The 115,343-nt window shown below is 41.5% G+C and carries 107 protein-coding genes, 15 tRNA genes, 1 rRNA gene, 1 pseudogene and 1 riboswitch (1 of these 125 running past the window's edge); of the genes and pseudogenes, 97 read left to right on the forward strand and 27 right to left on the reverse strand.

Going from position 1 to position 115,343, the window contains the following annotated elements; translation table 11 throughout:
* From H8Z82_RS01480 to iadA, 9 genes are all read left to right on the forward strand, one after another.
* Window positions 1-222 (forward strand): 23S ribosomal RNA (locus tag H8Z82_RS01480); the annotation flags it as partial.
* 67 nt (window positions 223-289) lie between these two features.
* A tRNA-Asn gene (locus tag H8Z82_RS01485) sits at window positions 290-362 on the forward strand.
* 4 nt (window positions 363-366) lie between these two features.
* Window positions 367-438: transfer RNA gene (locus H8Z82_RS01490), tRNA-Glu, on the forward strand.
* Window positions 439-489: 51 nt separating this feature from the next.
* A tRNA-Thr gene (locus tag H8Z82_RS01495) sits at window positions 490-562 on the forward strand.
* A gap of 4 nt (window positions 563-566) precedes the next feature.
* A tRNA-Ile gene (locus H8Z82_RS01500) sits at window positions 567-640 on the forward strand.
* 14 nt (window positions 641-654) lie between these two features.
* Window positions 655-728, forward strand: a tRNA-Asp gene (locus H8Z82_RS01505).
* Between the two features lie 37 nt (window positions 729-765).
* A tRNA-Val gene (locus H8Z82_RS01510) sits at window positions 766-838 on the forward strand.
* Window positions 839-841: 3 nt separating this feature from the next.
* Window positions 842-927, forward strand: a tRNA-Leu gene (locus tag H8Z82_RS01515).
* 270 nt (window positions 928-1,197) lie between these two features.
* Complete coding sequence (iadA, locus tag H8Z82_RS01520) at window positions 1,198-2,337, forward strand: beta-aspartyl-peptidase (protein WP_019160588.1); 1,140 nt, start codon at window positions 1,198-1,200, stop codon at window positions 2,335-2,337.
* 46 nt (window positions 2,338-2,383) lie between these two features.
* On the opposite strand, the gene H8Z82_RS01525 is transcribed toward iadA, so the two are convergent.
* Complete coding sequence (locus tag H8Z82_RS01525) at window positions 2,384-3,226, reverse strand: MurR/RpiR family transcriptional regulator (protein ID WP_186994039.1); 843 nt, start codon at window positions 3,224-3,226, stop codon at window positions 2,384-2,386.
* A 212-nt stretch (window positions 3,227-3,438) separates the two neighbouring features.
* Between H8Z82_RS01525 and H8Z82_RS01530 the strand changes: the two genes are divergently transcribed.
* From H8Z82_RS01530 to bsh, 4 genes are all read left to right on the forward strand, one after another.
* Window positions 3,439-3,687, forward strand: coding sequence for a hypothetical protein (locus H8Z82_RS01530; protein WP_019160590.1), 249 nt, complete (start codon window positions 3,439-3,441; stop codon window positions 3,685-3,687).
* Window positions 3,688-5,166, forward strand: a complete 1,479-nt coding sequence (locus H8Z82_RS01535; RefSeq protein WP_019160591.1) for a sodium/pantothenate symporter — start codon at window positions 3,688-3,690, stop codon at window positions 5,164-5,166.
* A 21-nt stretch (window positions 5,167-5,187) separates the two neighbouring features.
* Window positions 5,188-5,949 carry a creatininase family protein gene (locus tag H8Z82_RS01540; RefSeq protein WP_019160592.1) on the forward strand — a complete coding sequence of 254 codons (762 nt, stop codon included), beginning with the start codon at window positions 5,188-5,190 and terminating at the stop codon, window positions 5,947-5,949.
* A gap of 255 nt (window positions 5,950-6,204) precedes the next feature.
* On the forward strand, window positions 6,205-7,182 hold the full coding sequence (gene bsh / locus H8Z82_RS01545) for a choloylglycine hydrolase (protein WP_186994040.1): 978 nt from the start codon (window positions 6,205-6,207) through the stop codon (window positions 7,180-7,182).
* Between the two features lie 61 nt (window positions 7,183-7,243).
* Here the strand turns inward: bsh and H8Z82_RS01550 are convergent, their stop codons facing one another.
* From H8Z82_RS01550 to H8Z82_RS01565, 4 genes are all read right to left on the reverse strand, one after another.
* Window positions 7,244-7,576 (reverse strand): acyltransferase family protein, encoded by a 333-nt coding sequence (locus tag H8Z82_RS01550; RefSeq protein ID WP_243176365.1) that lies wholly within the window; start codon window positions 7,574-7,576, stop codon window positions 7,244-7,246.
* 67 nt (window positions 7,577-7,643) lie between these two features.
* The gene (locus tag H8Z82_RS01555) at window positions 7,644-8,381 is read right to left on the reverse strand and encodes a class I SAM-dependent methyltransferase (RefSeq protein ID WP_186994041.1); all 738 of its coding nucleotides are present in this window, start codon (window positions 8,379-8,381) and stop codon (window positions 7,644-7,646) included.
* Window positions 8,382-8,428: 47 nt separating this feature from the next.
* Window positions 8,429-9,130 (reverse strand): FadR/GntR family transcriptional regulator, encoded by a 702-nt coding sequence (locus tag H8Z82_RS01560; protein ID WP_019160605.1) that lies wholly within the window; start codon window positions 9,128-9,130, stop codon window positions 8,429-8,431.
* 407 nt (window positions 9,131-9,537) lie between these two features.
* On the reverse strand, window positions 9,538-10,668 hold the full coding sequence (locus H8Z82_RS01565; protein ID WP_186994042.1) for a DUF6076 domain-containing protein: 1,131 nt from the start codon (window positions 10,666-10,668) through the stop codon (window positions 9,538-9,540).
* Between the two features lie 162 nt (window positions 10,669-10,830).
* Between H8Z82_RS01565 and H8Z82_RS01570 the strand changes: the two genes are divergently transcribed.
* The 14 genes from H8Z82_RS01570 to H8Z82_RS01635 all read left to right on the forward strand — a co-directional run bounded on the left by H8Z82_RS01570 (window position 10,831) and on the right by H8Z82_RS01635 (window position 23,006).
* Window positions 10,831-11,022, forward strand: a complete 192-nt coding sequence (locus tag H8Z82_RS01570) for a DUF6462 family protein (protein WP_118031099.1) — start codon at window positions 10,831-10,833, stop codon at window positions 11,020-11,022.
* A 20-nt stretch (window positions 11,023-11,042) separates the two neighbouring features.
* On the forward strand, window positions 11,043-11,345 hold the full coding sequence (locus H8Z82_RS01575) for a hypothetical protein (protein ID WP_186994043.1): 303 nt from the start codon (window positions 11,043-11,045) through the stop codon (window positions 11,343-11,345).
* Window positions 11,346-11,533: 188 nt separating this feature from the next.
* Window positions 11,534-13,546 carry a virulence-associated E family protein gene (locus H8Z82_RS01580; RefSeq protein ID WP_186994044.1) on the forward strand — a complete coding sequence of 671 codons (2,013 nt, stop codon included), beginning with the start codon at window positions 11,534-11,536 and terminating at the stop codon, window positions 13,544-13,546.
* 251 nt (window positions 13,547-13,797) lie between these two features.
* Complete coding sequence (locus H8Z82_RS01585; protein ID WP_186994045.1) at window positions 13,798-14,001, forward strand: hypothetical protein; 204 nt, start codon at window positions 13,798-13,800, stop codon at window positions 13,999-14,001.
* Window positions 14,002-14,118: 117 nt separating this feature from the next.
* Window positions 14,119-14,310: a hypothetical protein gene (locus H8Z82_RS01590; protein ID WP_243176366.1), complete on the forward strand. Its 192-nt coding sequence runs from the start codon at window positions 14,119-14,121 to the stop codon at window positions 14,308-14,310.
* 3 nt (window positions 14,311-14,313) lie between these two features.
* A complete protein-coding gene (locus tag H8Z82_RS01595) occupies window positions 14,314-14,547 on the forward strand; it encodes a hypothetical protein (RefSeq protein ID WP_186994047.1) in 234 nt (77 codons plus the stop codon).
* Between the two features lie 79 nt (window positions 14,548-14,626).
* Complete coding sequence (locus tag H8Z82_RS01600) at window positions 14,627-14,923, forward strand: hypothetical protein (protein WP_186994048.1); 297 nt, start codon at window positions 14,627-14,629, stop codon at window positions 14,921-14,923.
* 766 nt (window positions 14,924-15,689) lie between these two features.
* A complete protein-coding gene (locus H8Z82_RS01605; RefSeq protein ID WP_022380608.1) occupies window positions 15,690-15,974 on the forward strand; it encodes a hypothetical protein in 285 nt (94 codons plus the stop codon).
* Between the two features lie 614 nt (window positions 15,975-16,588).
* The gene (locus H8Z82_RS01610) at window positions 16,589-16,840 is read left to right on the forward strand and encodes a hypothetical protein (RefSeq protein WP_186994049.1); all 252 of its coding nucleotides are present in this window, start codon (window positions 16,589-16,591) and stop codon (window positions 16,838-16,840) included.
* A complete protein-coding gene (locus H8Z82_RS01615) occupies window positions 16,840-17,271 on the forward strand; it encodes a hypothetical protein (protein ID WP_186994050.1) in 432 nt (143 codons plus the stop codon). Before H8Z82_RS01610 ends, H8Z82_RS01615 begins: the two co-directional genes overlap by 1 nt.
* A gap of 103 nt (window positions 17,272-17,374) precedes the next feature.
* On the forward strand, window positions 17,375-21,292 hold the full coding sequence (locus H8Z82_RS01620) for a coiled-coil domain-containing protein (protein WP_186994051.1): 3,918 nt from the start codon (window positions 17,375-17,377) through the stop codon (window positions 21,290-21,292).
* Between the two features lie 53 nt (window positions 21,293-21,345).
* Window positions 21,346-21,654, forward strand: coding sequence for a hypothetical protein (locus tag H8Z82_RS01625; RefSeq protein ID WP_022380613.1), 309 nt, complete (start codon window positions 21,346-21,348; stop codon window positions 21,652-21,654).
* 241 nt (window positions 21,655-21,895) lie between these two features.
* Window positions 21,896-22,627 (forward strand): Rha family transcriptional regulator, encoded by a 732-nt coding sequence (locus H8Z82_RS01630; RefSeq protein WP_243176367.1) that lies wholly within the window; start codon window positions 21,896-21,898, stop codon window positions 22,625-22,627.
* 16 nt (window positions 22,628-22,643) lie between these two features.
* Window positions 22,644-23,006 (forward strand): hypothetical protein, encoded by a 363-nt coding sequence (locus tag H8Z82_RS01635; protein ID WP_118587296.1) that lies wholly within the window; start codon window positions 22,644-22,646, stop codon window positions 23,004-23,006.
* Window positions 23,007-23,327: 321 nt separating this feature from the next.
* On the opposite strand, the gene H8Z82_RS01640 is transcribed toward H8Z82_RS01635, so the two are convergent.
* From H8Z82_RS01640 to H8Z82_RS01650, 3 genes are read right to left on the reverse strand one after another with little or no spacing between them, the layout of a single operon-like run.
* Window positions 23,328-24,041, reverse strand: a complete 714-nt coding sequence (locus tag H8Z82_RS01640) for a hypothetical protein (protein WP_118587298.1) — start codon at window positions 24,039-24,041, stop codon at window positions 23,328-23,330.
* A 44-nt stretch (window positions 24,042-24,085) separates the two neighbouring features.
* Entirely contained in the window at window positions 24,086-24,271 is a 186-nt protein-coding gene (locus H8Z82_RS01645) for a hypothetical protein (protein WP_022380616.1), read from the reverse strand.
* A 30-nt stretch (window positions 24,272-24,301) separates the two neighbouring features.
* Window positions 24,302-24,490: a hypothetical protein gene (locus tag H8Z82_RS01650; protein ID WP_022380617.1), complete on the reverse strand. Its 189-nt coding sequence runs from the start codon at window positions 24,488-24,490 to the stop codon at window positions 24,302-24,304.
* A gap of 348 nt (window positions 24,491-24,838) precedes the next feature.
* Between H8Z82_RS01650 and H8Z82_RS01655 the strand changes: the two are divergent.
* The 4 genes and pseudogenes from H8Z82_RS01655 (at window position 24,839) to H8Z82_RS01670 (ending at window position 27,752) form a co-directional block, all read left to right on the forward strand.
* Window positions 24,839-25,161: pseudogene (locus tag H8Z82_RS01655) on the forward strand (hypothetical protein).
* Between the two features lie 228 nt (window positions 25,162-25,389).
* Entirely contained in the window at window positions 25,390-25,740 is a 351-nt protein-coding gene (locus tag H8Z82_RS01660; RefSeq protein WP_186994052.1) for a hypothetical protein, read from the forward strand.
* Window positions 25,727-25,981 carry a hypothetical protein gene (locus tag H8Z82_RS01665; protein WP_022380621.1) on the forward strand — a complete coding sequence of 85 codons (255 nt, stop codon included), beginning with the start codon at window positions 25,727-25,729 and terminating at the stop codon, window positions 25,979-25,981. Before H8Z82_RS01660 ends, H8Z82_RS01665 begins: the two co-directional genes overlap by 14 nt.
* A 622-nt stretch (window positions 25,982-26,603) precedes the next feature.
* Window positions 26,604-27,752, forward strand: a complete 1,149-nt coding sequence (locus H8Z82_RS01670) for a tyrosine-type recombinase/integrase (RefSeq protein ID WP_173744150.1) — start codon at window positions 26,604-26,606, stop codon at window positions 27,750-27,752.
* Between the two features lie 317 nt (window positions 27,753-28,069).
* On the opposite strand, the gene H8Z82_RS01675 is transcribed toward H8Z82_RS01670, so the two are convergent.
* Window positions 28,070-29,749, reverse strand: coding sequence for an ABC-ATPase domain-containing protein (locus H8Z82_RS01675; RefSeq protein ID WP_186994053.1), 1,680 nt, complete (start codon window positions 29,747-29,749; stop codon window positions 28,070-28,072).
* Window positions 29,750-30,169: 420 nt separating this feature from the next.
* Here H8Z82_RS01675 and H8Z82_RS01680 point away from each other — a divergent pair, with 420 nt between their 5' ends.
* From H8Z82_RS01680 to H8Z82_RS01700, 5 genes are all read left to right on the forward strand, one after another.
* Window positions 30,170-31,561 carry an aminopeptidase gene (locus H8Z82_RS01680; RefSeq protein ID WP_186994054.1) on the forward strand — a complete coding sequence of 464 codons (1,392 nt, stop codon included), beginning with the start codon at window positions 30,170-30,172 and terminating at the stop codon, window positions 31,559-31,561.
* Between the two features lie 129 nt (window positions 31,562-31,690).
* Entirely contained in the window at window positions 31,691-32,422 is a 732-nt protein-coding gene (locus H8Z82_RS01685) for an ABC transporter ATP-binding protein (RefSeq protein ID WP_186994055.1), read from the forward strand.
* 25 nt (window positions 32,423-32,447) lie between these two features.
* Window positions 32,448-34,268 (forward strand): efflux RND transporter periplasmic adaptor subunit, encoded by a 1,821-nt coding sequence (locus tag H8Z82_RS01690; RefSeq protein ID WP_186994056.1) that lies wholly within the window; start codon window positions 32,448-32,450, stop codon window positions 34,266-34,268.
* On the forward strand, window positions 34,261-35,493 hold the full coding sequence (locus H8Z82_RS01695; RefSeq protein WP_186994057.1) for an ABC transporter permease: 1,233 nt from the start codon (window positions 34,261-34,263) through the stop codon (window positions 35,491-35,493). Before H8Z82_RS01690 ends, H8Z82_RS01695 begins: the two co-directional genes overlap by 8 nt.
* A 191-nt stretch (window positions 35,494-35,684) precedes the next feature.
* Window positions 35,685-35,758, forward strand: a tRNA-Arg gene (locus tag H8Z82_RS01700).
* Between the two features lie 181 nt (window positions 35,759-35,939).
* On the opposite strand, the gene H8Z82_RS01705 is transcribed toward H8Z82_RS01700, so the two are convergent.
* From H8Z82_RS01705 to H8Z82_RS01720, 4 genes are read right to left on the reverse strand one after another with little or no spacing between them, the layout of a single operon-like run.
* A complete protein-coding gene (locus H8Z82_RS01705; RefSeq protein ID WP_019160611.1) occupies window positions 35,940-36,485 on the reverse strand; it encodes a nucleoside-triphosphatase in 546 nt (181 codons plus the stop codon).
* Entirely contained in the window at window positions 36,482-37,366 is an 885-nt protein-coding gene (locus H8Z82_RS01710) for a class I SAM-dependent methyltransferase (RefSeq protein WP_186994058.1), read from the reverse strand. Before H8Z82_RS01710 ends, H8Z82_RS01705 begins: the two co-directional genes overlap by 4 nt.
* Window positions 37,367-37,378: 12 nt before the next feature.
* On the reverse strand, window positions 37,379-38,176 hold the full coding sequence (locus tag H8Z82_RS01715; RefSeq protein WP_118137691.1) for an ABC transporter ATP-binding protein: 798 nt from the start codon (window positions 38,174-38,176) through the stop codon (window positions 37,379-37,381).
* A 4-nt stretch (window positions 38,177-38,180) separates the two neighbouring features.
* A complete protein-coding gene (locus H8Z82_RS01720; protein ID WP_019160614.1) occupies window positions 38,181-39,224 on the reverse strand; it encodes a FecCD family ABC transporter permease in 1,044 nt (347 codons plus the stop codon).
* 169 nt (window positions 39,225-39,393) lie between these two features.
* On the opposite strand from H8Z82_RS01720, the gene H8Z82_RS01725 reads away from it, so the two are divergent.
* On the forward strand, window positions 39,394-40,518 hold the full coding sequence (locus H8Z82_RS01725; protein ID WP_019160615.1) for an ABC transporter substrate-binding protein: 1,125 nt from the start codon (window positions 39,394-39,396) through the stop codon (window positions 40,516-40,518).
* A 90-nt stretch (window positions 40,519-40,608) separates the two neighbouring features.
* Here H8Z82_RS01725 and H8Z82_RS01730 read toward each other — a convergent pair whose 3' ends face one another.
* The 4 genes from H8Z82_RS01730 to H8Z82_RS01745 form a co-directional block, all read right to left on the reverse strand.
* On the reverse strand, window positions 40,609-41,412 hold the full coding sequence (locus H8Z82_RS01730) for a TylF/MycF/NovP-related O-methyltransferase (protein WP_243176369.1): 804 nt from the start codon (window positions 41,410-41,412) through the stop codon (window positions 40,609-40,611).
* 53 nt (window positions 41,413-41,465) lie between these two features.
* The gene (locus tag H8Z82_RS01735; protein WP_019160617.1) at window positions 41,466-42,491 is read right to left on the reverse strand and encodes an XdhC family protein; all 1,026 of its coding nucleotides are present in this window, start codon (window positions 42,489-42,491) and stop codon (window positions 41,466-41,468) included.
* A 65-nt stretch (window positions 42,492-42,556) separates the two neighbouring features.
* Window positions 42,557-43,630 (reverse strand): histidine phosphatase family protein, encoded by a 1,074-nt coding sequence (locus H8Z82_RS01740; RefSeq protein WP_019160618.1) that lies wholly within the window; start codon window positions 43,628-43,630, stop codon window positions 42,557-42,559.
* Window positions 43,623-44,552 carry an NTP transferase domain-containing protein gene (locus tag H8Z82_RS01745; RefSeq protein WP_019160619.1) on the reverse strand — a complete coding sequence of 310 codons (930 nt, stop codon included), beginning with the start codon at window positions 44,550-44,552 and terminating at the stop codon, window positions 43,623-43,625. The genes H8Z82_RS01740 and H8Z82_RS01745 overlap by 8 nt, the downstream gene beginning before the upstream one ends.
* 210 nt (window positions 44,553-44,762) lie before the next feature.
* Between H8Z82_RS01745 and H8Z82_RS01750 the strand changes: the two genes are divergently transcribed.
* The 8 genes from H8Z82_RS01750 to H8Z82_RS01785 all read left to right on the forward strand — a co-directional run bounded on the left by H8Z82_RS01750 (window position 44,763) and on the right by H8Z82_RS01785 (window position 53,952).
* A complete protein-coding gene (locus tag H8Z82_RS01750) occupies window positions 44,763-45,023 on the forward strand; it encodes a hypothetical protein (protein WP_055199670.1) in 261 nt (86 codons plus the stop codon).
* 83 nt (window positions 45,024-45,106) lie between these two features.
* Window positions 45,107-47,869 carry a molybdopterin-dependent aldehyde oxidoreductase gene (locus H8Z82_RS01755; protein WP_186994060.1) on the forward strand — a complete coding sequence of 921 codons (2,763 nt, stop codon included), beginning with the start codon at window positions 45,107-45,109 and terminating at the stop codon, window positions 47,867-47,869.
* A gap of 83 nt (window positions 47,870-47,952) precedes the next feature.
* Window positions 47,953-50,247, forward strand: a complete 2,295-nt coding sequence (locus H8Z82_RS01760) for a pyridine nucleotide-disulfide oxidoreductase/dicluster-binding protein (protein WP_186994061.1) — start codon at window positions 47,953-47,955, stop codon at window positions 50,245-50,247.
* Window positions 50,247-50,468: a DVU_1557 family redox protein gene (locus H8Z82_RS01765; protein WP_019160623.1), complete on the forward strand. Its 222-nt coding sequence runs from the start codon at window positions 50,247-50,249 to the stop codon at window positions 50,466-50,468. Before H8Z82_RS01760 ends, H8Z82_RS01765 begins: the two co-directional genes overlap by 1 nt.
* Window positions 50,469-51,002 carry a class I SAM-dependent methyltransferase gene (locus H8Z82_RS01770; RefSeq protein ID WP_186994062.1) on the forward strand — a complete coding sequence of 178 codons (534 nt, stop codon included), beginning with the start codon at window positions 50,469-50,471 and terminating at the stop codon, window positions 51,000-51,002.
* Window positions 51,003-51,005: 3 nt separating this feature from the next.
* Complete coding sequence (locus tag H8Z82_RS01775) at window positions 51,006-51,437, forward strand: DVU_1555 family C-GCAxxG-C-C protein (RefSeq protein WP_019160625.1); 432 nt, start codon at window positions 51,006-51,008, stop codon at window positions 51,435-51,437.
* Window positions 51,434-52,759: a radical SAM (seleno)protein TrsS gene (gene trsS / locus H8Z82_RS01780; protein WP_186994063.1), complete on the forward strand. Its 1,326-nt coding sequence runs from the start codon at window positions 51,434-51,436 to the stop codon at window positions 52,757-52,759. The genes H8Z82_RS01775 and trsS overlap by 4 nt, the downstream gene beginning before the upstream one ends.
* Window positions 52,756-53,952, forward strand: a complete 1,197-nt coding sequence (locus tag H8Z82_RS01785) for a DVU_1553 family AMP-dependent CoA ligase (RefSeq protein WP_330607797.1) — start codon at window positions 52,756-52,758, stop codon at window positions 53,950-53,952. Before trsS ends, H8Z82_RS01785 begins: the two co-directional genes overlap by 4 nt.
* A 98-nt stretch (window positions 53,953-54,050) precedes the next feature.
* On the opposite strand, the gene H8Z82_RS01790 is transcribed toward H8Z82_RS01785, so the two are convergent.
* Window positions 54,051-55,082: a 3-deoxy-7-phosphoheptulonate synthase gene (locus H8Z82_RS01790; RefSeq protein WP_186994064.1), complete on the reverse strand. Its 1,032-nt coding sequence runs from the start codon at window positions 55,080-55,082 to the stop codon at window positions 54,051-54,053.
* 377 nt (window positions 55,083-55,459) lie between these two features.
* Here H8Z82_RS01790 and H8Z82_RS01795 point away from each other — a divergent pair, with 377 nt between their 5' ends.
* From H8Z82_RS01795 to xylB, 10 genes are all read left to right on the forward strand, one after another.
* Window positions 55,460-55,978 (forward strand): GNAT family N-acetyltransferase, encoded by a 519-nt coding sequence (locus H8Z82_RS01795; RefSeq protein ID WP_186994065.1) that lies wholly within the window; start codon window positions 55,460-55,462, stop codon window positions 55,976-55,978.
* A 31-nt stretch (window positions 55,979-56,009) separates the two neighbouring features.
* Window positions 56,010-56,708 (forward strand): metallophosphoesterase, encoded by a 699-nt coding sequence (locus tag H8Z82_RS01800; protein WP_186994066.1) that lies wholly within the window; start codon window positions 56,010-56,012, stop codon window positions 56,706-56,708.
* Between the two features lie 96 nt (window positions 56,709-56,804).
* Window positions 56,805-57,806, forward strand: a complete 1,002-nt coding sequence (locus H8Z82_RS01805; protein ID WP_186994067.1) for a leucine-rich repeat protein — start codon at window positions 56,805-56,807, stop codon at window positions 57,804-57,806.
* Window positions 57,807-57,827: 21 nt separating this feature from the next.
* Window positions 57,828-59,195, forward strand: coding sequence for a vWA domain-containing protein (locus tag H8Z82_RS01810; protein ID WP_186994068.1), 1,368 nt, complete (start codon window positions 57,828-57,830; stop codon window positions 59,193-59,195).
* A 55-nt stretch (window positions 59,196-59,250) separates the two neighbouring features.
* Entirely contained in the window at window positions 59,251-60,738 is a 1,488-nt protein-coding gene (locus tag H8Z82_RS01815) for an ATP-binding protein (RefSeq protein WP_186994069.1), read from the forward strand.
* Between the two features lie 126 nt (window positions 60,739-60,864).
* Window positions 60,865-61,302, forward strand: coding sequence for a GatB/YqeY domain-containing protein (locus H8Z82_RS01820; RefSeq protein WP_008708123.1), 438 nt, complete (start codon window positions 60,865-60,867; stop codon window positions 61,300-61,302).
* Window positions 61,303-61,422: 120 nt separating this feature from the next.
* A complete protein-coding gene (locus tag H8Z82_RS01825) occupies window positions 61,423-62,271 on the forward strand; it encodes an AraC family transcriptional regulator (RefSeq protein ID WP_019160638.1) in 849 nt (282 codons plus the stop codon).
* A 95-nt stretch (window positions 62,272-62,366) separates the two neighbouring features.
* Entirely contained in the window at window positions 62,367-62,984 is a 618-nt protein-coding gene (locus H8Z82_RS01830) for a DUF4867 family protein (RefSeq protein WP_186994070.1), read from the forward strand.
* A gap of 95 nt (window positions 62,985-63,079) precedes the next feature.
* Window positions 63,080-64,561, forward strand: a complete 1,482-nt coding sequence (locus H8Z82_RS01835) for an L-fucose/L-arabinose isomerase family protein (protein WP_186994071.1) — start codon at window positions 63,080-63,082, stop codon at window positions 64,559-64,561.
* Window positions 64,562-64,771: 210 nt separating this feature from the next.
* Complete coding sequence (gene xylB, locus H8Z82_RS01840) at window positions 64,772-66,229, forward strand: xylulokinase (RefSeq protein ID WP_020435915.1); 1,458 nt, start codon at window positions 64,772-64,774, stop codon at window positions 66,227-66,229.
* 111 nt (window positions 66,230-66,340) lie between these two features.
* On the opposite strand, the gene H8Z82_RS01845 is transcribed toward xylB, so the two are convergent.
* A complete protein-coding gene (locus tag H8Z82_RS01845) occupies window positions 66,341-67,276 on the reverse strand; it encodes a LysR family transcriptional regulator (RefSeq protein ID WP_186994072.1) in 936 nt (311 codons plus the stop codon).
* A 265-nt stretch (window positions 67,277-67,541) separates the two neighbouring features.
* Between H8Z82_RS01845 and H8Z82_RS01850 the strand changes: the two genes are divergently transcribed.
* Window positions 67,542-68,966: an aspartate ammonia-lyase gene (locus H8Z82_RS01850; RefSeq protein ID WP_186994073.1), complete on the forward strand. Its 1,425-nt coding sequence runs from the start codon at window positions 67,542-67,544 to the stop codon at window positions 68,964-68,966.
* Window positions 68,967-69,064: 98 nt separating this feature from the next.
* Here the strand turns inward: H8Z82_RS01850 and H8Z82_RS01855 are convergent, their stop codons facing one another.
* A complete protein-coding gene (locus H8Z82_RS01855; RefSeq protein WP_055199687.1) occupies window positions 69,065-70,750 on the reverse strand; it encodes a formate--tetrahydrofolate ligase in 1,686 nt (561 codons plus the stop codon).
* Between the two features lie 178 nt (window positions 70,751-70,928).
* A riboswitch (ZMP/ZTP riboswitch) is annotated at window positions 70,929-71,014 on the reverse strand.
* A gap of 368 nt (window positions 71,015-71,382) precedes the next feature.
* Between H8Z82_RS01855 and H8Z82_RS01860 the strand changes: the two genes are divergently transcribed.
* From H8Z82_RS01860 to H8Z82_RS01890, 7 genes are all read left to right on the forward strand, one after another.
* Window positions 71,383-71,856 carry a DUF1700 domain-containing protein gene (locus tag H8Z82_RS01860; RefSeq protein ID WP_243176370.1) on the forward strand — a complete coding sequence of 158 codons (474 nt, stop codon included), beginning with the start codon at window positions 71,383-71,385 and terminating at the stop codon, window positions 71,854-71,856.
* Window positions 71,857-72,117: 261 nt separating this feature from the next.
* Complete coding sequence (locus H8Z82_RS01865; RefSeq protein ID WP_243176371.1) at window positions 72,118-76,806, forward strand: isopeptide-forming domain-containing fimbrial protein; 4,689 nt, start codon at window positions 72,118-72,120, stop codon at window positions 76,804-76,806.
* The gene (srtB, locus tag H8Z82_RS01870) at window positions 76,803-77,645 is read left to right on the forward strand and encodes a class B sortase (protein WP_186994075.1); all 843 of its coding nucleotides are present in this window, start codon (window positions 76,803-76,805) and stop codon (window positions 77,643-77,645) included. Before H8Z82_RS01865 ends, srtB begins: the two co-directional genes overlap by 4 nt.
* A 110-nt stretch (window positions 77,646-77,755) precedes the next feature.
* A complete protein-coding gene (locus tag H8Z82_RS01875; protein ID WP_186994076.1) occupies window positions 77,756-78,847 on the forward strand; it encodes a GntR family transcriptional regulator in 1,092 nt (363 codons plus the stop codon).
* A gap of 95 nt (window positions 78,848-78,942) precedes the next feature.
* Complete coding sequence (gene araA, locus H8Z82_RS01880) at window positions 78,943-80,442, forward strand: L-arabinose isomerase (protein WP_186994077.1); 1,500 nt, start codon at window positions 78,943-78,945, stop codon at window positions 80,440-80,442.
* Between the two features lie 147 nt (window positions 80,443-80,589).
* Window positions 80,590-82,194, forward strand: a complete 1,605-nt coding sequence (locus H8Z82_RS01885) for a xylulokinase (protein ID WP_186994078.1) — start codon at window positions 80,590-80,592, stop codon at window positions 82,192-82,194.
* A 246-nt stretch (window positions 82,195-82,440) separates the two neighbouring features.
* Entirely contained in the window at window positions 82,441-84,417 is a 1,977-nt protein-coding gene (locus H8Z82_RS01890; RefSeq protein ID WP_186994079.1) for a diguanylate cyclase, read from the forward strand.
* A 55-nt stretch (window positions 84,418-84,472) separates the two neighbouring features.
* Here H8Z82_RS01890 and H8Z82_RS01895 read toward each other — a convergent pair whose 3' ends face one another.
* Window positions 84,473-84,676, reverse strand: a complete 204-nt coding sequence (locus H8Z82_RS01895) for a hypothetical protein (protein ID WP_019160650.1) — start codon at window positions 84,674-84,676, stop codon at window positions 84,473-84,475.
* A 319-nt stretch (window positions 84,677-84,995) separates the two neighbouring features.
* On the opposite strand from H8Z82_RS01895, the gene H8Z82_RS01900 reads away from it, so the two are divergent.
* The 14 genes from H8Z82_RS01900 (at window position 84,996) to H8Z82_RS17055 (ending at window position 90,295) form a co-directional block, all read left to right on the forward strand.
* A complete protein-coding gene (locus tag H8Z82_RS01900) occupies window positions 84,996-85,307 on the forward strand; it encodes a rhodanese-like domain-containing protein (RefSeq protein WP_019160651.1) in 312 nt (103 codons plus the stop codon).
* Window positions 85,308-85,393: 86 nt separating this feature from the next.
* Complete coding sequence (gene yfcE, locus H8Z82_RS01905) at window positions 85,394-85,936, forward strand: phosphodiesterase (RefSeq protein WP_019160652.1); 543 nt, start codon at window positions 85,394-85,396, stop codon at window positions 85,934-85,936.
* Between the two features lie 38 nt (window positions 85,937-85,974).
* On the forward strand, window positions 85,975-87,123 hold the full coding sequence (locus H8Z82_RS01910; protein WP_019160653.1) for a THUMP domain-containing class I SAM-dependent RNA methyltransferase: 1,149 nt from the start codon (window positions 85,975-85,977) through the stop codon (window positions 87,121-87,123).
* Between the two features lie 33 nt (window positions 87,124-87,156).
* Window positions 87,157-87,741, forward strand: coding sequence for an XTP/dITP diphosphatase (locus H8Z82_RS01915; protein WP_019160654.1), 585 nt, complete (start codon window positions 87,157-87,159; stop codon window positions 87,739-87,741).
* A gap of 28 nt (window positions 87,742-87,769) precedes the next feature.
* Window positions 87,770-88,249 carry a metallophosphoesterase family protein gene (locus tag H8Z82_RS01920; protein WP_019160655.1) on the forward strand — a complete coding sequence of 160 codons (480 nt, stop codon included), beginning with the start codon at window positions 87,770-87,772 and terminating at the stop codon, window positions 88,247-88,249.
* 306 nt (window positions 88,250-88,555) lie between these two features.
* Window positions 88,556-88,630 (forward strand) — tRNA-Pro (locus tag H8Z82_RS01925).
* A 36-nt stretch (window positions 88,631-88,666) separates the two neighbouring features.
* Window positions 88,667-88,737: transfer RNA gene (locus H8Z82_RS01930), tRNA-Gly, on the forward strand.
* A gap of 22 nt (window positions 88,738-88,759) precedes the next feature.
* Window positions 88,760-88,833 (forward strand) — tRNA-Arg (locus H8Z82_RS01935).
* A 5-nt stretch (window positions 88,834-88,838) separates the two neighbouring features.
* Window positions 88,839-88,912 (forward strand) — tRNA-His (locus H8Z82_RS01940).
* A 9-nt stretch (window positions 88,913-88,921) separates the two neighbouring features.
* Window positions 88,922-88,993 (forward strand) — tRNA-Gln (locus H8Z82_RS01945).
* 10 nt (window positions 88,994-89,003) lie between these two features.
* Window positions 89,004-89,076 (forward strand) — tRNA-Lys (locus H8Z82_RS01950).
* Between the two features lie 48 nt (window positions 89,077-89,124).
* A tRNA-Leu gene (locus H8Z82_RS01955) sits at window positions 89,125-89,205 on the forward strand.
* A 244-nt stretch (window positions 89,206-89,449) separates the two neighbouring features.
* Window positions 89,450-90,055, forward strand: a complete 606-nt coding sequence (locus H8Z82_RS01960; RefSeq protein ID WP_019160656.1) for an NUDIX hydrolase — start codon at window positions 89,450-89,452, stop codon at window positions 90,053-90,055.
* 30 nt (window positions 90,056-90,085) lie between these two features.
* Entirely contained in the window at window positions 90,086-90,295 is a 210-nt protein-coding gene (locus H8Z82_RS17055) for a hypothetical protein (protein ID WP_207724595.1), read from the forward strand.
* Window positions 90,296-90,511: 216 nt separating this feature from the next.
* Here the strand turns inward: H8Z82_RS17055 and H8Z82_RS01965 are convergent, their stop codons facing one another.
* Window positions 90,512-91,852: an MATE family efflux transporter gene (locus H8Z82_RS01965; protein WP_186994080.1), complete on the reverse strand. Its 1,341-nt coding sequence runs from the start codon at window positions 91,850-91,852 to the stop codon at window positions 90,512-90,514.
* Between the two features lie 456 nt (window positions 91,853-92,308).
* On the opposite strand from H8Z82_RS01965, the gene H8Z82_RS01970 reads away from it, so the two are divergent.
* From H8Z82_RS01970 to H8Z82_RS01985, 4 genes are all read left to right on the forward strand, one after another.
* Complete coding sequence (locus tag H8Z82_RS01970) at window positions 92,309-93,421, forward strand: ROK family transcriptional regulator (protein ID WP_186994081.1); 1,113 nt, start codon at window positions 92,309-92,311, stop codon at window positions 93,419-93,421.
* A 322-nt stretch (window positions 93,422-93,743) separates the two neighbouring features.
* A complete protein-coding gene (locus H8Z82_RS01975) occupies window positions 93,744-94,772 on the forward strand; it encodes a zinc-dependent alcohol dehydrogenase (protein WP_008706353.1) in 1,029 nt (342 codons plus the stop codon).
* A 113-nt stretch (window positions 94,773-94,885) separates the two neighbouring features.
* Window positions 94,886-96,250, forward strand: coding sequence for a glycoside-pentoside-hexuronide (GPH):cation symporter (locus tag H8Z82_RS01980; protein WP_186994184.1), 1,365 nt, complete (start codon window positions 94,886-94,888; stop codon window positions 96,248-96,250).
* Window positions 96,251-96,439: 189 nt separating this feature from the next.
* Window positions 96,440-97,741, forward strand: coding sequence for an MATE family efflux transporter (locus H8Z82_RS01985; RefSeq protein ID WP_186994082.1), 1,302 nt, complete (start codon window positions 96,440-96,442; stop codon window positions 97,739-97,741).
* Window position 97,742: 1 nt separating this feature from the next.
* Here the strand turns inward: H8Z82_RS01985 and H8Z82_RS01990 are convergent, their stop codons facing one another.
* On the reverse strand, window positions 97,743-98,258 hold the full coding sequence (locus H8Z82_RS01990) for a methylated-DNA--[protein]-cysteine S-methyltransferase (protein WP_186994083.1): 516 nt from the start codon (window positions 98,256-98,258) through the stop codon (window positions 97,743-97,745).
* Between the two features lie 257 nt (window positions 98,259-98,515).
* Between H8Z82_RS01990 and H8Z82_RS01995 the strand changes: the two genes are divergently transcribed.
* The 8 genes from H8Z82_RS01995 to H8Z82_RS02030 all read left to right on the forward strand — a co-directional run bounded on the left by H8Z82_RS01995 (window position 98,516) and on the right by H8Z82_RS02030 (window position 104,058).
* Window positions 98,516-99,334, forward strand: a complete 819-nt coding sequence (locus tag H8Z82_RS01995; RefSeq protein ID WP_186994084.1) for a TrmH family RNA methyltransferase — start codon at window positions 98,516-98,518, stop codon at window positions 99,332-99,334.
* Window positions 99,335-99,653: 319 nt separating this feature from the next.
* Window positions 99,654-99,989 (forward strand): nucleotidyltransferase domain-containing protein, encoded by a 336-nt coding sequence (locus H8Z82_RS02000; protein WP_019160665.1) that lies wholly within the window; start codon window positions 99,654-99,656, stop codon window positions 99,987-99,989.
* Window positions 99,982-100,386 (forward strand): HEPN domain-containing protein, encoded by a 405-nt coding sequence (locus H8Z82_RS02005; protein ID WP_019160666.1) that lies wholly within the window; start codon window positions 99,982-99,984, stop codon window positions 100,384-100,386. The genes H8Z82_RS02000 and H8Z82_RS02005 overlap by 8 nt, the downstream gene beginning before the upstream one ends.
* A gap of 214 nt (window positions 100,387-100,600) precedes the next feature.
* Window positions 100,601-101,140, forward strand: a complete 540-nt coding sequence (locus H8Z82_RS02010; protein WP_186994085.1) for an RNA polymerase sigma factor — start codon at window positions 100,601-100,603, stop codon at window positions 101,138-101,140.
* Window positions 101,137-101,931, forward strand: coding sequence for a hypothetical protein (locus H8Z82_RS02015; RefSeq protein WP_019160668.1), 795 nt, complete (start codon window positions 101,137-101,139; stop codon window positions 101,929-101,931). The genes H8Z82_RS02010 and H8Z82_RS02015 overlap by 4 nt, the downstream gene beginning before the upstream one ends.
* 242 nt (window positions 101,932-102,173) lie before the next feature.
* Window positions 102,174-102,758: a biotin transporter BioY gene (locus H8Z82_RS02020; protein WP_022381192.1), complete on the forward strand. Its 585-nt coding sequence runs from the start codon at window positions 102,174-102,176 to the stop codon at window positions 102,756-102,758.
* Entirely contained in the window at window positions 102,742-103,140 is a 399-nt protein-coding gene (locus tag H8Z82_RS02025) for a CHY zinc finger protein (protein WP_019160678.1), read from the forward strand. Before H8Z82_RS02020 ends, H8Z82_RS02025 begins: the two co-directional genes overlap by 17 nt.
* Before the next feature lie 135 nt (window positions 103,141-103,275).
* Window positions 103,276-104,058 (forward strand): ZIP family metal transporter, encoded by a 783-nt coding sequence (locus H8Z82_RS02030; protein ID WP_186994086.1) that lies wholly within the window; start codon window positions 103,276-103,278, stop codon window positions 104,056-104,058.
* 19 nt (window positions 104,059-104,077) lie between these two features.
* Here the strand turns inward: H8Z82_RS02030 and H8Z82_RS02035 are convergent, their stop codons facing one another.
* Window positions 104,078-104,401 (reverse strand): hypothetical protein, encoded by a 324-nt coding sequence (locus H8Z82_RS02035; RefSeq protein ID WP_019160680.1) that lies wholly within the window; start codon window positions 104,399-104,401, stop codon window positions 104,078-104,080.
* A 194-nt stretch (window positions 104,402-104,595) separates the two neighbouring features.
* On the opposite strand from H8Z82_RS02035, the gene H8Z82_RS02040 reads away from it, so the two are divergent.
* Window positions 104,596-105,354, forward strand: coding sequence for an RNA polymerase sigma factor RpoD (locus H8Z82_RS02040; protein WP_186994087.1), 759 nt, complete (start codon window positions 104,596-104,598; stop codon window positions 105,352-105,354).
* Window positions 105,355-105,356: 2 nt separating this feature from the next.
* Complete coding sequence (locus tag H8Z82_RS02045; protein ID WP_186994088.1) at window positions 105,357-105,956, forward strand: NAD(P)H-dependent oxidoreductase; 600 nt, start codon at window positions 105,357-105,359, stop codon at window positions 105,954-105,956.
* A gap of 97 nt (window positions 105,957-106,053) precedes the next feature.
* Here H8Z82_RS02045 and H8Z82_RS02050 read toward each other — a convergent pair whose 3' ends face one another.
* A complete protein-coding gene (locus H8Z82_RS02050; protein WP_186994089.1) occupies window positions 106,054-106,494 on the reverse strand; it encodes a DMT family transporter in 441 nt (146 codons plus the stop codon).
* 13 nt (window positions 106,495-106,507) lie between these two features.
* Window positions 106,508-106,930: a DMT family transporter gene (locus H8Z82_RS02055; RefSeq protein ID WP_173744113.1), complete on the reverse strand. Its 423-nt coding sequence runs from the start codon at window positions 106,928-106,930 to the stop codon at window positions 106,508-106,510.
* 281 nt (window positions 106,931-107,211) lie between these two features.
* On the opposite strand from H8Z82_RS02055, the gene H8Z82_RS02060 reads away from it, so the two are divergent.
* The 5 genes from H8Z82_RS02060 to H8Z82_RS02080 all read left to right on the forward strand — a co-directional run bounded on the left by H8Z82_RS02060 (window position 107,212) and on the right by H8Z82_RS02080 (window position 113,446).
* A complete protein-coding gene (locus H8Z82_RS02060) occupies window positions 107,212-108,624 on the forward strand; it encodes an ADP-ribosylglycohydrolase family protein (protein ID WP_243176372.1) in 1,413 nt (470 codons plus the stop codon).
* Window positions 108,625-108,644: 20 nt separating this feature from the next.
* Complete coding sequence (locus tag H8Z82_RS02065) at window positions 108,645-109,775, forward strand: BMP family lipoprotein (RefSeq protein WP_019160686.1); 1,131 nt, start codon at window positions 108,645-108,647, stop codon at window positions 109,773-109,775.
* A 137-nt stretch (window positions 109,776-109,912) separates the two neighbouring features.
* Window positions 109,913-111,466 carry an ABC transporter ATP-binding protein gene (locus tag H8Z82_RS02070; RefSeq protein ID WP_019160687.1) on the forward strand — a complete coding sequence of 518 codons (1,554 nt, stop codon included), beginning with the start codon at window positions 109,913-109,915 and terminating at the stop codon, window positions 111,464-111,466.
* Window positions 111,459-112,523: an ABC transporter permease gene (locus H8Z82_RS02075; RefSeq protein WP_019160688.1), complete on the forward strand. Its 1,065-nt coding sequence runs from the start codon at window positions 111,459-111,461 to the stop codon at window positions 112,521-112,523. The genes H8Z82_RS02070 and H8Z82_RS02075 overlap by 8 nt, the downstream gene beginning before the upstream one ends.
* 2 nt (window positions 112,524-112,525) lie before the next feature.
* Window positions 112,526-113,446 (forward strand): ABC transporter permease, encoded by a 921-nt coding sequence (locus tag H8Z82_RS02080; RefSeq protein ID WP_186994090.1) that lies wholly within the window; start codon window positions 112,526-112,528, stop codon window positions 113,444-113,446.
* A gap of 96 nt (window positions 113,447-113,542) precedes the next feature.
* Here H8Z82_RS02080 and H8Z82_RS02085 read toward each other — a convergent pair whose 3' ends face one another.
* Entirely contained in the window at window positions 113,543-114,442 is a 900-nt protein-coding gene (locus H8Z82_RS02085; RefSeq protein WP_186994091.1) for a PfkB family carbohydrate kinase, read from the reverse strand.
* A 108-nt stretch (window positions 114,443-114,550) separates the two neighbouring features.
* On the opposite strand from H8Z82_RS02085, the gene H8Z82_RS02090 reads away from it, so the two are divergent.
* Window positions 114,551-115,343, forward strand: partial view of an amidohydrolase family protein gene (locus H8Z82_RS02090; protein WP_019160691.1) — the 5' portion only. 512 nt of this gene lie beyond the right edge of the window; 793 of the gene's 1,305 nt are visible here — the first part of the coding sequence; its start codon is at window positions 114,551-114,553; its stop codon lies off the right edge, out of view.

Below are 115,343 nucleotides of genomic sequence, written 5' to 3' on the forward strand. Positions count from 1 at the left end.
CGGGCCGCTGGTGCATCGGTTAGACTGCCAAGTCTACGGCCGAGTAGCCAAGCCCGGAAGGGATAAACGCTGAAGGCATCTAAGCGTGAAGCCCCCCTTAAGATGAGATATCCCATTCGAAAGAAGTAAACCCCCTTGAAGACGACGAGGTAGATAGGGCAGAGGTGGAAGTGTGGCAACACATGGAGCTGACTGTTACTAATCGGGTGAGGGCTTGACCAAAACGCAGGAAGTTAATTCTCAAGGAAATGTCAACATGTATGTAGTTTTGAAGGTGCAAAACCTTTATTCCTCCTTAGCTCAGTCGGTAGAGCATGCGGCTGTTAACCGCAGTGTCGTTGGTTCGAGTCCAACAGGGGGAGTTTTGGCTCCATGGTCAAGCGGTTAAGACACCGCCCTTTCACGGCGGTAACAGGGGTTCAAATCCCCTTGGAGTCATTTAAATAATGTAGATGTGATTTTCTGAGGCTTGATTCTGACAAGTGATATGCCGATGTGGCTCAATTGGCAGAGCAGCTGATTTGTAATCAGCAGGTTATCGGTTCGAGTCCGATCATCGGCTTTTTGGACCTTTAGCTCAGTTGGTTAGAGCAACCGGCTCATAACCGGTCGGTCCTGGGTTCGAGTCCCCGAAGGTCCATTTGTTATTATTTTGGCCCAGTGGCTCAGTTGGTTAGAGCGTCGCCCTGTCACGGCGAAGGTCGAGAGTTCGAGTCTCTTCTGGGTCGTTAGCATTTGCTGACGAGGTAATTGCATAAGGAATATGGAATCTTAGCTCAGCTGGGAGAGCATCTGCCTTACAAGCAGAGGGTCATAGGTTCGAGCCCTATAGGTTCCATATGCCGCAGTGGCGGAACTGGCAGACGCCCGGGACTTAAAATCCCGTGGGTAGTGATACCCGTACCGGTTCGATTCCGGTCTGCGGCATGATTATAAAATGGGAGAAACGTTAGTTTTACAGCGTTTCTCTTATTTTTTGCTTATAGGTTTTGAACACACTTCTCTTGATTTTTCATTACTCTTGCCAACTGGAAGTTAAAAATACATTTAAGTATTTTATAACAATAACTTGCATAGACAAAACAGGTTCCATCGTATATACTTGGAGTAGAAACCAAATAAAAAAGGAAAAGTAACTGTTCAGAACCGCTTAAAGCACTTGTGTAATGAACAGCTACGGGAAAAAGAGGAACAGTTATGTTATTGGTAAAGAATGCAGAGGTTTACGCACCGGAATATCTCGGAAAAAAAGATCTTTTGATTTGCGGAGGAAAGATTGAATGTATACAGGATTCCATCGGAGAACTGCCTGTGGAATGTGAGATACTGGATGCAGAGGGAAAAATTCTTACACCCGGATTTTTAGATCAGCATGTACATATTACTGGAGGTGGCGGAGAGGGAAGCTTTCATACACGGACACCGGAATTACAGATGTCAGAGCTGGTAGAGAACGGTATCACAACAGTGGTGGGACTTCTGGGAACAGATGGAATCACCAGGAGTGTGGACAATCTTTACGCGAAGACCAGGGTACTCTGTGAAGAGGGCGTGAGTGCTTATATGCTTACAGGTGCTTACGGATATCCTAGCCCGACGCTCACAGGCGAGATAGATCGAGATATTGTATTTGTGAAGGAGATTCTGGGTGTGAAGCTGGCAATCTCTGATCACAGGGCACCTAATGTGACGGAGGATCAGCTGATTCAGATTGCAAGCAAAGCCCGTGTGGCGGGAATGCTCAGTGGAAAACCAGGCATTGTGGTGCTTCATATGGGAGATGACGAGGCTGGTCTGGCTCCGGTATTCCGGGCACTGGAGGAGAGTTCTGTTCCCGTACGGATTTTCCGACCCACGCACGTGAATCGGAATGAAAAGCTGTTAGAGGATGGATACGAATTTATAGGTCGAGGAGGCTATATTGATCTGACCTGCGGTATGCATACTTCACCGGGAGAATGTGTTCTGGAGGCGAAAAAGCGGGGATTGCCCACAGAGCATATTACCATGAGCTCTGACGGACATGGAAGCTGGTCTAATTATGCGGAGGATGGCAGCCTTTTAGAGATAGGTGTGTCTGGTGTGGATGCGCTTTATAAAGAGTTGAAATATATGGTGCAGGCACTTGGAATGAATCTGGAGGAAGCATTGCCTTATATGACCTGTCAGGTGGCGGAGAGCCTGGATTTACAGGGAATCAAGGGAATTGTGGCAGAAGGGGCCGATGCAGATATGTTGCTGTTTGATCAGAACCTGACGCTGGATACCTATGTGGCAAGGGGAGAGATCTTTATGAAGCATGGAGAGGTACTCCGAAAAGGAACTTACGAGAAATAAAAGATAAAAAAGAATCCTGCTTGCAGGATTCTTTTTTGTCTGGAAATCAGGATGGCAAGGTATCAATAAAGATCTGACGTTCTGCTGGCGATACACTGTCGATAACAAGACAGGAAGCCAGAATATTGAGCATGGCCATAGGCACGGTCATGGAGTTGTAAAACAGCTTCGTAGAGGTAGGGCAAAGCAGCAAAAGTGTGCTGTGTGCTGCCGCCGGAGAAGTATTACTGTCGGTGATTGTCAGAATCGGTACACCGGATTTTGCCGCTTTTTTAGCAATATTTCCAATAGGGAAATAGTAGCGGGGAAAAGAGAAAAAGATTACCAGATCACCATCCGTCAGTTTTTGGATAGTCTTCTGGGTTAAATCCAGATCTGATAAATCAATCAACACAGCATTAAGGTACAGGATTTCCAGACGACTCTGCAGAAATTTACCGGGTACCAGGGAAATATCATGGGCAAAAATGTAGATACGGCTGCTTTTTCGGATTTCATCAGAAGCCTTTGTCACAGATTCCAGATTAATGTTAGCAATAAAATCAGAGAAAACAGTAGCCTCTGTATTGCAGATTTCATGAAGGATCCGTTCTCGTTCGGAGGCTTCGCCTGAGATGCGCTCCGGCAGAAAAAAGGAAGAAGAGGAGGCTTGCTTTATCATTTTCTGGGTATAGTCCCGGAACTGCTCCTTTAAGTCCAGAAAGCTGGAACAGCCCAGCTTTTTACAAAAACGGAGCAAAGTCAGCTCTGAGGTACCGGTCTGATGGCTCAGCTGTGCCAGTGTAATGTAACTGATTTCCTCCAGATTGGCGATCAGATAATCTGCAATGGTTTTCTGCTTTTTCGTCAGGGTAGGATAAAGTTTTTGGAGATGCTCTAAAATATCCATATATATTACACAATGTCCTTTCTCTGCATGGTTCATGCAAAATTTTAGATTTTTTTCATAAAAATTTTAGTAAAAACTTTACAAAATCATTATAACATGTATAATAGAAAATATAAAGTAAAGTATATACTTAACAAAAAAATCGAAAGAATCTTTAATATTATAGTATATATTATATGATTTTCTTTCGAAAAAAAAGGAGGAAAAAGGCTATGAAGAAACTTTTTGAGAAACACTTCGAACGGACATGGTTGATTATTTTTCTGATTATGTTTGTATTCATTATGATTCCGTTCCCGTTTTTCTACAGCGAGACGTATATTCCCGCATTTGGTGGTGTTCCGCTTTATATATTCGGATGGTTTGTTCACACTGCCATTACATTTGCGCTGATTATTATCTATTACCGCATGTGTATGAAGAGAAAAGAATATCACACTTATGATGAGGAGGACAAATAAATGAATGGAGCAGCAGTAATTCAGCCATCACCAATTCCTTTCTATACAGTGTTAGTACTTTATCTTGGAATTATGGCATTTATTGGTTGGTATGCAGGACGTAAGACGAATAGCATTGGCGATTTCTTTGTATTGAGCGGAAAGGCTGGCGTGGTAGTAAGTGGTATTGCATATTTCTCAACCCAGTTTTCCATGGGAACTTTCCTTGGTACACCGGGAACCATTTACGGCGTAGGCTATGCAGGAATGGCCATCTCTGTACCTGGAGCTGTGTTCTGTATGATTCTTCCGGCGCTTCTCATTGGCCGTAAGCTGATTACTCTTGGTCATAAATATGGTTTCCTGACTATGGCCGATTACCTGACAGACCGTTATCACTCCAAGAATATGAGCGGTGTTTTGGGCGTGATGATGCTCTTCTTCCTGGTTCCGATGATGGGCGCACAGATTATCGGAGCGGGTGTTATTGTACATGTATTTACCGGACTGCCTGAATGGGTAGGTGTTGTGGGAATGGGTATTATCGTTATTCTCTACTGTATGACCGGTGGTATGAAAGGTGCCATGATGACAGACGTTATCCAGGGATCTCTGATGATTGCTACTGCAGTGGTTACATTTATTGTATCTGTAGTAATGGGTGGAGGTTTCTCCAACATTAACCATACACTTCAGAGTATGAATGAGGCTTATCTGACCTTCCCAGGCGCCAACGGTTATATGCCTTGGACTTATTATGTATCCAATATTGTGCTATGGTCGTTCTTTACCATGGGACAGCCTCACCTGTTTACAAAGTTCTTTGCAATGAAGGATCATAAAACCATGTTCAAAGCAATTCTTCTTGGTACTGCAGGTATGTTTTTCTCTGCAACTCTGATTGAGTGGGCCGGTGTAAATGGTATTGCTTCCATTCAGAATATCGAGAAGGCAGACCAGATTATTCCTATGATTCTGCAGAGAGGTTTGAATCCTTTCCTGGCTTCCATTTTCATTGCAGGTATTGTGGCCGCAGGTATGTCCACTATCGATGGTATTCTGGTAACTACTACCGGTGCTGTTACCCGTGATATTTATCAGAAGATTATCAATAAGGATGCCACAGATGAGTCTGTTATGAAAATGTCCAAGGTAGTAACTGTAATCATCGGTATCATCGTAATTTGCTTTGGTGTATTCCAGCCAGGCAGTATTTTTGAAATTAACCTGTTTGCATTTTCAGGAATGGCAATTTTTGTAGTGCCGATTCTGTTCGGAATTTATTGGAAGAAAGCAACAGCGAAGGGAGCAATCGCAGCGGTTATCGTAGGTATTATTTCCCTGTTACTCTTTACCCTGAACCCGTCAGTCAAAGCACTGGCTATGGGATTCCATGCATTATTCCCGACTACTATCATTGCTTCTATCGTAATGATCGTCGTAAGTAAATTTACAGAAACTCCGCCACAGGAGACTATTGATCGTCACTTTATGGCATAAAAATCAGGAGGTGTATTTGAAATGTATCTTGCAAAAATGACTACAGCACAGGCAAAAGAAGCTTTTAAAGAGGATCCGATTATTGTGATTCCGGTAGGAAGCACTGAGCAGCACGGAACACAGAGTGCGTTGGGAACGGATTTTATGGTACCGTCCTATCTGGCAGATCATGTGGAGGATATAGACAATGTAATCGTAGCACCTACTGTTCCTTACGGTGTATGTCCTTATCACTTAAGCTTTGAGGGAAGTATTAATATTGGTTATGAAGGACTTTATATGGTTCTGCATGGCATCATGGACTCTCTGATGCAGCATGGTGCAAAACGTTTTGTAATTCTGAATGGCCATGGCGGCAATACTCCATCCATTGACCGGGCAGCTCTGGAGGTATATCATAAAGGTGGTGTATGTGCCAGCGTAGATTGGTGGAGTCTGGTAGCTCAGCTGGACAAGAAGTTTGAAGGTGGTCATGGTGACGTTCTGGAGACCTCAGCTATGATGGCAATTGCTCCGGAATCAGTACATCTGGAACTTAGTAAACCTATCAATGCACAGGATCCTTCCGAGAATATGAAGGCGGCTTATATCCAGGCAGTTAATTTCAAGGGTGGTATCGTACGTCTTGTGAGAGATACCAAAGAAATTGCTCCAAGCGGCTGGTTCGGACCTTTTGATCCGAAGGATTCTTCAGCAGAACTTGGACAGGAAGCTTTGGATCTGGCAGTATCCTACATCCGTGATTTCCTGGAAGAAATGAAGCAGATGAAATTGTCTGTTTAACCAAACTGCGAAGCAGCTACTCTTGATCTAAAACTTTAATAGATAGAAATCCGAAGGGATACCACTCAGACATGAAAAGATAGCTGAGTGGTATCTTTTTCTGTTATATAAATAAAGAAACGAAATCAATAGTTTTTACTTATCTATGTAAAAATTATTGATTTTTATTATGATTGTTGGCTATAATAAAAAAGAATTTAACCGAATCAAGTAGAGAAGCGGATTGCGAATATCCGCTTTAAGGAGGAAATGATCATGTGTACAGCTGCAACTTATAAAACAAAAGATTTTTATTTCGGAAGAACGCTGGATTATGAATTTTCTTATGGTGATCAGGTTACTGTTACACCGCGCAACTTCCCGTTTTATTTTCGACATGTCGGTGACTTGACAAATCATTATGCAATTATTGGGATGGCTCATGTAGCAGATAATTATCCCCTGTATTATGATGCTGTCAATGAAAAAGGGCTTGGTATGGCAGGCCTTAATTTTGTGGGGAATGCTTCTTATTCTGAAGTTCAGACAGAAGGGGATAATATTGCACAGTTTGAATTTATTCCATGGATTTTAAGTCAGTGTTCTTCTGTAACAGAGGTTCGGGAAAAACTTGATCATATTAATATAGTGAATACTCCTTTCAGTGAACAATTTCCTTTAGCCCAACTTCATTGGATGATTGCTGATGAAAAGGAAGCTATTACAGTAGAATCTATGTCTGATGGTCTTCATGTTTATGATAACCCGGTTGGTGTTCTCACAAACAACCCGCCTTTCCCACAGCAAATGTTTCAATTGAATAACTATATGCACCTTTCACCTAAACAGCCCGTGAATACATTTGGCAGTAATCTTCCTCTCAATGCATACAGCCGTGGAATGGGAGCCCTTGGTCTTCCAGGAGATCTTTCTTCGGCTTCTCGTTTTGTACGTGTGGCATTTACAAAAGCAAATGCTTTTTCCGGTGAATCAGAGGAGGAAAGCGTCAGTCAGTTTTTCCATATCCTCGGGTCTGTAGATCAGCAGCGTGGCTGTTGTGAGGTTTCCGACGGAAAGTATGAAATTACCTTATATACTTCCTGTTGTAATGCTGCAAGAGGGGTTTATTATTATAATACGTATGAAAATCATCAGATTAGTGGGGTAGATATGCACATGGAAAATCTGGACAGTAATAAATTGGTCTGCTATCCGTTGATCCAGGGAGAACAAATTAAATTTCAAAACAGATAATATTTTTAAGGCAAACAAAAATATGACTATTTCCTCTACAGAGAGGTGGTAGTCATATTTTTTATGTCGCTGTAGCGATCAGGAAGCAGGATGGTCGATAAAATGGGTTGAAAAATAGCCAAATATGCTGGCGATTATGATCATACATGGAAATCATGAATGCTTTCCAACCAGGAAGCTTTCCGCGTTCTTCAGAAGAAGCCAGAGAAAGATAAATACCATATCCACTGAGGAGGAAGAATAAGGTCACTCCTATTTCGCCTCCGAAAGACAGAAAAATATGAAGAGCTGTATGCGCCTGCCATGGCTGGCCGGACAGAACATAGCAATGGTAAAGCATAATATAAAGAATAGCTCCTGCACGGAGCAGGTCAATGTTTTTGATTCGTTTCATGATGAGTCCTTTCTTGGGTGAACAGAGTAGTAAAGGGGGATATGGTAAATTTAGTCTGCATTAGCATTTATTTGTATGGAGAGTAACAGTCATAACGGATTGCCTTGCCCTTCAGGGAGTAGGAAGGTACTCTTTCATCCAGGTATGGACTTTTCAGAGGACGTTTTACAATGATTTTGGAAGGCTGTGCTGCCATAGCTGCATCAAAAAGAGCTGTTTCCTCAGAACAGGGAGGCTCCAGTTTCTGGATAAGCTGGAGCTTTTTGTTGATCAGGCCGGATTTCTGCCGTCCGGGAAACATGGGATCCAGATAGATGACATCCACAGGATCCAGCCGCTTATTCAAATGTTCAATACTGTCCCCCTCTACAAGCTGCATGCGGGATACAATATCCTTTAGGACAGTATTTTTTTTTGCACGGCGGAGAGCATCTTTAAGCAGAATGGCAATTACAGGATTTTGCTCATAAAGTGTTACCTGATATCCACAGGCTGCCAGAAGCAGGCTGTCTTCGCCCATGCCGGCAGTTGCGTCAATGGCCTTAAGATTTTCCTGATCTGTTTTGACTGCCTTGGCCAGCATCTCATGCTGAAGACGTCCATTGGTCACACGATGAAGCATATTTTCAAAATCTCCCTGATAGCTGAGACCGAAACCGGATAGAGATACTCCTTTGGAATCAAATAAAACGGTCAGGTAATTGCCGGGTTTATTTACAATAGGGGAGCCGGTACGTCTGGAAAAGGATTCTGCCATATCTTTCTGACCGCCCTTGCCTATACAGACTGCGATTTTATTATTCATAGTTTTCTTCTCGCTTTTTTATTAATGTTTAAGGATTGTAACAATGTTTATTCTGTGATTTCCTTCAGTAGCCGTTCAATGGTTTGCATATGTTCACTCATGATCTGTTCTGCCAGAGAGGGATTGTTTGCAGTAATGGCTGCTACAAGTCTTGTATGTTGGGAATCAATTTCCGGAGAATCTTCATCTTTTTGCATAAAATGTGAACGAATTCCCACGATCATATTTTCTGTGAGCTGGGAGGAAGCATTCATCACGCTGAAAATAAGCGGATTATCTGCAATCTGTGCGATTTTAAAGTGAAGATCGCGGTCCAGATCACTTCGGAGAGTTTCGTCATCAGTACTGTCCAGTTTGGCAATGATCAGTTGAAGTTCCGCTGCATCTAGCTGACTGCAGTTTTGGGCAGCCAGATAGGCTGCTTTGGTTTCAAGAGCACCACGAAGGGAAACAGTGTCCTGAATTTTGCTGTTATACATTTGAAAGATGATGGATAATGGGCCTGTAAGGCAGCTGCTTAGATCTGTTGCAATATAGTTGGCGCCTCCATGCACGCTGACTGTGATTCCCAGAAGAGAAAGAGCTTTTAGCACTTCACGCAGGGCAGGTCTGGAAATTCCCAGTTCTTCGGCCAGGATACGTTCGGCAGGCAAAGCATCTCCGGGCTTTAATTCCCCAGTCTGGATTTGCTCTATGATCTGTTTTAATACGTCATTAAAAGTATTGGTTCGGTCTATTTTTCTAAACATAAATTTTCTCCCGCATCATTAAATATCTGATTTTTTTGGATATGGAATACTTACATTATAACTTATGATGTGATATATTTGCAGTTTTTTTATAAATTTTATTTTTTTATTTCATATCTTTTATCTGTCTTTATCTGATGTCATTATCTACATTTTCAAAATCCCCGAAAGTCTTGATTTTACTGGATAAATTTGTAAAAAGGATTTTATCATTATCTGTCATGCGTCATTACTTGTTCGTGGGGTGAAAATTATTTTATGGGGTAAAGATTGGGGTAAAAAATGGGGTACAAAAACTCAAAAAAATAAGCACTCAATGCCTATGGCTTGATGCCCCTTAAGCAGACAAGGTAAATAACCGGATCTACTTAGGAGGAAATCAGGAGGTATTGGGTGCTTTTTAGAATTTAACGATTTCCTAAATAATTTTTGAATGATGCGATAATATCTATGGAAGGAGTTGATCCATAAGTGGCAATTATGCGGTCTCTTTCGTGAGAGGCATTATCAGACCATTCTTTAAAATCTTTTTGAGATATTTTTTTTGCAGTTACACGAGCATACATCCTTTTATAGGCGCGTTGATATTCTTGAAGAATAGGGGTTGAGTCAACTTTTGCTTTTCTTGTTTGTTTAGCAGCTAACTTTTTACATGAGAATTTTTCGCCAGGCAGTACTCTATCGCAATATTCAGTTGCATATTTTCCTTTAGGTATAAAATATTTATGGCATCGACCACATTTCTTTACTTGAACATTTAATTGAATAAGAGCATACAATTCTTCCATTAAATAACCATGCAAGTTGTCATATTGGTATCTGACAGTTGTTGAAACGTTTAATTTTTTTAATTCGGAAATGACTTTTGGGGAAAGGGCAGGTTTGTCAATAATAGGTTCTTGCCCATTATAGTGACGATATTTTTCATTGGAACAATCCATTCTTTCTAGCATATTTAGTTCATGAACAGGTGTGTTAGATCCTAAAAAAACAAATCCATTCCGTTCAAATTTTTTTATATTTGTCAAGTAGTTATCGTTATAAAGTTCGTTATAAATATAATATTTCTCGAGCGCTGACAGTGCTGATAATTCAGGTAAAAATGAGGTATTGCAGCAGAAATTCAAAGCAAAATCAAACTCTTTTTTTATGTTAATTAAGCTTGTTCTATAAGGCAAGCTAAGAGTGTATCTACAAAATGAGTAATATAAGATATATAAATAAATACATTCTAAAGATGCAAGGTATTCTTGTTCTTCGTCATTTTCGTGGAGACCGTCCCATTGTCCTGAATTTTCACCTGACAAGTTTTGCAGAAAACATAAAGTTTCATCCGGTAATGAAAGAAAATTGAATAAATTTTCTCCTAATGGAAATTGAATCACATTTTCACTGAATTCAATATAATGAAAACCTGAATTATTGTCATAATATTTTCTGGTGTCAATATCTAAAGAAATTGTTGAATTATTTATATCCATATAAGCATAGCACAATCCATTATTGATAAGCTTATGTAGTGTTTTGTAGTTATACATAATACATCCCCCCCTTTTGATTAGAAAATTGAAATTATAATAAAAATAGATTTCTATACTACTCTAACATAAAATATTGTGAATGTCTAGGCATAATGATATAATAAGATAAAATAGAAAATTAAAAATAATAAAATATAATTTTCGAAAGGAGAAAAGAAAATGAGGGCATTAAAAGAAAATAGCAATGGAAGATATCAAAAAGTTCCGGCGGCTTGTGGATTAGTAAATGTAAGTAGAAATACGCTTATGAAGATAGCTGGTGAAGCAAATGCGATTGCGCGATTTGGAAAATCAGTTCGGATTGATATGCCAGTTCTTTATGATTATATAGATAAAAATTGTAAAGGCTGATGAAGAGAGGCGACGATTCTATGGGAGTATATGAAAACCTGCTGCCGGGTAAAGAAAATGCACTGACACCGGAGTACCTTACTGTGAAATGCCATTTTTCCAGCGTTCGAATGCTTCAGAAGCAGATTGAGATGGAGCGCAGATCAGGAAAAGTAATCTTATCGAGCGCCACGAGTCCAGGAGGCTACTACCTTCCTGCAGCAGGAGACACGATGGAAATCCGAAAATTTATTCGTACTTTAGAGAATAGAGGTGAAAATACATTGAAAACTCTGGAAAGTGCAAGAGAGTTATTGAAGGAATTGGAAGGTGATAATATTTGACCTATGAGGAAATCTTATCACATTTTCAAGTGAAGAAATATGGCAATGGAAAGGTACAAGCACTCTGTCCGGCACATCCTGATAAGGAAGCCAGTTTGACGATTACGCAAGGGAATAATGGTAGGACTTTATTAAAATGCCATGCGGGTTGCAGCTCTGAAAGTGTTGTACTGGCAGCAGGATTAAAAATGGCAGACTTATTTAGTGAAAGTAGGCCAGCAGAGGAATGCTGGCGAATGTACATAGAAAGCCGAGAGAAAAGAAAGATTGAGGCTGTATACAATTACGTATCTATTAACGGCGAATATGCTTACACAAAAATACGCCTTGAAGGTAAGAAAATGCTTTTCGGAATACTTAAGGATGGGCGGTTTGAATATGGCTTGAAAGGAAGGAACAAAAAGGAATTCAGTGCAATATTCGGAAGTGTTCCACGAATAAAAGAAGCCATTGAAAGAAACGAACCGATTTTTATACCTGAGGGTGAAAAGGACGTTAATACACTGGTAAAGAAAGGCTATACTGCTTTTTCATGTGGCGGGGCTAATGATTGGAATAAGAACGTATCAGAACTGTGTACGGGTGCTGAAGTTGTCATTCTGGCTGATAATGATGCTCCAGGGAAGAAACTGGCAGCTGCTATTGAAAAAGATTTAAAAGGAATTTCTAAGAGTGTAAAGATAATTGTTCCGATGCCCGATACGCCAAAAGCAGATATAACTGATTATTTTGAAGAGGGACATACTGTTGAAGAATTTGAAAATTCAATAAGGAATGTTGATGATACAGAGAAGATTTGTGTAGATGTTCAGCAAGATCAGAAGCAGGATACAGGTAAAAAACGATCTGTAATACAAAAAAGCAAGGACGAAGTAGCTGGATGTCCGGCATTAGTCTTTAAATTCCTTGACTGCAACTATGATGAAGATGGAAATGTAAAAAGCGTAAAACAGCTTGTACATAATTTTGAAATCGTCATGGATAAAGACAGTCGTTTCGCCGGGAAAATCCGCCTTAATGAGTTTGCACAGCAACCTTATCTATATGGTAGTGTACCATGGGAAAATGAGAATAATTGCAGAGCATGGAGCAGTCATGATGATTCAGCTTTGTTTTCGCTGATACAGGCTGATTATGGGCTTAAAAGTCGGCAAGACTTCGCAGATGCGCTGAAAAATGTTTCTATGCGGAATAAATTCCACCCAGTAAGAGAATTACTGGATTCCCTTACATGGGATGGAAAAGAGCATATAAGAAGCCTGCTGCCGGAATATCTTGGAGCAGAGGATTCTGATTATACATACCAGGTAATGCGCTTATGGATGTTAGGAGCTGTTTCAAGAGTGTATAAACCCGGAAGTAAATTTGATTATACAATCATTTTACAGGGGTCACAGGGCATTGGCAAGAGTACATTTCTAAAATTGATGGCTTTGGACGATTCATGGTTCAATGATTCATTGGACAGCTTGGATTCAGACAAAGCGGTCCAGTCACTTACCGGATCATGGATCATTGAGCTTGCAGAACTTAAATCTTTGGCAAGGACGGCGGGCGGTGTGGAGAGCGTAAAGCGATTCCTGACAGCCACGCAGGATAAATACAGGATTCCTTATGAGCGGCGGGCAGACACATTTTACAGACAGTGTGTATTCGCCGGAACCACTAATAAAGATGATTTCTTGCAGGATGAGACAGGAAACAGGCGTTTTCTTATTATTCACACAGGAGTTACAAAACCATCTAAGAGCCTTTTTACACCAGAAGTTATGGAAGATATAAAACAGGCATGGGCGGAAGCAGTGCATATTTGGAAAAACGAAGATCCACAGTTGATACTTCCGGAAGCTTGTATACAACAGGCCAAAGAGCTTCAAGAGGCAAATATGGCGGATGATGGCAAACGTGGAATTATTCTGGACTACTTGGAAGGAAAAACTCAGGTGTGTGCAAGAGAAATATGGTTTGAAGCATTGGAAGAAAGCATTTCGCCAAAAAGTTATCAGACATCGGAAATAAACAGTATTATTGCAAAGGTACCAGGATGGCAAAGAATGAAAACTCCACGCAAATTTCCTAAGTATGGAAGTCAGAGAGGGTTTCAGAAGATGTTACTACAAACTGAACCGGGAAAAACTACAAACTCTTCTGACTTTGTGCCAGTTCCTAAACAAGAACAAATGGAAATACCGTTCGAGTAGGCGATCTTGAAAGAATGTAGTCAACTTTGTAGTTAGAATGTAGTCTGCTCAACCCCAGCATTTATGGGCTTTTCTACAATAACTACAAAAACTACATTCTATAAAAAGAAATATATAAAAGATAATAATATGGGATATAAGAGTATATAAGGAAAACTTTAAACTCTTTGGAACGATTGTAGTTGTAGTTTGTAGTTTGGTTTTGTAATGAATTTTATAGGCGGATTATCGTCAGAAAGGACATGTAAAAGATGTATCAGGAAAAAACAAAGAAACAGCCGATTTATGACATTGTATACCTCAAACCACTGGAAGGATTTACTGTAGAGGAAGTAACAGAAGAAAAAAGAAATATCGTTATGAAATTCGTAAACCATCAGACAGGAGCAACCACAAGAATATATATTGATTCTGTTTTGCTCGGAAGCGAAATGATGAAGTATACAGAGGAGTAATTAAGAATATCGAAATGCCAAATTGATAGCATACACTTTGTAGTAATTTGAACGAATAGGAATCATGTAAACTTTATAGGCGGTAATCCGCCAGAAAGGACAATAATCATGAAAATTATGGCACAGGATAAAACACGAGTTTTAAATTTTAAAATGACGTATATCAGTTATGTAAGTAAGAACCGTATTTGTGAGGGTGATTTTTGTATTGCGGAATATGCAAGTCCAGAACGCGCGAAAGAAGTGTTGAATGATATGTTTCAAAAGTATGCAGCAGGAGAAAAAGAGTATATCATGCCGGAGGAATAATCATTGGATAATGAAAAGGAATTAAGACAGGTATATGACATATTAACTGCTGCCTGGCGAGCATACAGAGAACATTACCCGCCGGGAAATCCGCAGGATGATACATACTGGTCAAAGCTGGTAGATGATCTTCACAAAATAGAATCACAGCATAATTGCCAGTTGTGCCGGGATATCTTGTGCAATGTTGCGTCAGATCTGGAGCACAAAGCAAAAGTCCTGTATCAGTCAAAGTAACTGACACAGGACCGTATAAAAGGGGTGAGTCTTTCTGTAAGCTATTATACCACAAACAGGACAGGAGGACTCTATACCAATGAGCATCAGAAAAATGAAATTGGAAGATTATGGGATTACGCCGGGACGGGCAGCAGAACTCAAAGAAATGGTAAAAGACAAACAGTATTATTCTTTAGTAAGCGAAGCATGTAATAGGGCAAATGAATTTCTTGCCTCGCATCTGGTAAAGAGTTTTACGGAAAGCGTGGGATATCGCCAGATATTCAAAAACAGCAATTCATGTGAACTTCCATGCACTGAAAATGATTTTTATGGTTATAAGCGGAAAGCACTTCATGAATTTGATTTACTGGTGAAAACAGTAGATTTGTAGTAGACGATGCCATGAGAACCTGACAAAACCCCACATATCACTCTATATGGGAGGAACTTACGGAAACCTACGATTTCAGCATATATAGCCGAAAACATTAACAGATATTAACATCTTCTCGGATCGACAACCTGTCAAAACCGTCTGTTTCTCTGTATAGGGAATACATCTTGGAAAAACGTGGAACTTGATTATATATAGCTGATGAATAGGGTGGAAAAAGGTGGAGTTTCAGAGTATATACCTCATAAATTAGTTGCAAATAGTGGCATTTCTGCATATATGGCCAAAATCTTCAGTATTATTTAGTGCTTTTACTGCCTAGTAAAACTTAGCATTTTGGCTCATATAGGCGGAGGCTTTCCATGGAAACCTCAGAAAACCTCATGATTTTTCTGTATAGGATTATGGAACCTAACAAAACCTAACATTTTTGTATGTATAGGTAAAACCTAAAAAAACCTTATATTTTTCGGATATAGAGGTGCAGAACTTAACAAAACTTAACATTTATCGGCATATAGATGAAAAAATGTAGGGAATTTTGTAACACGATTACGCGCGGGTGACTATTCAGAGATTTCGGAGTCCCTAAAAGTCTGGCGCATGATTCCAAAATGAACTTCGAACGAACTTCGAGAAAATGCACTCAGATGTTATCGAACTCCGAGCGAACCCCGAGAAATGACCTTTTAATGAGTCAGTAAACAAAGAGCGAACAGAGAGAACATGAACAATACACGAACAAAACAAAAAGGAGATTTTTATGAATGGATGTAACGAAAATGCAATTGAATTTATGACTAATGGTACTAAAGCAACATTAACATTCTCTCAGGGCCGGTATAAGTCAGTAATCCGCAAGCTGGCAGAGAAACATCCTGATGATTGTCAGATTATTGCGGATAATGAGGACGGAAGTATTTGTGCTCATGTTCCGGTAGCTTGGATCCGGATTTCACCACCGAAACAGTATACAGAGGAACAGCGTCAGCAGATGGGAGAACGGATGAGGCGTAATGTGTCTGAAAATAAAGGAGTACAGGAATAAAACAGAGCAAAAATCAATTGTAATGCAACTAAGGTAAAGTTGTAAGGGTAAAGGAAGAAAAAAGGTTAAATGAGCCGATAAAACAGAGAGAGGAGATAATGCCGGTATTTAATAAAAATCCTGCTGCCGAACCTACGGCTCAATAAAAGACCTATTATGAGAAATACGGTCATTTACGGTCATGCGTTATTACTGATTTTTACGGTATTGGTCTGATTGAAGCAGTGAGGAAGCAGTGAAAAGTTATAAAAAGGGATATCCACTATTTTGAGGATCCCTGTTATTGATAATGAAGCCGCAGGAAAGCCGCACAAAGCCGTGAGAAATGGAATTAAAGCGGCGAGAACTCGGAGTGTTCGAACAGGTGAGGAACAGGTGAGAATATCAGATTGAATTGTGATCTTTGCGAAAGACCAGTTGCCTTTGAACTGTCGATGAACAGTCGAAATAACAAAAACGCCCAAAAGTGGTAGAGAGCTGTTCTCACAAAATGTGAGATAATATATGTATCACAATAGGACAGGAGATGATATATATGATTTTACTTAACATGTTGATGTTGGTTGCAGTCATGGAATTAGCAGCTATTTATGATGCGGTAAGGGGGAAAGACAATGAGACGTATCAGAATGAAGAAAAGTAGAAAATATGAACAGGACAAGCTTCAGGCGGCAATAAATGCTTCTGCCAGACGGGCACTTGATAATTTGGAGAAGTCATCGGGAATGCTTTCTGTAACGATTGAAGCATTAAGACAGGGTCTTCCAGAAATGGCAGAAAAATATAGAAAACTTGCACAGGATTACAAAGAACTTCGGAAACTTGAAAAAGAACTTCAAAAATATGAGGGAGAGGGCGATAAGTAATGGCAGAGAAGATAACATTTAATACAGGTGCTAAGAGCTATGAGATTGTAGATCAGGATGGAAATGAGCTGGGAGTATTCCGGTTTATTCCTACAGATGTTGGAATCTTAAACAGATATAAAGAGACAGCAGCGTTTTTCGCAAGTGTAGGTGACAAAATAAAAGGGGAGGACTTGGAAGAGATTCTTCCTGAGCTGGAGAAAGAAGCCGGGGAAAAGATAGATTTCTTGTTTGGTGCTCCTGTATCGGAGAACTTCTTTAAAATTACTCATCCATTTACAATCCTGGAAGATGGACAGACATTTGCCGAACAGATTATCACTGTAATTGGCGGAATCATTGAAAAGGAATTAGCTGAAAGAGAAAAGAAGCAGCAGGAACGGATTGACAAATATACTGCTAAATACACAAAAAAAGACGAAGCAAAATAAGAAAATGCGGGCTGTTCTGGAAACAGGATAGCCCTAATTTATAACTCGGTACTGGTAATTTGAAACTGGTACCCTGACCTCAAATAGTCGGGAGGTAGATAATATGGCAGCTGATGGCTCAATCATCATTGATACCAGGATTCAGACAGAAGGTCTTTCCAAAGGATTAAATACGATCAAGGCAGGAATGACAAGAATTACTGCTCAGGTATCAAAAATGGGAGAAACAGCAAAAAATTCATTTCAAAGGCAGATTGCAACAGTTAACAGCCTTTATCAAAGCTATGAAAAGCAGGAAAGAAAAGTTGCTGAATTAAAATCTAAACTGGATGAGCTGGGTAAAAGCAAAATAGAAACAGAAGGATACAAGCTGATTTCGGATCAGATCAAGGCTCTTGAGACAGATTTTGAAAAAGTAGAATCTAAACAGCGCGAATGGATTGATATGGGATTTCCGATTGATTCTGGGCCTATTAAAGAATTGGATAAGCAGTTGGATGAAATATGGGCGGACATGGAGAGGCTGCAGAACAAACAGAAGGGGATGCAGGTATCCGGCAGCGCGTACATAGATCCTAAATCGACAGATACCTATAAAAATACATTGCAGAAGTACGATGAGGAATCACAGAAGCTGGAACGTACAAACGGAAGGCTGTATTCTTCATACAATAATCTAAAGAAAAAAGTAGAGGAATATCAAAAAAAGAACAATAAGCTTGTTCTGGCAATGCAGAATCTGCAGAAAGCTGCTGCACGTGTAGGTGCAGTCATGAAGAACATTGGCTCTGCTTTAAAGAGCGCAGGATCAGCCGTAAAAAGCATGGTCTCTGCCATGAAAAAAGCAGTGGAATCTATGCTTAATTTCGATAAGCAGACAAAACGCTCCAAGGCAGGTCTGGGCAAGATGCTGGGAATGTCACTATTGTTTTCGGGCATGTTCCGGGCTATAAATGCTGTTGGTGACGGAGTAAAGACGGGAATTCAGAATCTTGCTAAGTATTCTAATACTGCAAACACAGCAATGTCTTCATTGATGTCCAGTATGACAAGATTAAAGAATTCTTTTGCAACAGCATTCGCGCCAATATTGACAACAGTCGCACCGATTCTTGTCAAGTTTATTAATCTTATGTCAGATGCGGTTACCCGCGTAGGTATGCTGATTGCAGCATTAACCGGGCAAAAAACTTTTACAAAAGCAATAGGTGTTCAGGAAGATTATGCTGCTAGTTTGGATAAGACAGCGGATAGCGCTAAGAAAGCCGCAAAGGAAGTAAAAGGATATCTTAGCCCGATTGATGAACTTAATAGATATGATGATGGCGTAAACAGTGCAGGGACAATCGGCGGGAACAAATATACTGGCCCATCTGCTGGTGATATGTTTGAAGAAGTTCCTATCACAAGTTCTATAAAGGGAATTGCTGATAAGATCCGAAAGCTCATTAAAAAAGAGGACTGGGAAGGACTGGGGGCTTATATTGCCAGTGGCATTAATAAAGGCCTGCAGAAAATTTGTGATGTGATTAATTGGAACAATGTTGGCCCAAAGATCACAAAATTCTGCGATGCTTTTACAAGAACATTTAATAGCCTGGTTGATCATATTGATTGGGATTTGTTAGGACGTACTGTAGGAGCTGGTATTAATACCCTTGTGAATACCCTGAATCTTCTGATTACAGGAATAAATTGGAAGAATCTTGGAAAGAAATTTGCAGAAGGTATTACCGGTCTGGTTCATGAGGTAAACTGGAATAATCTTGGACATCTGCTTGGCAACATGTTCATGATTTCCTGGAAGATATTCAGCGGATTTGTTCATAATCTTCCTTATGCTGATATTGGAAAGGCGGTTGCGGATGCACTGAACGGTGTTTTTTCGACTGTTTCATTTTCAGAGATAGGAGATACACTTGCTACTGGACTTAACGGTGCGTTTACAACTCTTTACAATTTTGCTGTCAATTTCAACTGGAAACAGATGGTTGATAATATTGCGGGCGGAATCAATACTTTTGTATCAAAATTTGATTGGAAAGGCAATGGACAGAAGCTGGAAATATTCCTGAACAATTTATGTACTTCTTTGGTTGGACTGGCTCAAAAAACAAATTGGGAAGAAGTAGGGAAAGGAATAGGGACATTCTTAAGCCAGATTGATTGGAGCAAGCATCTGTGGCAGATCATTGAAGCAATCAAAACAACGATTGGAGGTCTGTTTGATGGGTTGGAAGAGGGCGGTACAGCTGGCAAAATAGCGGCTTTTCTCGGAAAAGCATTTATTGCTGTAAAGATTGCGGATATAACAGGGATTGGCAGTCTGGTAAAGTTGCTGATTGGAGCAATAGGAAAGAAGATAATCGGATCTGAAGCAGTAGCGGCTCTTTCTGGAAGTTTGACATCTGTACTGGGAAAAGCTGCCAGTGCGGCAGCGGGCGGATTTACTTCCCTTGCTTCATCTCTTGCCCCATTGGTAGGAACGGCAGGATTGATCGCAGCGGTTGCTACGGCGGCAATTGTAGGAACAGAAAAGCTGGCAGGATTTATAGAAACCTTACAGGGTGGAAACGGTGTTCTGACACAGGCGGGTGGATATCTGCATGATTATGCTGGGGCAATGAGTTCCTCGAATGTAATAACCCAAAAGCAGGCAGAAGACCTCTGGAAGTTGATTGAAGCCGATGAAAGTGCGGGAAAATCCAATGCTGAAATGTATGATAGCTTTATTCATAAGTTAGCAGAATATGGCATATCTGCTGAGCAGGCGAAAGCAATACTTGAACAATATGGTGCTCAGGCAGGCGTAACAGGTACCTTCGTAGAAGATATGACCAATAAAGTGCTGGCATTGGGACAGGGATTCTCTGAAAGTGCAGGACAGATTGATCTCTCTTCGCTGAGTGCGAAAGAAGCAATTAGCGTTTTATCGGACGCTCTTTATACATTAAGTCTGAAAGGGAACGAATTTAGCGGAACCTATCAGGGAGTCAGAAGCCAGCTTCAGGACACTGGTGGAAGTGCCAAGAGCGCACAGGATGCTTTGAACATGGTTTACACTGCTTTGAAGAATGCAGGTGTACCACTGGATGATCTGAATGCAGCATTAGGGGCAGAGTTCCCGGCAGCAACTACAGCGGTTACTACAGCAGTAGATACCAATATTGTCGGAGCGCAGGAGAAGATTTCATCTTCTATGGAGACAGCAAAAACAGATGTAGAGAATGCTACATCCAGTATGGCATCCGATACAAAGACAAATACTGAAAGTGTAAAAAGAGATACTGACGATTCGTTTAAGGAAGTAACCAAAACCTCTAAATCTGAGTGGAAAGAATCTTATGGGGCAGTGAAAGACGCTCTGGAAGATATGCAAAGAGATACGTTGGAAGCCATGAAAAATATCATGGGATATATTCAGTCATATTGGGAATCAGTAGTTATTGATACCAATTTAACTTGGGAGACGATGAGCCGAAAAGTTGACACAGAATTATCAAACATGGCAGGTAGTGCGGATATCTACGGAAAGCAAATGGCGGACAATCTTGTTAGAGCTATCGGTGGAGCTGAAACCTCTATTATAAGAAGTTTAAATAACATAATATCTAGAGTGAACGGCATGGTTGGCAACATTAATAATTCTATTGCCGGAATCGAAAGCGGATTTACATTCTCTTATAATGTACAACTTCCAAACGGTGGGCGTAGATTTGGAAATTATCATTTGACGTTGCCACGTGTTAATACAGTTCCTTATCTGGCCAGTGGCGCAGTTATTCCCCCAAGGTCAGAATTCCTTGCGGTATTAGGTGATCAGAAAAAAGGAAATAACCTGGAAACACCGGAAAGCCTGTTACGGCAGATTGTTCGGGAGGAGTCTGGAAAAGGACAGGGAAATGGAAACACTTACAATGTTACAGTCAATGCATCTGGCAGAAAACTGTTAGACATTATCATTGATGAAGCGGAACTTAGGAGACGCAGAAATGGGAAAAACCCATTTGAGTTAGTATAAAGAAAAATGGGACACAGGAACAACTTAAAGCGGAGCAAAGAAAGGAAGAAATTATGCGAACCAGAGAAGCAACTTATACAGATTATGGATTTAAAAAGGGAGAGGAAAAACAGCTGAAGCAGTATTGTCTGGATCTGGAACTGCCGGACAAGCTTCTGCTGTTACAATGTGCGCATGAATGCAATCCTATGGTTGAAGATGATCTCTTCTACAGTATATCCAAGGGCGTGGCATTTCAGGTCCTTGCCAGAAAAGGGATTGATCAGAATTACAAATGCCATGCAGATGTTTATGGATATAAACGAAAAACATTGGCATTATTCAGATCTGCACTACAGGCATGCGGAAGATATCCATTTTAGCAATAGAATGGAAAATTAGGTGAAAATATTACAGTACTGCAAGGATATGGGGCTGTATATAATACGCGCGAATGGATAACGAAGCGTGAGGGAAGCGCGAGAAACAGCATTATGATAAGAAATGATAAGGTTTTAGCATATATAGCTGAAAAGCAATAACATATTTACTCATGGTTGTTGAGAAATGTTGAGATTTTTTATATGTAGCCCCATAACAGTACAGTTATTTCCAAGATAGAACTTGAAAAAACTTGAAGTATTGGCTTATATAGCTCGGAAAAATAATTGCAGAGCGGAAAGGAGCGTTGTTATAGACGATTTAGTATATCTTAAAAATGAACAGGCAGTATGTGATAGTTTACAAGTAGCGGAGAAATTTGAAATGCGGCATGATAATGTATTACGTGCTATTGATAATTTGCAGAAATCGCTCCTCAATTTTGAGGAGCCCTCAAAGATGTTTGTTGTCAGCAAAAGAAAGGCAGATGATGGACAGTATCATAAAATGTACCTGATGAACCGTGACGGTTTTTCGCTCTTGGTAATGGGATTTACCGGAAAGAATGCCCTTGAATGGAAATTGCAATATATTCGAGCGTTTAAGCAGATGGAAAACTTCATTCGTGAGAAATCAACCCAAAGATGGATTGAAACCCGGAAAGCAGGTAAGTTTACCAGAAAAGTAGAAACCGATGCTATTCAGAAGCTTGTATCCTATGCACAAGAGCAGGGGAGCGATCATGCGGAAATGCTTTATGCGACTTATACCAGACTTGCAAATAAAATGGCTGGAATTAGTAAAAGAGATGAAGCTACGGTGATGCAGTTAAATAATCTGTCTTTAATGGAGAATATTATCTTGCATGAAATTGATATGGGAATCATGAAAGGGAAACACTATAAGGAAATATATAAAGACTGCAAGGAACGTCTTGAGACGGTGAAAGACCTGGCGTATTTAGAAGCAGTATAGAAAGGAGAGGCAAAATATGAGTGCAGTTGACGACTACATTAAAGAAAACGCAGAAATACATAAATTCGCCGCAGAAGTGGCGAGAATCATCTCAGGAATACCGCAGATGCCGGAGTTCTCAAATGAAAGAATAACCGTAGAAGATGTAAGCAAAATGACAGGAATCCCTGTTTCATCTGTTAGAGCAGGAATTGTGTATGGATGGCTCCCAGTTGGCGTAGCCATTCAGAACAACAAGCCAGCTAAAAGCCTTTCCGGTGGTAGCCGAATCACATACATCGTATCACCACGAAAAGTCTACGAGGTAACGGGACATGTTTGGAGGGGAAAAGAAGCGTTAAAAAAGAAAAATAAAACTGATGAACATATTGAAGAATGAATAAGGCAGCAGTTTATAGTAAATTGACAAATTCCTGAAGCTGGCATATAATATACTTATCAAGACAGCCAGTAAGGGAAGTCAAGGTTCCCCGTCCTGGCAAGATATATGTTTAAGACGTAGCCGCCTATTCTTTACCAGAGAGCAGGGCGGCTATTTCTTATGTGTGTATGTAAGGATAGATACAATTAAGCTGGCTGTTGTCAGGATTATCATAAATATCTCGTAATCGCTCATAAGCATCCCCTCCTGTCAAGGCTCAGGATCAGGGGAACCACAGCCGCTCTACTGGCTGCCTGGATAAATATACTGTATTCAGTTCTAGCTTATCGAAATCCCATGTTTTATTGCTTGATCTTTAAGTTTGAGAAAATTTTTTGTTTGAGCATTTTTCATTCTGCTATAAGCACTAAAAGATTTGGGAGCCAGTTCAGGTAATTCATAAAAAATATGATAGTATTCTTTACGCATCAAATTTTTCTTATGAAATGCCTCCTGCTGTTTTATGTATTCAGGATTATCTTTTATGTGATTGATTAATTGCTGATAGTTTGCATCATAATCAAGTACGGAATATATATATTTCTCAGCCTTGTCAGCTTCGTCAAACATTCCCATTTCTACGTGCCATTGTACTATCCGGTAAAAATGACTTTCCTCCCAAGACAAAGGATGGGCGAGCATTAATTCGGTGCATTTCCATAAACAGGCAGAACACATTATTTTATCTTTGCGATTATAAAAGCTTCCAGCTTTCATTCTTAAAACATAATCTAAATTTCCAGTAACGCCATATCCCTCCATTATATTTTGATGTGCCGGGAATTTTGGTACAGGAATGCGCTTTAAATCATCCAGATTCTCCAGATCATATTTTACTCCATCTGAAACCAGATATCTGGCATCGTACCAACTTTCTTTATCGGTGGGATATACTTTGTACATCTCTCCATTTTTGAAATAGATGGTTTGAGCATCAGGAACATCGTCGGATGATGAATTGAAAACACTTTTAATTTTATTAAAAAGGCTCATAGAATCCTCCTATGCAAATGGAATAGTAAATATCAGGTATTGTTTTATTTTTTTACGATGGAAAGGCGATAGGTAACATGATGATCCTCAGATGGTGGATTCTGAAAGACTTCCTCGTCAATCTCCAGATTTGTCCAGTCATCGGTGCAAATTACACCGTCAATCAATTCTACCCGGATAAAATCAGGCAGATTCATAATATCGTCATAGGTATAAAGACGTTTTGCCATGAATGCACATCCTTTCGTGAATAATAGTGATTATATGTTATCGCGTTCCATCCGTTCATCGACTGCTTTTTTAATGTAACCATTTACGCTTTCGCCGGCAGATTCTGCAGCTGCTTTGATTTCTTCGTATTTTTCTTTTTGGACATCTAAAGGAATACGTTTAAGATTTTTTTTTGCATAGTTATACATACTTTCTTTTCTTTTGTCGCTGATAGCCATTAATAACCTCTTTTCTGGGAAAGGGAATAAATAAAAGACATACTTTCCCTATTTTCTTAGATTATAGCATATATTTCAAGATATGTACATATACAAAATTAATGAAAAAGATATGTACATATTTGGCGATAATGTCAATTGATAGATATGTACATATCCTATATAATATAATCAGTTCAAGGGAACAGAACAACAGCGAAAGTTGATGGGAGTACCGAAAGGGAAAGCAAGACGGCGACATAACACCGGGAAACAGGATAAGAGAGATTGAGATGCACTGAGTAGAACGCTAGACGTTTAAAGCCTGCCGGGGCTGTTGGGAATCCCAATAAAAGGAGGAATAAGAACATGAAGTACAACTTATCAAAGATTATGTTGAAAGCATGGAAAATTTACCGCAAGACAAAGGACATCCACTTCGCAGAAGCTCTTCATAGAGCATGGTTAAGCGCAAAGGCTGAGGAAATCAATGCGAAGCGTATTGAAAACGCGAAGCAGGCAGCAGGAATCATCGAAGAGACAAATACCTTGCCAAATGGAAAGAACTGGGATATAAAGTGGTTCATGGTTCCAAGGCATTATTTGGATGCTCGCTGATCTGGGGAAGTCGGGGAGATGGTGCTGAGTATAAGGCAAGTTTCTTTGGAAAGTCTCAGGTAGAAGCAATTTAATAAAAAAGCCCTTACCAGACTGGTCCTCTGATAGGGGCAAGGTAACCCGACGATTCATCAAATTGAGGGGTTGTGCGTATTATAACACACTCATTCCCCTCAATGCAACGAAATAAGGAGAACAGACGAGAATGATATCAGTAATGGATGTTCTTACAATCTTTATCAGCGGTTTTATATCAGCAAAACTGTATGATTACATGAAGACATTAGAAAAGGAGAATGAGCATGAGTGACAAAGCGAAAACAGAGAGTGCAACAGAAGAACCAGTAACAATAGAGGTATCAGGTGTTCCTGTACAGGAATTAGAGTTGGGGAGTGTAGGCCTTGCTGTAGAGATTATTGCAGACCTTAAAAAGCAGTTAGAGGAAGCAAAGGGAAATGCAAAAGTCTGGGAAGAAAATTGGAATGTGTGCCATGATTATAGTATGGTACTGTCCAGACAATCAGATATTATCAGTTATATTTTGAAATTGGATAATATCAGAAGCTTGGATATGATTTGGGGATGTGTAAGAACATCTTATGAATACCAGATTAAAAAGGAGCAGGAGGCAGAAAACGATGGAGAAGTGTAAATTAACTCAGGTTCCTTGCAGAAAGGCAATCATGGATGTTGTTCAGACCAATAAAGATAGAAGATCATTGCAGCAAACTTTTGAATTGGTGAAACTCTTTCAGATGGTGGTATCAGATCAAGCTTCTACTTTGAGTGAGGAAGACTGGGAGAGATATTTTATTATTATGAAACTTGGTATGATAGACAATTTAAGACATCTTAAATGTATAGATGCTTTTACAAATGGACTAATGAAGTGAGGCTGGGTATGGATTACAAAAAAATGATTATTGAAATGGTAGAAGAGGAACAAAATACTGGGAAGCTCAGATTTGTTTATATGATACTTTTTAAATACTTGAAAACAAAAATGTAAGAGGTAGAGGCATGGACTACAAAGAAAGAATAATTGCTTTATTGGAAAAAGTTAAAACAGAGCAGACATTAAACAGAGTATACAAATTACTGGAGTACCTTTACTTGAGGGAGGAATAAAGTGGATTACAAGAAAGAGATTATTGAGATGCTGGAAAAGATAGACAATATTTGTTGGTTACGGTCAATATATGTATTTATGAAAACATTGTTAGGATAACGATGAGGAGGCGCAGGATGGATTATAAGAAAGAAACTGTTGAGATACTGCAGAAAATAAATGATGATAGTTTGCTTGAGTTTTTCTATAGATTCATTGCCAGAGTATTAAGAAACAGGGGATATTGATATGGACTACAAAAAGAAAATCATAGAGATGTTAGAGAAAGCAGATCACGACCAAACGTATACAATTTTCAGATTTGTGTGTAGCTTTCTGGGAATTAAATAAGACAACCAAGGGCGGCGGACTGCTGCCCTATTGCCAATAGAAAGATAGGTGATATAATGGCGAGAATACCATCAGGGATGCGAAAAAAGGAAAATGGTTTATTCGAAAAACGTTTTACTGTAGATGGCAAGCGGTACAGCGCTTATGGTCATAATGTAAAAGAATGCGCAGAGAACGAGGCCAGGATTCGTGAGGAAATTAAAGCTGGTCTGTACAATTCAAATAAGAACATAACGCTGGATGCATATTTTGAGGAGTGGGAGAAGTCCAGGATAGGAGTGATCAAAGATAGCAGCCTTAAAATAAACAGGTCAAAGTACAATAACCATATTAAGCCGGTTCTGGGAAAGACTAAGATTCAGAAGATAGAGAAGCGTGAAGTAGTAAAGCTACAGCAGGACCTATCAAAGAAGTTAAGTGCATCAATGACCAACGGTGTTATAGTAGTTTTAAAAACAGTGTTGAATGCGGCTATTGACGATGAAATTATTGTTAAGAATCCTGCCGCCAATGTAAAGCCCCTTAGGACGGACGATAGGCCAAAAGCAAGTGAAACTATACATAGGGCATTAACCAGGGAGGAACAACAGGCATTTATACGGGAATCTAAGACAGAATGGCTTTATGAATTTTTCTGTTTTTCTTTGTGCACTGGAATGAGGCTCAATGAGATCATGGCCCTGAAGTGGCGTGATATAGATTACATCAATAACGTGATCCACGTAAGCAAGACCGTGAGCTGGAAAGAGGGAGGTGGGATTGAAGAAACTTTGCCAAAGTCTGACACCAGCAAGCGCGATATTCCTATGAATGACACTATCAAAAAAGTTCTGCAGATGCAGAGGACTAAGATGTCTTTAGTTTATGGAGAGATTTATGCAAGGAAGATGGACAATAATGTTTTTATCGGGAGTAATGGAGCTAAAGCGGTAGCATCGGCTACTGTATCATTTTCTATCAATAGTGTTTTGAAACGGCTCCGGCAGCAGGGCATAGAGATTGAGAGATTTACCCACCATGCTTTCAGAGATACGTTTGCGACACGATATATAGAAGAGGGTGGGAATATGCAGACACTCCAGAAGATTCTGGGACACAGTAGTCTGGCTATGACGGCAGATTTGTATACTCATGTCCTTCCAAATACAAAGCAGCAGGAAATGAAACAAATAGAGAATGGATTTAGTGAGGTGGCAGTTTTATAACTGCTGCCTTTTTTGAATAAAATCAGCGGATTGGGGTAATAATTGGGGTAAAACCAAAATCTGCATTCCAGGAATCCCGTAAAATCAATATTCTTTGCAGTTTTTTTATAAATTTTATTTTTTTATTATAAATTAGACAAATTTTTCTCACATTTATGCGATATGATATTTACATCTTAAGGGAGCGACGAACCTTAAGATAAAATCTTTCCTTTCCCTATAAAAGTGTAAAATGAACGATGAATCCCCGCTCTTATGGCAAGATCGCTGTAGGAGCGGGGATTTTGTGTTGTCTGCATCCACAGATACTCAGAATCTCAGGGACGACGGTAACGGTTAAAGCAGGCATAGATTTCCTGAAGTCTGGGGAGGGCATAGCCGCAGGAGATCTGGCGGTCTCCGGAAAGGAAAGACATCCCTTCTTTTTTTAGCTTTTTTTCAAGATCTTCGACAATTTCAGATAAGGTACGTTTTCCATCAATCATATTTTCTACAGCATATTTTAACAGAAGACTCAGGGCAGCCGTCTGTTCTGGGTCAATGAGCTGTTCAGTATAACGCAGATCAATCTCCTGTCTGCCCAGAGAGAAGCCGTCAGTTTTGGAAACTTTGGTTTTCAGGCGATCCTGGGGTGCTTTAGTCATAATTCGATGACTGTGTGGAGAAGCGAAGGCGGGAGCACAGAATGCAGGCAGAGGGTATTTGGCACAGAGAGCTTTGGCAGAGTCTGTAATGTCCCTGGGTATATAGTTATCCATCTGTATGATAGTATCTGCAATATGGAAAAAAGCACCGGAGCTTCCGGCTACCAGGATAGTGGAAATACTAGCCTTTTTATAAAGCTCACCTGCACGTTCCAGAAAGGGGGTAATAGGCTCCTTTTCACGCTGTATTACCTGCTGCATAAAAGCATCCCGTACCATAAAGTTGGTGGCAGAGGTATCCTCATCCAGCAGAAAAAGATGGCTGCCTGCCTCCATGCTTTCCACGATTCCGGCTGCCTGGGAGGTACTTCCACTGGCATCCTGGGTGGAAAAACAATGGGTATCCTTTTGATTGGGCAGGTCATTGATAAACAGGGAGATGTCTACATCCTTAATGAAACGTCCATCTTCTGAGCGAAGCTTGACAGCAGTGCAGTCTGTGATCACATATTCTCTGCCGTCTCCGGGGATATGGTTGTATACACCAAGCTCCAGTGCATTGAGAAGAGTAGACTTACCGTGATAACCACCGCCTACAATGAGGGTGATTCCCTGTGGGATTCCCATACCTGTGAGAGTACCTTTGTGAGGAAGCTCCATAGATATCCGAAGGCTTTCCGGAGCGGAAAAGGGGATGGCGTTTTTCATAGGACGGGAGGAAATCCCGCTTTCTCTGGGAAGGATGGAACCATCTGCTACAAAGGCGGTAAGCTTTCTGCGGAGAAGTTCTTGACGAATATACTCCTGATCCAGAGCCAGCTCAATAAAGTTGCGAAGTTCTTTTTTATTTGTGTTGGAATAGAAGAATGTTTTCTGTACACAGACAGGGAGATAATCAAAAAGGATTTTCTCCAGCTCCAATGCATTGATCGTTCTTCCGTTGGCTGGGAAACCAATGAAAAAGCGAGCGGTAATACCTCTGCCTGTAATCTCACAGGCTGTTCTGGAAAGGATTTCCTGACCACAATGACTAACGGAAATCAGACCGCTTTTTCCTGAACCCTTTGCACGGAAGGTGTAGCGGTTTACCTGCTGTTCGAACTGGCGGGTCAGGTAATCACACAGGGTGGTTCTGGTAAGTACATCCTTGTAATATTCACTGGGAAAAGCAGAATCTCTGTGAGAGATCTGTATACTGATATGGGAGGGAGAGGCAAAGGGATCTCCCTGGACATGGTCAATGGAAAGAATGAAATTTTCAAAGCGGTAAGCTCCCTTTAAGCCTTTGTAGGCCGGGTAGCTTTTTCTGTGTATGGAATGAAGCTGCTGACGCAGTACTTCTGAATTCTGCATATATAGTTGCCTCCTGCTGAAAAATCAGACATCCGCAATTTCCGGAATGTCTGCTGATGTATATTACTATAGATGAAATTCTGTAGTTTGTCCATAAGAGGATTACTGTTTACTGTTCACACACTACTATCCCGCGAGGTGTTTTGGCATGAATATGCCAAAATCCCGAGACATATAAGCCAAAATTCCATTGCCGCAGGCAATCTGGAATGAATTTTGGCTAAGTTACTGTGAACGGAGTGAACAGTAACGATTACTGTTTACAGTCTTCTATATTACTGAGAATGGTGTTTACAGTAACGTAACATTAGCTGGAAAAAACTTCTGCAATGTTATATAATAGAACGTGAAATACTATAGAATAGAAGGCGCTATAGAGGAAGAAAAAATACGGATGAGAGCAGAAAGGCGGAACAGATAATGGAACGTAGAAATGCATGGCTTTCTTATACAGAAGCAGAAGAAAAAGAACTGGAAAAGGTTGCAAAGGAGTATCGTAACTTCCTTGATGCAGGCAAAACAGAACGTGAATGTGTGACACAGATCATTAAAGAGGCACAGGAAGCAGGATATGAATGTCTGGAAGAAAAGGCTGCGAAAGGTGAAAAACTGAAAGCAGGGGATAAGGTTTATACAGTAGGAATGAAGAAAATCGTTGCACTGTTCCATATCGGACAGGATGATATTGCGGAAGGTATGAATATTCTGGGAGCACATATTGATTCTCCTCGTCTTGATATCAAGCAGAATCCTTTGTATGAGGATACAGATTTGGCATATCTGGACACTCATTATTATGGCGGTGTTAAGAAATATCAGTGGGTTACTATTCCTCTTGCTATCCATGGCGTAGTGGCAAAAAAAGACGGAAGTGTAGTTCAGATAAATATCGGAGAGGATGAGAATGATCCGATTGTTTACATTACAGACCTTCTGATCCATCTTGCAGGAAAACAGCTTCAGAAAACAGCTTCAGAAGTGATCGAGGGTGAGAATCTTGATATTCTGATCGGCAGCAGACCGCTGAAGGATCTTGAGGATGATAAGAAGAAGGAAGCAGTAAAACAGAATGTATTAAATATTCTCAAAGATAAATATGATATAGAAGAGGAAGATTTCCTTTCAGCAGAACTGGAGATCGTACCTGCCGGAAAGGCAAGAGAGTGTGGACTTGACAGAAGTATGATCGCTGCTTATGGACAGGATGACAGGGTTTGTGCATATACTTCCCTGCTTGCAATGCTTGAGATGGAAGCACCGAAGCGTACCTCATGCTGCCTGCTTGTAGACAAGGAAGAAATCGGAAGTGTAGGTGCAACAGGAATGCAGTCACGTTTCTTTGAGAATGCGACAGCAGAGCTTCTTGATGCTATGGGATGTTACAGTGATCTGAAATTAAGAAGGGCACTGAAGAATTCCAGCATGCTTTCTTCTGATGTAAGTGCTGCTTACGATCCTGCATATGGAGATGCATTTGAGAAAAAGAACGCAGCTTATTTCGGAAGAGGTATTGTGCTGAATAAATTTACAGGTGCAAGAGGGAAATCAGGATCAAATGATGCAAATGCAGAGTATGTGGCAAGAGTCAGAAATATTTTTGACAGCCATGAGATCGCATTCCAGACTGCAGAGCTTGGTAAAGTTGATATAGGCGGTGGCGGAACAATCGCATATATTGCTGCACTCTATGGAATGGAAGTCATTGACAGTGGTGTTGCAGTGCTCAGTATGCATGCACCGTGGGAAATCACAAGTAAAGCAGATGTCTATGAAGCTAAGAAGGCATATAAGGCATTTTTACTGGATGCATAAAAAATGAAGAGATTGGGGAGGTTGTATCGTTTCTGATTAACAGAGACTTACAGATTCCGCAGATAAGGGCAGAGCTTTTGGGGAACCGGAAGCCTGCTCTTTTATATATCTAAGAAGCAGGAGGGAAAGATGGAGGAAGCGCTGATCAGAGTAAAAGATTTGTGTAAAATATATAATCCCGGCGAGAATGAAGTGAGGGCGCTGGATCATATTGATCTGGAAATTAATAAGGGTGAGTTTGTTGCTATTATCGGACAGTCAGGTTCGGGAAAGTCTACATTTATGAATATGCTGGGATGTCTGGATGTGCCTACATCCGGCGAATATTTTCTGAATGGAACGGATGTGTCTACCATGGAAGATAATGAACTCTCAGAAGTCAGAAACCGGGAGATCGGATTTATTTTTCAGGGGTTTAATCTGATCTCAAATCTGACTGCAATTGAAAATGTGGAACTACCGTTGGTTTACAGAGGGGTAGACAGAAAAACGAGACATAAGCTGGCAATAGAGTCACTGACCATGGTAGGGCTTGAGAAACGTATGGATCACAGGCCAAATGAAATGTCAGGAGGACAGCAGCAGAGGGTGGCTATTGCAAGAGCAATCGCAGCCCAGCCACCGGTGATCCTGGCAGATGAACCCACAGGAAATCTGGATTCTGCATCCAGTAAGGAGATTCTTCAGATTCTTAAAAGCATGCACGAGCAGGGAAAAACAGTCATATTGATCACACATGATAATGGAATCGCAGCTCAGGCAAGGCGTGTAGTCAGAATTATGGATGGAAAGATAGAATCAGATTTTATCAATAAAAACTATGGGAAAGAAGAATATATAAAAAACCAGTTGGATGCATAAACCCGGTTACAAGGAGACAGATATTATGAAAAAAAAGAGAAGTAAAAAGAAAATTATTATTGGAGCAGCAGTTGTTCTTGTTGTTGCCGGCGGAGTTACAGTAGCAGGTCAGAGGAATTCAACAGAAAATCAGATCCCACAGGTTCAGGTAGTAACTGCAGAGAAGGGTGATGTTGAGGAAATTGTAGATGCCACAGGAACAGTGGGAAGTGAAGAAGAGAAGACTTATTATTCTCCTGTAAATGCAGAACTGAAAACTGTTTCTTTTTCTCAGGGCGATGTGGTAAAAAAGGGAACAAAACTGATTGAGTTTAATACAGAGGATCTGGAAAAAGATAACCGGAAAGCAGAACTGAATCTGAAATCAACAAAGTACGATACAAAAGATACAAGAAATAAATCTGACAAAGCAGAAAAGAAGCAGAAGGATGCCAAAAAGAATGTTCAGGAACTTGAGAAGAAAATAAAGGATAAAAAGGCTTATGTCTCGTCTCTGAAATCACAGATTTCAACGGCACAGCGTGAAGCGGCAGCACAGGCGTCTGCACAGGCAGCAGCACAGGCTCAGGCACAGCAGCAGGAAGCTCAGGCAAAAGCCCAGGCAGAGGCTAAGAAACAGGAGGAAATCCAGAGCAAATATCAGGCCGCACTTTATACATACAAGACGGAGACTCTTCCGCAGTACCAACAGCAGCTTTCAGATCTGAATGCACAGTATAATCAGGCACAAAGCGATTATAATCAGGCAGACACCACATATCAGATGGCATTTGCAACATGGCAGGCAGATCCTTCAGATGAGAATACACAGGCTCTGGATAATGCGGAGGCTGCAAGAACACAGGCACAGCTCGCAATGCAGCAGGCACAGCAGACTTATAATGATCTTAAGCAACAGACACCGAAAATGCCGGTACTTTCTGATTTCACAGAAAGCAGTGCAGATTACTCATGGGGAATTTCAGACGGTTCAGATGCAGATGACAGCGATGGGGAAGAGTTTTATTCCTCCGGATATGATTACGGTGGAAGTGACGACGGGACAGTAACTGCAGATACTTCTGCTCTGGAAAGTGCGCTTGAGACAGCAAGCAATGAACTTGCAGAGCTTCAGTCAGATCTGGCTTCTGAGAAAGCTATCGCAGAGGCAGATTCCACAAGCCTGACAAAAGAAGAAAAAGAGAAACTGAAAGTAACGGATAATCTTTCCGAACTGGACGCGAAATCAGCCGAGGAGCTGGTGAAGGAAGGAAAGAAAGGAATCACCGCGGAATTTAACGGAATCATATCCAAGGCAGATATTAAGCAGGGAGCAGCAGTTACTCAGGGTATGGAACTGTTTACTATTGAGAATACAGACAAGGCAAGTGTGGATGTGACTCTCTCTAAATATGATTATAATACAGTGAAAGAGGGGCAGTCTGTTGAGATTACCTTGGGGGATAATACTTATCAGGGTACTGTAACAAAAATGAGTCATATTGCGGTGCAGAATGAAAAAGGAACGCCGGTCATTTCAGCAACAGTAAGCATTGATGATCCGGATGAAGATATTTTCCTGGGGGTAGATGCAAAGGTTAAGATTTATGCGTCTTCTGCGAAAAATGTGGTGACTCTTCCTGTGGAAGTGGTCAATATCGGAAAAGAAGGTTCCTTCTGCTATGTGATAGAAGACGGACTGGTGACAAAGAGAAATATTACCACAGGAATCAGCTCAGAGGATTATGTGGAAATTACGGATGGAATCAAAGAAGGCGAAGAAGTAATCGCAGATCTGGGTGATTACACAGAGGGAATGGAAGTACAGGCAGTTTCTGAACAGACAGGAGAGGATGCCAATGAGTAATCTGTATGAATATATCAAGATGGCAGTCCATAACATTATGGCAAATAAGGGACGTTCTTTTCTGACTATGCTTGGCATTATCATTGGCATTGCTTCTGTAATTGCCATTGTATCTGTGGGTGAAGGAACCAAGAATCAGATGAACAGTGAAATTGATGATATCGGCGGCGGGCAGATTGCCATCAGTGTCAGCGATGAGGCACAGACAGATGAGGAGTGGATCACTGCGGATGATGTGGAAGCAATCCGGGCGGTAGACGGTATAGAAGGAGTAAATGTTTCGGATTCATTCAGCGGAGAAACTACCACAGGTAAGGGAAATTTTTCTCTTATGTTGACAGGTGAGGGACCGGATGCGAAGCTGTTAAATAATGCCACCATGAAGCATGGAGTATATTTCGGGGAAAATGAAGTCCAGGAAGCAAAAAATGTCTGTGTGCTTTCCGATGCAGATGCAAAAAGGCTCTTTGGAACAGATGATGTGGTTGGAATGTCTGTAGATGTCAACTGCTATGGACTGACCAAAAGTCTTCGTATCTGCGGGGTGACAACCCAGAAAGAAAATGGAACCTTTGTCAGCTATACTTACGAAGGTATGCCGATAACCATTAATGTTCCCTATACCACAATGAATGAATTTACCGGTGTATCCGATTATTTTTTCTCAGTAACAATGCAGGCAGATAAGAGCTTAAACAGTCAGGATGTTGCAGATAAAGTGGTAAAACTGCTGGAAAAAAGACATCAGTGCGCAGGAAAAGATTATTTCCAGGTGCAGAGCTTTCAGGATATTATGAGTTCCATGAATCAGATGCTGGATATGGTGACTGCTTTTATCTCCTTTGTGGCGGGAATTTCCCTTCTGGTTGGCGGTATTGGCGTTATGAATATTATGCTGGTTTCTGTAACAGAACGTACCAGAGAGATTGGTATCCGTAAGTCACTGGGAGCGAAAACATCTTCCATTATGATGCAGTTTCTGGCAGAGGCGGCAATTCTGACGGTGATTGGAGGGGTGATAGGAATTGTTCTGGGTGTAATCGGCGGATATGTGATCTGCTCAATCATAAGCAGCAGTATGGGAATGTCCATAACTCCGGGAATCAGCCTGAGTACAATTATGGCGGCAACTTTGTTTTCCTGTGCTGTGGGAGTATTCTTTGGAATTTATCCTGCGAAGAAGGCAGCAAAACTGAGTCCGATTGAGGCTTTGCGGCGGAATTAATGAAAACAGGACTGCAATGGTATTTTGGTGTACCTGTGTCCTGATATCATTGCGGAATAGTTGCAAATTGTTATAATTTTGCGAATCAAAAGAAAAAAATAAAAAATTCAAAAAAACTGTTGACAAATGCTCCAGTATAGAGTAGAATACTCAATGTTGTGAGGGACACGAGATAAGAACTTCACAAGGATGTGCGTTTAGCTCAGCTGGATAGAGCGTTTGGCTACGGACCAAAAGGCCGGGGGTTCGAATCCTCTAACGCACGCTAATAAAAAATAAGACAGTGCAAATGCACTGTCTTATTTTTTGTTCGAGTCCGGGTCGGACTCGAACGAGTTCGATCTACGCTTCGCTCCGTCTTCGTTCCACTACGGTCGGTTCAAAGCCAACATCCACTGGATGTTGTGAACCGTTGCTAAACGCGTGCCACTGGCACGCAGCAACCTCTAACGCACATACAAATCGCTGAAAATCGAGGTGATATGATTAAGTAAAGAGCAATCATTTCGATTGTCTTCAGAAATTGTAATGATTTCTACCTTTGGGTGATTTACGATTTCAGGCCAGAAAGATTCTGCAGGTTCTTGCAATACCCCTAAAATAGGAGTCTGTCCATCCAAAAGGTTTAGGATTTTTTTTCGAAATAAAGCTGCGTCTGCTTCATGTGGACCAAGCTCATCCATAACAATCAAAGAGCAGTCAGAACACATGGAAAGAATATTGCATCCAAGGCGATCAAAGGTATCGGCAGTGTGTTCATCTGTTTTTCCGCATAAAAACAAAAGATTAAATTCGTTTGGGAGCTCCTTCTCTTTTAGATGGTACATATGAACTGAATACTGATCCTTCAGATAGTCTTTTGTGCGGACAGTCAGGAATCCATCAGCGGTTTTCTTATAATCGTCTAATATCTTTTGGATCAATGTAGATTTTCCAATGTGTTTTTTACCAGTTAAAAATATATGTTGAGTCATAGTAAAGTCCCATTTCATTTTATAATAGTTCTATAGTCAGGTCGTATTGTTTTGTTTCGAACATCCCAGAGAATTCTTCCATAAGTGGAATCAGTTATTTCCTTGATCTGCCCATCTTTGTTTAAGTGAGATTGAATCCATTGCATGATTTTATTTGCGTTTTCCTGTGTATGTTCTTCAGAAGGAAGCATGTGCTCCATGAGGAAATCAATATATTGTTCATCCGGAGTTACCCAGGTTTCACGATGGAGTTTTTCATAGCTTGTTTCAGGATTGTATCCAAGCAGAAATAATATATTGAAAAGAGAGAAAAACCATCGCCCATTCCATTGGGGTGCTGTTTGTTTGCCAAATACTTCCTGTAAGATCTGTTCCCTGAGTGAATTTCGTCTGTCAAGATGCGTGATATTACAGCACCATGCCCTGCTCATTTCCATAGATTTTATCAGTCCGTCCATATTGTGGATTGCAGGTGTCATGGAACAGAATACCAAATCAAATGCATGCTTATACCCCGATTTATCAATATCTAATGTCTGAAAATTACATGTATAGAGTATAGCGTTATTTAAGCCTTCATTTTGGATATGTTCCATTCCGTGTTTAACCATTTTATCAGAAATATCCAGCCCCACTACTTTGTGTACATATTTGGCAAATGCAGCAGCAAACCGTCCGGGACCGCATCCAATATCTGCGACGTCATAATTTTTTTCAAGAAGTCCTTTGGAATCCAGGTAGTTTATTGCGCTGATGACACGTTCATCACCTTTTTCTTTCTTTTTGCGTGCGTCTTCCCAAAAGTCTGCACGTTTATTCCATCTTTCTATAGCCCGCTCAGGTAATTCTGCAGGCTCAGATTCCTGCAGAGAAATAAAATAATCCAATATAGAGTCCATGTATCATTTCTCCTAAAATGTTTTTGCTGAGCTATTTACCGGTAAACAGATAGTTCGTTCACGGCCATAGCGGTCGTGTGTAGTTATCACATCCATTTCAATATCGTAAACAGATTGTAAGGTTTCAGATGTAATGATTTCTTTGGGAGAGCCGAATCCCATAACCTTTCCGGATTTCATGAGAAGAACTTTGTTTCCCACGGAAAAGGGATGCTCAGGACTATGTGTTGACATAATAATGCAATAGCCCTGATTGGCCAGCCCTGAAATTACTTCCATGAGAAGCTGATGATTGGCATAATCCAGATTGGCGGCTGGCTCGTCCATGATGAAGATTTTTGCAGACTGACAGATTGCACGGGCAATTAAAACCAATTGCCTTTGTCCTCCGCTTAAGGAAGTATATTTCCTGTTGGCAAGAGGCAGGGCATTTACTTTCTCCAAGGCAGCAAAAGCTGCTTCCTGATCAGGCTCTTTTGGGGTTTCAAATGCGGAGAAATGAGAAGCACGCCCCATAATTACCATATCAAGAACTGTATAGGCAAATACAGGGGAATGATATTGGGGAATATATGCAATCATATTTGCCAGTGTTTTGGTTGTAAAGTCACTAATATTTTTTCCGGCTATCTTTATTTTTCCATTAGAAACAGGAAGGGAACCTAATATCATGCGGAACAGAGTGGTCTTTCCGCAACCATTAGGGCCAAGCAGACAAAGCACATCACCATAGTCTGCGCTGCAGCTGATACCCTTTAAAATATCACCATTGCCGTAACCGCCAAAAACATTTTCAATTTCCAGAAGCATATAATTACGCGCGCTCCTTTCGTTTGATGATAAGATAGATAAAGAAGGGGGCGCCCATGATACTTGTGACAACGCCAAGTGGAAGTTCCATGGACAAAAGGGAACGGGAAATATCATCAACAAGTATCAGGTATCCGCCGCCAAGGATCGCACTTGCAGGTATCAGCCTTCTGTAATCAACGCCAACCAGTGCACGTGCCAGATGGGGGATCATCAGCCCGACCCATCCGATCAATCCTCCAAGACAGACTGCAGCGGCGCTGAGTAATGTGGAAGCGACTATAAAAATCAGACGATATTTACGCACATTGATTCCTAAACTTTTGGCTTCTTCTTCATCCAAAGTCAGCAGATTGATCTGCCATCGAAAAATAAAAATCAGACTTAATCCAATGATCATTGGAAGAACACTCCAGCAAAAGGATTTGGTTGTGGTTTTGGTTAAGCTGCCCATAAGCCAGAAAGTAATTTGCTGGAGAACATCATTGGGGTCTGCGACATATTTGATCATTGTGACACCGGCATTGCAGAGTGACATGATCATAGTTCCGGTCAGAACAAGACTGAGAGTCTGGGAATGTGCGGATTTTCGGCTGATAAGATAGGATGTGGCTACTGCGGCCACACCACCTGCAAAAGCAGAAAGCTGAATCATCCAGTTGGAAGCTCCGTTTAAAATTGCAAAAGCAGCTCCGAGACTTGCGCCGGAAGAAACTCCAAGGATATCCGGAGATACCAGTGGATTGCGAAACATTCCCTGATAGGTTGCACCTGCTACCGAGAGGGAAGCACCAATAAATAAAGCAGACAGAATACGGGGCAGACGGATATTCCAGAATATGGTAACTGCCTGGGGTAAAATATCTCCTTTAAAACCAAATTTTGATAAAAATGCATTTAGTACCTGCACTGGTGTAAGCGGATAATATCCCACCCAGAATGAGAGTACTATAATGATAAACAAAAGTACCAGCATAACCGCCAACAGCAGAACATATCGTCTTTGTCGGGCAGTGGCGGCATTTTTTTCATTAGCTGTCAGATTCATAATCCTTCATCCTTGTAACTTGACTAATCAAATTTACGGTGTTATACTCAGAAAAACCGAATTGTTTTTAAAAACTATTCGTATATACATTATAATACTTAAAAATTGTATAGTCAATTTCAATAAGCGTCAATTATGAGTAATGCGGAGAAAAGAAAGGAGAGAGTTTATGAAAAAGCACAGACAACTTTGGGCTCTGTTTATATGTCTGGTGATGTCAGTCAGTCTTTTAACAGGATATTCTGAGACGAAAGCTGCTACTGAAGAGCCGACGCAGAGTGCGGAGCAGGATGCCACGCAGAAAACTGCTGAAACCCGTGAGATCACAGACATGGCAGGAAGAAAAGTAACTGTCCCAACAGCAGAAAATATTGAATCTGTTTTTTCAGCGGGTCCGGTAGCTGCAATTTTTCTGTATATGGTTGCACCGGATAAGCTTCTTGGGTGGAATTATGAACTGAATGATGTTGAGAAATCTATTATTCTGGACAAATATCAGGATCTCCCTAATTTTGGAATGGGTGATGCTGTCAATTATGAAGCAGTAATTGCTGCCAATCCTACAATTGCTATTAATAGTGGAAAGATTAATGATGCAATGGTTTCTGATTGCGATGCGTTATCAGAAAGCCTTGGAATTCCGGTTGTTGCAGTAGACAACGAGCTTAATAATTCTGCGGAAGCTTTTCGTTTTATGGGCGAACTTCTTGGTGTAGAAGATCATGCAGAAGAGCTTGCCCAGTATGCGGAGCAGGTATTTACTGATATTAATGCGCTTTCAGATATTCCAGAAGAAAAGAAAGTCAGTGTATACTTCGGTAATGGAGAGGATTCACTGGAAACTGCACCCAGGGGATCCCAGCATGCACAGATTCTTGATGCCATCAATGCAGTCAATGTTGCAGATCTGGAATTGGGAGATGGATCTCGTGTTCAGATTTCAGCAGAACAGCTTCTTGCATGGGATCCGGATGTGATTGTTGTAAATGGTGAACCAAAGGCAGATAAAAGCGGAAGTTCTGCAGCAGAAGATATCCTGAGCAATCCTGATTATGCTTCATTAAAAGCAGTACAGGACCAAAAGGTTTATGGAACTCCGAATGCACCGTTTAGCTGGGTGGATCGTCCGGCAGGACCAAATCGTCTGATCGGTATGCGATGGTTCTCAGCATTGATTTATCCGGAATATATTAAATGTGATATCAATGAAGAAATACATAAATTTTTCGATCTTTTTTATCATGTTGATCTGTCCGATGAACAATTGGAAAATGTTCTGAAAGGAACTTTATAAAGGTTAGACATGGACGTGGAAAAGGGCTATACAATAAATAAATAAAAAAGAAACGCTGGTTCCGGTAAATACCGGTTCCGGCGTTTCTTTTTATAATTTTCGGATTATTGCGCTTCCATGCAGATCGCATACAGGATCTGCAAACAGATGGTTTTTCAGACAGAATTCCCCAACCGCTTTTCGGCATCCGGAAAACTGTGTACTGTACACATCGTGAACCAAGAGAACTCCTCCGGTGGCCAGGCGTTCATAGAACAGAGGAAGTGCAGCAGCAGTTGGAGCATAGAGATCCGCGTCCAGAGATACAAAACAAAAAGTTTCATCTCTAACATCGGAAAAGGTATCTGGAAACCATCCTTTGTGGATCACAGTACGTGTAGGATCTGGCATAACATGAAGAACAGAGTCAATATCAGTAGAAGAAAAATCACCTGTTTTGGCGCGGGACAGATTACCGGAGGCTTCTATTGTGATATCCTTTTCTGAAAAGCCCTCAAAAGTATCAAAAAGATGGATTTTTCGGTCTGGAAAGGCTGCACTGATCAGGGAAGAAAATTCACCTCGGAAAACACCCAGTTCTGCAACATTTCCCGGAATATCCAATTGATAGATCTGCTCAGATAAAAGACGCATAACAGCAACCCGTGCGTCAAACATGCGAAGGACGGAGGGATCACGAAAAGGTCCGTGATAACCCAGGTTTTCCATCTGTTTTATCATAGAATTACGCCGTTCTTCATCCAGAACTCCCAGGATGACCAGATCCGGGAGAAGTGCTATTGCAGCATCCGTAGAACAGACTGGAATATTCCCAATATAGGATCCGTGTTTATGGGGGTCATTATCAGCAAAGCACAGGAGCTGACAGGGACTGTTGAGAAGTCTTGCTGTCATTTGTCCAATTTGTCCGGCACCAAATATTACAGCTTTATATACTGATTTTGCCATCATTTTGATGTAGCCTTTCTGTCAGCACGAACCTGGATCATCTGTCCTGTGATGGAAATGGCGATTTCAGCCGGTGTTTCTGCTTTGATCTCCAGTCCTATAGGTGAGATGATACGGTTTAAATCTTGTTCATTAATGTTGTATTCTTCAATCAGACGGCGAAATACAGCAGCTTTTTTTGCGCGGCTTCCAATGACGCCTATATAGCATGCAGGTGTAGCGAGAAGCTGTGCCTGTACAATGGTATCATAGGAATGTCCGCGTGTCATGACGCAGCAATAATCAGCAGCTGTGATAGAAACATACTGCTTTAGATGGTTGAAATCACAAAGTATTGTTTCAACTGCTCCCGGGAAAAGAGCAGGATCTGTAAATTCCGGCCGGTCATCCAGGACAACACAGCGAAAATCAACGCTTGCAAGGATTGGGACAAGCTTTTGTGAGACATGTCCGCCGCCGAATACATAGACAGTTTCTGAGGTTCCAATCTGTTCAGAAAACAGATCATAATCTTCACTGTGATATCGGTGTGGCTTTGCAGATAAAGATGATAATACAGAAGAAGGAACATTGGCAGTTCCGATGAGACCGCATGCAGGACTGTAGAGGCTCACACCGGAGGTGGTGAGAAGATCGCAGATCAGCCAGAAATCTTTTCGCTCTTCATAGAATTTTTCCGCAGTTTCTGTGATTTCCATAATAATCGGATCGTTATGATTAAGATACTGGAAAAAGGCCGTAACATCACCACCACAGATCATGCCAATATTTTCAACATCTTTATGATTCAGCCGGAATTCATGCTGGCAGGATTCCTTTTTTTCAAGAATATCCAATGCCATACATTCAGCACGATATTCTACAGCTCCACCTCCGATGGTTCCGGAAATTCTGCCGTTTTTTCCGACCAGCATGCGGGAACCGGCACCTCTTGGCGTAGACCCTGAGGATGCTGTGACGGAAACAAGTACAAGATCGTTTCCCTCCAGGAATTGTTGTTTTATTGTCTGAAATAATATTCTCATATAATAAAATACCTCCTAACTAAATTAAGTGATTTTTCTGCTTCGGTTGTGTATGTCTGTCTGGACTAAAGCGTGATATGGCAGAGTGACTGTATCATGTCCTGCAGTTTGCGGGCTTGTTCTAACTGCTGCTCATGAGCTTTGCAAGCTTCCGGACTTTTGCATTTACTCATGCTGTCGGCAAATCTTTTTTCTATGGTTACACGTTGTGTTTCCTGAATCAGTTTATCAGCCAGAAATACAATAGCTGCTTCATCCAGCTTGGTTTCCAGCAGACCATGGTGCTGTGAAATAATCTGGCTGATCTCAGGATAACCTAACTGTAAGAAAAGTTCACCGCCTGTTTTGGTGTGATGCCTCTGAAGTCTGGCAATATCATGCAGAAGTGCACCGGAGCGAACAAGCTTCTGATCAAAGATATAACCATTGGATTCCAACATATTGCATAAACAACAGGCAAGTTCAGTAACAGCATCACTGTGAGCTTGTACATGACGGGGCAGAGAAACCGCATTGCGAAGCCTGAAGCATAGCCCGTCATTTAATTCAGGATGAGGCAGTATATAACTGGGATCAGAGAAAGAAATATTATTTCTTTCATTCACTTCCAGATGATAGTAAGAGCCACAGGGAAGACGAAACCGCTGCCTGCTGTACATACCGGAATGTAATGCATATATATAAGAAGAGATTACATCTGTATGAGCTACCACTGCAATATCACCTTCAGAAGCGCAAAGAATCTTATGAACTGCCTGCGAAAAGCGAAAACCAGATGCAGTAGGAGTTTCTGCTCCCGGGATCGGATGATCAGGGTTATTTTCACGGGCTTTATAAATGTCCGGCCATCTCTGGCGTATTTTATCAAAAGAAAGGCCATCCCATTCTCCCAGATTTCGTTCTGACAGATCAGAAACAATTATATGTGGAAGCTCAGGTGCCATATGGCCTGCTGTCTCAACAGCTCTTAACAAAGGACTGCAGTATATCCTTGATATTTTATCAGACAATTCTTCATTAAGAAGGACTGCCTGCAAGTGTCCAAGCATGGATAGAGAGAAATCTGTCTGTCCCACACAGTAAGAATGTTCATCCGGATACTGTGGTTTTCCATGCCGGACCAGATAAAGGCTACGCATTAAAAAATCCTCCGAAACATTCTTCAAATATTTTTTTTGAACAGGAACGTGTTTCTTCTGAAAAACGGGCATATCGTTTCAGAAATTCTTCGCCGTATGGTGTCAGTTCGCTATGGCTTCCCCTTGTACCGCCCTGGCTTCTGATGATCAGAGGTTCATGAAGCTGTGATTCCAGGGTATGGATCAGGTTCCAGCTGGTAGAATAGGAAATGTGCATGCGCTCACAGGCATCACGGACAGATCCTGTTTCATGAATCAGTGTAAGCAGCGAATAGAGTTTTTCATCAAAAAAAACTTTTTCCCGGGCCAGCTGAATATGGATTTCAGAACGGATCAGGCTCTGGTTATGTATGCGGAGGAGTTCAGCATAATCCTCTGGTGTATCTGCATCATGAATAATACCGGGATCCTCTACATTAAGATAATACATGGGTTCCCCGCAGTTATCCACAGCACTTTTAAGTCCTGATTTTCCGTCATCACTTAGGATGGAATCAATCAGTGTGGAACGGATCAGAATGGGATGACCGGGATTGCCATTACAGACCGGAGTTACAAGGGGACGCCCCAGAGAGAGCATTTGAGTGACTGTCTGGGCTGTGAACAGCGGAACATCAACAGGTGTAAAGAGTACTGTATCCACTTTGTCTTTCAGATACTCAAGTCCGATTCTGACAGAATCAAACATATGAGTGTTTGCATAGTTCTCATTTCGAAGAAAGACTACATTATTGGAAGCCAGGTGGCATTCCAGAACATCTGCATGATATCCGGTTACCACTACTATTTTGGAGATTCCGGCCTGCCGGAAATTATTGATCACGCGCTGTGCGATGGAAATGGAGCCAAGCTGAAGCATGGGTTTAAAGTCTCCCATTCGTGATGATTTCCCCGCAGCCACGATGAGGGCGCCTGTCTGCATTCAGATACCTCCTTCTTTCAATGATATTATACAAATTTGATATTATTATAACATATAAAAGAATAAAAATAGTTAAAATTTTAAATAAAGCAAAATAAAATTGTCTGGAATATATAAAGTAGCCAACTGTTAATTATTTACAATTTGTATAATTGTGCAAAATTATGGTAGTATGGATATATAAAATAACGTGGACAGGAGAACTTTTTTATGGATAAGATTTTTGAGATTACCGCAAAAGAAGTTACTGTGCAGGTAAAAGATGAGCGTACAGGGGTTGTATACAGCCGGACGCTTCCCATCGATTATTATGAGAATGCAAATGTTTTAAAACTCAGCGGTGAGAATCTGGACGGGAGTAGCTCTTCCATTGTTTTCTATTCTGCCAGAGGAATAGAGAGACTGAAAGATCTGACAGGCAAAGGGGCTGATCATGATCCGTGTGGAGTGCACAAGCCTGAAGATCGGTAATATTAAAATAACGTAACTATTCAGCAGTCATTGTGAAGGCGCTAACAGTTACGGAATGCGTGTTTTTAAAGGAGGTATGGAACATGATTAAAAAGACATTGAAGATTAATGGTGTTGAGAGAATACTTATTCTTGATAAGGATGAGACACTGGCGCAGGTACTCCGTAATCACCTTCTTCTTACAGGATGTAAGATCGGCTGCGGTGAAGGGCATTGTGGAGCCTGTAATGTTATTATGAACGGAAAAGTTACAAGATCCTGTATCTACAAGATGAGCCGTGTTCCCGATCATGCAGAGATCACAACTATTGAAGGTGTGGGAACAATTTCTGATATGCACCCGATTCAGGTTGCGTGGATGGCATATGGATGTGCACAGTGCGGTTTCTGTTCACCGGGCTTTATTATTTCCGCAAAAGTGCTTCTGGATAATAATCCAAGCCCTACCCGTGAAGAGGTAAGAGACTGGTTTAACAAACAGCGTAATCTCTGCCGTTGTACAGGTTACAAGCCGCTGATCGATGCTACTATGGCTGCAGCAGCAGTTATGCGCGGTGAGATGACAAAGGAAGATCTTGTGTTCAAACAGACAGGTGATTCTATTGTTGGAACAAACTATATCCGTCCTTCAGCAGCACAGAAGGTAACAGGTACCTGGGACTTCGGCGCAGATGATGCGTTAAAGATGCCATCAGGAACACTTCGTCTTGCTCTTACACAGGCAAAGGTTTCTCATGCAAATATCCTCAGCATTGACACAACAGAAGCAGAGAGCATGCCTGGTGTTGTCCGTGTTATCACAGCAAAAGATATTAAGGCAGCAGGCGGAACCAATAAGATCAATGGTCTTGTAATGCTTCCAAAACACAACAAAACAGACGGTTTTGAACGTCCTGTACTCTGCGATGAAAAAATCTTCCAGTTTGGTGATGCGATTGCCATCGTAGCTGCTGATACAGAAGAGCATGCACGTGCAGCAGCAGAAGCAGTTAAAGTTGAGATTGAAGAGCTTCCTGCATACATGAATGCAATGGATGCCATCGCACCGGATGCAGCGGAGATCCATCCCGGTACTCCGAACGCATTCTTTGAGACAAACTGTATCAAGGGTCCTGATTTTGACTGGGACAGCATTCCGGATTCACAGCAGGTTGAGATAGAATCTTACTGTTCACGTCAGCCTCATCTTCATCTTGAGCCGGACTGCGGTTATGGTTATATTGACGAAGACGGTATGATAACTGTTCATTCCAAATCCATTGGTATCCATCTGCATATGCCTATGATCGCTGATGGTATCGGCGTGCCAATGGAGAACTTACGAATTGTTCAGAACCATGCAGGAGGAACCTTTGGTTACAAGTTCTCTCCTACAAATGAGGCTTTGATCGGCGCTGCTGTTAAGATTCTTGAACGTCCAGTATCTCTGGTATTTAATCAGTTCCAGAATATTACATATACAGGAAAGAGATCTCCTGCATTTATGAATATCAAGCTTGCAGCAGATGAAAACGGTAAGCTTCTTGCACTCTGGGGCAATAACTATGTGGATCATGGTCCATACTCAGAATTCGGTGACCTGCTTACAATGAGACTTTCTCAGTTTACAGGTGCGGGCTACGGAATCAATTCTATCCGCAATAAATCTACAACAGTATTTACAAACCACGCATGGGGTTCCGCATTCCGTGCTTACGGTTCTCCGCAGTCTTACATGGGATCTGAGATTGCGATAGATGTTCTGGCTGCAAAGATGGGAATCGACCCCTTCGATATCCGTGAAATGAACTGTTACAAAGAATCCGAAGGCAGTACGATTCCTACAGGTTATCCGCCTGAAGTATACTGTGAAGAAGATCTGTTCAAGACAGCACGTCCACTGTATGAAGCAGCTAAGAAACGTGTGGCTGAAAAGAATGCAGCTTCTGATGGCAAGATCAAATATGGCATCGGCGTATCTCTCGGTGTATATGGCTGTGGCCTTGATGGTGTTGATACATCAAACGCATTTGCAGAGCTGAATCCGGATGGAACAGTTACAATGTATGCTGCATGGGAAGATCACGGACAGGGCGCTGATATGGGTGTTCTTGTATCATCCCATGAAACACTTCGTCAGGCAGGAATCAGACCGGAACAGATCAAACTTGTTATGAATGACACCAAGACATGTCCGAATGCAGGTCCTGCAGGTGGATCACGTTCACAGGTTATGTCAGGTAATGCATGTCGTCTGGCAGCAGAAAACCTTGTGGCAGCTATGAAGAAAGAAGACGGAACCTTCCGTACTTATGATGAGATGGTGGCTGAAGGTCTTACAACAAAATATGAAGGTAACTGGGTAACAACCTTCTGTGCAGATCATCCGATCGATCAGGATACAGCACAGGGTGATCCGTTTGCAACCTACATGTACACGATCTTCCTTCCGGAAGTTGCTGTTAATACAGAAACAGGTAAAGTTAAAGTTGAAAAATTCACCTGTGTGGCTGACGTAGGTACGATCATGAACAGACTTCTTGTAGAAGGCAACTTCTACGGTGGTCTTGTACAGGGTATCGGTCTTGCTCTTACAGAAGATTTCGAGGATCTGAACCATGATACTTCTCTGAAGAACTGTGGTATTCCGTATCCAAATGATGCGCCGGATGATATTGAACTTCATTTCAATGAAACATATCGCCCAAGCGGTCCTTACGGTGCTGCCGGCTGTGGTGAGGCTCCGCTGGATGCTCCTCATCCTGCGATCCTGAATGCAATCTACAATGCTACAGGCGCACGTATCACACGTGTTCCTGCCCGTCCGGAAAAGGTTCTTGCAGCATTAAAGGAACTTGAGAAATAATTCTCAGTATAATTTTATCATATGATATAATAAGGGGAGACGGGAGACTGTCTCCCTTTTGGAAATGAAAGGAGTATCGGGTTATGACATATATACAGGAGAGAGGTTCCACTCATGTTTATCACGTAAATCGAATGTCAAAGGAAGAGATGGATCATATGATCAGCCTCTGTGTTCATGAACAGCCGGCGTACTGTGTTGCAGCCTGTCCTTTCAAAGCAGATACAAAAGAAATGCTGTTTTATGCTGCAAAAGGAAATTTTAAGAAAGCTCTGGGGATCTATGAGAAGATCACACCATTTCCCATGATCCTCTGTAGCGGCTGTACTGCACCCTGTGAGGAGAAATGCAGGCTTTGTGAGCTGGGTGATGGCATATCCATACGTGAAGTAGAGCGTGCCATTGTCCGATATGGGGAACCTGGAAAACGGAGCAGTGTATTTCGTATCAGAAAGAAAAAAAAGGCTGTGATTTTTGGCTCAGGATTATTCCCGCTGTTTCTTGCAGGGGAGCTGGAAAAGAAGATGTATCCTGCAACCATTTACTGTCAGGAGAAAGATTATGAAGCCTATATTGCAGCAGCAGCACCGGAGCTTTCGGAATCAGATTGTAGGAATGAAGCAAAACGTCTCAGTTCCATGGATCTTTCGTTTGAATTCGGATGCAGTCTTGACCTTCCGTTTATCAGAGAGAAAATGAAGGAGGCAGATGTGGTCTGTGCTTCAGAGGAGGTGGCCAAAAAGCTGGCTCCTGAGGAAGCAGCAAACGCAGAGATCATGCTGAGAGAACAGGCAGGGATCGTCAGCGGTCCGGCCCAGTCTGTGATGGATGCGGCTTTTGCTGCAAAAAGAGCTGCCCTGACTGTAGATCTCCTTGTGCAGAACCTTTCACCCCACAGTAACAGAGGCAGTGAAGGGGCAGTTACCACCAGGCTCTATACAAATATGGAAGGGATGAAAGGCTCTAAAAAGATTCCCTGCAGCATAGATGGATATTCAAAAGAAGAAGCTATTGAGGAAGCAAAGCGATGCATTCAGTGTCACTGTGATGAGTGTATGAAAAGCTGTGTCTATTTAAGTGAATATAAAAAGTATCCTGGTTTTCTTGCACGTGAAATCTATAATAATACCCAGATCATTATGGGAGATCACCAGATGAATAAACCGATGAATTCCTGTTCACTCTGCGGACAGTGTACTGTAATCTGCCCAAATGGGTTTGATATGAGCCAGGTCTGCAAATCTGCAAGAGAAAATATGGTATCTACAGACAAGATGCCTTTGGCACCTCATGAATTTGCACTGATGGATATGCTGTTCTCCAATTCGGAGGCTTTCTTATGCAGACCTCAGCCGGGATATGAAACCTGCAGATATGTATTTTTCCCGGGATGTCAGGCAGGAGCTATAGCGCCGGATGTTGTCACAGAGGCATATGAGGATCTTTGCAGGAGGACAGAGGGCGGTGTTGCTCTGATGCTGGGATGTTGTGGTGCTATCAGTGAATGGGCAGGACGCTATGAAATGACAGAAAAGGTAAATGAACAGCTGAAGCAGGAGCTTGCAAAGCTGGGAGATCCCATGATCATAGCAGGCTGTCCAAGCTGTATGAAACAGTTAAAAGAGAGTCTTGGTGTCAGAGTCACAGGAATCTGGGAGATCTTAAAGGAAATCGGACTTCCCGCACGGGCAAAAGGGCTGGAGATACCTGTTGCAATACATGATGCCTGCGGAGCCAGGGGTGATGCGCAGACACAGGACATAATAAGAGAGCTTCTTGCAGATATGGGGTGCACTGTTGTAAACACAGAATATTCCAGAGATCTGTCTCCCTGTTGCGGATACGGCGGACTGACTTCCTACGCTAATAAAGAGATGGCAGATAAAATGACAGAAAAGTGTCTGGAACGATCCGATGCCCCATATATAACGTACTGCATGGCATGCAGGGACCGATTTGTCAGGGAAGGCAGGGAATCCAGACATATCCTGGAACTTCTGTATGGCACAAATGCCGTCAATATGCCGGATATCAGTGAAAAACGCTACAACCGGCTTGTGCTAAAAGAGAAGCTTTTAAAAAATATATGGAATGAGGAACTGATGATGGAGAAAAAAGATTATACCGTTGCATATACAGAAGATGCCATCAGTATGATGGATGAACGTATGATACTGAAAAGTGATGTGGAGCGTGTATTATCAGATTACAGAGAAAACCAGGAAGCGATTTTTGATGAAGAGACAAAAGAACTGGTGACAAGGAGCAGACTTGGAAATGTGACATTCTGGGTGCGATTTGTGGAAACTGAAGAAGGGTATCTGGTACGCAGAGCATACAGTCACAGAATGAATATTATGAAAAGGGTGGGACAGTAATGGCAGCAGAGAGAACATATTATACCATTGATCCTGAGGGAAAGCTGACCTGCATGAAATGCAAGGTTCCTCTTGTAAAAGGAAAAGCAAAATTTATGTATCTGGAGAACGGTTTTCCTGTTGAGATGCCGGTCTGTCCCAAATGTGGCTTTGTCTATGTTCCGGAGGAGCTGGCTCTTGGAAAGGTTCTGGCAGTGGAACGTGCACTGGAGGATAAATAGATGAACAGACATCCCGGAGGGGAAGAGCAGACACTTCATCTTCTGAAAAGCATAGAACTGAAAAAAGGAATGAAAGCTCTGGATCTGGGAGCAGGAGAGGGAGAGACAGTGCGGATCATGAAAGCATTTGGTCTGAATGTGCAGGGGGTGGATCTTGCTCCGCGAAGCAGTGAGGTGCAGAGGGGAGATTTTCTGGACCTTCAGTATGCAGCAGACAGTATGGATCTCTGTATCAGCCAGTGTGCATTTTTGGTCAGCAGAAATCAGAAAAAGGCAGTTTCTGAATGCTGGCGTGTACTGAAAAAGGGAGGATTTCTTTTACTGTCAGATCTGGATCCGGGCAATCTTTTGGAAATTGTGAAAGAAACAGGGTTTATGATTCTCTGTCAGGAGGACCAGACTGCTCTCTGGAGAGAATATTATCTGGAAGCAATCTGGAATGATTCATTCTGCTGCGAGGATCATAAGCTTTTACAGAATGAATACAAAGGCAGAAAAATAGGCTATACCATGGTGGTTGGCAGAAAGGAGTAATGTATGGATCTTTACGAAAGAATAATGGAATTAGGCAGCAGGGGATATCATTGTTCACAAATTATTATGATTATGACTCTGGAAACCATAGGAGAGGAAAATCCACAGCTTGTAAAGGCAATGGGAGGCCTTGGGGGAGGAATTGGTTACTGTGGAGATACCTGTGGATGTCTGACAGGAAGTGCCTGTGCCATCGGATATTTTCTCGGCAATCTGGCTCCTGAAGAGAAGGAAGATGCACAGATGAAGCCGGCTGTACAGGAATTATATCAGTGGTTCCGCCAAAAGACAGAGGAAGAATTTGGAGCTTTTTACTGTAAGGATATCACTCATCTGGACTGGGGCATAATTATGGAGAAATGTCCCGGACTTATTGCAGATACTTATACAAAAGTTATGGAAATACTGACAGAACGGGAGGTACTGGAGCTTTGATCACCATCGGCAAAACAAAAAGTGTCTGTCCGGAATGTATGAAGGTAGTTCCTGCCAAAAAATGTATTGGTGAAGACGGGATTTATCTGGTAAAAGAATGTAATGCTCATGGGAAATTTCAGACTCTGATCTGGGAGGGAAATGTAACAGATTATCTTTCCTGGGGAAGAGAAAATCTCTCAGCGGAAACTCCTGTAAATCCGAAGGTTAAAGAAAAATCCTGTCCGGATAATTGCGGACTCTGTGAGGAACATGAAAGAAAAGGGTGCTGTATGATCCTGGAAGTCACAAAACGCTGTAATATGCATTGCCCTGTCTGCTTTGCTTCAGCAGGAGAAGGCGGGGAAAAGGGAGATATTTCTATCAGTGAAATAGAAAAACAGTATGATTTTCTGATGGCTCACGGAGGTCCCTTTAATATACAGCTCTCAGGAGGAGAGCCAACCATGAGAGATGATCTGCCTGAGATCATACATATGGGAAGAAAAAAAGGATTTACATTTTTTCAGTTAAATACCAATGGGATCCGGCTTGCCAGGGAGGATGGATATGCCAGAAAGCTGAAAAAAGCAGGACTGAATACAGTATTTCTTCAGTTTGACAGTGTGACAGATCAGGTTTATGAGACTTTGCGTGGGCAGGCTATGATGGAACTGAAGAAAAAGGCGATCTTAAACTGCTCAGAAGCAGAGCTTGGTATTGCTCTTGTGCCGGTCATAGCGCCGGGAGTAAATGATATGCAGGTAGGGGATATCCTGAAATTTGGTCTGGATCATATGCCCTTTGTCCGTGGCGTACATTTTCAGCCTATCAGTTATTTTGGCAGATGTTCCCAGAAGCGTCCCACAAATCCCATCACCATACCAAAGATGCTGAGACTTATGGAAGAACAGACAGAGGGACTGATGAAAATTGAGGATTTTGCAGGCGGCGGAGCAGAGAATCCCTACTGCTCCTTCCATGCAAGTTATCTGAGAAAAGGGGAGCGGGAACTGAAGCTTCTTGAAAAAAAATCAGGAAAAGGATGCTGCTGTACTACCAGTGATGATTCCAGACAGTATGTGGAAAATCAGTGGAGCTACAGTACAAAAAACTATGATGAAGGAGAAATGACACAGACAGATGCGCTGGATGAGTTTCTGATCCGGATACATAATGAAACCTTTGCAGTATCAGGCATGATCTTTCAGGATGCCTGGAATCTGGATCTTGACCGTCTGAAACGCTGTTATATCTGTGAAGTGGATTCTGATTATGGAATGGTGCCGTTCTGTGCATATAATCTGACTAATCTGAAAGGAACCTATTTATACAGAAAGTGAAACGATCCAATATAGATGCAATGATCTGTAAGCAGGAAGAAATTACAGATATTACAAGGGAAACAATAAACAAAATACAGCTGGATAAACTGAATACTGTTCTGAAAAGAGAAAAAGAAAGGCAGGGATTTTACAGGGATCTGCCGGAAAGGCTGGAAAGCCTTGCTGATCTGAAAAACTTTCCCTTTACAACGGAATCCGACCTTGCTCAGAAAGGGGGCAGGATGTTACTGTGCTCTCAGGGAGAAATACAGAGGATCATTTCAGAACAGACAAGCGGAACAACCGGTGCCGGTAAACGTGTATTTTATACAGAAGGAGATTGTGAACATACCATAGAACTTTTTATGGCCGGACTTGGTGAGTTTATTTATCCGGGAAGCAGGACTATGGTTGCCATGCCGTTTTCCGGTCCTTTTGGATTGGGAGAGCTGATCGCTGAAGCAATCAGACGTATAGGCGCACATCCCCTTTTAACCGGGAACAGTAAAACCTATGGTGAGTTAAAAACAATTCTGGAAGAGGAACAGCCGGACACTTATGTAGGTATGCCGACAGCACTGCTTTCCATGCTTAGAATGTGTGGAAAAGGAAGTATAAAGAGAGCACTGATATCAGGGGATGCCTGTCCGGAAACAGTAATGAAAGAAATAGAAAAAATTCTGGGAACACCACTCTGGCCTCATTATGGTTCCAGAGAGATGGGACTTGGGGGCGCGATCTGCTGTCAGGCTCATGAGGGCATGCACATGCGAGAGAATCACTGTATCATAGAGATCATAGATAAAGAGGGAAATGTTCTGCCTGACGGTCAATGGGGAGAACTGGTGATCACAACCATTGGGATGGAGGCACAGCCTCTGATCAGATACAGAACCGGCGATCATACACGTATCATCCCCGGAAAATGTATCTGTGGAAGTGAGATAAAGCGTCTGGACTTTGTAAGACGGATCGACCAGTCCCAAAGCATGAGAGAAATGGATGAATTGCTGTTTCAGATTCCGGAACTGGTAGATTGCTGTGTAAGGAGTGTTGGAGGGACAAAAGGAATCACAGCATTTTTTACATCAGACAACGGAGAAGAACTGATCAGAAATGTCTGTGCAGAGAAAAATATTATTTCTTTGGATTGCAGAAAAGCAGAATGGAGCGATAGGGCATTGTATCCTGCGAAACGTATTATTTTATAGAGAAACTATTAGAAAACAGAACGAAATCCACAGACTGTCATCCGGGTTTCGTTCTGTCTCTCCTCAACAGCAGGAATTATTTGTATTATCCATAAAAATCAGCATTTCTCAGCAATATCATAGATAAGCCGTTCTGTATCTTCCCATCCGAGGCAAGGATCTGTGATGGAACAACCAGGAGTCATATGATCACTGATATCCTGACGGCCCTCGAGAAGGTAGCTTTCAATCATAACACCTTTCACCAGCTTTTTAAGTTCCGGATTATAATTACGACTGTGAAGTACTTCTGAGACAATTCGGATCTGCTCTTTGTATTGTTTATTGGAATTAGAGTGGTTGGCATCTATGATGATGGCAGGGTTCTTAAGATCTTTTTTGGCATATAAAGCAGACAGATGCATCAGATCTTCATAGTGGTAGTTAGGAATAGTCTGTCCGTACTGGTTTACACCTCCGCGGAGAATGGTATGTGCCAGATCGTTTCCTGAAGTTTCCACATCATTTCCTCTGTAGATAAAATGATGAGGATGCTGTGCAGCAGTGACGGAATTCAACATAACAGAAAGATCACCACTGGTAGGATTCTTCATACCAACCGGAATATCCATGCCACTGGCAGTGAGACGATGCTGTTGATTCTCTACGGAACGTGCACCTACAGCTTCGTAGGAGAGAATATCATCCAGATAGCTGCGATTTTCAGGATAAAGCATCTCATCTGCGGAAGAGAGTCCTGTTTCCTGCATAACTCTCATGTGCATCTTGCGGATAGCAATGATTCCGGCAAGAAGGTCAGGCGCTTTATCAGGATCTGGCTGATGTAACATTCCTTTGTAGCCGTCACCTGTGGTACGGGGCTTGTTTGTATAAACCCGTGGGATAATCATCAGTTTGTCAGAAACCTTATCGGCCACTGTTTCTAATTTGTGTACATATTCACAGACTGTATCTTCGTTATCTGCAGAGCAGGGTCCTACAAGAACCACAAATTTATCTGATTCACCGGTAAAAATGCGGCGTATTTCTTCATCCCTCTGTTTTTTTACTTTTTTGAGTTCCTGGCTGAGAGGGTACTGAGATTTCAGAACCTCCGGCAAAGGAAGCTCGTGATTGATTTTCATAGACATGATTTGTTTCCTCCATATAATATCATACAGGCTCTTGATAATGCCGGAACTCAGGAATGTTTTATACCTGACCGGACTGCCTGCACATTTTCCTCCACAAGTATAACATGGTGTTATCTAAAATTCCAGTACTTTAACACTTTAAATTGATATATTTTCAAAAACCTGCTGTAGATAATATTTTTGCTTAGTATAGCAGAAACTTAATATTCGCTGTACTAGCTTCACAAAAATGCTTTCAGATGTTACAATCAAATAAAGGGTATGAGGAAAGAAATCAAAGAGAAGCTGCCCGATGTAGATAAAACAACTATATGGGAAACTTGCAGATCCCGAATGTGCAGAAAATAAAAAGATAACAGGAGAAGGATAATAAAATGAGTACAAACAATATGAATAGATTTGAATTCAGAAGTATCAGACCGGAGGAGACACAGCAGGCAATAGAGATTGAGCAGATCTGCTTCCCGCCAAATGAAGCATGTTCCCCGAAAAGTCTGACAGAGAGAATAAAAGCAACAGCAGAGACATTTCTGGTAGCTGAGGATAAGGAAACCGGAAAGCTGGCTGCATTTCTTAATGGAGTTCCTACAGATGAGGATGCTTTCAGAGATGAATTCTTCACAGATATTTCTCTGAGTAATCCGGAAGGAAAAAATATTATGATTCTGGGTCTGGACGTCCGTCCGGAATATCGTATGCAGGGCCTGGGCCGTGAACTGGTATCCAGATACTGCCAGAGGGAAGCTCAAAAAGGACGAAAGAAACTTTTCCTCACCTGTCTGGATGAAAAAGTGAAGATGTATGAGAAATTCGGCTTTACAGATCTGGGCCAGGCAAATTCTACCTGGGGCGGAGAAGCCTGGCATGCCATGAGCATTGAGATTGGAAAATAATTAACGAGCAGAACAGACAGGAGAGTGTACAATGAGCCTATACGCAATCGGTGATTTTCATCTTTCGTTTACAGTCAATAAACCTATGGATGTATTTGATAAGAGATGGAAGAATCATGTGGCTAAGATCGAGAAGTACTGGAAGAGAAAAGTAACAGAGAATGATACAGTAGTGATTACCGGAGATCATTCCTGGGGGAGAGATCTTGCAGAGTGTCAGGCAGATCTGGATTTTATTATGGCTCTGCCGGGCAGGAAGATTCTGCTTCGGGGAAATCACGATATGTTCTGGGATGCGAAGAAGACAGAAGATCTGAATGAGATGTTCAGGGGAAAGCTGGAATTTTTGCAGAATAATTTTTATACATATGAGGATTATGCGTTGGTGGGAACTAAAGGTTACTGCTATGAAGGAAAAGATAGCTATGAGCATTTCCTGAAGATCAGAGAGAGGGAACTGGAGAGGCTGCGCTGCTCTTTTGAAGGGGCGAAGGCAGCAGGATACGAGAAGTTTATCATGTTTCTCCATTATCCGCCAACCAGTATTGGAGAAATGGAGAGTCCGTTTACCCTGATAGCACAGGAATTTGGTGTCGAGAAGGTAATCTATTCTCACTGTCATGGAGAGAAGCGGTATGATGACAGCTTTAAAGGCTATGTGGATGGAATAGAGTACAAGCTGGTGTCAGGTGATTATCTGAATTTTAAACCGGAGCTGGTTTTACGCTAATTATATTGTCTGGAAAAAATCCCTGGGAAGTATTATACTTTTCAGGGATGATTTTATGTGCTTTGAGAGAAAATATCTTCGGGGAGAAATGAGAAAATGAAGATTTACTACAGAGAGAAATCTGGCGGGATTGAAATTCTGCGGTGTTTTGGAATAGAAGGCAGAGTTGAGATTCCGGGAATGATAGAGGATAAATTGGTGATCAGTGCAGCACCATATGCATTTTCCAGCCATATGGATGAGAAGGAAGACCTGAGAAATGCCAGTCTGTGGGAAGTGTCAGATGGTCTTGAGTTTGGCAGAGAAGAGCATGTTCTGGCAGGAAATGATGTGGAGGAGATTGTTTTTCCTCACACCTTAAAAGAGATTGGACGATATATTTTTTATGGCTGTGGGAATCTGAGAAAACTGGAGTTTTCTGACAGCCTGATGCAGATAGGCTGTGGGGCATTTACAGGCTGCCATGCATTGGAGAAGCTGACTGTTCATATGAGACAGGGAAAGAAATCTGGTGTTAAGGAAATGTTGGGCGAGATGTGGCAGAGGATTGATGTAAACTTTCTTTATGAGTATGAGGAAGCCAGACTTGTATTTCCGGAGCATTATGATGAGGCAGTTGAGAACACTCCGGCGCGTATTCTGTATACGGAATATCATGGATCAGGAAGTAATTACAGACAGTGTTTTTATGATAAGGAGCTGAATTATCAGGAATATGACAGGCTTTTTGAAATGGCGGTAGCCATGGATAAGCTGGAAGTTCTGGTGGATATGTCATTTGGCAGACTGGAGTTTCCCTATGGACTGACCGGGAAAGCCAGGGAGAATTACAGGGAATATATCAGTAAGAATCTGGGAGATATTGCAGAATATCTGGTAAAGCAGGAGGATATGCACAGATTGGAAATGATATCCTCGCAAAAACTCTGGACACTGAAAGCAATCGATTCTGCTCTGGACTGTGCATCTCAGAGAAAAGAAACAGAAGTATCCGCATTTCTAATGAATGAAAGAGCAAATCTGGTGGATAACCAGGCAGAAACTATAGAAAAACCTTTGAATGTAAGAAATATAAGAAGAAAGAGGTTTGAACTGTGACAGATATAGAGGAAAATAAGGATGGAGCCAGAGGATAAAACACAGGAAATAGCAGAAAGAGCAGAGCGTCTGCAGGAGATTGGCAGCAGTATTCTCAGGGCTGCGAGGGATGAATTATATCTGGGAATGAGGTTTTTAGATGTGGCGCTGAGCAGTTTTTCTTATCAGATGGATGGTCAGATCCATGGGTTTGGAACTGACGGAAGAGTGATGTATTTTCAGCCGCAGATGCTGGGAGGCTTATATAGAGAGAACAGGATTCTGGTGAACAGAGGGTATCTGCATATGGTATTCCACTGTATTTTCCGGCATTTTGCATGGAGAGGTGCAGAAGGCAGGAAGAGGGCAGACGATGGAACCAAAATCCAGGAACGTATGCGTGATCTGAGCTGTGATATTGCAGTGGAGCATATGATAGATGGGATGAACTATCGGAGCATCCGTTTCTCGCGCAGTCTTCTGCGAAGAGAAACCTACCGTCTCCTTGAAAAAGAGGGCAAAACTCTTAATGCTCAGAGAGTGTATAAAATATTGTCAGAATGGAATCTGAGTGAAAAGGATTTTACAGATCTGGAACAGGAATTTCGCACAGATGATCACAGATACTGGGAAAGCAAGAAACCGGATCAGAAACCGAATCCCATGCTCAGCCGCAAATGGGGGGAGATCAATGATGGAATCGAGACGGATCTGGAAACTTTTTCACAGGAGGCAGGTGAGCGGGACGGAGATTTCCTGGAGCAGATAAAAACAGAGAACAGAAGCCGGTATGATTACAGAGAATTCCTGCGGAAATTTGCAGTTTTTCACGAAGAACTGGCAGTGGATGATGACAGTTTTGATTACAATTTCTATACCTATGGTCTGCGCCTCTATGGAAATATGCCGCTGATCGAACCACTGGAATCCAAAGAAGTTAAGAAGATAGAGGAGTTTGTGATCGTCATCGATACCTCCATGTCCTGTTCGGGAGAACTGGTGAGAAAGTTTCTGGAAGAAACCTACGGTGTACTTAGTGAAAGCGAGAACTTTTTTACAAAAATAAATGTGCACATCATTCAGTGTGATGAGAAAGTCCACACAGATAAAAAGATTACTTCTCAGAAAGAAATGAAAGATTATATGGAACATCTGGAACTGTATGGAGATGGCGGAACAGACTTCAGACCTGCATTTGAATGGGTGGACAAACTGCTGGAACAGCATGAATTTCATAACCTGAAAGGGTTGATCTATTTTACAGACGGATTCGGAATTTACCCGAAGAAAATGCCGCCATATAAGACTGTGTTTGTGTTTATGCAGGATAATTACAGAGATGTGGATGTGCCGGTATGGGCCATGAAATTGATCCTGGATGAGGATGATTTTGAGAAAACGGACAGGTAATGAAATAAAAAACTGAGTAAAAGTAAGAAGTGTTCAGCAGGAAAGGATTTACATTATGGATATAAAACGAGCAAAACAGGAGATAAAAGACTCAATAGAAGCATACCTTGCGAAGGATGAATTTGGAGAATATCTGATCCCTGCCATACGCCAGAGACCGATTCTCCTTATGGGGGCACCGGGAATCGGTAAGACGCAGATCATGGAACAGATTGCCAGGGAATGTAAGGTAGGTCTGGTATCTTATACCATCACCCATCACACCAGACAGAGTGCAGTAGGACTGCCCTTTATCAAAGAGAAAACCTTTGGAAGTGAAAGTTTTTCTGTCACAGAATATACTATGAGTGAGATTATTGCCTCTGTCTATGAGAAGATGAAGAAGACGGGGCTGAAAGAAGGGATTCTTTTTATTGATGAGATCAACTGCGTATCAGAGACCCTGGCGCCGATGATGCTGCAGTTTCTTCAGGGAAAGACCTTTGGCAATCAGAAAGTACCGGAAGGATGGGTGATCGTGACAGCAGGAAACCCGCCGGAATACAATAAATCTGTCCGCGAATTTGACGTAGTAACCCTTGACAGAATCAAGAGAATCGATGTGCAGCCGGATTTTGAAGTATGGAAAGAATATGCCTATGAGCAGGGAATCCATCCGGCTGTGATCTCTTATCTGGAGCTTCGCAGAAAGAATTTCTACAGAATGGAGAATACAGTAGACGGTCGTATTTTTGCCACTGCCAGAGGCTGGGAAGATCTTTCCAGGCTGATACAGGTATATGAAACACTGGGCAAAGAAGTGGACAGAGAGGTGGTATATCAGTATATTCAGCATCCCATGGTTGCCAAGGATTTTGCTTCGTATCTGGCACTTTACAATAAGTATAAGACAGATTATGCAGTGGAGGATCTGCTTCAGGGTAAATGGACACCCATCACTCTGGGAAAGATCCGCAATGCTTCACTGGATGAGCATCTGAGTATTGTTGGTCTGTTGAACGGAAAGCTCAGCCAATTATTTGCAGACTGCTATTTTATGGATGCCTATGTGACAAAGCTCTATGGCTACATGACAGAATACAGAGATAACCTTCCGGAAATGACTCTGGAATCCATTTATAAAAAGGTAGAAAATGATTTTCAGACTGCAAAAAAATCTGAGCTTCTCACTAAAAATGAAGAAAAAGTATTTATCCGTACAGTGAATTTCTTTGAAAATGAAATTTCAGAAAAAGGTACTTATGAGCAGACAAAAACCGCTTTTACAGCGGAGGCAGACAGTCTGGAAACACAGACAGAATATATCTCCAAGACGCTTCAGAATGTTTTTGATTTTATGGAAGCAGCATTTGGTGACAGCCAGGAAATGGTAGCCTTTATCACAGAACTGAATGCCAATTATTACAGTCTTTGGTTTATCCGTGAGAATGGTTCTGATCAGTATTATCGACATAATAAAGGGCTTCTTTTTGATGACAGGCAGAAAATAATTCTGAGTCAGATGGATATTCTGGAAAGGGAAATGCCAGATTCTTTGATTTAGATTATTTCAAAAACGATATACTGGGTATTTGATTTTTTTGTAAATCGTGGTATGCTGTTAACAGATAAAAATGTTGCTGTTTATACAAAAAGAGCAGTGATATGACGAAACGAGGAGGAATATAAAATGGAACTTGAAGTATTAAGAAAAGACATGGTTGCAGCTATGAAAGCGAAGGATAAAGTGACAAAGGAAGCGGTGTCTTCTCTGATTGCGGCAGTAAAGAAAGTGGCTATCGATGAAGGTTGCCGTGATGAGATTAAGAGTGATCTGGTGGACAGAGTGATTCTGAAAGAACTGAAAACTGTAAAAGAACAGCTGGATACCTGTCCGGAGAGCCGTGAGGATCTGAAGGCTGAATACCAGGCAAGATATGATGTGATTGCCAAATATGCGCCAAAACAGATGGATGCAGCGGAAGTAAAAGCATATCTGGAAGAAAAATTTGCGGACGTGATCGCAACAAAAAATAAGGGCCAGATCATGAAGGCTGTTATGGCTGATATGAAGGGAAAAGCAGACGGAAAGGTGATCAATCAGGTTGTTGCAGAGCTCTGCAAGTAATATGTGAAGAACATGATCATCCAGAAATTTTTGTATGCAGAAAGCTGGATAGTTATCAAAATAGCCGCAGTATGCTGGAGTGTCCGGATACTGCGGTATTTTATTAGGAGGTGAATATGTATGGAGTTTCAGCATGAACTGATCATTCCTAATGAGGGACTTCCGTTTAAGGTTTTTCTGTTTGAAGGGGAAAACGGTAATTACGTGCGGGAGAAGCACTGGCATACATCTATAGAGATTTTTGCTGTGATGGAAGGGAGTTTGGATTTTTTTGTAAATAAGGAAGAATATCCTTTGAAAGCGGGAGAGCAGATTATTATCAATTCCAATGAGCTCCATTCTATCCATGCTGTGGAGAAAAATAAAACGGTAGTTCTGCAGATTCCTCTGAAACAGTTTGAGAATTATTTTACTGCTCAGAGATATATTCGTTTTCGGGGGCAGGAGGAGCTGGTGGATAAGAAACTGGCTTCTCTGCTTCGTAAATTATATCATGTGTATTCTGAACGGAAAATTGGATATGAGTTTCGGACAATTTCTATTTTTTATGAGATCATGTATATTCTAGTGAAGGATTATCGTGTGACAGAGACCAGGGAGAAAGATATTCGACACAGCCGCCGTCTGGATGCATTGTCAAAAATCACCACATATATGCGTGAGCATTACAGGGAGGAACTGAAGCTTTCTGATGTGGCTGCCACCTTTGGATACTCGGATGCATATTTGTCGCGAATGTTCCAAAAATATGCAAAAATTAACTATAAAACCTATTTGCAGGATATTCGTATGGCATATGCGTACAGAGATTTGCTGAATACAGACCATACGATTAGTCAGATTGCACTAGATAATGGATTCTGCAGCAGCAGGGGTTTTTCTGGAGAATTTCAGAAAAGATATGGGCTGCTTCCCAGTGAGATGCGAAAGCAGATAAATGAAAAAGGTCAAAAAAACGCTATAGATTAGACAAGAAAACTGGCGAAAAAGTGACATTTATTCTGATATACTCTAAGCACAGTCAAGAAAACGTAATATCTACAGAACATAAGGAGGTTTTTAGAGTGAAAATTCAGAACGTAACAGATGCTTCCTTCCGTAAATATGGAAAGGTGCTTGAAGGGTATGACTTCAGTGCTCTTCTCAAAGAGATGAAACATACACCGGTTCCGGATGATGTGGTTTACGTACCATCTGTTGAGGAGCTGGAAGCTCTGGATGTAGCAAAAGCATTGCAGAACAAAGGATTTGGCGGAATTCCCATTGAAATTGGATACTGCAACGGACATAACAAGAAATTAAATGCAGTAGAATATCATCGCAGCTCTGAAATCAATGTAGCGGTAACAGATCTGGTTCTGCTTATCGGAAGCCAGCAGGATATCACAGATGATCTTACCTATGATACTTCTAAGATCGAAGCATTCCTGGTACCTGCAGGTACAGGTATTGAAGTATATGCAACTACACTTCATTATGCACCCTGCAATGTACAGGATGGCGGTTTTCAGTGTGTAGTTGTACTTCCGGCAGGAACCAATACAGATCTTACATTTGAAACAGCTAAGACAGGCGAGGACAGCCTGCTGACAGCTAAGAACAAATGGCTCATTGCGCATGAAGATGCGGCGATTGAAGGTGCAGTAAACGGACTTCGTGGAGAGAATATCACAATCGACTGAGTTTTTCAGAATCTGTAGCAGCAGAGTATCAGAACATAGTAAATGGAATAACAAAATCATATAAATACATATCAAATTATGGAGGAACTTATATTATGAACAATATACCAGTAGTAAAACTTGGATTAATCGCAGTAAGCCGTGACTGTTTCCCGATTCAGCTTTCTGAAAAGAGACGTGCAGCAATCAAGGAAACTTATAAAGGTGAACTTTATGAATGTCCTGTAACTGTTGAGAATGAAAAGGATATGGAGAAAGCTCTTGAAGATGTAAACAAAGCAGAGTGTAATGCGCTGGTTGTTTTCCTTGGAAACTTCGGACCTGAAACTCCTGAAACTCTGATCGCAGAGAGATTTGACGGACCTTGCATGTATGTAGCAGCAGCAGAAGGTGACGGCGATATGATCAACGGTAGAGGTGATGCTTACTGTGGTATGCTTAACTGCTCCTACAACTTAAAAATGCGTCATCTGAAAGCATATATTCCGGAATATCCTGTTGGAACAGCAGATGATATTGCAAAGATGATCGCTGATTTCGTACCGGTTGCACGTGCAGTCATCGGTGTCAGCAATCTTAAGATCATTACTTTCGGACCACGTCCACAGGACTTCTTCGCATGCAACGCACCTATTAAAGGCCTCTATGAGCTGGGCGTTGAGATTGAAGAGAACTCAGAGCTTGATCTTCTTGTTTCTTTCAAAGAGCATGAAAATGATCCTCGTATCCCGGAAGTTTGTGCAGATATGGAAAAAGAGATGGGCGAAGGCAAATATTATGCTGACCTTAATGTGAAAATGGCACAGTTTGAGCTTACACTTCTTGACTGGGCAGAGGCTCATAAGGGAGCAAGAAAATACGTTGCATTTGCTGACAAATGCTGGCCTGCATTCCCGTCACAGTTTGGATTTGAACCTTGCTACGTAAACAGCCGTCTGGCTTCCAGAGGAATCCCGGTATCCTGTGAGGTTGATATCTACGGAGCACTCAGCGAGTACATCGGACTTTGCATTTCCAATGATGCAGTTACATTGCTTGATATCAACAACTCTGTTCCACAGTATATCTATGATGAAGATATCAAAGGAAAATACGATTATAAGCTTACTGATACATTTATGGGATTCCATTGTGGAAATACTCCTGCATGCAAGATGTGTGATTCCAGAGCCGTTAAATATCAGCTGATCCAGCACAGACTTCTTGAGCCGGAAGGATCCGAACCAGACTTCACAAGAGGAACTCTTGAAGGCGATATCGCTGCATCTGACATTACATTCTATCGTTTACAGTGCAATTCTGAGGGCGAGCTGGTTTCTTATGTTGCAGAAGGTGAAGTACTGGATGTACCTACAAGATCATTCGGTGGTATCGGTATTTTCGCAATCAAAGAAATGGGAAGATTCTACCGTCACGTACTGATTGAGGGAAACTATCCGCATCATGGAGCAGTTATGTTTGGACATTACGGAAAAGCATTCTATGAGGTAGTGAAATTCCTTGGACTGGATGTTAAGAAGATTGGATACAACCAGCCGGCAGGTGTAAGATACCCGACAGAAAATCCATGGGGTTAATGAGAAATCAGTAAAACGGATTATTAATGTTCATGTGAAGTGAATGAATCTGAATACAGAATAAATAAACTGACACTATATTAAAGGCATCCCGGGGCTTTGCTCTGGGATGTATTAGATTAACCTGACATGAGAAAATGAGTCAGTAAGAATCCTGTTAACAGTAAATGATTAAAGATAAAGACGCATAAAATAGAAAAGGAGAGCATTATGTATTATATTGGTATTGACCTTGGTACTTCCGCTGTAAAACTTCTTCTTATGGAAGAATCAGGAAAAATCTGTAACATCGTATCCAGAGAATATCCTTTATTTTTTCCGCATCCGGGCTGGTCTGAGCAGAAACCGGAGGACTGGTTTGCACAGAGCATGGAAGGTATGAAAGAACTGACAAAGGATATTGACAGAGCCCAGGTAGCAGGAATCGGTTTCGGCGGACAGATGCATGGTCTGGTAACTCTTGACAAGGATGACAATGTGATCCGTCCTGCAATCCTCTGGAATGACGGACGTACAGGTGAAGAGACAGAATATCTGAATACAGTGATCGGAAAGGACAAACTTTCCCAGTATACAGCAAATATTGCTTTCGCAGGCTTCACAGCACCTAAGATCCTCTGGATGCAGAAAAATGAGCCTGAGAACTTTAAGAAGGTAGTAAAGATCATGCTTCCCAAGGATTATCTGGCATATCGTCTGTCTGGTTCCTTCTGTACAGATGTTTCTGATGCTTCCGGTATGCTTCTTCTTGATGTAAAGAACCGCTGCTGGTCAAAAGAAATGCTGGAGATCTGTGGAATCACAGAAGAGCAGCTTCCGAAACTGTATGAGAGCTGGGAAGTAGTAGGAACTCTGAAACCTGAGATTGCGAAAGAACTTGGATTCAGTGAAAATGTAAAGGTTGTTGCAGGTGCAGGTGACAATGCGGCAGCTGCTGTAGGAACAGGTACAGTTGGCGACGGTCAGTGTAATATTTCCCTTGGAACATCTGGAACTGTGTTTATTTCCAGCAAGAACTTTGGTGTGGACGAAAATAATGCACTTCATTCTTTCTGTCATGCAGACGGAAGCTATCATCTCATGGGATGCATGCTCAGCGCAGCTTCCTGTAACAAATGGTGGGCAGAGGAGATTCTTCAGACAAAGGACTTCGCAGCAGAGCAGGCTCCGATTCAGAAGCTGGGAGAGAATCATGTATTCTTCCTTCCATATTTGATGGGAGAGCGCTCACCTCATAATAATCCTGATGCAAGAGGTGTATTCTTCGGAATGTCCATGGACAGCACAAGAGCAGACATGACACAGGCTGTTCTGGAAGGTGTTGCATTTGGCCTTCGCGATTCTCTGGAAGTTGCAAGAAGTCTTGGAATCAAAATTGAGAGAACCAAGATCTGTGGTGGCGGAGCTAAGAGTCCGCTGTGGAAGAAGATCATTGCAAACGTTATGAACCTGAAGGTTGATGTTCTGGAGAACGAAGAAGGACCGTCCATGGGTGGAGCTATGCTGGCAGCAGTGGGATGCGGTGCTTATCCGGATGTAGAAACCATCGGAAAGAAATTTGCCAAAGTTGTTGATACTGTAGAACCGGATCCTGAACTGGTTGCAAAATATGAAGAGAGATATCAGAAGTTCAGAACACTGTATCCGGCTATGAAGCCACTGTTCTAATGGAATATCCGCTTGATAACTGGGGTTGTTGTACTCATTTAGTACAACAACCCTGTTTTGATGTGCATCTGACGATGACCAATCACCACCGTGTATTTGACTTATGACATATCAGGAAAAAGGCAGCTTCAGGAATTCTTCCATGGCTCTGCTGATATAGCGGCCTTTCTTCCAGTAAAAAAATACAGTACGTTTACTGTTCTGACCGGGCAGCTTATAAAAAACCAGTTCTGAATTTGTTGGAACTCTGGAAAGCAGAAGGTCTCCGATGAAAGTGATACCCATTCCTAAACATGCAATATTATAGGCAGTCATCTGCTGATCCAGGCGAAATACTACAGAAGGCGAAAAGTGATTTTCCTGACAAATAGTCAGTGCACGCTTACCGGTATCGTTATCTGAACGAAGAACAATAAAGGGTTCGTTTTTAAATTTGTTTAAAGGAACAGAAGGAACATCAGAAGAGCGGAACTGACCGTTTCGGATTTCCTCAATAGGAATCTGATATTCCAGCAGTCTGGTATTTACTGAATAATTTTTGGGAACCGCTAGAAGAAGTTGTTCTTTCTGGTAGGTATAATGTTCAAAAATCTGGTTATCCAGGATGCAGTTATCAATCATCAAATCTAACTTTCCGGCCTGGAGAAACTGGGATAGCTTTGCTGTACTTTCTTCTACAAGAGAAATTTGAATATGGGGAAATTTTTGGGAAAAATCAGCAATAAGGGGAGGCAGAATCCATGAAGAAAAGAAGTTACTGCCACCTACATTGAGAGTTCCTGTTTTGAGATTTCCAAGATCTAACAGGAAATTTTCAAGATTATTTTCAATATCCATGACTTTTTCAACAGCCTCTATATAATGTTCTCCAACTTCAGTTAACTGCAAAGGTTTGGTGCTTCGATCAAAAATAGGATAGCCAATACGGTTTTCTACACGTTTTACATTGGCGCTTAAAGAAGGCTGCGAAATGAAAAGGGTAGCAGCAGCTTTGGAAAAGCTTTTTTCCTTGTATACTTCATAAATATATTCCATTCCCTGAAACATATGATCCCTCCAATATATAATCTAAACACTATATATTTTATAAAAATATATGTATTTGATTATATTATAGCAGAGATATATAATAAGGGCAAATACATGGGAGGGAGAATGTTACTGTTCACTCCGTTCACAGTAACGTAGCCAAAATTCATTCCAGATTGCCTGCGGCAATGGAATTTTGGCTTGTATGTCTCGGGATTTTGGCATATTCATGCCAAAACACCTCGCGGAATAGTGATGTGTGAACAGTAACGGGAGAATAACTATGAAAAAAACAGACTATCGTGTAGAAAGAGATTCTATTGGTGTAAAGGATATTCCAGAAGATGTATATTATGGAGTTCAATCCTTACGTGCAGCTGAAAACTTTCACATTACAGGGCTGAATATGCATCCGGAAATTATTAACAGTCTTGCATACATAAAAAAAGCATCAGCCATAACCAATTGTGAGGTAGGTCTTCTTGAGAAGAAAAAAGCCCAGGCCATTGTCCAGGCATGTGATGAAATTATTTCAGGACAATTCCACAATGAATTTATTGTGGATCCTATTCAGGGAGGTGCAGGCACATCTTTAAATATGAATGCCAATGAAGTAATTGCAAATCGCGCCATTGAGATTCTGGGAGGGAAAAAGGGTGATTATACAATTATAAACCCTAACGATGATGTGAATTGTGGACAGTCTACCAATGACGTTATTCCTACTGCCGGTAAAATGACTTCTCTTCGTCTGCTGCGGAATCTGAAGAAACAGCTTCTTCGTCTCTACGATGCTCTTAATAAAAAAGCGGTAGAGTTTGATCACGTAATTAAAATGGGACGTACACAGATGCAGGATGCAGTGCCGATTCGTCTGGGACAGGAATTTAAGGCATATTCGGTAGCAATCATGCGTGATATCCACAGAATGGATAAAGCAATGGATGAAATGCGGACTCTTAATATGGGAGGTACTGCTATTGGAACAGGAATTAATGCTGATGAAGGTTATCTGAGAAGAATTGTTCCAAATCTTACTGAAATATCGGGAATGGACTTTATACAGGCCTTTGATTTGATTGATTCCACTCAGAATCTGGATCCATTTGTAGCTGTTTCCGGTGCTGTGAAAGCATGTGCGGTGACTCTTTCCAAAATGTCAAATGATCTCCGCCTGATGTCCTCTGGTCCACGTACTGGTTTTGGTGAGATTAATCTTCCGGCAAAACAGAATGGCTCCTCTATTATGCCAGGCAAAGTTAATCCGGTTATTCCTGAAGTAGTGAATCAGGTTGCTTTTAATATTATTGGTAATGATGTTACCATTACCATGGCTGCAGAGGCTGGTCAGCTGGAATTAAATGCATTTGAGCCGATTATTTTCTATTGTATGTTCCAGTCTATCGATACTCTTGGATATGCAGTCCAGACACTGGTAGATAATTGTATTGTAGGAATTACAGCAAATGAAGAAAGATGCCGTTATCTGGTAGAAAACAGTGTAGGTATTATCACTGCGATCAGTCCTCATCTTGGATATCAGAAGGCTGCAGATATTGCAAAAAAGGCAATTAAGACAGGTGAATCTGTAAGAAGTCTGATTCTGCAAGAAAAGCTTATGGACGAGGATGAACTTAATCGTATTCTGGATCCGATCCATATGACGGAACCTGGTATTTCCGGAAAAGATTATCTTATAAAAAAATAAGAAAAAAACAGGCGGGAAATTTTTCCCGCCTGTAAAATTGTCTGGACATAAATCATATTTAAATATGATTTTTTATTTTGAAGTTAAGTTCTGTGAGATTAGAACAGACCTGTAATCTTACCTGTCTCGTCTACGTCGATTCTCTCAGCAGCCGGAACTTTAGGAAGACCTGGCATTGTCATGATCTCGCCTGTAAGAGCTACGATGAATCCTGCACCTGCGGAAATCTTTAGGTTACGTACTGTAACTTCGAAGTCTGTAGGAGCACCCAGTTTAGTCTGGTCATCTGTTAAGCTGTACTGTGTCTTAGCTACACAGATCGGGCAGTTGCCGAATCCAAGAGCTTCTAACTGTTTCGCCTGTTTCTGAGCGTTAGCTGTCAGAACCACTCTCTTACCGCCGTATACTTTCTGAACGATCTGGTTCAGCTTGTCTTCGATAGAACCTTCCAGTTCATATGCATAGGAGAAGTCGTTTGGCTCCTCAACAAGACGGATAACTTCTTCTGCAAGTTTGATTCCGCCTTCGCCGCCTTTTGCCCATACTTCAGAAAGAGCAACGTTAACACCCAGTTCTTTACATTTAGCTTCTACAAAGTCAAGCTCTGCTTTTGTATCTGTAGGGAATGCGTTGATAGCAACAACACATGGAAGTTTGTATACGTTTTTGATGTTGGAAACATGTTTTAACAGGTTCGGGATACCTTTTTCCAGAGCTTCCAGGTTTTCATTGTTGAGGTCAGCTTTTGCAACGCCACCGTTGTATTTCAGGGCACGTACAGTAGCTACGATTACAACTGCGCTTGGTTTTAAGCCAGCCATACGGCATTTGATATCAAGGAATTTCTCAGCACCCAGGTCAGCGCCGAAACCAGCTTCTGTGATTGCATAATCAGCAAGCTTCATAGCCATCTTTGTAGCTGTTACAGAGTTACATCCGTGAGCGATGTTTGCGAATGGTCCGCCGTGTACGATTGCAGGAACGTGTTCCAGAGTCTGTACAAGGTTTGGTTTCAGAGCATCTTTTAACAGAGCTGTCATAGCGCCTTCAGCGTGAAGGTCACCAGCTGTTACAGGTTTCTGCTCGGAAACTTTGCCGTATGTATATCCGATGATGATCTTGGATAATCTTTCTTTCAGGTCTTTGATGTCGCTTGCAAGACAGAGAACTGCCATGATTTCAGATGCAACTGTGATGTCGTATCCGTCTTCACGAGGCATACCGTTTGTCTTTCCGCCAAGGCCGTCTACTACATTACGAAGCTGACGGTCGTTCATATCTACACATCTTCTCCATGTGATCTTACGAGGGTCAATGTTTAATGCGTTGCCCTGGAAGATATGGTTATCAATCATAGCTGCCAGTAAGTTGTTAGCTGCGCCAATGGCATGGAAGTCACCTGTGAAGTGAAGGTTAATATCTTCCATAGGAACAACCTGTGCATATCCGCCGCCTGCTGCACCACCTTTTACACCGAATACCGGTCCTAAGGATGGCTCACGAAGAGCTACCATAACACTCTTGCCAAGTCTCTGCATACCATCTGCAAGACCTACAGTAGTAGTAGTTTTACCTTCTCCTGCTGGAGTTGGGTTGATAGCTGTAACGAGGATTAATTTTCCATCCTTCTTATCACTTTCTTTCAGAAGATTGTAATCAATTTTTGCTTTATATTTTCCGTACTGCTCCAGATATTTATCATCAATACCTGCTTTTTCTGCAATCTGAGTGATTGGAAGCATTTCGCATTCCTGTGCAATTTCGATGTCTGATTTGAATCCCATAAGTGTTTTTCTCCTTTCGTCTCCGCATAAACATGAAAAACTTATATTACTGTTCATTTGTTACTGTGCACTCTGCGATCAGTAACAATTTATTCATTGAAGGAATGATCGATCAGCCCGTCAGATGAATAAAAGTATTGTTTCATCCGATAAAAAAAGGCCAGTATCTGAAATTTTCAAATACTGCCCAGACGGTCGGCTTCTACAAACCTCCGACTCCCCGTGGTTTGCATTCCACTCTTTCCGTCAGTACTCGAAGGTTCCTTCAATTGATGACAATAGTATATCATTTTGAGAAAAAAATGTCAAGAAAATTTTTGCTGAAATGTCAAAAAAATTAAGTAAACTGGACGAAAGTTGTGTAAAATTAATAATGAAAAACCAGAGTATCTATAATTGTTGGGAAAAATTTGCTTTTTCAAGGAAATGGAATTGTTAAAAAATAGACATGGTTTTATAGTAGAATGAAGATTATGTAAAGGAAAGGTTAAACCTTGCAGTTTATAGGAATTTCATAAAAAGTTTATGATTATATTAGTTGCTACCTGTGGTAAATATGGTAGAATAAGAATAATAAGTGCACAGAAATCTCCTGCTTCAATTATCATAAGCAGTGTATGGGGATTTATATTTTGGCAAAGTGGAGTGTAAAAGATGAGATGAACAGACAAGAATTTTTGGAAATCCTGAGAAGCCAGCTTGCCGGTCACATGCAGGAGGGCAAGGCTGCAGCACATGTACGATACTATGAAGATTATATACAGTCCCAGGTACGCGGTGGTCGTACAGAGCAGGAAGTGCTTGATCAGCTGGGAGATCCCAGGTTGATAGCAAAAACTCTTATTGATACAGAGGGAGATACCGTAGATGAGGAATATGGAGCCTATTCCTCCTGTGGATCTGGATTAGAACCGCCACCCCAGCCGGAGAAGCGGTGGAAAAAAGTTTTGGACCTTTCAACCTGGTCAGGGAAGCTTGTTGTGATTGTGGCAGCTGTTGTAGCGATTATTTTATTGCTTATAGTAATTGGTGCCGTTCTTCCGTTTTTTATTATTCTGATTATCATTTTATCTGTTATTTCCTGGTTTACCAAGAGAAGTCACTGATCAAAAGAGAACTCCCTTTGGGAGCTTTCTTTTGATCTGTCTTATAGTTTTATCTAATATTCTTTTTAGTACCCTTTTTATTCAGTTATTTATATTTTTCATATGGTTTCATATCTTCGCCTTAGTCTTATCTGAAGTGTGTTATTCCCTAATCCTGCCAGGCAGCAGGTAAATCTCAATTTTATTATTTTTATAAAGGCAGAAAACAGGATTTTTGCACAGGAATCCTTTTTTCTGTATACCAAATGGAAAGGAGACAACATGAAAGGAACTGTGAAACTAAAAAAACGTCTGGAGGCTTTGGGCTTAGCCTTACTGTTTATGCTGCAATCTGTACTGGGCTTTTTACCTGGAATGATTTTCAGTGCGGCCGGAGCGGTAAAGTCTATCGAGGTCTGGGACTCCGATCAGCTTATTGATTATGGTTATCGTTTCAATATGAAGTTTCAGCCGGGGGTAACTACCTATGAGTCTTTTGGCTGCGATAATCTGGACAGTGCTGCATTTTCTGATCACGGAAGAAGTACAAGAGATACAGAAAGTGTGAGGATAACAGAGGATTATAAATCCGGAAGTGCAGGAATGCGCTATAACAATGTGGGTAGAGATGCAGAAGGAAATATTGTGGATGTGCGTCTGACCCTGGTGGGGGTAGAAAATGCCGAGAGACGCTATGACCTGAGAACCCCTGTCTCCAAAAAAGAAAATAATGGTGGACTTACCTTTGGCTGGGAGAATAATGAAACCTATCCTATGGTAGGCTTTGCTAAAAACAATATCGGAGTTTTTATCTATTCACTGGGTTCTGCAAAAATTAATTTTCAGTTTCTAAAGCATGGGACAGATGAGGCTCTGACGATCAGTGGACATGGTACGATCCGTGATATTGATGCGGCGCAGGGAGTATCTATACCCTCAGACAATGGACTGGATCATGCATATGTATTAAAAAATAATGAGTTTTTGAAAGTAAACGGCACCTATGTAGGATCTCAGAATGTGGCTATTGAGCCGGAGGATGAGAATGGCTGGCTGAATATGTTTTTCCAGACAGATAATTTTAATCTGGTGTTTTCTCATCAGGAAAAACTGGATATGTGGGATGCAAGCAGGGAAAAAAGTATTGCAAAGGCCGGCTCTCAGGAGAAGTGGGCAAGTAATGCCAGAAAAGCATATGCAGATGAGTCTGGAAAAAGCTACTGTGAAACTTTTGAAGGACAGAAGGTGGTTAAGGGCTTTGCATATTTTGATTTTACTTCCTATTGCTTCAGTGGTATAGAAATGAAAAAAGCACCGGAGAAAAGAGTAGGTGAAGTGGGTTGCACATGGGATCAGGCAACGGCTGCACCAAAGGAACAGCCATTTGTTATGAAAACAGAAAAAGAATTTCAGTATATGATCCAGGCGGAGACTACTCCTAACAGATTAAAATCATTCGTGATCAGTGATGTACTGGAAAACTGCCTGACAATGGATGATGCCTCTAAGGTTTCGGTAATAAATAGTCTGGGACAGGATGTGACAGAACAGTTTGATGTGGCTGTGGAAGGACAGACTGTGATCTGCAGTGCAAAGGCGGACAGTCTTAAAGAAGAAGCTTTTACAGATAATCAGACATATACTTTTATTCTGAAAGTACACAGGAAGCCAGAAGGACAATTTGATATTTCTAAATATCTGGCAGAGGATGGATACACCCTTCTGGTTCCCAATCAGGCTTCCATGAGTTATGAGAGAGTTAATGGAGGCGGAGATACGAAGAAAACAGAAATCGTATGGGTGAAGGGAATCATTCCGCCTGAGCTTGAGGTGAAGAAGAATGTTTCTGCTTATGAGTGGAAGGTAGGGGATATGATAGATTATTCTGTGACAGTTACGCAGACAAAGCCGGATGTCCAGGCTGTAGGAGTAAGTGTGACAGATGAGATTCCCTCCTGCCTTTGCCTGACAGAGGGACAGTATGCAGCACAGACCAGTCCGGGAGCAGATCCCTGCACTCTTACCAGGCAGGGGGAAAATGGATGGAAAGTAACCTGCCCTACTTTGAAGTATGGAGAAACTATAACAGTCAGCTTTAAATGCCAGGCAGCGGAAGCTTCCAATGGTCAGGAATGGGAAAATATAGTAACTGCTACAGCGGATAATCTTGTAGACCCGGAGACAGGGGAACAGAAAGACAGAAAAGACATGGCCGAAGTATGGCCTAACAGCCCTCAGCTGGAGATTGACAAAACAGCAGATAAATATGAATGGCAGGTAGGGGATGGAGTTACTTATAGAATTGTAGTGAATAATTCTGTACCCGGAACAATTGCAAAGGATGTCAGTGTGACAGATATCGGACTTCCCCAGGGGCTTGTGCTGTCAGAGGGGACCCAGAGTGTGGAAGTGCTGAATGTACAGTCTCAGATAAATTACCCGGTTCCTGATAAAAAAACAGGGCAGGCTTATGAAAGCCGGCCGGTAGAATCACATATGGAAGCAGATGAAAGCGGCTTTGCTTTTTATTGCTCTTATCTGCCTTACAGTCAGCCGGTCACACTTGTATTTCACTGTATAGCTACAGAGTCTGCCAATGGCCATGAAAGTGTAAATGTGGCAAATGTAAAAGCTTCCAATGCAAATGAAAAATCTGATGATGCAGAAGTATATATAAATACGGGAAGTCTCTGGATTGAAAAGACAGCCGATCATTATGAGTGGAAGACAGGAGAGCAGGTTGAGTATAAGGTTGTTGTTGAGAATAAAAATCAGGGAACGATTGCCAGAAATGTGACAGTCTGGGATACAGAGATGCCGGCAGGCCTGGTTCTGGATTCTATGGAAAATGTATCTGTTAATGGAATTCCTCAGAGTATTACGCAGCCTGTTGCCGGAACAGAAGATACTCCGGGACAGCTGAATCCGGAATTTTATAATGAAACCGGTGAGAAAACGGTAGGATATGAGTTTCTTCCGGAAGGAAATGGATGGAGACTGAATCTTTCAGACTTGCCTGCAGGAGTGCCTGTGACAATTGCTTTTCTCTGCACAGCCACTGAGGATGCAAATGGAATGGAAAGTATTAACCTGGCTAATGTGCAGGCAGAGAATGCACCGAAGACCTCTGATGATGCGGAAGTATATGTAAATACAGCAATCCTGTCTATTGATAAAGGTTTTCAGAATCCATATCTGGCAGCAGAAGATGGCCGCGTGGAAAATGAATTCCGGGTAGGAGAGCAGGTAAATTATCAGGTAACGGTTACCAATCAGCAAAAAGGGTCTATTGCAAGAAATCTGGTGATCAGTGATCTTTCTCTTCCTGAAGGACTTGCGCTGGACGGTGATGAAGGAGCAGTTACAGTTAGTGGTGTTCCTACAGTGATCCAGAATCCGGTTGCCGGAACGGATGATATGGGGAATGCGTTGAATCCAGAGAATTACGGTGAAACCGTAGAAAAACAAGTCAGCTGCCAGGTGATTCGTCAGGGAACAGGATGGATCGTTACTATTTCTGATCTGCCCTATCAGATGCCGGTAACTGTCAACTTCCGTTGTACAGCCCATAGCACTGTAAATGGTATGGAAATTGTAAATACAGCCAAGGCATATGCAGATAATGCTGCGGAAGTGAAGGACACCTCTAAGATATGGGTAAATTCTCCGGTTCTCAGGGCTGTAAAGACGGCAGATAAGACTTTTTATAAATATGGGGATATTGTTACCTGGCGTATTGATTTTACTCAGGAGCAGACAGGCTGTGTTGCCAGAGAGCTGGTGATTCAGGATGTGACGGATACTCCGGGAGTTCGGCTTCAGAAGGATTCTATTGTACTTCTGGATGAAAAGGGAACTAAGGTTGAGGCGCAGATTCAGGCAAATGATGACAATACCTTTGTGATCCATACAGGTAGAAACCTGATCAAAGATGTGGGATATCTGATCTGTGATAATGACAGAGGTGGTATTTCAGAGCAGGTAATGCCTAATCCGCTGGAGTGCAGGGAACAGAAATGTATGGCTGTAGAATATCAGACTGCAATTATTGATCCGGCTCTGGCAGGAAAGAAAATCCATAATACAGCAGTGGTAAACAGCAAAGAAAATATTCCGGTGAATACAGAGGCAGAAACAGAGGTACATAGTCCGGTTCTGGAGATTACAAAGACCTCAGATAAAAAAGAGTATATGTCAGGAGAAACAGGCTACTATACCTTGAAGGTACGTCAGCTCCGTGAGGATGTGACGGATGAAAATATAGTGATCACGGATGCTTTTCAGACAGAGGGAGTAAAGATAAAGAAAGAGTCTGTTCTGGTAAAGAAAAACGGGACTGTTTTGAAAGATGCAAAAACAGAAATTTCAGAGGCAGGCTTTGTGATCCATACAGGAACCGGATTAGGAGATTCAGACAAATTGGAAATTTATTATGAGGCAGTGTTTGAAACAGCAGCGAAAGATAAACAGACGATCGTAAATCATGCCACAGCCAGAGGAGATCTTTCTACAGAAGTACAGGCTGATCATGAGGTTTATGTGAAACCTGCACTAAAACCAAGTCCTACGCCAATTCCGACTCCGAAACCATCGAAAACTCCAGAACCTACCGTTACACCGCAACCTACTAATACGCCTGTGCCAACGCCTACAACCATTCCAAAAGCAACCCCAACTCCCCGTCCAAATGGAACTTGTCCAAAGCTGACACAGATTCCCACAAATACGCCGGTAGGAGTTATTGGCGGTGGAAATAACGGAAGTTCCGGAAATGGAGGTTATGGATCCGGAGGTTATTCTTCTTACAGCAGTGGATATCAGGGGGGATACACTGCGGGAAGCTCTAAGACAGGAGAATCCAGACCTTTTAAAATGATGGCAGGATTGAGTATTCTGGGAATTCTTTTGTTGGGAACCGGCATTCTGGTATTCAGAAGAAGTAAAAATGGAAAAAGGGAAAAGCATTTATGAAAATTCTGAAAAATCTTGGGCGAAGTATAATCTGTGTAGCTGCCGGACTGCTTTTGTACTGTGGGAGCTTTTATATAAAAAGCTATGAGCAGAACAAAGCTGCCAGGGAAAAGAATCAATATGTGGAACAGCTTGCCTATGCTGGAAGTTACGCAGAAAATGGCAAAGCAGTTAAAAATCCGGATACAGAAAACCGCACCGGACAAAGCAGAAAAAAATCAAACACAGAAAAGGCGAAAAATAATATAAAGGCTGAAATCAGGGAATCCTTTGGGATTTCCTGGGAGAAGCTAAGAAAGCTTAATCCGCAGACAGTTGGCTGGATTAGGATTTCGGGAGCTGATATTTCCTATCCGGTAGTGCAGGGAGAGGACGATGAATTTTACCTGAAACATGATTTTGAGAGAAAGGAGGATTTATTTGGGAGTATTTTCCTTGGGCATCACAATGATGCAGCTTTTACAGATTCTCACAGCTTTATCTATGGTCACAACATGGAAGGTCATATGATGTTTGCTAATCTGAACCAGTATGAACAGCCTGAATTTCTGGAAAAATGTCCACAATTTGAAATTGTGACACCAGAGAAAAAGTTGGTTTACGATATTTTTTCTGTAGAACAGGCAGGGGAGGGAGGAGCTGCCTTTGAATATGGATATGACCTGGACAGTCCGTCGTATCAAAGGCAACTGGCTGCCCTAAAGAGAAATTCTATGTATGAAACCGGTATCTGGCCGGATGCCCATAAACCGATGGTGACATTGATCACTTGTAATTCCAGGCTGGATGAGGAGGTACGTATGGCAGTTCATGGTATTTGCAGCCTGGAGATAAAATAATGGGAAAAACTAATGAAAAATCCTCCTGTATTTTGTATAATTTAAGCATAAAAAACAACTTGTTCGTATGTGCATACAAGTTGTATCCTAAATACAGGAGGGAAGAAGACATGACAGATAATGGAAAGCCTAAATATTTCTCGCTTATGGAACAGCTCAGGAATGATATTGTATCAGGAGTTATCCGGCCGGGAGAAAAGCTTCCTTCAGAAAACGAACTTTCTCAGAAATATTCCCTGAGCAGGCATACAGTCCGTAAAGCACTGGGAATTCTGGAACAGGACGGATATGTGGAGGCATTTCACGGGAGAGGTACTTATTGCTCAGAAAATATGCGCCACATCAAAAAATCAAAAAATATTGCGGTAGTTACCACATATATTTCTGATTACATTTTTCCCAGACTGATACAGGGAATGGACAATGTCCTCTCAGAAAGTGGTTACAGCATTATCCTGAAAAATACGGCAAACAGCAGGCAAAAAGAAGCCAGATGTCTGGAAGAGCTTCTGAAGAAAGATATTGACGGACTGATCATTGAACCAAGTAAAAGTGAAATGATCTGTAAACACAGAAATCTTTATCAGAATCTGGACAAGTTTGATATTCCATATGTGTTTATTCAGGGAATCTATTCGGAAATGAGAGACAAACCTCATATTCTCATGGATGACGCGCAGGGAGGATATCTGGTAACAAAATATCTGCTGGATCTAGGACATAAGAAAATCAAGGGATTCTTTAAAGCTGATGATATGCAGGGACTGAAACGTCATAAAGGCTATGTAAAAGCATTGCAGGAGGCCGGGATTTCCTATGATCCGGATGATGTTATCTGGTTTCACACAGAAGACAGAAAGGTTAAACCGGCACTGATGGCAAAAGAGATGGTACAGAACGGGCAGCTTCCGGATGGGATTGTCTGTTATAATGACCAAATTGCTGTTCAGGTTATGGAAGAACTGGAAAAGCTGGGAATCAGGATACCGGAAGATGTTTCGATCACAGGTTATGATAATTCTCTGTATGCACAGCGTGGAGGCGGAATCACAACAATTGCCCATCCCCAGGAAAAATTGGGAGAAATGGCTGCAGAACTGATCCTGGAAAAGATCAACGGAATTTCTGAAGCAGAGAGCAAGGTTGAAAGACTGATCCACCCGGAACTGATCATACGGGGATCATGCAGAAAGGCTGAATAAAAACGCCGGATATTAACAGTAAACACACAGATTGAAGATGCTGTGGAAAGCAGCAGAAGATCTGAAAATATAAAAAATCCAGGAGGAATTTTATCATGAAAACAGGAAGAAACTATAAGTTTTGGTTTTGCACAGGTTCACAGGATCTTTACGGAGATGAATGCTTAAGAAAAGTTGCTGAGCATTCCAGAATTATCGTTGAAGAATTAAACAAAAGCGGTGTTCTTCCATTTGAACTTGTATGGAAACCAACACTGATCACAAATGAACTGATCCGTAAAACATTTAATGAAGCAAATGCAGATGGGGACTGTGCAGGTGTTATCACATGGATGCATACCTTCTCACCGGCAAAATCATGGATTCTTGGCCTGAAAGAATACAGAAAACCACTCTGTCATCTTCACACACAGTTTAATGAAGAAATTCCTTATGATACCATTGATATGGACTTTATGAATGAAAACCAGTCTGCTCATGGCGGTCGTGAATATGGTCACATTGTCACAAGAATGGGAATCGAAAGAAAAGTTATCGTTGGTCATTGGGCAGATAAAGATGTACAGGAAAGACTTGCTTCCTGGATGCGTACAGCTGTTGGTATCATGGAAAGCAGCCATATCCGTGTATGCCGTGTAGCAGATAACATGAGAAATGTAGCTGTCACAGAAGGTGATAAAGTAGAAGCACAGATCAAATTCGGATGGGAAGTAGATGCTTATCCTGTAAATGAGATTGCTGACTATGTAAAAGATGTAGCTAAGGGTGATGTTGATGCATTAGTAGATGAATATTACAGCAAATATGATATCATTCTTGAGGGAAGAGATCCGGAAGAATTCAGACGTCATGTAGCAGTTCAGGCTCAGATTGAAATCGGATTTGAGAAATTCCTGGAAGAGAAAAACTATCAGGCGATCGTTACACATTTCGGAGATCTGGGCGCTCTTAAACAGCTTCCTGGACTTGCAATCCAGAGACTTATGGAAAAAGGTTATGGATTCGGTGCAGAAGGTGACTGGAAGACAGCTGCAATGGTTCGTCTGATGAAGATTATGACAGCCGGTATCAAGGATGCAAAAGGAACTTCCATGATGGAAGACTACACATATAACTTTGTACCTGGAAAAGAAGGAATCCTTCAGTCTCATATGCTTGAGGTCTGCCCGTCTGTTGCAGATGGCAAGATTGGCATTAAGGTTTGCCCGCTTTCCATGGGTGACAGAGAAGATCCTGCAAGACTTGTATTCACAAGCAAAACCGGTCCGGCTATCGCAACATCTCTGATCGATCTTGGAGACCGTTTCCGTCTGATCATCAATGATGTAGACTGCAAGAAGGTTGAGAAACCGATGCCGAAGCTTCCAGTAGGAAGTGCGTTCTGGACACCACAGCCAAACCTTAAGACAGGTGCAGAAGCATGGATTCTTGCAGGTGGAGCTCACCATACAGCATTCTCCTATGACCTGACAGCAGAGCAGATGGGAGACTGGGCAGCTGCTATGGGCATTGAAGCTGTTTACATTGATAAGGATACAAATATCCGTGACTTCAAAAATGAACTGAGATGGAATGAACTTGCATTCAGAAAATAATAATTTTTGTAATTATAAAATCGTAAAATTTCTATGGTAAAACCATAAAAGAAATGCAATAATATTGGTGTACAAACAATATATGATTATAGATTGTCGAATGATCTGTAATCATAAAATGACAGAGAAACAGGGAGGTACATAAAAATGGGAGCAGCAGAAGCAAAAGCAGCGATTCTCGCGAACAAAACAGCACTTGGTATTGAATTTGGTTCCACCAGGATCAAAGCAGTACTTGTAGATGATAAAAATCAGCCGATCGCATCCGGCGGTCATGAATGGGAAAATCGTTATGAAAACGGTGTCTGGACATATAGTCTTGATGATATCTGGACAGGTATCCAGGATTGTTATCAGGATATGGCAAAGGATGTAAAAACAAAATATGATGTAGAACTGGAATCTGTAGGTGCATTTGGTGTCAGTGCCATGATGCATGGATATATGCCATTTAACAAAGAAGGAGAACTTCTTGTACCATTCCGTACATGGAGAAATAATATCACAGGTGAAGCAAGTGAGAAACTGATGGAGCTTTTTAACTACAATATCCCTCAGAGATGGAGTATCGCACATCTGTATCAGGCAATCCTTAACGGTGAAGAACATGTAAAAGATATTGACTATATTACAACTCTGGAAGCTTATGTTCACTGGAAACTGACAGGAAAGAAAGTTCTGGGTATCGGCGATGCAGCAGGCATGTTCCCGATTGATACCACAAAGGCAGATTACAATCAGGAGATGGTTGATAAATTTGAGGAACTGGTAGCCCCTTACGGATTCTCATGGAAGCTTCGCGACATTATGCCGAAAGCACTTGTTGCAGGTGAAGATGCCGGTGTTTTGACAGAAGAAGGTGCGAAACTTCTCGACGTAACAGGAAAACTGAAAGCCGGAATCCCGATGTGTCCTCCGGAAGGTGATGCAGGAACAGGTATGGTTGCCACAAACAGTGTAGCAGTCCGTACAGGTAATGTTTCAGCAGGAACTTCTGTATTTGCCATGATCGTTCTGGAGAAGGAACTTTCCAGAGCATACAAAGAGATTGATATGGTTACCACTCCGTCCGGACACCTGGTAGCTATGGCTCATTCCAACAACTGTACTTCTGACCTGAATGCATGGGTAAATGTGTTCAAAGAATTTGCAGAAGCTATGGGCATGGAAGTAGATATGAACAAATTGTTCGGAACCCTTTATAATAAAGCACTGGAAGGAGATCCGGACTGTGGAGGACTTCTGTCCTACTGCTATTTCTCAGGTGAGCATATGACAGGCTTTGAAGAGGGACGCCCCTTATTTGTACGTTCTCCTGAAAGCAAATTTAACCTTGCAAACTTTATGAGAAATAATCTGTATACATGCCTTGGAGCCATGAGAGTAGGTCTGAACCTTCTGTTTGAGAAAGAAAATGTAAAAGTAGACCGTCTTCTTGGACATGGTGGATTATTCAAGACCAAAGGCGTTGGACAGCAGATCCTGGCAGATGCTGTGAATGCACCGGTATCTGTAATGTCTACAGCAGGTGAAGGTGGAGCCTGGGGAATTGCCCTTCTTGCATCCTATCTTGTAAATAAAGAAGAAGGTGAAACTCTGGAAGCATTCCTTGATAATAAGGTATTTGCAGACCAGGAAAGCAGTACTCTGGATCCGAAACCAGAAGGTGTAGCAGGATTTAATTCCTTTATGGAAAGATATATGAAGGGACTTGCGATTGAAAAAGCAGCAGTGGATTCCAAAATCTGGTAAATGATAAAATAATAAAAAAACGTTTTGTACGTGAAATGAGTACCGACCTCCGGAAATCAGATCTGAAAATCTAATGACCGGAGGTCGGTACTTTTTATGCTTGATCAAAAATATAGGGCTTCTTTGGTGTATATTTATGAAACTAAGAAAAAAATTATTCTTATTGTGCTGCGCAATAGGTAAGTGATATAATAATATAAGTTTATATCGCAGAAAAAAGCTGGTGTTCGTGAGAGGCTGGGAATAATGATTGAGTGGAAACAAATAACAATGCAGGAAGCAGAAAATAAAATGGAAGTGCTTCGGGAGATTTTTGATATAGTACGTCTTCTGAAGGGCAGCGATCTGCAGGCTGCCGAAATGGAAAGTGAGCTTGCAGGAAAAAAACATCTTTGTCAGTGTTATGCTTTCTGGAATAAAAATAAAAGATGTGACAATTGTATTTCTCTTAAAGCACTGGATGAAAAGAAACAGACATCCAAGATTGAATTTCTTGATTCCGACATGTACCAGGTGTTTGCAAGGTATTTGGAAATAGATGGTGAGCCTTATGTGATGGAAATGCTGAAAAAGCTGGATGAGAATACACTGACTGATAAAGAAGGGTACGAAAAGCTGGCAGGAAAACTGACTGTATATAGTGAGAAGCTGTATAAGGATGTGCTGACCGGAGCATATAATCGCAGATATTTTGAGGAAAAAGTCAAGGATATGTCTGTGGATGCCGGAATTGCGGTTATTGATCTGGATGATTTCAAATTATATAATGACACTTATGGTCATGATGGAGGAGATCTGGTACTGACAACCGTGGTGAAGGTGATTCGGCATTATATCCGCCGCACGGATATTCTGGTGCGTTATGGAGGAGATGAATTTTTGCTGATCCTGCCTGGAATTGAGAAGGAAGTTTTTTCTCAGAAGCTTCGCATGATCCAGGAGAAGATTCATGAGACGCATATCCCGGGCTTTAATCGTCTGACTCTTTCAGTGAGCATTGGTGGAGCTATGTTTACCCACGGCAAGATGGAGGAAGCAATCACCAAAGCAGACAGACTCATGTATATGGCCAAGGGGCATAAAAATACAGTAGTGACCCGTTGGGATTTGAAGCAAAATACAGATGAGATGGAAAAAAGAAAACTGCCTCAGCTTCTGGTCGTTGATGATTCTGAAATGAACCGCGAGATACTCAAGGAAATTCTGGGAAAGGAATATCGGATCCTGGAAGCCTGTGATGGGAATGAGGCCCTGGAGATGCTAGAGCAGTATGGAACTGAAATCTCATTGGTCCTGCTGGACATTATTATGCCCAAAATGGATGGATTTGAAGTACTTGCCTATATGAACAGAGATAAATGGATCGAGGATATACCGGTGATCATGATTTCCAGTGAAGGATCGGAGAGTTATATCCGTCGTGCCTATGAACTGGGAGCTTCAGATTACATAAGCAGACCATTTGATACCAAGGTGGTATATCAGCGGGTTATCAATATGATCAAGCTTTATGCCAAGCAAAGGCGTCTGATCCATCTGGTAACAGATCAAATTTATGAAAAAGAGAAAAATAACCGTATGATGACCGGGATTCTCAGCCAGATTGTAGAGTTTCGAAATGGTGAAAGTGGGCTTCATGTGCTTCATATCAATATTTTGACTCAGCTTTTGCTGGAGAAACTGATGCGGAAATCAGAGAATTATAATCTTTCCTGGTCTCAGCAGTATATGATTGCCACAGCTTCTGCGCTTCATGATATCGGTAAGATTGGAATTGATGAAAAAATTCTGAATAAACCCGGAAAGCTTACAAAGGAAGAATTTGAAGTTATGAAACAGCACACGATCATAGGTGCCCAGATGCTGGACAGTCTGGAAATGTATCATGATGAAGAGATGATAAAATATGCCTATGAAATCTGTCGCTGGCACCATGAACGTTATGATGGAAAAGGATATCCGGATGGCTTGAAAGGAGAAGAAATCCCCATATCTGCCCAGGTGGTATCACTGGCAGATGTGTATGATGCCCTGGTAAGCGACCGGGTATATAAGAAAGCATATTCTCATGAAAAGGCAATGGAGATGATCTTAAATGGAGGATGCGGAGTGTTTAATCCGCTTCTTCTGGAATGTCTGGTGGAAATTCAGGATAAAGTACGCAAGGAACTGGGTATCAAAAGTGTGAATGAATGTCTGGAATATCTGGAAGAGAAAGCCTGATAAAAATCCCCCTGAAGGGTCGCGGAAAGACTTCAGGGGGATTTTTGAGCAGATTTTAGTATCTGGAGGTTTCTTCGGATTTGTAAGACTGAGAGCCCTTATGATTCATTTTATTACTGTTTTTGCTGTTATGACAGTTTGATTCGCTATTGTTAGTGTGGTCAGAGGACTGATTTGTTCTGCTTTCGGAACTGTATTTACTGGAAGTGCCCTCATAATTTTTGCTGTTTTTGGTTGTAGAATCGTAATTTTTTGCCATTTTAATTCCTCCTAATGCGGTTTATTAACCGGAATTAAGTATTTTTTATAAAAATCCCGGTGTTTCTGAATGACAATTGTTATTATTCCAAAAACCTCGGGGAATATTCATTAAAATATGTTGATTTTTTCAACAAGCTATATTATAATCGTACTTGTAAAAAGAATTTACCCTTCAAAAATTTTTTTTACATAACCCCTTATTTAATTATTTATACTCCCCTTGAACACCCCGGTAGCTCCCCTACCGGGGTGTTCTCTATGTAAAAGTTTCTCAATTCTGAAATTATGCATATACTATAAATAAAAAGGAGTCAGCTATGTTTCCTCTGGAAACTATTTCTGCAAAAATGCTGGACTATTATGTGGATCGGAAGGATTCACTGATCATAGATCTCAGAGATGAGAAAGAATATGCAGAAGGTCATGTAAAAGGGGCAGTGAATATACCATACGGAAAATTCGATGAATATAAAAAATTACCTGAAAACAAGGTTCTGGTACTTTATTGTGATAGAGGTGGGGCAAGTCTTATGTTAGCCAGACAACTGGCAAAAAAAGGCTATATGACCAGGTCTGTGATTGGAGGTTTTCGGGCTTATCGGGGAAGAAATCTTGTAATTTCTTCCTGACCATGGTAATGTAATGAATTAGAAAGAAAAAGGTAACTGTGAAAGAATTAAACAGTAACAACGAAACGAAGAGGAGAAATGAAATTATGAAATATATGTTTGCATCAGATGTTCATGGATCTGCATATTACTGTAGAAAGATGCTGGATGCTTATCGAGAGGAAAAGGCAGAACGCCTGGTTTTGCTGGGCGATCTGCTTTACCATGGACCAAGAAATGATCTTCCGAAAGATTATGCACCTAAGGAAGTGATCTCTATGTTGAATGCTTTGAAAAGGGAAATCTATGCAGTTCGAGGAAATTGTGAAGCGGAGGTGGATCAGATGGTGCTGCAGTTTCCGGTGATGGCGGATTACTGTATTCTCAATCTGGATGGCAGAACTTTTTATGCTACACATGGGCATATTTATAATGAAAATAATCTGCCCCCTGTTCAGGATGGGGATATCCTGATTCATGGACACACCCATGTTCTTCGTGCTGAGCAAAAGGAAGGATATATATTGTTAAATCCGGGATCTGTGTCTATTCCTAAGGAGGGAAATCCACCTACTTATGGGATTTATGAAAACGGAGTATTTTTAATCAAAGATTTTGAAGGCAATATTGTAAAGCAAATAAATTTATAATCATACTGACAGATATATGAAAAATGAAAGGATAAAGAATGGATAAATTTGAACTGATCGCACCCTGCCATTTTGGGATGGAGGCTGTGCTGAAGCGAGAAATTCTTGATCTTGGATATGAGATCACCAAAGTGGAAGATGGTAAGGTGACTTTTCAGGCAGATGCCCAGGGAATTGCAGATGCAAATATGTTTCTGCGTTCTACTGAGAGAATTCTGTTGAAGGTGGCGGAGGTAAAAGCGCAGACCTTTGACGAGCTGTTTGAGAAAACCAAGGCTCTGCCCTGGGAAAATTATATTCCCAGAGATGGTAAATTCTGGGTGGCAAAAGCGAATTCTGTAAAAAGTAAGCTGTTTAGTCCCTCAGATATCCAGTCTATTATGAAAAAGGCGATTGTAGAACGTCTGAAGGGGGTATATAAAGTATCCTGGTTTGAGGAGGACGGAGCCAGTTTTCCCATCCGTGTAGCCTTTATGAAGGATGTAGCGACCATTGGTATTGATACCTCGGGCATTTCCCTTCACAAGAGAGGTTACCGGAAAATGACAGTGAAAGCGCCTATTACAGAAACGTTGGCGTCTGCTTTGATCATGCTGACACCGTGGAACAAAGACAGAATTCTGGTAGATCCTTTCTGTGGAAGCGGTACTTTTCCAATAGAGGCTGCAATGATCGCTGCAGATATTGCGCCTGGTATGCATCGTTCATTTCTGGCCGAGGACTGGAAGCATCTGGTTCCAAGAAAATGCTGGTATGATGCGCTGGAAGAGGCTCAGGATAGAGTAAATCTTAATATTGAAACAGATATTCAGGGATATGATATTGATCCGGAAGCTCTAAAGGCTGCCAGAGCCAATGCCCAAATGGCAGGAGTAGACAAGCTGATCCATTTTCAGCAGCGTCCGGTGAAAGAACTTCGACATCCGAAGCCTTATGGTTTTATTATCACGAACCCACCCTATGGTGAACGTCTGGAGGAAAAGGAAAATCTGTCCCGGCTTTATCGGGAGATCGGAGAGAGCTATCAGCGTCTGGATAAGTGGTCTATGTACCTGATCACATCTTATGATAAAGCAGAAAATGATATTGGCAGGAAGGCAGATAAAAACAGAAAGATTTATAATGGTATGTTGAAAACCTATTATTATCAGTTTCTGGGTCCACGTCCGCCGAAAAAGAAGAACTAAACATGAAAACGCAATAGATGAGGGTATCAGAAAATGAAAAAAATAATTTTTGCAACAGGAAATCAGAATAAGATGAAGGAAATCCGGGAAATTCTGGCAGATATGGATGTGGAGGTTGTTTCCATGAAAGAAGCGGGAATCCATGCAGATATTGTAGAAGATGGAAATTCCTTTGAAGAAAATGCAGAGATCAAAGCGAAAACAATCTGTGAAATGACAGGTGAGATTACGTTGGCAGACGATTCAGGCCTGGAAATTGATTATCTGAATAAGGAACCGGGAATCTATTCTGCCCGTTATATGGGAGAAGATACTTCCTACCGTATCAAAAATGGAAATCTGATCCAGCGTCTGGAAGGAGTACCGGATGAAAAGCGCACTGCAAGATTTGTATGTGCAGTTGCGGCAGCATTTCCGGACGGAACTGTGAAAACGGTAAGAGAGACAATGGAAGGCCGTATCGGGTACGAAGAAAAGGGAGAGAATGGTTTTGGATATGATCCTATATTTTATCTGCCGGAATATGGATGTACCTCTGCAGAACTTTCTATGGAGGAAAAAAATAAGATCAGTCACAGGGGGAAAGCCCTTCGTGCGATCAGGGACGTATTAAAATAAGACATACACAAAATAAAGGAAGATGCAGATGAAAATATTGATCGTCAGTGATACTCATGGAAGGGACGAGAACCTGGAAAAAGCTGTATATAGGGAGGAACCCTTTGATTACCTGATTCATTGTGGAGATGTGGAAGGCCGGGAGATTTTTATTGAAGCTCTTGTGGACTGCCCCTGCTGTATTGTATCAGGAAATAATGATTTCTTTTCGGACCTTCCAAGGGAAGAAATTATTGATCTTGCAGGAAAAAAGATTCTGGTGACCCATGGACATACTTATGGGGTTTCAGGCGGAACAGATGGCATAGTGGAAGCTGCCAGAGCCAGAGGCTGTGAGGCAGTGCTGTTTGGACATACACATTATCCGGAAATTGAGATGCAGGAGGGAATCCTGGTGATTAATCCGGGCAGCCTGACCTTTCCCAGACAGAGAGGGCGTAAATTCAGTTATGCTGTGATGGAGGCAGAAGAGGGGAAGGATTTGCAGGCAGAAATCCGGTATCTGTAAAAATAGATTTATTTTGATCAAATGTAGCAAATAAATCAAACAATATATTTTGCTTAAAAAATTTATAATCAAAATAGAAAAAGAAGAAAATATAGAAAAAATATAGAAAAAAAGGCGGGATGGGGATTAACCGGGAAAGTCTGCAAACCCTTGATTTTACTGGGTTTTCATCCTGCCTTATACCTTTGAAAATTTAATTTTTAAAAAAAATTGTAAAAATTGAAAAAAAGGTGTTGACATTTGACGCTGATTAACATATAATATGTCTTGCGTCGGACAACGAAGCAAAAATAAATAAAGAAACAGCGGGGTGTGGCTCAGTTTGGCTAGAGCGCCTGGTTTGGGACCAGGAGGCCGCAGGTTCGAATCCTGTCACCCCGACTGCTGTAAACAACAACATTACCGTTTCAGCGAAATGCGGGTGTAGTTCAATGGTAGAACACTAGCCTTCCAAGCTAGATACGTGGGTTCGATTCCCATCACCCGCTTCTCTGTATGTAACAGGGAGATGTGTCTGTAGCTCAGCTGGATAGAGCAACGGCCTTCTAAGCCGTGGGTCGGGGGTTCGAATCCCTTCAGGCACGCTGTGGTGGGTATAGCGCAGTTGGTTAGCGCGCCAGATTGTGGCTCTGGAGGCCCAGGGTTCGAATCCCTGTATCCACCCTTTGCCTTTGGGCTATCGCCAAGCGGTAAGGCACAGCACTTTGACTGCTGCATTCGCTGGTTCGAATCCAGCTAGCCCAGTCTTTTATATGGAGCATTAGCTCAGTCGGTAGAGCACTTGACTTTTAATCAAGTTGTCCGGGGTTCGAATCCCCGATGCTTCATTAAACAAGCGGAAATCTTTTATAAGGTTTCCGCTGTTTTTATAACAGGCGGATATGGCGGAATTGGCAGACGCGCTGGTTTTAGGTACCAGTGGGCATCCCGTGCAGGTTCAAGTCCTGTTATCCGCATAAAAGAGTATCTTTCCATATGAACGGAAGGATACTCTTTTGTTATATGCGAGTAAAAAAATAATTGCAGAAATTATCTGACAGGCTTAAAAAAGATAGGATAGTATGGTAAGATAAAGAAAAGTATAAACACCAAAATGTGAGGTTTATAAAATGAATGATACAGGAATCAGAGCGGAAGTTATAGAAGAAAACTGGCTGTAATAATCAACAGAGGGATAGAAAGCGAAAGGAAGTATCCATTATGGGACAGATACACAATATTGAGAAACTGACAGATTGTAAATTTTTAAATTTATACCATTTAAATGCAACAAGCATTCATAACACTCCTGTGTCATATTTTGTGGCATCACGTGCGAAGAGTATTAACGAATTAAAGATAAAAACAGGTAAAAATACTCCGGATGGTGTAATTATTTACAGTCTTTACGGAGAGAAAAAAGACAGGGTTGTATTGGTACGTCAGTACAGATATGCAATCGGCGGATACATCTATGAATTCCCGGCAGGTCTGGTAGAACCGAACGAAGAATTCCATGAAGGTGCAGTAAGAGAAATGTACGAGGAAACAGGATTGAAATTCACGCCTCTGAAAGTAGATCCTGCATTTGAGAAACCTTATTTCACAACGGTTGGCATGACAGATGAATCCTGCGCAACCGTTTACGGTTACGCGGAAGGTGAGATCAGTAAAGCGGCACAGGAGGATTCCGAAGAAATCGAAGTTGTGCTTGCTGACAGAGAAGAAGTAAAGAGAATCCTGAAAGAGGAAAATGTAGCGATCATGTGTGCATATCAGCTGATGCATTTCCTTCAGGATGAAGAACCTTTTGCATTTTTAACATAATATATAGCAAGAATTCTCCTTCCTCTACAGGTGGGAGATGAATTGCAAAAAAACAGGAAAGAACACTTGTTCTTCAACGCGATTCATGGTATAATAGAAACAGTCGACAAGATAAAAGATCAAAAAAGAACTGTTTTTATGAAAAAAGAGATTGAGATGGAAAAGGCAGGATTTTTCAAAAAAATGAAAAAAGGCTGGCAAGGGAACAGCGTAAACTGTTCGTATCCGGACAATAAGTAAGAAAATACGCCCGTGTCCGGGCAAAAAAAATCGCGGGACACGCGAGGATAGCTTGTAGATACTTGGCTCAGTAGAGTCATTGAGCAAGAAGCCCCCACTTCAAAATCTGGGATTTAAGTGATGGGAGCATGTCACGGGAAGAACTTTAACAAGGTCTAAAGAAGCCAAAAAACAGGCACATATACCGGATATCCGGGACTATGTGCCTGTTTTGTTTTAATGATATTTATGCATCCGTACATAATAGCTGATGCATAAGATCACAGTGGCTCCGCTCCATGCTGCAATCTCTGCAAAGAAAATACCGTCCTGTCCGATGAAATGGGGAAGGATCAGTGCAGCACTGATACGCATGACAAATTCAGCCATACCACTTACCATAGGCATTAAGGTATCTCCCAGCCCCTGAAGTGCAGATCTGTACACGTACAGGAAGTACAAAACCCAAAGCATGGCAGCCATAATAGAAAGGTATTTAAAAGCAATTGCCAGTACCTCCTGCGTCTGCTGTGGTTCACCTGAGATGAAAAGTGAGAGAATATTTTTTCCGAATAAAAACATGGCAGCAGAAATGATCAGTGAGGTAAGCAGGGAAAGCAGCATACTGCTGCGGACACCTTTCCTGATCCTGTCAATCTTTCCGGCTCCCAGATTCTGACCTACATAAGTAACGATGGCATATCCATAGGAAATAGCAGCCATTTCCAGCAGACCATAAAGCTTATTTGTAGCTGTAAATCCTGCCACAAAAAGGAAACCGTAGCCATTAATCACATACTGGACTACCAGACCGCCCACACCGATGATGATATTTTGAAATACAACAGGAATACCAAGCTTCATCAGGCGGGCATTCATACCGGAGGCAGGCATAAAATCTGCTCTGGTCAGATGAACGATATCAATTCTGCGTAAAATCAGGAAACAGTAAACAGCGGAGAAGCTCTGTGCGATCACAGTTGCGATTGCTGCTCCTGCCACACCCCATCTGAAGCCTGCCACAAAAAGGATGTCCAGTGAGACATTCAGCACAGATGCGATGATCATTGCAGTCAGCGGTGTTTTACTGTTTCCCATAGCCCTTAGGGCAGAGGCAAACATATTATAGGCTGCTGTGGCCGGTATGCCACAGAAAATGATGCGCAGATATAACAGAGACATTCCGATAATATTGGAAGGTGTATGCAGCCCTGTTAATACCAGCGAAGCAAATGACTGGCTGAGAATGAATACTCCGGCTGCGATAAATGCGGTCAGCCGATAACTGTGAGCCAGAGATTTACGCAGATTTTCGAAATCCTTTGCCCCATAATATTGAGAGAGTTGAATGGAAAATCCCTGGGTGAGTCCTGTGGATATTCCTGTGACAACCCACATCAGAAAGTCAACAGCGCCCAGTGCGGCAAGAGCCTCCACACCTGCAACCTGGCCAACAACCATGGTATCCACCATTGTATAAAGTTGCTGACAGATATTTCCCAGCATCAGGGGAATTGCAAAAAGAATGATCAACCGTCCCGGTGAACCGGAGGTCATATCCTGAATCTTGGTTTTCATTGGTATAAAAGTTCCTTTCCGGAGCATATTTGAAAAGGATTAAGAATAATTTTTCGAATATACCCTGATATTTATATTAATAATTTGTAACTATTCAGCAGTCTACTATCCCGCGAGGTGTTTTGGCACGTAAGTACCAAAATCCCGAGACATACAAGCCAAAATGCCATCACCGCAGGTGATTTTTAATGCATTTTGGCTCGTAACTGTGAAGGTACTGAACAGCTACGATAATTTTATATCATTAACGTGAAAAATGAAATATAATATTTCATCAGGATGATATAAATTTATCTGTTATTGTAGATATATTAACTGAATCAGCTGAATAAGTTAAGTCCCTTGCCTCAATTGCAAAAAGCAACATACTCTGCAGAGACAATGGCTATTTACAAATATGACAATAACAGGTATCATTCTTTTATAAATACATTAATAAAAGAAGGTAGAAACAGAATGAGCGGACTGGAAAAGAAATTTGCTACGAAATCAAAAATCGTAAATTATATTATAAATAGAGAATCCACATCAAAAGTGGAAATATCCAAAGAACTGAATCTGAGTATGCCAACAGTTCTGTCTAATGTAAAAGATTTATTGGAAAAAGGTATCATAATAGAAACTGGAGAATATGAATCCACAGGAGGAAGAAAGGCTAAAAGTATTGGAATCAATCCATCCTATCGTTATGCAATGGGAATTGTGATCACTGCAAATCATCTGGGAATGGTGCTGGTAAATCTGAAGTATGAGATTGTGAAATCAGAGCGGGTCCGTCTGAAATTTGTACCTGATATGTCATATTGTAGTCAGGTGGCAGATTTTGCGGCGGAATTTCTGGATAATATGAATGATGCAGAACAGAAAGAAAAGCTTCTGGGTGTTGGAATCTCTATTCCGGGAATCATTAATCAGGAGCAGAAACTGGTGATAAAATCCCACGCACTGAAACTTGAAAACTATAGTCTCAGTTTCCTGGAACAGGCATTTTCTGTCCCGGTTTATTTTTCAAATGATGCCAATGCAGCAATGATGGCAGAAGATATGAACACCTATCAGAATGCAATTTACCTTTCGTTGAATCAGACTCTTGGCGGTGCATTCTGCATAGGGGGAAAATTGTTTTCCGGAGAAAATCAGAAGGCCGGAGAATTTGGACATATGATACTTGTACCTCAGGGCCGCAAGTGTTATTGTGGAAAATCAGGTTGTGCAGATGCTTATTGCGCTGCAGGCGCACTTGTTGGTGAGTCAAAGGATTCTGTGGAACAGTTTATGCAGCTGCTCAAAAGTAATGATGAAAAGGCAGAGAAAAAATGGGAAGAGTATCTGGATTATCTTGCAATTCTGATTTCAAATCTGCGCATGGCATATGATATGGATATCATTCTTGGCGGCGAAATGGGTGGATATCTCTCGGATTATATGATACCTCTTGGGGAAAAAGTAATGAAGTATAATGGATTTGATCATGATCTGAGATATCTGAAAAACTGTTCTTATAAGAAAGAAGCCTCAGCTGTAGGTGCAGCAAAGCATTTCCTGCAGGATTTTATCGGAAAGATATAGATTTGCCTATAATCTGCCGATATATCATAGTAAAAAAATATCTGAATACAAAAATACCCTGATTACAACAATGAAACGTTGTGATCAGGGTGTTTTTGTTGAGGGAATTCCGAAGACAATCAGAAGGATTGCTATAGTAAAATCTGCATAAAAATAAAATCTTTACTTTGTGCAACTGGTAGAAATGAGAAATATTCTTAAATATTTATTGACAAAGTTATATATTTGAATAATAATGTAATTACTTTAATAAAACATTTAATAAAAGATAATAAATAACAGGAAGTTCAAAGTACATTCAACAAACAAGGAGGAAAATATTATGTTACAGCAGGTTATGACAAATCCAGGAGAAATCATTTTCAGAGAGGTTCCCGTACCAGAGATTAAAGACAACCAGGTTTTGGTTAAGATTATGAATATTGGTATCTGTGGTTCTGATATCCATGTATATCACGGAAAACATCCTTTTACAAAATATCCGGTAACCCAGGGACATGAAGTATCAGGAGAAGTGGTAAAAACAGGTGATGCAGTAACAGAATTTCATGTGGGACAGAAAGTAACAATTGAGCCACAGGTATATTGTGGACATTGTTATCCATGCCGTCACGGAAAATACAATCTCTGTGAAGAGCTGAAAGTAATGGGATTCCAGACAACAGGAACTGCATCCGAGTATTTTGCAGTTGATGCATCAAAAGTAACACCGATACCGGAAGATATGTCTTATGAAGAGGGCGCAATGATTGAGCCTCTGGCAGTAGCTGTTCATGGTGTTAAACAGATGGGCGATGTAACAGGAATGAATATTGTGGTGATAGGAGCCGGTCCAATCGGAAATCTGGTAGCGCAGTCTGCAAAAGGGATGGGAGCAGCTAAAGTTATGATCACAGATGTCAGTGATCTTCGTCTGGAAAAAGCAAAAGAGTGTGGAATTGATGTATGTGTCAACACAAGAAATAAAAATTTCGGGGAAGCAATGGTAGAAGCCTTTGGACCGGATAAGGCAGATGTTATCTATGATTGTGCAGGAAATAACATTACAATGGGACAGGCAATCAAATATGCAAGAAAAGGAAGCGTGATTGTGCTGGTTGCAGTTTTTGCAGGAATGGCTGAGATTGATCTGGCAGTTGCAAATGATCATGAGCTTGATATCAAGAGCACAATGATGTACAGACATGATGATTATGTAGACGGAATCAGACTGGTGAATGAAGGAAAAGTGCATTTAAGACCGCTGATCTCTAAGACGTTTGCATTTAAAGATTATCTGAAAGCATACCAGTACATTGACGATAACCGTGAGACTACAATGAAAGTGATTATCAATGTGCAGGAAAAATAAAATCCCCTGCTGATCATAAGCATTATGTAAGACAAAGATATAATAAAAAAGACTGCTGTAAAGAAGACATGAGTAAACGGAAAGACGGAGGATGGCAGCAGGCAGGAGGAATTATGGAGAGTAAAAACGAAAATGTAAAAGTTCCGTTGATCAGTAAAATCGCATATGGATTTGGCGATGTAGGATGTAATTTCAGCTGGATGTTCGTCAGTAATTTTCTCATGATTTTTTACACAGACGTATTTGGAATCAGTATGGCAGCAGTCTCTGCCCTGATGCTGTTTTCAAGATTTTGGGATGCGATCAATGATCCGATCGTGGGTGGACTGACAGATAAAACCAAAACGAAATGGGGGCGTTATCGTCCATGGCTTCTCATTGCAGCTCCGATCACGGCCGTGCTTCTGATTATGACATTTTGGGCACATCCGGACTGGTCGGACAGATCAAAGGTTATCTATATGGTAATTACATACTGTCTGCTGGTACTTGGATATACCTGTGTAAATATCCCGTATGGCACCCTTTGTGGAGCAATGACACAGGATATCGATGAACGTGCAAAGATTAATACATCACGTTCAGTATCTGCAATGGTTGCAATTGGAATTATCAATATCATTACAGTTCCCCTGATTGGAAAACTTGGCAGTCAAAGTGCTAAAACCGGATACCTACTGGTAGCAATCATATACGGATGTATTTTTGCAGCCTGTCATTTCTTCTGTTTCGCAAAAACAAAAGAGCAGGTGATTATGCCGGAAAAAGAAAAAATATCCATAAAAGTGCAGCTAAGAGCAGTGATGCAGAACCGCCCATATATTCTGGCATTAATCGGACAGGTGTTATTCGGATTTACACTTTATGGAAGAAATGCAGATGTTTTATACTATTTCACTTATGTAGAGGGAAATGCATCCTACTATACTACATATTCCATGTGCATTATCATTCCATCCATTATCGGTGCAGCATGTTTCCAGCCTGTATTCCGCAAACTGAACAATAAAGGAAGAACGGCATCCATTTTTGCTCTCCTTACTGGAATTTCCATGCTCTGTATGTTCTTCTTTAATGTAAAAGAAACACCGGCAGCGTTCTATACACTTGCAGGAATTACACAGTTCTTTTTCTCTGGATTTAACACTGCAATTTATGCGATCATTCCTGACTGCGTAGAATACGGAGAGTGGAAAACGGGCTTAAGGAATGATGGTTTTCAATATGCATTTGTGTCACTGGGAAATAAAATTGGCATGGCAATAGGAACTGCGCTTCTTGCAGCACTTCTTGGAAAATATGGATATGTGGCAAATCAGGTACAGAATCCGGCTGTCCTCAGTATTATGAGACATTCCTTTACTACAATTCCGGGAATTTTATGGATAGTGACAGCAATTGTACTGTTTTTCTACCGTCTGAACAAAAAACGTTACAATGAAATCGTAGAAGACCTGAAAAAAAATCGGGTAAAATAAAGAGTGTCGTGAAGTGAATTGCGAATATCAACAGAGTCTCCTTGGGCAGCATTAAAAAATCTGCTTAAGGAGATTTTTATGTCTGGAGTTTTTGTGGTTGCATTTTTGTTTTATATGGGTATAATGGTGAGATAAGTCTGCAGATGAAAGGAAGACAATGCTGACAATATAACGAAGGAGCGAAGTATTATGCTGAAAAGATTCACCAGATATGTAACCCAGAGTGTTGCCGGAATGATCGGGATTTCCGTTTATATTCTGGCAGATACTTTCTTTATATCTGTATATTCAGGTGCTGACGGACTGGCAGTTCTCAATCTGATCCTGCCGGTTTATGGACTGATCTATGCGATTGGGGCTATGATCGGGATTGGTTCCGCTACTAGGTATGGCATAAGCAGGGCAAAAGGAGAAAACACAGATCACTATTTCGTACAGTCAGTAACCTGGAGCATACTGGCTGCAGTTCCATTTATGCTGATCGGAATTTTTATTCCGGACAAAGCATTGGCTTTGCTGGGTGCAGATGCCGGACTGATCGGACTTGGACGAAACTATATGAGAATTATTCTGATTGCAACACCGTTCTTCATGTCAAATTATACATTTACTGCATTTGCCAGAAACGATGGAGCGCCTTCTATTGCAATGATCGGTTCCATCAGTGGAAGTATCTTTAACATTATATTTGATTATATATTCATGTTCCCGGTCGGTCTGGGATTTTCCGGAGCAGGACTGGCTACTGCAATCTGTCCGATCGTAACAATGAGCGTCTGTACCATACACTACAGAAGTAGCAGAAACCATGTGGGATTCCATTGGAAAAAAACGTCATTCAGACACCTGATTTCCTGCTGTCAGCTGGGAGTTTCCGCATTCGTCGGTGAACTGTCTTCCGGTGTGATCGCCATTGTATTTAACTTCCTGATCCTGGGAATTGCAGGAAATGTGGGTGTAGCAGCCTATGGAGTTGTGGCAAACCTTTCTATCGTGGCAGTTGCAATTTTCAACGGTCTGGCCCAGGGAGCACAGCCCCTGATCAGTGAAAGTTACGGAAAAGGTCAGTCCACTCAGGTAAAAAAACTTCTAAAATGGAGCCTGATCGTATGTCTTGCTGTAGAAACACTGATCCAATTGGTCATCTGGACTTCAACCGACACGCTGATCAGCATTTTCAACAGTGAAAACAATATTCAGCTGCTGAATTATGCACATACAGGACTGCGTCTATATTTCCTTGGATTTATAGTGGCAGGAATCAATGTTGTACTGGTGGCATATTTCTCAGCAGTGGATGAACCGAAAATTGCGATTGTCGGTTCATTACTGAGAGGAATTGTTGCCATTGTTATCTGTGCAGTTATACTTGCAAAATTATTTGGATTAAATGGAATCTGGCTTTCTCTTCTTGCAGCGGAGGCGGTTACGTTTCTGACGATTCTGTTTCTGGCATATAAAGATAGAAGAAAAAGGATGGCAGTTGTCTGAACTATGGTTTCAGGCAACTGCCATCCTCAATATCAAGCAGTCTGATTTTCCGCTCAATCCCTCCGGCATAACCGGTAAGACTTCCGTCTGAACCTATAACTCTGTGGCAGGGGATGATCACGGAAATCCGGTTATGTCCAACTGCACTGCCAACTGCCTGAGCAGACATGGTTTTCAGTCCACGTTTATCAGCTATTTTGCGGGCAATCTCGCCGTAAGTAACTGTCTGACCATAAGGGATCTCCAGTAAAATATCCCACACTTCTCTCTGAAAATCTGTTCCGATCAAATGAAGCTTCGGCAGGAAATCCGGCTTCTGCCCACTAAAATAAATATCCAGCCAGCGCAGAGCATCTTTCAAAATACAGTTTTCTTTTTCCTCAAAAACAAAATCCCTGTGTCCTGGAAATTCTCCAAAATACTTCTGTCCCTCAAACCAGGCTCCCACAAGCCCAATATCATCAGCTGCCAACAGCATTTTTCCAAGTGGAGACAGGTAATAAGTTCTGTAAATCATAATATTTCACCCTCAACAGAAAAATAAATGACAGTAAAGAGTACTTATAGCAATCTTCTTAAATGCATTATTTACGAGGATTGCTATAGCTTTTTATGGAATTGCTATAGTTACAATTTATTATAAAATTTTCTTATGCCAAAAGCAATGAACATTGCTATAAATCAGGGAAGTCATCTGCTTCGAGTGAGAAAGGAATTCTTGTGTAAACCCCAAATATGATGTAAGATAAGATTACTCAGTTTGGAGGTTTTATTATGTGGAATGAAATAAAAGATTTCGCTGCGCCGGAACTGGATGTATATGCCAGAACATCTGAAGTGCAGCTTTTACGATACTATGAACCGGAACCGGGAATTTTTATTGCGGAGAGTCCGAAAGTAATTGAGCGAGCCCTGAAGGCAGGATATCAGCCAATCTCTTTTCTGGTGGAGCATAAAGATCTGGAAGGAGAGGCACAGGAAATCCTGAAACAATATCCGGATGTGCCGGTCTATACTGCAGAATATGAACTGTTGGTCAAGCTGACCGGATTTGCTCTTACTCGCGGAATGCTCTGCGCAATGCGCAGAAATTCACTGCCATCTGTAGAAGAAATCTGCAGAAACGCCAGCCGCATAGCAGTTCTTGAGAATGTTGTAAACCCTACAAATATCGGAGCTATTTTTCGCTCAGCAGCAGCTCTCCATATTGATGCAGTACTTCTGACCGGCGGATGCAGTGACCCGCTTTACCGACGTGCAGCCAGAGTAAGCATGGGAACCGTATTCCAGATTCCCTGGACATACTTTAATAAAAAAAATGTATGGCCACAGGATGGAATGCAGATTCTGCAAAATCTGGGATTTAAAACAGCGGCAATGGCTCTACGTGACGATTCCGTAGGAATTGATGACAAAGCACTCCGTTCAGAAGAAAAACTGGCAGTTATTCTCGGAACTGAAGGCGACGGTCTTGCATCACAGACCATCGCAGACTGCGATTATACAGTAAAGATACCAATGTCCCACGGAGTAGATTCGTTGAATGTGGCAGCGGCAAGTGCAGTGGCATTCTGGGAGCTGGGACACAAGTAAAGCTCACAATTCCGGAACTGGAACAGGTAGCGCAGGCAAACGGATGGGCATTATGAGGATATTATTCCGCATTATTATGTGCTGTAGAACATAAAAGATTTTACTGCACTGGAATTTTTATAGTTAGTGTAAACGTAAAATATCCGTCAGGAAAGCAGGTGTGTGAAATGGGTGTGTATTTAAATCCCGGCAATTATGAAGTAATCAATTCTGAGATTTATGTCGGGAACTTCTGATAAGGGAAACTTGATGTAACAAAAAACTTATGTTAATATGTAAATGTACAAATTTATTGGATATTAATATAGGAAGTGATTGTATGCCAGAAAATATCAGGAATATCATATATAGATTTTCTCAAGAATTAAGACATATTTTGGGCGATAAACTGACAAAGGTTATCGTATATGGCTCATATGCAAGAGGAGACTTTCGGGAGAATTCTGATATAGATATTATGATTTTAGTGAAAATGTCTGATGAAGAAATTCGATTGGTTAAGAATGACATTTATGATCTTGCATTTGAATTTGAAATAAATACAGGAATAGAGTTTTCTCCTATCATTAAAAATGAAGACCAGTATGAATATTGGGTTGATACGTTGCCTTTTTATCGGAATGTGAGAGATGAGGGGGTAGTGATCAGTGAATGATAAGAAAGAAGATTTATGTATATACCGCATTCGAAATGCTGTAGAGACATTAGGAGTAGCTGCATTATGTTTGGAAAGCCAGCATTATAAAGATTCAATAAATCGTAGCTATTACGCTGCCTTTTATGCAATAAAAGCAGTATTAGCTTTAGAAGAGATCGACTTTAAGCGCCATAAGGATGCGGTTGCATATTTTAATAAAACTTATGTAGCAACGGAGATTTTTTCAAGAGAAATGGGAAAAAAGTTAGGCAGACTAAAGCAGGAAAGAGAAAGCAGCGATTATGATGATTTTTACGTTGCGTCTTTAACAGATGCAACAGATCAGTATAATTCAGCGAAGCTTATTATTGATGAGATAGAAAAATATCTGGCAGATAAAAGTATTCAATATTAACTGGAAAATGTGGTATATGTAATTTAACAGGCATATTGAACATATCCACTTGGCAATAAAGTACTTGTACAATAGGAGATTTAGTGAATCCCTCGCAATTTGCGAGGGATTTTTTACTAAAAATGAAACTTTTTGTTCTTTGACAGGATATATAAGAATGTAAAGGTTAAAAGCTTTTAATTTTTGAAAGTATTAAAAAGAAAGTAGGATTGATATGACAGATGAAGCAGAGCTTTTGCAACGTCTCAGGAACAGAGAAAAAAACTCAATAGATGAAGCAATCCAAATTTATACGCCGTATTTGAGTACTGTTTTGTATCATATGGCCGGCAATGCACTGCCGAAAGAGGATATTGAAGAAATTGTGGCAGACGTGTTTGTTATACTCTGGAAGAATGCTGAAAGGATAGATTTGCAGAAAGGTACATTACGGTCATATCTTGCTGCTGTTGCCCGAAATTTTGCTCTGAAACGGATAAACAGAAAAACGGAGTATACAGTTCTTGAAGATATTGAACTGTCAGATGGAAAAGATTTCATTGAAGAGAATTTTCACAATAATTATGTGTGGGAAACAGTTATGAGTCTTGGCGAACCTGACAGCGAGATTTTTGTAAGGCGGTATAAATTTGATGAAAAAATCAAGGACATTTCAAAAGCAATGGGACTTAATATTTCTACAGTTAAGACCAGACTTTCAAGAGGAAAAAGAAAACTCAGAAAAATGTTATCGAATGCGGAGGAAAGATTATGAGAAGAAAAAATTTGCTTAAAGAATTGGGAATACAAAAACAGGCAGATACATCCTGCAATGCTCTTGATATTGACACAGAGAAGGTCAGACAGAGAGTTTATGCAAAACTTGACTTCGCAGATACAGAAAGGAAACAAACGACTATGAGATCAAAAAAGAAAATATTACCTTTGTTGATAGCTGCAACACTTACAATTGGAGTTACTGCTGTGGCGGCAACAGGAAAGGTTTCAGTGTGGACAGGTTCATCTGCATCACGTACTGATTATACATCTCTTCCAACAGTAGAACAGGTTACAAAGGATATTGGGTATAGACCGGTATTGATTGATACATTTGAGAATGGGTACTGCTTCAAAAAGGGCAACATTATAAAAAACAGTTTTAAGGATGACAATGCAAATGTAATTGAGAAGTTTAAATCTGTGTCCTTTGAGTATCAGAAAAATGGAGATATTGTATCATTTGATCAGCAGAAGTTTACTTCAAAGCTTACTCAGGCGGGTGATATTATTGCCACTGTAAATGGAACAAATCTGTATTATGTACATTATATAAATAAAGTGGTATCGGATGATTACGAATTGACAGAACAAGATAAAAAAGACCAGGCCAGTGGAAAAGTTGTATTCAGTTACGATGACAGCGCTTCTCAGATTGAAGTCAGTCAGGTTCAAAGCGTTAACTGGAATAAAGATGGCATCCAGTATGGTTTGCTGCAAATAGATGGAAAATTATCTGCCGGTGAACTTGCAGATATGGCGAGAGAGGTTATTGATAACAGAAGATAAAGAAAAAAAGATGGTGAATTCACTCCGGTTCACCATCTTTTTGTAACTGCTGTGGAAATACCTGTATCGCAGTTGATGTATAATATGTCATAATTTACAGATAGTGGTGAAATAGCAACACTATATACGACTTAATACAAATGTAAACCAAATACAGAGAAATAGGTTGACAATCCTCCCCGCTTATGATATAAAAAGAAAGTCAAAACCAATCATCAACAGGGAAAGAGGAGAGTATTATTATGAGTCAGTCATATGCAAAAAGCCCTGCTGCAGAGAGAAAGTTTACAACCAGAGAAATGGTACTGGTTGGTATGTTTGCAGCAGTTCTTGCAGTAATATCACAGATTTCACTGCCAATGCCTACCGGTGTACCGATCACCATTCAGGTATTTGGCGTAGCACTTGTAGGAGCAGTACTTGGTTCCAGACTTGGAACTACAGCAACACTGGTTTACGTTTTGTTAGGAGCCATCGGTCTTCCGATCTTTGCTAATTTCTCAGGCGGAATCAGCAGCATTGTAGGAGTTACCGGAGGATACATCTGGGCATGGCCGATCATGACCTGGCTTTGCGGAATCCGTCCGAAAACAGAGAACAAGACAAAGAACCTTGCAATCTCAATCGGATTTGCACTGATCGGACTTCTGATCGTTGAGACAATCGGTGGTCTGCAGTGGCACTTTGTGGGAGGTTCCATGAGCATCCCGGCAATTGCAGTATACTCCTTAACAGCATTTATTCCAAAGGACATTGTGATCACAGTTCTTGCAGTTCTCATCGCAATTCCCATCAGAAAAGGAATTAACAATGCAGGAAACCGCTGAGAACAGTAACAGGCTAAAAAGTAGCCTGCCGAAAGATACTCAGGTAAAGCAGGAAAACATAAAGATTCATGGAATCGGGCTTGATAAAGCAGGACGGTGTACACATTATCACACACAGCTTGACATAGCCGCATTGCTCTGTGCGAAATGCAGGAAATATTATGCATGCTATTCCTGTCATGATGAACTGGAAGATCATCCATTTGCCCCAACAACACCGAAAGAAGCTTATCCTGTTTTATGCGGAAACTGCGGCAGGAAACTTACACTTCAGGAATACAAAAAAGGCAGCTGCCCTTACTGCCATGCAGGATTTAATCCAAAATGCAGTTTACATGAGAATATTTATTTCTGTTGTACAAATACAGAGAATACAAAATAGCAAAAAATTTTGTATTCTCTTTTTATTTGTCAAAAAATCTGATATACTGATTAAAGTTAGAATAAACTAACTAAACAAATAACAAGAACCTATTTCTTTTATTTGCATACAAATAAAAACAGGAGGAATAAATCAATGGATATAAATGTATTCTATGGAATTCTGATTCCTTTTCTTGGAACTTCTGCAGGAGCTGCCTGCGTATTTTTCATGAAGAAGAATCTGAATGAACAGATCCAAAGGGCACTTACCGGCTTTGCAGCAGGAGTTATGGTTGCGGCTTCCATATGGAGTCTGCTGATCCCGGCAATTGAACAGTCTTCCGGATTGGGGAAGTTTTCATTTGTACCGGCAGCAGTGGGATTTTGGATAGGGGTGCTTTTTTTGCTCTTGCTGGATCACATGATCCCGCATCTTCACCAGAACAGTGACAAGGCAGAAGGTCCGAAGAGCAAACTTCAGAGAACTACCATGTTGGTTCTTGCAGTAACTCTGCATAATATTCCGGAGGGAATGGCAGTAGGAGTCGTATACGCAGGCTATTTAACAGGTCACACTCAGATCACTATAATGGGAGCAATGGCTCTCTCTATAGGGATTGCCATCCAGAACTTCCCCGAGGGAGCTATTATCTCCATGCCCCTGCGTTCTGAGGGAATGGGAAAAACCAAAGCCTTCGCAGGTGGAGTCCTGTCCGGGATTGTAGAACCTGTCGGTGCAGTCCTTACGATTCTTGCCGCCGGCCTCATTGTCCCGGCACTTCCATATCTTCTAAGCTTCGCTGCCGGAGCTATGCTCTATGTAGTAGTGGAAGAACTCATACCCGAAATGTCTGCCGGAGAACACTCCAACATCGGAACCCTTTTCTTCGCAGTAGGATTCTCTCTGATGATGATTCTGGATGTAGCGCTTGGATAAAAAACAGCTGTCCGATTTATTACCGGGCAGCTGTTTTGGCGTTGAGAGATATTTTGGAAATAGTGGAAACCTGTGAGGAGACAGAGTCGGTTGAATGATGTGGTTCTGCTCGGTACAGATATAAAATACCGCCAAAGAACCCAAAGATCAGTCCTGTATATCCGCCGCTGCAAAGGACAACAGTTACCTTTGTAACAAAGGACATACCGCCGATCATGCAGATCAAAAAGCCTGTCAGAAGACCGATGGTTGTCCAGCTTATAAGTGAAACAGCCAGAAAAGTTGCAGCAGCATGTGAGTTTTTTACCTGTTTATTAATAGAATTCCATAATGTCTGATACATAATGATTCCTCTTTTCTTTTTTTCATTTTATGTACTTTATTATAAAAATGGTTTGTAAAATACACATGCGCGTTAATGAAAAATCTCTGTAAAATTTGCGGGATCATATAAATCCTGTGGCTTGTGTGAAAAAATGATTCGTGATAAGATAAGGGCAATAAATTTGATTAACGATCTGGCAAGGAGAAGACTATATGGATATAAATAAATTTCAGGAAAAACTGGCAGAAATCTGTAAGCTTGGTGAAGAAAATGGTAAGGCACTGAAGCCGGAGCAGATAAAGGAATGCTTTGGAGACATGGATCTTGACAAATCACAACTGATCAAAATTCTTCAGTACCTGAAGCTTCAGGGGATTTCCATTGAGGGGGCAGAAGCCCTTCAGAAACCGGTAGATCCGGAAACACCGGAAACAGAGGAAACGCAAAAAAAGGTACCGCTTACTGCAGAGGAAGAAGAATATTTGAGGGAATACCTGGAAAATCTGGAAGAACAGAAAAAGGTTCTGCGCAGTACAGAAGAGCTTTTCGGGCTGTTGAATCAGGGAGATGCTCTGGCAGCAGCAGAGCTTTCTCAGAAATATCTGCCCAGAGCAGCACAGATGGCAGCGGAATTGAATTGTGAGGAGATTTTCCTGGCAGATCTGATCCAGGAAGCAAATGTCAGTCTGCTTATGGCTCTGGACGAGGAGAATGACCACAAGGATGAAAAATGGCTTTTGGGAAGAATCCGCGCAGGAATCCTTCGGGCCATTGAGGAGCAGACACAGAAGAAATTCGAAGATGATTATCTGGTGGCAAAAGTAGAAAAGCTGGAAGCGGCAGTGCGGGAACTGACAGAAGATGATGAGGATGAAAAATCTAAATTCAGTGTGGAGGAACTGGCGATCATCCTGGATATGGATGTGGAAGAAATCCGGGATGTATTAAGACTGACAGGAGATGATAAATAATTATGAAAAAAACGATTCTTGTAATTGATGCCTGTGTCAGACAGGAGGAATCCAGAACCAGAAAATTACTTACGACTGCCTTGGATACTATGAAGGTGCAGCATCCGGACTGGAAGTTTGAGGTGCTGGATCTGAACAAAATGGATTTAAAATATTGGACAACGGATACCTTAAAGGCCAGGGATGAGTTTTTGATGAAAAGGGATTATACAGCTCCTGTATTTCAGTATGGAAATCAGTTCCGGGAAGCAGATGGAATTGTTGTGGCAGCGCCGTTCTGGGATCTGAGTATACCGGCAGTGCTGAAGGTTTACATTGAAAATATTTCGGCAGATGGTATTACCTTTAAGTGCGATGAATCCGGTATGCATGGAATCTGTAAGGGCCAGTGGATGCTGTTCCTTACTACCCGTGGAGGTATCTGGGCAGATAGCCATATGGAGCTTGGAAGCAGATATATGGAAGCTTTATGCCAGTTTTTTGGGATTGATCAGTATAATTGTGTGTATGCAGACGGAATTGATGTCCAGGAATTGGATGGAGAGAAGATTCTGGAGGCAGCGATAGAAGAGACTGCGCATATCAGCAGAATGCTGAACTAACATCATAAAATGAATAAAAAAGATTTTCACATGGAAAGAAAATAAGAGTAAAGTACTCCTTTGCCATGCGAAAATCTTTTTTTGTCAGGAAAGAGAATTACTTTTCAGGCATATGGGAAATTTTGTTATCCCAGATGATTCCGGCAGCTACCAGAAGGATTCCCAGAAGCTTCTTTAGATTAATATTATGGAACATAAAGGCGTCAAACAAAATTCCGGCAGTAAGCTGTCCTGTCAGTAAAAGAATGGTGGATTCCATAACTTTCAGATGAGAGAGTGTGATCATGGAAATAATAAATGCCACGATCCCGAAGGCTCCGCCCAGATAGGCCCACCAGGGAGCCTGGCTAAAAGAATATAGGTTAATAGAAAATTTTGAGGATATTGCCAGTAAAATAAAGGATAAGACCGAAGCCACCACGTAGTTCACCAGAGAACCATTGTTGGTTCCAAGATATTTTGTACACCGATAATTGATCATTTTGGAAACAACGGTGGCACATCCGTTTATGAATGCGAGAGTTAATATAAATGCCATGATTAATGTCCTTTCATGAAAGAGTGATAATGATCAGCCCTGCAAGGATCAGTGCAAAGCAGGGTAAACGTTTCAGGTTAAAAGGAATTCTGGGTACACCAAACCATCCGAAATGATCGATCACTGCAGAAATCACCAACTGACCGGTTACAGAAAGACAGGTTACCACCGAGACACCCAAAACACCGATACAGTAACTGGAAGTGACAACCAGAAAAATTCCAAAAAAACCGGCAGAATAGAGATACCAGGGCATTCCGCTGATTTTCAGTTTCTCATGAACAAATAGTTTCATATACAGAATAAGTAAAATTCCGCCTACTGCATGAACCACAAGGCTCATACCAAACATTCCCACATAATCGGTGAGCATGCGGTTCAGGCTGCCCATGGCAGACTGACAGGCACCGGCCAGAAGGGTAAACAAAGCGTACATAAAAATTCCTCCTCAAATTGTTATCACACAACATTATACAGGAAAACTGTTTTTCTTACAATTCTTTTGGCAGAACCTATATAATATTTTGAAGATTATGGAAAAACAGGTGAAGAATTTGTTTTATTTTTATATTTTGAGAGAAATGGGTGGAAATTTTATTTGAAATAAGGTACAATAAAAGAACTGAATTATAATTGTATGTACAGAAACGAAGAGGATCAGAGCATTATTTGCCATTGATGTCTGATCAGTATCTGTCATGGATAAAGGAGAAAGATATGAAAGCCTGGGAAAAAGCACAACGGATTTTTCGTGAAGCCAGACCGGTGGTACGATCGGAGGAGGAGCAGACCTGGACGGATAACGTAGATGTATCCAAATTCTATGATGATAATCTGTCTTTGGATTGGGGCAGTAATGTACCGGGATCAGGGGCACCTGAGAAGATTATGGTGGCAGCTGTTCAGGCACTTGAGAACAGGGGCTATCAGGTCAGCGAGGCTGGATACAGGTTTCTGGAGCAGGGACTTGCAGCACATCAGGAGCAGGATTTTGTGAAGCTCCATCAATTATCAGCACTTTTACGAAGAGAGCTGATGAATGCCCAAAAGGATGAAAACTCAGAATACTGGAAATACAAATATTATCATTCTTTTGAGGAGTATGAGAAGGAAGTAAGCTTTCCGGATGCCGTAGCAGTTGATACTTCCACAGAAGATTTTAAAGAAAAGATCCGTGCCGGATGGCTGGCACAGCTGGTTGGCGGAGCTATGGGAACCATGGTGGAGGGTTATACCAGTGAGAATTTGCAGAAGGCCTTTGGGGACGTGACAGGTTATCTGCGGGAACCAAATACTTACAATGATGATATTACTTTTGAACTGGCATTTCTGGATGCTTTTTCGGAGAAGGGATATGAAGTTACAGCGGAGGATATTGCACTCAGGTGGGTAGGATTTATCCCCTGTGGCTGGTCAGCAGAGGAGTTGGCTATCCGGAATATCAAAAGCGGTATTTTCCCTCCGGAAAGTGGTACCCACTGCAATCCGTTCAATGAATGGATCGGTGCTCAGATGAGAGCCGGAATATGCGGAATGGCAGCACCGGGTAATCCTTATATGGCAGCGAGACTTGCATGGCGGGATGGAGAAGTTTCCCATGCAAACAATGGAATTTTGGGAGAGGTTTTTAATGCTGTGATGACCTCACTTGCATTTGTGAATACAGATATTCACAGCGTAGTAAAAGCTTCTATTGATATGATCCCGAAAAAAAGTGAATATTATTCAGTGATCTCATATGCGTATGAGTGTTGTATGCGCTGTGACAGCTGGCAGGATGCACTGAAGGCGTGTATGGACAGATATCATACCTACAACTGGATCCATGCATATCCCAATGCCTGTTGTGAGATCATTGCATTAATATATGGAAACGGTGATTTCCGTGAAACTCTTCACATCATTACTATGTGCGGTATTGATGTAGACTGCAATGCGGGAATGATTATGCCGCTTCTGGCAATCCAACAGGGAATCCAGACTATTCCCTCTGAACTGCTCCATCCGGCTTTTGAGAAGCTGGAGACTTATATGAGAGGTAAATACCGTGAAATCTCTCTGGAGGAACTGGTTCAGGAAACCGTAGACAGTATCTGCAGGGCTGGAGCGCAGAATACCGGGCATGTATGAGAAAAAGGAGGAACTATAATATGAAGAAAAAATTGGTAGCAGCAACTCTTACAGCAGCAATGATCCTTTCCACAGGACTGGTAACAGTTCCGGTTATGGCAAAGGAAGATGGTGAACCATATAAGGCAGCACTGCTTCTGAACGGAACTCTGGGTGACAAATCTTTCTATGATTCTGCAAATGCAGGTCTGGAAGCACTTCAGGAAGAGCTGGGCGATGATAAGTTTACATTCAAGGTTGAGCAGATGGGTGCTACTTCCGCTGATGAAGCAAAATGGGAGCCTACCATGTATGATTACTGTGATGATGGTTCTTACGATGTAATTATCTGTGGAACTTATCAGATGCTGGATGCGCTGACCAATGCGGCAGCAGATTATCCGGATCAGAAGTTTATCTTCTTTGATGAAGCTTTTGATTTCAGCACAGGCGGAGAGGATAATGTATATAATGTAATGTACAAACAGAATGAGGTATCTTATCTGATCGGTGCTATGGCTGCTATGATGACTACAGATGAGTCTCTGGACATGATCGACCCATCCAACAAGATTATTGGTTTCCTGGGTGGTATGGAGAACTCTGTTATCAATGACTTCCTGGTTGGATACATTCAGGGTGCAAAGGATGTAGATGCTGATACACAGGTGGCTCTGGCATATGTAGGAAACTTCTATGACTCTGCTGCAGGAAAAGATATGGCTCTTACTCAGTATCAGAATGGTGCTGACGTTGGATTTAACGTAGCAGGAAGTGCAGGTCTTGGACAGATCGAGGCAGCAGTAGATGCAAAGAGATATGCTTTTGGTGTTGACTCTGACCAGGCAGCAGTTCTGCCGGATTACGCAGCTAATATTCCTACCTCTGCATTGAAGAATGTAGGTAATTCCCTGATCCGCGCTATTAAAGAGGATATGGATGGTGAGCTTCCATATGGTACTCTGGAGTATCTGGGACTTTCTGACGGTGGTGTAGAGCTGGTAGAGGATGATCACTATAAAGAAGTTGTTCCGGAAGAGATTCGTACAAAGATTGAGGATCTGAAACAGCAGATCATTGATGGAAAGATTACAGTTCCTACAGCTCTTGGCGATGATGCAATGAGCGAGGATGATATCAAGGCTCTGATCGATTCTGCAAAAGTAGGCTGATCGTTACTACAAAAAAAGTGAACAGTAGCGGTTCATCCGTATAGATGTGGATTGCAAAGGTGCGCATCATGTAAAGCATGATGCGCACTCTGTGTTTAACCGAAATATAAACATTAATGTGAGATGAGGTGAGTCGATTGGATAATCAGACGGTTTTACAGATGAACCACATTATGAAAATTTATGGAAATGGTGTGGTTGCCAATGAAGATGTATCCCTTGAGCTCCGAAAAGGAGAAATCCATGCACTTCTAGGAGAAAACGGTGCCGGAAAAAGTACATTGATGAAAGTGCTTTTTGGCCTGGAAGCACCGGATCAGGGTGATATTATTCTGAATGGTCAGAAAACAACAATAAAATCTCCACAGGAGGCTATCAGTAAAGGGATTGGAATGGTACATCAGCATTTCATGCTGGTACCCTCTCTGACAGTGGCACAAAATATTATTCTGGGTGTTGCGCCGAAGAAAGGCTTGTTTATTGATATGGATAAAGCTGTAAAGGCTGCTCAGGATATTGCAGAGGAGTATAATTTTGACCTTGATGTTAATCAGAGGGTGGAGGAAATACCGGTAGGTATTAAGCAGAAGGTAGAAATTCTGAAAGCTCTTTACAGAGGGGCGGAAATTTTGATTTTGGATGAACCTACGGCAGTGCTTACTCCGCAGGAAACAGATGAGCTTTTTGTCCAGCTTGTGAAACTGAAGGATAAGGGACATACGATTATTTTTATTTCTCATAAACTTGATGAAATCAAAAAGATCTGTGACCGTGCAACTATTATGAGAAATGGACGAAGCATGGGAACCTATGAGGTGAAGGATATTACTACACAGGAAATGTCCAGACTGATGGTTGGCCGTGAGGTATCTCTGACATTTGATAAGAATGAACAGCATCTTACGGATGATATATTTGTAAAAGTCCGTAATCTTACTGTGCATAATTCCCAGGGTGTGCTGAAAGTGGATGATCTTTCCTTTGATGTAAAGGGTGGAGAGATTCTGGGAATTGCCGGTGTGGAGGGAAACGGACAGAGTGAGCTGATCGATACCCTTACCGGCCTGAACAAGAAATACAAAGGTGAGATCAGGATCAAGGGGGAGGATATTGCGAACACTTCCATCGAAGGAATCAGGGCATTGAAGCTGGCCCATATTCCTGAAGACCGTATGACTTCCGGCTGTGCAGGTAATCTTTCTATTCAGGAAAACATGTTTTCCAATCAGTACAAAGATACAGCTTATTCCGGTAGATTGTTTTTAAAGAAAAAAGCAATTGAAAAGCGCAGTGATGAGCTGATCAGAGAATATATGGTGAAATGTAAATCCAGAAAACAGAATGTGGGTATGCTTTCCGGAGGAAATATTCAGAAAGTAATTGTTGCCAGAGAATTTTCTACAGGACCGGATATTATTATTGCAAACCAGCCAACCCGTGGTATTGATGTAGGTGCGGCTGCTTTTATCCGTAAAAGACTTCTGGAATTTCGCGATGCAGGCTGCGCAGTCATCCTGATTTCGGCAGACCTTACAGAGATCTTTTCTCTTAGTGACAGACTGGCAGTTATGTACAAAGGAAAATTTGCCGGTTTCTTTACAGATGTGGAGAAAGTGACAGAGGAAGAGCTTGGACAGCATATGCTGGGAATCAAGCATGATGATGTACTGGAGGGCGTGACTTATGAATAGTGCAAAAAGATTTGATATTATCAGAACGATCATGTCAGTTCTGATCGCGCTTGCCATCTCTTTTGTAATTATCTTCATGGTAAGTGATCAGCCGCTGGAGGCTATTAAATATTTGCTTATTGGTCCGCTGACTAATAAGCGAAGTATGGGGAATGTGGTGGAATCTATGATTCCGCTGATCTTTACGGGAACCGGTGTATGTATTATGTTTTCTGCAAACCAGATCAACCTGGCTGGAGAGGGTGCTTTTCATATTGGAGGTCTGATTGCTTCCTGTATTGCCATTAAAGTGACTGCAGGTTTTGTATCTCCTTTTGCAGCCCTGGTCTGCGCTGGTCTGGCAGGTGCTTTATTTACTGTAATCCCTGCTATTATGAAGATTACGACTACAGCATCCGAGATGGTTTCCTCTCTGATGATCAACTACATTGCGCTGTATTTTGGAAACTATATGCTTAACAATGTAATCGGAGATCCAAAGGCAAGTGCTGCTTCCTATAAGCTGAGCGAAGCATCTGAGCTTCCGGTACTGATCCAGGGAACCCGTGTACATCTGGGCTTTATCATTGCTATTGCAGTGGCAGTGCTTGGATATTTGTTTCTGTACAGGACCAAAATGGGATATGAACTTCGTCTGGCAGGTGAGAATGAAGAATTTGCCAGATATTCAGGAGTGAATATCGTAAAGGTTATTGTACTTTCTCAGATCCTTGGTGGTTTTGTGGCAGGTCTTGGTGGTGGAGTGGAAATGCTCAGCCCGATTTACAGCAGATTTACATGGACTTCACTTCTGGGATATGGATGGGATGCGATCATTATCTGTACTCTTGCAAAGAAAAATCCGCTGTATACACCTTTTGCAGCGCTGTTTCTTGCTTATCTGCGTACCGGTGCTTCCATTATGGCCCGGAGAACAGATGTAACACTGGAAATTGTACAGATCACCCAGGGTATTATCATTCTTCTGGTTGTGGCAGAACAATTCCTGAGTAAGTATAAACATAAGATCATTGCCAAAGAGGCAAAGGCAGCACTGAAAGATGAGGAGGTGGCATAAGTATGTGGAAAGCAATTTTATCACCGGATTTCTTTTCTACGATTTTAAGATCTGCAACTCCGATTCTGTTTGCCACACTGGCATCTGCGATTGCAGCCAAATCCGGTATCTGTAACATGGCACTTGAGGGTATTATGTTATTCTCTGCATTGTTTGGGGTAATCTTTTCATCCCTTACCCATAGTGCGTGGCTGGGACTTCTGATCACAATGGTTATTGGCGGTTTGATTGGTATGATCCTGGCATTCTTTATCCTGAATCTGAAGACGGATGAAATCCTGGCAGCGATTGCCATTAACCTGACGGCAACAGGCGGTACGGTTTTGATCATGGTTGCTTTTTCGGGAGACAGAGGTGTTTCTTCCTCAATCCGAAGTGTATCGGCACCTACGGTTACCCTGCCGCTGATTGAGAAGATTCCTTTTATCGGAAGTGTACTTTCCGGGCAGAATGTACTGACCTGGTTGGCGATTCTGGCTGTGATCCTGCTTCATCTGTTTTTGTATAAGACGCCTCTTGGTCTGGCAATCCGTGCAGTAGGAGAAAATAAAAATGCAGCGGAATCGGTAGGAATCAGTTCCAGAAAGATTAAGTATATTGCGCTGATCCTTAGTGGTGTACTGGCTTCTATGGGAGGATTTTATCTTTCCGGCGGTTATATGAATATGTTTACCAAAGATATGTCCGGTGGACGAGGCTTTATTGCACTGGCTGCATCCAGTATGGGTGGTGATACTCCTGTTGGAGGTTTCCTGGTATCCTTACTTTTTGGCCTTGCCCAGGCAGTTGCAAATGTTATGCAGCTGACTTCACTGATGCCTTATGAGATTATCCTGATGGTACCATATCTTACGACTCTGGTAGGTTTGGGAGTTTATTATTATGGACAGAAGAAGAAAAAAGAACGCCTCAGTGGAAAATAGAAGGTAACTGTCCGGTACATCTGCAGTTACAATAAATTATAAAAAAATTACAGGCAGAGCTGCGAATGGCGGACTCTGCCTGATGTGTATTGAACTCTAAATATTCAGTCGCCGGAAGTCTTCATCCGGCAGAAGCGCGGAAGATGTGGCAACCACAGCAGAAGAAACACGGTTGGCCTTGGATATGGCAATCGGGATGCTGTCTCCCTTTTTCAGACAGGCGATCACAGATCCAATGTGGGAATCTCCGGCTCCGATGGTATCTGCCTGGATGGTAGGAATGGGGGCAATGATCTCTTCTTTTTTTCCGTTGTAATAATAGCAGCCTTTCTCACCCAGGGTGATGATTACAGTATTGTGGGTTTTTCGGTATAAATAAGCACCTGCTTTGCTGATATCTGTTTCACCGCTTACCTCGAGGGCTTCTGTTTCGTTAAGGTGGAGGACAGGAGAGAGTTTATAGATTCGTTCTGTAAGTGCAGGATCAATGACTGTAAGTCTTGGACCGGGGGCAAAGAATACAGTGAGCTGGGGATTTTTTTCCAGAAATTCAACAATGTTGATGCCGGTTTTTTCTTCAATTTCCAGACCACAGATATATACAGAATCGATTTCAGACACATCTATCAGGTCGAACCAGCTTTTTTCAAAAAGATATTCTGCGCCATGGTAGGAGACAAAGCTTCTTTCCCCGCTTTTTTCTACGAAACAGTAGCAGCATCCATTCTCTGTACTTGGGGATGGAATGGGGCTTGAAATCCCGCGTTTCTTCAGCTCTTCCCTGACAAAGTGACCGTATACTCCCTGTCCTACAGGGGAAAAGAGGATATAGGGAACCTGGAAATGGCGGACAGAGTCCGAGACATTATAGGCACATCCTCCCAGGGACATGTGTTGGCTGCGGATGTGGACGTCCTCTCCTGTTTTAGGTAAAGAATCAACAAGGTTTACAATAATATCTACAACAGTAGATCCGATAATCAGTACTTTTTTCATGATAGCTCCTTTAAAGTGGTCAAAATTAAAAATATTTTTCTTCTGACTTACGGAGAATATGCTATCACAATCCGGGTTTACTGGCAATATAGAAAGGATGATTTCATCATGGAGAAAACAATTTTATTAAAAAATGCAGGGCTTTTGGATGAAGAAGCAAATTGCATTTTGAATCAGAATATATATGTGCAGGAAGGGAAAATTCTGAAAATTCTGCCTGCAGCAGAGGATACAGAATCCATTCATGCGGATGAGACAATTGATTGCAGTAAATATTATGTCAGTCCGGGACTGGCAAATCTGCATACCCATACTGCCATGAATATCTTTAAGGGAATTGCTGAGGATGTTACGGCAGATGCCTGGTTTAATGAAATGATATGGCCATATGAGAGCAAGATGACAGATGAGGATATTTATGTGGGAACCCTGATGGGAATCGCAGAAATGATCAATAATGGGGTAACTGTTTTTGCAGATCATTATTTTGGAGAAGAACAGGTGCTGAAGGCTGTAAAGGAGACTGGGATCAGGGGAGACCTGGCGCCAACCTTGTTTGGGATGACGCCGGATTTCCATGAGCGGCTGGCACAGGTAAAAGCATTTATCCAGGAACACAGAAACGATTCAGACAGGATTTCTTTCCATATGGGACCCCATGCCAATTATACCTGCCCATCACCTACGCTGAAAGAAATCATTGATGTAGCAAAGGAACTGAATCTGCCTATCCATCTCCATGTATCAGAGGAGGATGTGCAGGTGGAGAAGGCCAGAGAAGAGACAGGGCTGACTCCTTTTGGAATTCTTTATGAAGCAGGGGGATTTGACTGTAAGGTGCTGATCGGTCATGGACTTTGGATCGAGGAAGAGGATCTGAAATACCTGCGGGATGATACCT

The sequence above is a fragment of the Blautia difficilis genome, from assembly GCF_014297245.1.
GTDB classification, from domain to species: domain Bacteria; phylum Bacillota; class Clostridia; order Lachnospirales; family Lachnospiraceae; genus Blautia_A; species Blautia_A difficilis.

Bases quoted from the DNA above. Each gene is read 5' to 3' on its own strand.
- srtB (WP_186994075.1), top strand. From the start codon at position 76,803: ATGAAAATTCTGAAAAATCTTGGGCGAAGTATAATCTGTGTAGCTGCC.
- H8Z82_RS02000 (WP_019160665.1), top strand. From the start codon at position 99,654: ATGCCAGAAAATATCAGGAATATCATATATAGATTTTCTCAAGAATTA.
- H8Z82_RS01790 (WP_186994064.1), bottom strand. From the start codon at position 55,082: ATGTCTATGAAAATCAATCACGAGCTTCCTTTGCCGGAGGTTCTGAAA.
- H8Z82_RS01530 (WP_019160590.1), top strand. From the start codon at position 3,439: ATGAAGAAACTTTTTGAGAAACACTTCGAACGGACATGGTTGATTATT.
- H8Z82_RS01965 (WP_186994080.1), bottom strand. From the start codon at position 91,852: ATGAAAACCAAGATTCAGGATATGACCTCCGGTTCACCGGGACGGTTG.
- H8Z82_RS01770 (WP_186994062.1), top strand. From the start codon at position 50,469: ATGAACAGACATCCCGGAGGGGAAGAGCAGACACTTCATCTTCTGAAA.
- H8Z82_RS01680 (WP_186994054.1), top strand. From the start codon at position 30,170: ATGGAACGTAGAAATGCATGGCTTTCTTATACAGAAGCAGAAGAAAAA.
- H8Z82_RS01975 (WP_008706353.1), top strand. From the start codon at position 93,744: ATGTTACAGCAGGTTATGACAAATCCAGGAGAAATCATTTTCAGAGAG.
- H8Z82_RS01640 (WP_118587298.1), bottom strand. From the start codon at position 24,041: ATGAGCCTTTTTAATAAAATTAAAAGTGTTTTCAATTCATCATCCGAC.
- H8Z82_RS02050 (WP_186994089.1), bottom strand. From the start codon at position 106,494: ATGGCATTTATATTAACTCTCGCATTCATAAACGGATGTGCCACCGTT.
- H8Z82_RS01865 (WP_243176371.1), top strand. From the start codon at position 72,118: ATGAAAGGAACTGTGAAACTAAAAAAACGTCTGGAGGCTTTGGGCTTA.
- H8Z82_RS01750 (WP_055199670.1), top strand. From the start codon at position 44,763: ATGGATAAGATTTTTGAGATTACCGCAAAAGAAGTTACTGTGCAGGTA.
- H8Z82_RS01825 (WP_019160638.1), top strand. From the start codon at position 61,423: ATGGAGTTTCAGCATGAACTGATCATTCCTAATGAGGGACTTCCGTTT.
- H8Z82_RS01890 (WP_186994079.1), top strand. From the start codon at position 82,441: ATGATTGAGTGGAAACAAATAACAATGCAGGAAGCAGAAAATAAAATG.
- H8Z82_RS01675 (WP_186994053.1), bottom strand. From the start codon at position 29,749: ATGCAGAATTCAGAAGTACTGCGTCAGCAGCTTCATTCCATACACAGA.
- H8Z82_RS01875 (WP_186994076.1), top strand. From the start codon at position 77,756: ATGACAGATAATGGAAAGCCTAAATATTTCTCGCTTATGGAACAGCTC.
- H8Z82_RS02065 (WP_019160686.1), top strand. From the start codon at position 108,645: ATGAAGAAAAAATTGGTAGCAGCAACTCTTACAGCAGCAATGATCCTT.
- H8Z82_RS02075 (WP_019160688.1), top strand. From the start codon at position 111,459: ATGAATAGTGCAAAAAGATTTGATATTATCAGAACGATCATGTCAGTT.
- H8Z82_RS01600 (WP_186994048.1), top strand. From the start codon at position 14,627: ATGAGCATCAGAAAAATGAAATTGGAAGATTATGGGATTACGCCGGGA.
- H8Z82_RS01805 (WP_186994067.1), top strand. From the start codon at position 56,805: ATGAAGATTTACTACAGAGAGAAATCTGGCGGGATTGAAATTCTGCGG.
- H8Z82_RS01765 (WP_019160623.1), top strand. From the start codon at position 50,247: ATGGCAGCAGAGAGAACATATTATACCATTGATCCTGAGGGAAAGCTG.
- H8Z82_RS01610 (WP_186994049.1), top strand. From the start codon at position 16,589: ATGAGACGTATCAGAATGAAGAAAAGTAGAAAATATGAACAGGACAAG.
- H8Z82_RS01850 (WP_186994073.1), top strand. From the start codon at position 67,542: ATGAAAAAAACAGACTATCGTGTAGAAAGAGATTCTATTGGTGTAAAG.
- H8Z82_RS01960 (WP_019160656.1), top strand. From the start codon at position 89,450: ATGGGACAGATACACAATATTGAGAAACTGACAGATTGTAAATTTTTA.
- H8Z82_RS01625 (WP_022380613.1), top strand. From the start codon at position 21,346: ATGCGAACCAGAGAAGCAACTTATACAGATTATGGATTTAAAAAGGGA.
- H8Z82_RS01710 (WP_186994058.1), bottom strand. From the start codon at position 37,366: ATGGACTCTATATTGGATTATTTTATTTCTCTGCAGGAATCTGAGCCT.
- H8Z82_RS01555 (WP_186994041.1), bottom strand. From the start codon at position 8,381: ATGAATAATAAAATCGCAGTCTGTATAGGCAAGGGCGGTCAGAAAGAT.
- H8Z82_RS01585 (WP_186994045.1), top strand. From the start codon at position 13,798: ATGTATCAGGAAAAAACAAAGAAACAGCCGATTTATGACATTGTATAC.
- H8Z82_RS01540 (WP_019160592.1), top strand. From the start codon at position 5,188: ATGTATCTTGCAAAAATGACTACAGCACAGGCAAAAGAAGCTTTTAAA.
- H8Z82_RS01570 (WP_118031099.1), top strand. From the start codon at position 10,831: ATGAGGGCATTAAAAGAAAATAGCAATGGAAGATATCAAAAAGTTCCG.
- H8Z82_RS01560 (WP_019160605.1), bottom strand. From the start codon at position 9,130: ATGTTTAGAAAAATAGACCGAACCAATACTTTTAATGACGTATTAAAA.
- H8Z82_RS01985 (WP_186994082.1), top strand. From the start codon at position 96,440: ATGCTGAAAAGATTCACCAGATATGTAACCCAGAGTGTTGCCGGAATG.
- H8Z82_RS01660 (WP_186994052.1), top strand. From the start codon at position 25,390: ATGAGTGACAAAGCGAAAACAGAGAGTGCAACAGAAGAACCAGTAACA.
- H8Z82_RS02020 (WP_022381192.1), top strand. From the start codon at position 102,174: ATGAGTCAGTCATATGCAAAAAGCCCTGCTGCAGAGAGAAAGTTTACA.
- H8Z82_RS01705 (WP_019160611.1), bottom strand. From the start codon at position 36,485: ATGAAATGGGACTTTACTATGACTCAACATATATTTTTAACTGGTAAA.
- H8Z82_RS02010 (WP_186994085.1), top strand. From the start codon at position 100,601: ATGACAGATGAAGCAGAGCTTTTGCAACGTCTCAGGAACAGAGAAAAA.
- H8Z82_RS01895 (WP_019160650.1), bottom strand. From the start codon at position 84,676: ATGGCAAAAAATTACGATTCTACAACCAAAAACAGCAAAAATTATGAG.
- H8Z82_RS01615 (WP_186994050.1), top strand. From the start codon at position 16,840: ATGGCAGAGAAGATAACATTTAATACAGGTGCTAAGAGCTATGAGATT.
- H8Z82_RS01725 (WP_019160615.1), top strand. From the start codon at position 39,394: ATGAAAAAGCACAGACAACTTTGGGCTCTGTTTATATGTCTGGTGATG.
- iadA (WP_019160588.1), top strand. From the start codon at position 1,198: ATGTTATTGGTAAAGAATGCAGAGGTTTACGCACCGGAATATCTCGGA.
- H8Z82_RS02035 (WP_019160680.1), bottom strand. From the start codon at position 104,401: ATGTATCAGACATTATGGAATTCTATTAATAAACAGGTAAAAAACTCA.
- xylB (WP_020435915.1), top strand. From the start codon at position 64,772: ATGTATTATATTGGTATTGACCTTGGTACTTCCGCTGTAAAACTTCTT.
- H8Z82_RS01885 (WP_186994078.1), top strand. From the start codon at position 80,590: ATGGGAGCAGCAGAAGCAAAAGCAGCGATTCTCGCGAACAAAACAGCA.
- H8Z82_RS02015 (WP_019160668.1), top strand. From the start codon at position 101,137: ATGAGAAGAAAAAATTTGCTTAAAGAATTGGGAATACAAAAACAGGCA.
- H8Z82_RS01535 (WP_019160591.1), top strand. From the start codon at position 3,688: ATGAATGGAGCAGCAGTAATTCAGCCATCACCAATTCCTTTCTATACA.
- H8Z82_RS01745 (WP_019160619.1), bottom strand. From the start codon at position 44,552: ATGCAGACAGGCGCCCTCATCGTGGCTGCGGGGAAATCATCACGAATG.
- H8Z82_RS01910 (WP_019160653.1), top strand. From the start codon at position 85,975: ATGGATAAATTTGAACTGATCGCACCCTGCCATTTTGGGATGGAGGCT.
- H8Z82_RS01920 (WP_019160655.1), top strand. From the start codon at position 87,770: ATGAAAATATTGATCGTCAGTGATACTCATGGAAGGGACGAGAACCTG.
- H8Z82_RS02030 (WP_186994086.1), top strand. From the start codon at position 103,276: ATGGATATAAATGTATTCTATGGAATTCTGATTCCTTTTCTTGGAACT.
- H8Z82_RS01820 (WP_008708123.1), top strand. From the start codon at position 60,865: ATGGAACTTGAAGTATTAAGAAAAGACATGGTTGCAGCTATGAAAGCG.
- H8Z82_RS01695 (WP_186994057.1), top strand. From the start codon at position 34,261: ATGAGTAATCTGTATGAATATATCAAGATGGCAGTCCATAACATTATG.
- H8Z82_RS01900 (WP_019160651.1), top strand. From the start codon at position 84,996: ATGTTTCCTCTGGAAACTATTTCTGCAAAAATGCTGGACTATTATGTG.
- H8Z82_RS01810 (WP_186994068.1), top strand. From the start codon at position 57,828: ATGGAGCCAGAGGATAAAACACAGGAAATAGCAGAAAGAGCAGAGCGT.
- H8Z82_RS01970 (WP_186994081.1), top strand. From the start codon at position 92,309: ATGAGCGGACTGGAAAAGAAATTTGCTACGAAATCAAAAATCGTAAAT.
- H8Z82_RS01740 (WP_019160618.1), bottom strand. From the start codon at position 43,630: ATGCGTAGCCTTTATCTGGTCCGGCATGGAAAACCACAGTATCCGGAT.
- H8Z82_RS01650 (WP_022380617.1), bottom strand. From the start codon at position 24,490: ATGGCTATCAGCGACAAAAGAAAAGAAAGTATGTATAACTATGCAAAA.
- araA (WP_186994077.1), top strand. From the start codon at position 78,943: ATGAAAACAGGAAGAAACTATAAGTTTTGGTTTTGCACAGGTTCACAG.
- H8Z82_RS01715 (WP_118137691.1), bottom strand. From the start codon at position 38,176: ATGCTTCTGGAAATTGAAAATGTTTTTGGCGGTTACGGCAATGGTGAT.
- H8Z82_RS01990 (WP_186994083.1), bottom strand. From the start codon at position 98,258: ATGATTTACAGAACTTATTACCTGTCTCCACTTGGAAAAATGCTGTTG.
- H8Z82_RS01575 (WP_186994043.1), top strand. From the start codon at position 11,043: ATGGGAGTATATGAAAACCTGCTGCCGGGTAAAGAAAATGCACTGACA.
- H8Z82_RS01565 (WP_186994042.1), bottom strand. From the start codon at position 10,668: ATGTATAACTACAAAACACTACATAAGCTTATCAATAATGGATTGTGC.
- H8Z82_RS01915 (WP_019160654.1), top strand. From the start codon at position 87,157: ATGAAAAAAATAATTTTTGCAACAGGAAATCAGAATAAGATGAAGGAA.
- H8Z82_RS01690 (WP_186994056.1), top strand. From the start codon at position 32,448: ATGAAAAAAAAGAGAAGTAAAAAGAAAATTATTATTGGAGCAGCAGTT.
- H8Z82_RS01605 (WP_022380608.1), top strand. From the start codon at position 15,690: ATGAATGGATGTAACGAAAATGCAATTGAATTTATGACTAATGGTACT.
- H8Z82_RS01685 (WP_186994055.1), top strand. From the start codon at position 31,691: ATGGAGGAAGCGCTGATCAGAGTAAAAGATTTGTGTAAAATATATAAT.
- H8Z82_RS01550 (WP_243176365.1), bottom strand. From the start codon at position 7,576: ATGAAACGAATCAAAAACATTGACCTGCTCCGTGCAGGAGCTATTCTT.
- H8Z82_RS01795 (WP_186994065.1), top strand. From the start codon at position 55,460: ATGAGTACAAACAATATGAATAGATTTGAATTCAGAAGTATCAGACCG.
- H8Z82_RS01800 (WP_186994066.1), top strand. From the start codon at position 56,010: ATGAGCCTATACGCAATCGGTGATTTTCATCTTTCGTTTACAGTCAAT.
- H8Z82_RS02025 (WP_019160678.1), top strand. From the start codon at position 102,742: ATGCAGGAAACCGCTGAGAACAGTAACAGGCTAAAAAGTAGCCTGCCG.
- H8Z82_RS01645 (WP_022380616.1), bottom strand. From the start codon at position 24,271: ATGGCAAAACGTCTTTATACCTATGACGATATTATGAATCTGCCTGAT.
- H8Z82_RS02080 (WP_186994090.1), top strand. From the start codon at position 112,526: ATGTGGAAAGCAATTTTATCACCGGATTTCTTTTCTACGATTTTAAGA.
- H8Z82_RS01730 (WP_243176369.1), bottom strand. From the start codon at position 41,412: ATGACAGCAAGACTTCTCAACAGTCCCTGTCAGCTCCTGTGCTTTGCT.
- H8Z82_RS02045 (WP_186994088.1), top strand. From the start codon at position 105,357: ATGAAAAAAACGATTCTTGTAATTGATGCCTGTGTCAGACAGGAGGAA.
- H8Z82_RS01815 (WP_186994069.1), top strand. From the start codon at position 59,251: ATGGATATAAAACGAGCAAAACAGGAGATAAAAGACTCAATAGAAGCA.
- H8Z82_RS01760 (WP_186994061.1), top strand. From the start codon at position 47,953: ATGACATATATACAGGAGAGAGGTTCCACTCATGTTTATCACGTAAAT.
- H8Z82_RS01665 (WP_022380621.1), top strand. From the start codon at position 25,727: ATGGAGAAGTGTAAATTAACTCAGGTTCCTTGCAGAAAGGCAATCATG.
- H8Z82_RS01835 (WP_186994071.1), top strand. From the start codon at position 63,080: ATGAACAATATACCAGTAGTAAAACTTGGATTAATCGCAGTAAGCCGT.
- yfcE (WP_019160652.1), top strand. From the start codon at position 85,394: ATGAAATATATGTTTGCATCAGATGTTCATGGATCTGCATATTACTGT.
- H8Z82_RS01995 (WP_186994084.1), top strand. From the start codon at position 98,516: ATGTGGAATGAAATAAAAGATTTCGCTGCGCCGGAACTGGATGTATAT.
- H8Z82_RS01720 (WP_019160614.1), bottom strand. From the start codon at position 39,224: ATGAATCTGACAGCTAATGAAAAAAATGCCGCCACTGCCCGACAAAGA.
- H8Z82_RS01580 (WP_186994044.1), top strand. From the start codon at position 11,534: ATGGCAGACTTATTTAGTGAAAGTAGGCCAGCAGAGGAATGCTGGCGA.
- H8Z82_RS02060 (WP_243176372.1), top strand. From the start codon at position 107,212: ATGAAAGCCTGGGAAAAAGCACAACGGATTTTTCGTGAAGCCAGACCG.
- H8Z82_RS01620 (WP_186994051.1), top strand. From the start codon at position 17,375: ATGGCAGCTGATGGCTCAATCATCATTGATACCAGGATTCAGACAGAA.
- H8Z82_RS01635 (WP_118587296.1), top strand. From the start codon at position 22,644: ATGAGTGCAGTTGACGACTACATTAAAGAAAACGCAGAAATACATAAA.
- H8Z82_RS01670 (WP_173744150.1), top strand. From the start codon at position 26,604: ATGGCGAGAATACCATCAGGGATGCGAAAAAAGGAAAATGGTTTATTC.
- H8Z82_RS01845 (WP_186994072.1), bottom strand. From the start codon at position 67,276: ATGTTTCAGGGAATGGAATATATTTATGAAGTATACAAGGAAAAAAGC.
- H8Z82_RS01755 (WP_186994060.1), top strand. From the start codon at position 45,107: ATGATTAAAAAGACATTGAAGATTAATGGTGTTGAGAGAATACTTATT.
- H8Z82_RS02055 (WP_173744113.1), bottom strand. From the start codon at position 106,930: ATGTACGCTTTGTTTACCCTTCTGGCCGGTGCCTGTCAGTCTGCCATG.
- H8Z82_RS01775 (WP_019160625.1), top strand. From the start codon at position 51,006: ATGGATCTTTACGAAAGAATAATGGAATTAGGCAGCAGGGGATATCAT.
- H8Z82_RS01525 (WP_186994039.1), bottom strand. From the start codon at position 3,226: ATGGATATTTTAGAGCATCTCCAAAAACTTTATCCTACCCTGACGAAA.
- H8Z82_RS02040 (WP_186994087.1), top strand. From the start codon at position 104,596: ATGGATATAAATAAATTTCAGGAAAAACTGGCAGAAATCTGTAAGCTT.
- H8Z82_RS02085 (WP_186994091.1), bottom strand. From the start codon at position 114,442: ATGAAAAAAGTACTGATTATCGGATCTACTGTTGTAGATATTATTGTA.
- H8Z82_RS01980 (WP_186994184.1), top strand. From the start codon at position 94,886: ATGGAGAGTAAAAACGAAAATGTAAAAGTTCCGTTGATCAGTAAAATC.
- bsh (WP_186994040.1), top strand. From the start codon at position 6,205: ATGTGTACAGCTGCAACTTATAAAACAAAAGATTTTTATTTCGGAAGA.
- H8Z82_RS01735 (WP_019160617.1), bottom strand. From the start codon at position 42,491: ATGAGAATATTATTTCAGACAATAAAACAACAATTCCTGGAGGGAAAC.
- H8Z82_RS01855 (WP_055199687.1), bottom strand. From the start codon at position 70,750: ATGGGATTCAAATCAGACATCGAAATTGCACAGGAATGCGAAATGCTT.
- H8Z82_RS01590 (WP_243176366.1), top strand. From the start codon at position 14,119: ATGGCACAGGATAAAACACGAGTTTTAAATTTTAAAATGACGTATATC.